111 protein-coding genes, 2 tRNA genes and 1 pseudogene (2 of these 114 running past the window's edge) are annotated in these 113070 nt (G+C 66.4%); 52 read left to right on the top strand and 62 right to left on the bottom strand.

The window, feature by feature from the left end:
- The 3 genes from kasB to ACX12F_RS08910 form a co-directional block, all read left to right on the top strand.
- Positions 1-1044, top strand: the 3' portion of a protein-coding gene (gene kasB / locus ACX12F_RS08920) for a 3-oxoacyl-ACP synthase KasB (protein ID WP_459369237.1). 225 nt of this gene lie to the left of the window's left edge; only the last 1044 of its 1269 coding nucleotides appear in the window; the start codon falls outside the window, past its left edge; the stop codon is at positions 1042-1044.
- A gap of 56 nt (positions 1045-1100) precedes the next feature.
- Positions 1101-2528, top strand: coding sequence for an acyl-CoA carboxylase subunit beta (locus ACX12F_RS08915; RefSeq protein ID WP_459369236.1), 1428 nt, complete (start codon positions 1101-1103; stop codon positions 2526-2528).
- A 115-nt stretch (positions 2529-2643) separates the two neighbouring features.
- On the top strand, positions 2644-3291 hold the full coding sequence (locus tag ACX12F_RS08910; protein WP_459369235.1) for a dihydrofolate reductase family protein: 648 nt from the start codon (positions 2644-2646) through the stop codon (positions 3289-3291).
- A gap of 10 nt (positions 3292-3301) precedes the next feature.
- Here ACX12F_RS08910 and ACX12F_RS08905 read toward each other — a convergent pair whose 3' ends face one another.
- The gene (locus tag ACX12F_RS08905) at positions 3302-4051 is read right to left on the bottom strand and encodes an SDR family oxidoreductase (protein WP_459369234.1); all 750 of its coding nucleotides are present in this window, start codon (positions 4049-4051) and stop codon (positions 3302-3304) included.
- An 89-nt stretch (positions 4052-4140) separates the two neighbouring features.
- Between ACX12F_RS08905 and ACX12F_RS08900 the strand changes: the two genes are divergently transcribed.
- Entirely contained in the window at positions 4141-5022 is an 882-nt protein-coding gene (locus ACX12F_RS08900) for a LysR family transcriptional regulator (RefSeq protein ID WP_459369233.1), read from the top strand.
- Positions 5023-5088: 66 nt separating this feature from the next.
- On the opposite strand, the gene ACX12F_RS08895 is transcribed toward ACX12F_RS08900, so the two are convergent.
- Together ACX12F_RS08895 and ACX12F_RS08890 are read right to left on the bottom strand one after the other, a co-directional pair.
- A complete protein-coding gene (locus tag ACX12F_RS08895; RefSeq protein WP_459369232.1) occupies positions 5089-6657 on the bottom strand; it encodes a glycerol-3-phosphate dehydrogenase/oxidase in 1569 nt (522 codons plus the stop codon).
- Entirely contained in the window at positions 6654-7238 is a 585-nt protein-coding gene (locus ACX12F_RS08890; protein WP_459369231.1) for a TetR/AcrR family transcriptional regulator, read from the bottom strand. Before ACX12F_RS08890 ends, ACX12F_RS08895 begins: the two co-directional genes overlap by 4 nt.
- A gap of 50 nt (positions 7239-7288) precedes the next feature.
- On the opposite strand from ACX12F_RS08890, the gene ACX12F_RS08885 reads away from it, so the two are divergent.
- On the top strand, positions 7289-8869 hold the full coding sequence (locus ACX12F_RS08885) for an FAD-binding oxidoreductase (protein WP_459370280.1): 1581 nt from the start codon (positions 7289-7291) through the stop codon (positions 8867-8869).
- Positions 8866-9768, top strand: coding sequence for a diacylglycerol kinase (locus ACX12F_RS08880; protein WP_459369230.1), 903 nt, complete (start codon positions 8866-8868; stop codon positions 9766-9768). The genes ACX12F_RS08885 and ACX12F_RS08880 overlap by 4 nt, the downstream gene beginning before the upstream one ends.
- Before the next feature lie 46 nt (positions 9769-9814).
- On the opposite strand, the gene ACX12F_RS08875 is transcribed toward ACX12F_RS08880, so the two are convergent.
- A complete protein-coding gene (locus ACX12F_RS08875; RefSeq protein ID WP_459369229.1) occupies positions 9815-10453 on the bottom strand; it encodes a TetR/AcrR family transcriptional regulator in 639 nt (212 codons plus the stop codon).
- A gap of 116 nt (positions 10454-10569) precedes the next feature.
- Between ACX12F_RS08875 and ACX12F_RS08870 the strand changes: the two genes are divergently transcribed.
- The 3 genes from ACX12F_RS08870 to ACX12F_RS08860 are packed head-to-tail and all read left to right on the top strand — an operon-like array spanning position 10570 to position 13822.
- On the top strand, positions 10570-11454 hold the full coding sequence (locus tag ACX12F_RS08870; RefSeq protein ID WP_459369228.1) for an SDR family oxidoreductase: 885 nt from the start codon (positions 10570-10572) through the stop codon (positions 11452-11454).
- Positions 11451-12365 carry a patatin-like phospholipase family protein gene (locus ACX12F_RS08865; protein WP_459369227.1) on the top strand — a complete coding sequence of 305 codons (915 nt, stop codon included), beginning with the start codon at positions 11451-11453 and terminating at the stop codon, positions 12363-12365. The genes ACX12F_RS08870 and ACX12F_RS08865 overlap by 4 nt, the downstream gene beginning before the upstream one ends.
- Positions 12365-13822 carry a flavin-containing monooxygenase gene (locus ACX12F_RS08860; protein ID WP_459369226.1) on the top strand — a complete coding sequence of 486 codons (1458 nt, stop codon included), beginning with the start codon at positions 12365-12367 and terminating at the stop codon, positions 13820-13822. Before ACX12F_RS08865 ends, ACX12F_RS08860 begins: the two co-directional genes overlap by 1 nt.
- Positions 13823-13848: 26 nt before the next feature.
- On the opposite strand, the gene ACX12F_RS08855 is transcribed toward ACX12F_RS08860, so the two are convergent.
- Entirely contained in the window at positions 13849-15048 is a 1200-nt protein-coding gene (locus ACX12F_RS08855; protein ID WP_459369225.1) for an IS110 family RNA-guided transposase, read from the bottom strand.
- A 329-nt stretch (positions 15049-15377) separates the two neighbouring features.
- Here ACX12F_RS08855 and ACX12F_RS08850 point away from each other — a divergent pair, with 329 nt between their 5' ends.
- The gene (locus tag ACX12F_RS08850) at positions 15378-15818 is read left to right on the top strand and encodes a DUF4262 domain-containing protein (protein ID WP_459369224.1); all 441 of its coding nucleotides are present in this window, start codon (positions 15378-15380) and stop codon (positions 15816-15818) included.
- A 262-nt stretch (positions 15819-16080) separates the two neighbouring features.
- Here ACX12F_RS08850 and ACX12F_RS08845 read toward each other — a convergent pair whose 3' ends face one another.
- The gene (locus tag ACX12F_RS08845) at positions 16081-16596 is read right to left on the bottom strand and encodes a DUF3145 domain-containing protein (RefSeq protein ID WP_459369223.1); all 516 of its coding nucleotides are present in this window, start codon (positions 16594-16596) and stop codon (positions 16081-16083) included.
- A 202-nt stretch (positions 16597-16798) separates the two neighbouring features.
- Between ACX12F_RS08845 and ACX12F_RS08840 the strand changes: the two genes are divergently transcribed.
- A complete protein-coding gene (locus ACX12F_RS08840) occupies positions 16799-18217 on the top strand; it encodes an NCS2 family permease (protein ID WP_459369222.1) in 1419 nt (472 codons plus the stop codon).
- Between the two features lie 20 nt (positions 18218-18237).
- Here ACX12F_RS08840 and ACX12F_RS08835 read toward each other — a convergent pair whose 3' ends face one another.
- Positions 18238-19059, bottom strand: a complete 822-nt coding sequence (locus ACX12F_RS08835; protein ID WP_459369221.1) for a serine hydrolase domain-containing protein — start codon at positions 19057-19059, stop codon at positions 18238-18240.
- 113 nt (positions 19060-19172) lie between these two features.
- Between ACX12F_RS08835 and ACX12F_RS08830 the strand changes: the two genes are divergently transcribed.
- The 3 genes from ACX12F_RS08830 (at position 19173) to ACX12F_RS08820 (ending at position 22072) form a co-directional block, all read left to right on the top strand.
- Positions 19173-20261 (top strand): S-(hydroxymethyl)mycothiol dehydrogenase, encoded by a 1089-nt coding sequence (locus ACX12F_RS08830; protein ID WP_459369220.1) that lies wholly within the window; start codon positions 19173-19175, stop codon positions 20259-20261.
- The gene (locus tag ACX12F_RS08825; RefSeq protein WP_459369219.1) at positions 20258-20881 is read left to right on the top strand and encodes an MBL fold metallo-hydrolase; all 624 of its coding nucleotides are present in this window, start codon (positions 20258-20260) and stop codon (positions 20879-20881) included. The genes ACX12F_RS08830 and ACX12F_RS08825 overlap by 4 nt, the downstream gene beginning before the upstream one ends.
- A gap of 129 nt (positions 20882-21010) precedes the next feature.
- A complete protein-coding gene (locus ACX12F_RS08820; protein WP_459369218.1) occupies positions 21011-22072 on the top strand; it encodes a class I SAM-dependent methyltransferase in 1062 nt (353 codons plus the stop codon).
- A gap of 4 nt (positions 22073-22076) precedes the next feature.
- On the opposite strand, the gene ACX12F_RS08815 is transcribed toward ACX12F_RS08820, so the two are convergent.
- Positions 22077-23474, bottom strand: a complete 1398-nt coding sequence (locus ACX12F_RS08815; protein ID WP_459369217.1) for a GntP family permease — start codon at positions 23472-23474, stop codon at positions 22077-22079.
- Positions 23474-24004: a gluconokinase gene (locus tag ACX12F_RS08810; RefSeq protein WP_459369216.1), complete on the bottom strand. Its 531-nt coding sequence runs from the start codon at positions 24002-24004 to the stop codon at positions 23474-23476. The genes ACX12F_RS08815 and ACX12F_RS08810 overlap by 1 nt, the downstream gene beginning before the upstream one ends.
- Before the next feature lie 118 nt (positions 24005-24122).
- Between ACX12F_RS08810 and ACX12F_RS08805 the strand changes: the two genes are divergently transcribed.
- Complete coding sequence (locus ACX12F_RS08805; protein WP_459369215.1) at positions 24123-24845, top strand: FadR/GntR family transcriptional regulator; 723 nt, start codon at positions 24123-24125, stop codon at positions 24843-24845.
- Between the two features lie 7 nt (positions 24846-24852).
- Here the strand turns inward: ACX12F_RS08805 and ACX12F_RS08800 are convergent, their stop codons facing one another.
- Entirely contained in the window at positions 24853-25398 is a 546-nt protein-coding gene (locus tag ACX12F_RS08800; protein WP_459369214.1) for a hypothetical protein, read from the bottom strand.
- A gap of 54 nt (positions 25399-25452) precedes the next feature.
- Here ACX12F_RS08800 and ACX12F_RS08795 point away from each other — a divergent pair, with 54 nt between their 5' ends.
- Together ACX12F_RS08795 and ACX12F_RS08790 are read left to right on the top strand one after the other, a co-directional pair.
- Positions 25453-26205 (top strand): SDR family NAD(P)-dependent oxidoreductase, encoded by a 753-nt coding sequence (locus ACX12F_RS08795; protein WP_459369213.1) that lies wholly within the window; start codon positions 25453-25455, stop codon positions 26203-26205.
- A gap of 66 nt (positions 26206-26271) precedes the next feature.
- Positions 26272-28761 (top strand): glycogen/starch/alpha-glucan phosphorylase, encoded by a 2490-nt coding sequence (locus ACX12F_RS08790; protein ID WP_459369212.1) that lies wholly within the window; start codon positions 26272-26274, stop codon positions 28759-28761.
- A 27-nt stretch (positions 28762-28788) separates the two neighbouring features.
- On the opposite strand, the gene ACX12F_RS08785 is transcribed toward ACX12F_RS08790, so the two are convergent.
- Positions 28789-29133, bottom strand: a complete 345-nt coding sequence (locus ACX12F_RS08785) for a DUF732 domain-containing protein (protein ID WP_459369211.1) — start codon at positions 29131-29133, stop codon at positions 28789-28791.
- A 261-nt stretch (positions 29134-29394) separates the two neighbouring features.
- On the opposite strand from ACX12F_RS08785, the gene ACX12F_RS08780 reads away from it, so the two are divergent.
- Genes ACX12F_RS08780 through ACX12F_RS08770 form a run of 3 tightly spaced genes read left to right on the top strand, consistent with a single transcriptional unit; the run spans position 29395 to position 33239 of the window.
- Positions 29395-29829: an MmpS family transport accessory protein gene (locus ACX12F_RS08780; RefSeq protein ID WP_459369210.1), complete on the top strand. Its 435-nt coding sequence runs from the start codon at positions 29395-29397 to the stop codon at positions 29827-29829.
- Positions 29826-32750 (top strand): MMPL/RND family transporter, encoded by a 2925-nt coding sequence (locus ACX12F_RS08775; protein ID WP_459369209.1) that lies wholly within the window; start codon positions 29826-29828, stop codon positions 32748-32750. Before ACX12F_RS08780 ends, ACX12F_RS08775 begins: the two co-directional genes overlap by 4 nt.
- A 30-nt stretch (positions 32751-32780) precedes the next feature.
- Complete coding sequence (locus tag ACX12F_RS08770; protein ID WP_459369208.1) at positions 32781-33239, top strand: DUF5078 domain-containing protein; 459 nt, start codon at positions 32781-32783, stop codon at positions 33237-33239.
- A 55-nt stretch (positions 33240-33294) separates the two neighbouring features.
- Here ACX12F_RS08770 and ACX12F_RS08765 read toward each other — a convergent pair whose 3' ends face one another.
- From ACX12F_RS08765 to ACX12F_RS08740, 6 genes are all read right to left on the bottom strand, one after another.
- A complete protein-coding gene (locus ACX12F_RS08765) occupies positions 33295-34305 on the bottom strand; it encodes a TIGR03617 family F420-dependent LLM class oxidoreductase (protein ID WP_459369207.1) in 1011 nt (336 codons plus the stop codon).
- A 16-nt stretch (positions 34306-34321) separates the two neighbouring features.
- Positions 34322-35218, bottom strand: coding sequence for an alpha/beta fold hydrolase (locus tag ACX12F_RS08760; protein WP_459369206.1), 897 nt, complete (start codon positions 35216-35218; stop codon positions 34322-34324).
- A 5-nt stretch (positions 35219-35223) separates the two neighbouring features.
- Positions 35224-36249 (bottom strand): zinc-binding dehydrogenase, encoded by a 1026-nt coding sequence (locus ACX12F_RS08755; RefSeq protein ID WP_459369205.1) that lies wholly within the window; start codon positions 36247-36249, stop codon positions 35224-35226.
- A 94-nt stretch (positions 36250-36343) separates the two neighbouring features.
- Entirely contained in the window at positions 36344-38173 is a 1830-nt protein-coding gene (locus ACX12F_RS08750; RefSeq protein WP_459369204.1) for a hypothetical protein, read from the bottom strand.
- Positions 38174-38252: 79 nt separating this feature from the next.
- On the bottom strand, positions 38253-39752 hold the full coding sequence (locus tag ACX12F_RS08745; protein WP_459369203.1) for an alpha/beta hydrolase: 1500 nt from the start codon (positions 39750-39752) through the stop codon (positions 38253-38255).
- 65 nt (positions 39753-39817) lie between these two features.
- On the bottom strand, positions 39818-40078 hold the full coding sequence (locus ACX12F_RS08740) for a hypothetical protein (protein WP_459369202.1): 261 nt from the start codon (positions 40076-40078) through the stop codon (positions 39818-39820).
- Positions 40079-40630: 552 nt separating this feature from the next.
- Between ACX12F_RS08740 and ACX12F_RS08735 the strand changes: the two genes are divergently transcribed.
- The gene (locus ACX12F_RS08735; protein WP_459369201.1) at positions 40631-40999 is read left to right on the top strand and encodes a transglycosylase family protein; all 369 of its coding nucleotides are present in this window, start codon (positions 40631-40633) and stop codon (positions 40997-40999) included.
- Positions 41000-41011: 12 nt separating this feature from the next.
- On the opposite strand, the gene ACX12F_RS08730 is transcribed toward ACX12F_RS08735, so the two are convergent.
- The 6 genes and pseudogenes from ACX12F_RS08730 to ACX12F_RS08705 all read right to left on the bottom strand — a co-directional run bounded on the left by ACX12F_RS08730 (position 41012) and on the right by ACX12F_RS08705 (position 44379).
- Positions 41012-41152 carry a hypothetical protein gene (locus ACX12F_RS08730; RefSeq protein ID WP_459369200.1) on the bottom strand — a complete coding sequence of 47 codons (141 nt, stop codon included), beginning with the start codon at positions 41150-41152 and terminating at the stop codon, positions 41012-41014.
- A 353-nt stretch (positions 41153-41505) separates the two neighbouring features.
- Positions 41506-41844, bottom strand: a pseudogene (locus ACX12F_RS08725) (LLM class flavin-dependent oxidoreductase); the annotation flags it as partial.
- Positions 41841-41969 carry a hypothetical protein gene (locus ACX12F_RS08720; protein WP_459369199.1) on the bottom strand — a complete coding sequence of 43 codons (129 nt, stop codon included), beginning with the start codon at positions 41967-41969 and terminating at the stop codon, positions 41841-41843. The pseudogene ACX12F_RS08725 and the gene ACX12F_RS08720, both read right to left, overlap by 4 nt.
- 117 nt (positions 41970-42086) lie before the next feature.
- Positions 42087-43421, bottom strand: coding sequence for a Dyp-type peroxidase (locus tag ACX12F_RS08715; protein WP_459369198.1), 1335 nt, complete (start codon positions 43419-43421; stop codon positions 42087-42089).
- Positions 43418-43822: a YybH family protein gene (locus tag ACX12F_RS08710; protein WP_459369197.1), complete on the bottom strand. Its 405-nt coding sequence runs from the start codon at positions 43820-43822 to the stop codon at positions 43418-43420. Before ACX12F_RS08710 ends, ACX12F_RS08715 begins: the two co-directional genes overlap by 4 nt.
- The gene (locus ACX12F_RS08705; RefSeq protein ID WP_459369196.1) at positions 43819-44379 is read right to left on the bottom strand and encodes a hypothetical protein; all 561 of its coding nucleotides are present in this window, start codon (positions 44377-44379) and stop codon (positions 43819-43821) included. The genes ACX12F_RS08710 and ACX12F_RS08705 overlap by 4 nt, the downstream gene beginning before the upstream one ends.
- Positions 44380-44620: 241 nt before the next feature.
- On the opposite strand from ACX12F_RS08705, the gene ACX12F_RS08700 reads away from it, so the two are divergent.
- The 10 genes from ACX12F_RS08700 (at position 44621) to ACX12F_RS08655 (ending at position 57356) form a co-directional block, all read left to right on the top strand.
- Positions 44621-44911 (top strand): hypothetical protein, encoded by a 291-nt coding sequence (locus tag ACX12F_RS08700; RefSeq protein ID WP_459369195.1) that lies wholly within the window; start codon positions 44621-44623, stop codon positions 44909-44911.
- 37 nt (positions 44912-44948) lie between these two features.
- Positions 44949-45293, top strand: a complete 345-nt coding sequence (locus tag ACX12F_RS08695) for a heme-binding protein (protein WP_459369194.1) — start codon at positions 44949-44951, stop codon at positions 45291-45293.
- Between the two features lie 29 nt (positions 45294-45322).
- The gene (locus ACX12F_RS08690; protein ID WP_459369193.1) at positions 45323-45958 is read left to right on the top strand and encodes a hypothetical protein; all 636 of its coding nucleotides are present in this window, start codon (positions 45323-45325) and stop codon (positions 45956-45958) included.
- 209 nt (positions 45959-46167) lie between these two features.
- Positions 46168-46491, top strand: coding sequence for a CD225/dispanin family protein (locus ACX12F_RS08685; protein ID WP_459369192.1), 324 nt, complete (start codon positions 46168-46170; stop codon positions 46489-46491).
- A gap of 629 nt (positions 46492-47120) precedes the next feature.
- Positions 47121-49067, top strand: a complete 1947-nt coding sequence (locus ACX12F_RS08680; protein WP_459369191.1) for a hypothetical protein — start codon at positions 47121-47123, stop codon at positions 49065-49067.
- 113 nt (positions 49068-49180) lie between these two features.
- Entirely contained in the window at positions 49181-50611 is a 1431-nt protein-coding gene (locus ACX12F_RS08675) for a hypothetical protein (protein WP_459369190.1), read from the top strand.
- Entirely contained in the window at positions 50608-52095 is a 1488-nt protein-coding gene (locus ACX12F_RS08670; RefSeq protein WP_459369189.1) for a glycosyltransferase, read from the top strand. The genes ACX12F_RS08675 and ACX12F_RS08670 overlap by 4 nt, the downstream gene beginning before the upstream one ends.
- Complete coding sequence (locus ACX12F_RS08665; RefSeq protein ID WP_459369188.1) at positions 52092-53783, top strand: glycosyltransferase family protein; 1692 nt, start codon at positions 52092-52094, stop codon at positions 53781-53783. The genes ACX12F_RS08670 and ACX12F_RS08665 overlap by 4 nt, the downstream gene beginning before the upstream one ends.
- A 190-nt stretch (positions 53784-53973) precedes the next feature.
- Complete coding sequence (locus ACX12F_RS08660) at positions 53974-55107, top strand: BTAD domain-containing putative transcriptional regulator (RefSeq protein ID WP_459369187.1); 1134 nt, start codon at positions 53974-53976, stop codon at positions 55105-55107.
- Between the two features lie 236 nt (positions 55108-55343).
- Positions 55344-57356 carry a hypothetical protein gene (locus tag ACX12F_RS08655; RefSeq protein ID WP_459369186.1) on the top strand — a complete coding sequence of 671 codons (2013 nt, stop codon included), beginning with the start codon at positions 55344-55346 and terminating at the stop codon, positions 57354-57356.
- A gap of 79 nt (positions 57357-57435) precedes the next feature.
- On the opposite strand, the gene ACX12F_RS08650 is transcribed toward ACX12F_RS08655, so the two are convergent.
- Positions 57436-59514 (bottom strand): FUSC family protein, encoded by a 2079-nt coding sequence (locus ACX12F_RS08650; protein WP_459369185.1) that lies wholly within the window; start codon positions 59512-59514, stop codon positions 57436-57438.
- 119 nt (positions 59515-59633) lie between these two features.
- Entirely contained in the window at positions 59634-61061 is a 1428-nt protein-coding gene (locus ACX12F_RS08645) for an alpha/beta hydrolase (RefSeq protein ID WP_459370279.1), read from the bottom strand.
- A 123-nt stretch (positions 61062-61184) separates the two neighbouring features.
- Between ACX12F_RS08645 and ACX12F_RS08640 the strand changes: the two genes are divergently transcribed.
- The 3 genes from ACX12F_RS08640 (at position 61185) to ACX12F_RS08630 (ending at position 63807) form a co-directional block, all read left to right on the top strand.
- Positions 61185-61370, top strand: a complete 186-nt coding sequence (locus tag ACX12F_RS08640) for a hypothetical protein (protein ID WP_459369184.1) — start codon at positions 61185-61187, stop codon at positions 61368-61370.
- Positions 61371-61466: 96 nt separating this feature from the next.
- Positions 61467-62692, top strand: a protein-coding gene (locus ACX12F_RS08635) for an IS3 family transposase (protein WP_280109264.1) whose coding sequence is annotated in 2 segments (ribosomal slippage) — positions 61467-61727 and positions 61730-62692 — 1224 coding nt in all. Because the reading frame shifts where the segments join, the coding sequence is not laid out codon by codon here.
- Positions 62693-62907: 215 nt separating this feature from the next.
- Positions 62908-63807, top strand: coding sequence for a hypothetical protein (locus tag ACX12F_RS08630; RefSeq protein ID WP_459369183.1), 900 nt, complete (start codon positions 62908-62910; stop codon positions 63805-63807).
- A gap of 19 nt (positions 63808-63826) precedes the next feature.
- Here ACX12F_RS08630 and ACX12F_RS08625 read toward each other — a convergent pair whose 3' ends face one another.
- From ACX12F_RS08625 to ACX12F_RS08615, 3 genes are all read right to left on the bottom strand, one after another.
- Positions 63827-63991 carry a hypothetical protein gene (locus ACX12F_RS08625; RefSeq protein WP_459369182.1) on the bottom strand — a complete coding sequence of 55 codons (165 nt, stop codon included), beginning with the start codon at positions 63989-63991 and terminating at the stop codon, positions 63827-63829.
- Between the two features lie 50 nt (positions 63992-64041).
- Positions 64042-65312, bottom strand: a protein-coding gene (locus tag ACX12F_RS08620; RefSeq protein ID WP_459369181.1) for an IS3 family transposase whose coding sequence is annotated in 2 segments (ribosomal slippage) — positions 64042-65039 and positions 65039-65312 — 1272 coding nt in all. Because the reading frame shifts where the segments join, the coding sequence is not laid out codon by codon here.
- Positions 65313-65504: 192 nt separating this feature from the next.
- Positions 65505-65578, bottom strand: a tRNA-Ile gene (locus ACX12F_RS08615).
- A gap of 96 nt (positions 65579-65674) precedes the next feature.
- Here ACX12F_RS08615 and ACX12F_RS08610 point away from each other — a divergent pair.
- Both ACX12F_RS08610 and ACX12F_RS08605 read left to right on the top strand, forming a co-directional pair.
- Positions 65675-66478 (top strand): acyl-CoA thioesterase, encoded by an 804-nt coding sequence (locus tag ACX12F_RS08610; protein ID WP_459369180.1) that lies wholly within the window; start codon positions 65675-65677, stop codon positions 66476-66478.
- Positions 66479-66631: 153 nt separating this feature from the next.
- Positions 66632-67873: an IS256 family transposase gene (locus ACX12F_RS08605; RefSeq protein ID WP_459366463.1), complete on the top strand. Its 1242-nt coding sequence runs from the start codon at positions 66632-66634 to the stop codon at positions 67871-67873.
- 166 nt (positions 67874-68039) lie between these two features.
- On the opposite strand, the gene ACX12F_RS08600 is transcribed toward ACX12F_RS08605, so the two are convergent.
- Positions 68040-69455 carry an HNH endonuclease signature motif containing protein gene (locus ACX12F_RS08600; RefSeq protein WP_459369179.1) on the bottom strand — a complete coding sequence of 472 codons (1416 nt, stop codon included), beginning with the start codon at positions 69453-69455 and terminating at the stop codon, positions 68040-68042.
- Positions 69456-69572: 117 nt separating this feature from the next.
- Entirely contained in the window at positions 69573-70415 is an 843-nt protein-coding gene (locus tag ACX12F_RS08595) for a carboxymuconolactone decarboxylase family protein (protein ID WP_459370278.1), read from the bottom strand.
- 14 nt (positions 70416-70429) lie between these two features.
- Here ACX12F_RS08595 and ACX12F_RS08590 point away from each other — a divergent pair, with 14 nt between their 5' ends.
- Positions 70430-71455: a threonine aldolase family protein gene (locus ACX12F_RS08590; protein ID WP_459369178.1), complete on the top strand. Its 1026-nt coding sequence runs from the start codon at positions 70430-70432 to the stop codon at positions 71453-71455.
- On the opposite strand, the gene ACX12F_RS08585 is transcribed toward ACX12F_RS08590, so the two are convergent.
- Both ACX12F_RS08585 and ACX12F_RS08580 read right to left on the bottom strand, forming a co-directional pair.
- Complete coding sequence (locus tag ACX12F_RS08585; protein ID WP_459369177.1) at positions 71439-72809, bottom strand: metallopeptidase TldD-related protein; 1371 nt, start codon at positions 72807-72809, stop codon at positions 71439-71441. The genes ACX12F_RS08590 and ACX12F_RS08585 overlap by 17 nt on opposite strands.
- A complete protein-coding gene (locus ACX12F_RS08580) occupies positions 72809-74326 on the bottom strand; it encodes a TldD/PmbA family protein (RefSeq protein ID WP_459369176.1) in 1518 nt (505 codons plus the stop codon). Before ACX12F_RS08580 ends, ACX12F_RS08585 begins: the two co-directional genes overlap by 1 nt.
- Positions 74327-74364: 38 nt before the next feature.
- Between ACX12F_RS08580 and ACX12F_RS08575 the strand changes: the two genes are divergently transcribed.
- From ACX12F_RS08575 to ACX12F_RS08565, 3 genes are read left to right on the top strand one after another with little or no spacing between them, the layout of a single operon-like run.
- Complete coding sequence (locus ACX12F_RS08575; protein ID WP_459369175.1) at positions 74365-75237, top strand: carbohydrate ABC transporter permease; 873 nt, start codon at positions 74365-74367, stop codon at positions 75235-75237.
- Positions 75224-76036 carry a carbohydrate ABC transporter permease gene (locus ACX12F_RS08570; protein ID WP_459369174.1) on the top strand — a complete coding sequence of 271 codons (813 nt, stop codon included), beginning with the start codon at positions 75224-75226 and terminating at the stop codon, positions 76034-76036. Before ACX12F_RS08575 ends, ACX12F_RS08570 begins: the two co-directional genes overlap by 14 nt.
- Positions 76033-77355, top strand: coding sequence for an ABC transporter substrate-binding protein (locus tag ACX12F_RS08565; protein WP_459369173.1), 1323 nt, complete (start codon positions 76033-76035; stop codon positions 77353-77355). The genes ACX12F_RS08570 and ACX12F_RS08565 overlap by 4 nt, the downstream gene beginning before the upstream one ends.
- On the opposite strand, the gene ACX12F_RS08560 is transcribed toward ACX12F_RS08565, so the two are convergent.
- Positions 77352-78188 (bottom strand): CbiQ family ECF transporter T component, encoded by an 837-nt coding sequence (locus ACX12F_RS08560; protein WP_459369172.1) that lies wholly within the window; start codon positions 78186-78188, stop codon positions 77352-77354. The two genes, ACX12F_RS08565 and ACX12F_RS08560, sit on opposite strands and share 4 nt — an antisense overlap.
- Positions 78185-80212: an ATP-binding cassette domain-containing protein gene (locus tag ACX12F_RS08555; RefSeq protein WP_459369171.1), complete on the bottom strand. Its 2028-nt coding sequence runs from the start codon at positions 80210-80212 to the stop codon at positions 78185-78187. Before ACX12F_RS08555 ends, ACX12F_RS08560 begins: the two co-directional genes overlap by 4 nt.
- 99 nt (positions 80213-80311) lie before the next feature.
- On the opposite strand from ACX12F_RS08555, the gene ACX12F_RS08550 reads away from it, so the two are divergent.
- Complete coding sequence (locus tag ACX12F_RS08550) at positions 80312-80755, top strand: MarR family winged helix-turn-helix transcriptional regulator (RefSeq protein ID WP_459369170.1); 444 nt, start codon at positions 80312-80314, stop codon at positions 80753-80755.
- Positions 80756-80758: 3 nt separating this feature from the next.
- On the opposite strand, the gene ACX12F_RS08545 is transcribed toward ACX12F_RS08550, so the two are convergent.
- Positions 80759-81259, bottom strand: a complete 501-nt coding sequence (locus ACX12F_RS08545) for an LppP/LprE family lipoprotein (protein WP_459369169.1) — start codon at positions 81257-81259, stop codon at positions 80759-80761.
- Between the two features lie 312 nt (positions 81260-81571).
- Here ACX12F_RS08545 and ACX12F_RS08540 point away from each other — a divergent pair, with 312 nt between their 5' ends.
- Together ACX12F_RS08540 and ACX12F_RS08535 are read left to right on the top strand one after the other, a co-directional pair.
- The gene (locus ACX12F_RS08540; RefSeq protein ID WP_459369168.1) at positions 81572-81994 is read left to right on the top strand and encodes a hypothetical protein; all 423 of its coding nucleotides are present in this window, start codon (positions 81572-81574) and stop codon (positions 81992-81994) included.
- Positions 81991-82488 carry a GNAT family N-acetyltransferase gene (locus tag ACX12F_RS08535; protein ID WP_459369167.1) on the top strand — a complete coding sequence of 166 codons (498 nt, stop codon included), beginning with the start codon at positions 81991-81993 and terminating at the stop codon, positions 82486-82488. The genes ACX12F_RS08540 and ACX12F_RS08535 overlap by 4 nt, the downstream gene beginning before the upstream one ends.
- Here ACX12F_RS08535 and ACX12F_RS08530 read toward each other — a convergent pair.
- The 3 genes from ACX12F_RS08530 to ACX12F_RS08520 form a co-directional block, all read right to left on the bottom strand.
- Positions 82475-82927, bottom strand: coding sequence for a hypothetical protein (locus ACX12F_RS08530; RefSeq protein WP_459369166.1), 453 nt, complete (start codon positions 82925-82927; stop codon positions 82475-82477). The two genes, ACX12F_RS08535 and ACX12F_RS08530, sit on opposite strands and share 14 nt — an antisense overlap.
- 67 nt (positions 82928-82994) lie before the next feature.
- Positions 82995-83222, bottom strand: a complete 228-nt coding sequence (locus ACX12F_RS08525; RefSeq protein WP_459369165.1) for a hypothetical protein — start codon at positions 83220-83222, stop codon at positions 82995-82997.
- Between the two features lie 183 nt (positions 83223-83405).
- Positions 83406-83478: transfer RNA gene (locus ACX12F_RS08520), tRNA-Asn, on the bottom strand.
- Positions 83479-83636: 158 nt separating this feature from the next.
- Here ACX12F_RS08520 and ACX12F_RS08515 point away from each other — a divergent pair.
- Positions 83637-83879: a hypothetical protein gene (locus ACX12F_RS08515; protein WP_459369164.1), complete on the top strand. Its 243-nt coding sequence runs from the start codon at positions 83637-83639 to the stop codon at positions 83877-83879.
- Between the two features lie 48 nt (positions 83880-83927).
- On the opposite strand, the gene ACX12F_RS08510 is transcribed toward ACX12F_RS08515, so the two are convergent.
- From ACX12F_RS08510 to ACX12F_RS08500, 3 genes are all read right to left on the bottom strand, one after another.
- Positions 83928-84209, bottom strand: a complete 282-nt coding sequence (locus tag ACX12F_RS08510) for a DUF7155 family protein (RefSeq protein ID WP_459369163.1) — start codon at positions 84207-84209, stop codon at positions 83928-83930.
- Positions 84210-84288: 79 nt separating this feature from the next.
- On the bottom strand, positions 84289-86178 hold the full coding sequence (dnaG, locus tag ACX12F_RS08505) for a DNA primase (protein ID WP_459369162.1): 1890 nt from the start codon (positions 86176-86178) through the stop codon (positions 84289-84291).
- 52 nt (positions 86179-86230) lie between these two features.
- The gene (locus tag ACX12F_RS08500) at positions 86231-87499 is read right to left on the bottom strand and encodes a deoxyguanosinetriphosphate triphosphohydrolase (protein ID WP_459369161.1); all 1269 of its coding nucleotides are present in this window, start codon (positions 87497-87499) and stop codon (positions 86231-86233) included.
- Positions 87500-87562: 63 nt separating this feature from the next.
- Here ACX12F_RS08500 and ACX12F_RS08495 point away from each other — a divergent pair, with 63 nt between their 5' ends.
- Complete coding sequence (locus tag ACX12F_RS08495; RefSeq protein ID WP_459369160.1) at positions 87563-89527, top strand: TPM domain-containing protein; 1965 nt, start codon at positions 87563-87565, stop codon at positions 89525-89527.
- Here ACX12F_RS08495 and ACX12F_RS08490 read toward each other — a convergent pair.
- From ACX12F_RS08490 to ACX12F_RS08470, 5 genes are all read right to left on the bottom strand, one after another.
- On the bottom strand, positions 89524-90363 hold the full coding sequence (locus ACX12F_RS08490) for an SDR family oxidoreductase (RefSeq protein WP_459369159.1): 840 nt from the start codon (positions 90361-90363) through the stop codon (positions 89524-89526). The two genes, ACX12F_RS08495 and ACX12F_RS08490, sit on opposite strands and share 4 nt — an antisense overlap.
- 69 nt (positions 90364-90432) lie before the next feature.
- Positions 90433-90876: a hypothetical protein gene (locus ACX12F_RS08485; RefSeq protein ID WP_459369158.1), complete on the bottom strand. Its 444-nt coding sequence runs from the start codon at positions 90874-90876 to the stop codon at positions 90433-90435.
- Entirely contained in the window at positions 90873-91526 is a 654-nt protein-coding gene (locus ACX12F_RS08480) for an EspA/EspE family type VII secretion system effector (protein WP_459369157.1), read from the bottom strand. Before ACX12F_RS08480 ends, ACX12F_RS08485 begins: the two co-directional genes overlap by 4 nt.
- 177 nt (positions 91527-91703) lie before the next feature.
- Positions 91704-93089, bottom strand: a complete 1386-nt coding sequence (locus tag ACX12F_RS08475; RefSeq protein WP_459369156.1) for a glycine--tRNA ligase — start codon at positions 93087-93089, stop codon at positions 91704-91706.
- A gap of 56 nt (positions 93090-93145) precedes the next feature.
- Complete coding sequence (locus tag ACX12F_RS08470; protein ID WP_459369155.1) at positions 93146-93805, bottom strand: SIMPL domain-containing protein; 660 nt, start codon at positions 93803-93805, stop codon at positions 93146-93148.
- 99 nt (positions 93806-93904) lie between these two features.
- Here ACX12F_RS08470 and ACX12F_RS08465 point away from each other — a divergent pair, with 99 nt between their 5' ends.
- A complete protein-coding gene (locus ACX12F_RS08465) occupies positions 93905-94261 on the top strand; it encodes an ArsR/SmtB family transcription factor (RefSeq protein WP_459369154.1) in 357 nt (118 codons plus the stop codon).
- Positions 94258-94665, top strand: a complete 408-nt coding sequence (locus ACX12F_RS08460; RefSeq protein WP_459369153.1) for a Fur family transcriptional regulator — start codon at positions 94258-94260, stop codon at positions 94663-94665. Before ACX12F_RS08465 ends, ACX12F_RS08460 begins: the two co-directional genes overlap by 4 nt.
- Here ACX12F_RS08460 and ACX12F_RS08455 read toward each other — a convergent pair.
- From ACX12F_RS08455 to recO, 4 genes are read right to left on the bottom strand one after another with little or no spacing between them, the layout of a single operon-like run.
- Positions 94658-95059 (bottom strand): NUDIX hydrolase, encoded by a 402-nt coding sequence (locus ACX12F_RS08455; RefSeq protein ID WP_459369152.1) that lies wholly within the window; start codon positions 95057-95059, stop codon positions 94658-94660. The genes ACX12F_RS08460 and ACX12F_RS08455 overlap by 8 nt on opposite strands.
- Entirely contained in the window at positions 95056-95469 is a 414-nt protein-coding gene (locus ACX12F_RS08450; protein ID WP_459369151.1) for a hypothetical protein, read from the bottom strand. Before ACX12F_RS08450 ends, ACX12F_RS08455 begins: the two co-directional genes overlap by 4 nt.
- The gene (locus ACX12F_RS08445) at positions 95469-96353 is read right to left on the bottom strand and encodes a decaprenyl diphosphate synthase (RefSeq protein ID WP_459369150.1); all 885 of its coding nucleotides are present in this window, start codon (positions 96351-96353) and stop codon (positions 95469-95471) included. The genes ACX12F_RS08450 and ACX12F_RS08445 overlap by 1 nt, the downstream gene beginning before the upstream one ends.
- Positions 96298-97176 carry a DNA repair protein RecO gene (gene recO / locus ACX12F_RS08440; protein ID WP_459369149.1) on the bottom strand — a complete coding sequence of 293 codons (879 nt, stop codon included), beginning with the start codon at positions 97174-97176 and terminating at the stop codon, positions 96298-96300. Before recO ends, ACX12F_RS08445 begins: the two co-directional genes overlap by 56 nt.
- Positions 97177-97256: 80 nt before the next feature.
- On the opposite strand from recO, the gene ACX12F_RS08435 reads away from it, so the two are divergent.
- Positions 97257-98693, top strand: a complete 1437-nt coding sequence (locus tag ACX12F_RS08435) for an amidase (protein WP_459369148.1) — start codon at positions 97257-97259, stop codon at positions 98691-98693.
- A gap of 170 nt (positions 98694-98863) precedes the next feature.
- Here the strand turns inward: ACX12F_RS08435 and era are convergent, their stop codons facing one another.
- The 5 genes from era to ACX12F_RS08410 all read right to left on the bottom strand — a co-directional run bounded on the left by era (position 98864) and on the right by ACX12F_RS08410 (position 103076).
- Positions 98864-99778, bottom strand: a complete 915-nt coding sequence (era, locus tag ACX12F_RS08430) for a GTPase Era (protein ID WP_459369147.1) — start codon at positions 99776-99778, stop codon at positions 98864-98866.
- Positions 99771-101111 (bottom strand): hemolysin family protein, encoded by a 1341-nt coding sequence (locus ACX12F_RS08425; protein WP_459369146.1) that lies wholly within the window; start codon positions 101109-101111, stop codon positions 99771-99773. The genes era and ACX12F_RS08425 overlap by 8 nt, the downstream gene beginning before the upstream one ends.
- Positions 101108-101644: an rRNA maturation RNase YbeY gene (ybeY, locus tag ACX12F_RS08420; protein ID WP_459369145.1), complete on the bottom strand. Its 537-nt coding sequence runs from the start codon at positions 101642-101644 to the stop codon at positions 101108-101110. Before ybeY ends, ACX12F_RS08425 begins: the two co-directional genes overlap by 4 nt.
- Positions 101645-101648: 4 nt before the next feature.
- A complete protein-coding gene (locus ACX12F_RS08415; RefSeq protein WP_459369144.1) occupies positions 101649-102710 on the bottom strand; it encodes a PhoH family protein in 1062 nt (353 codons plus the stop codon).
- 150 nt (positions 102711-102860) lie between these two features.
- Positions 102861-103076 (bottom strand): hypothetical protein, encoded by a 216-nt coding sequence (locus tag ACX12F_RS08410; protein ID WP_459369143.1) that lies wholly within the window; start codon positions 103074-103076, stop codon positions 102861-102863.
- A 275-nt stretch (positions 103077-103351) separates the two neighbouring features.
- Here ACX12F_RS08410 and ACX12F_RS08405 point away from each other — a divergent pair, with 275 nt between their 5' ends.
- The 3 genes from ACX12F_RS08405 to ACX12F_RS08395 are packed head-to-tail and all read left to right on the top strand — an operon-like array spanning position 103352 to position 105943.
- Positions 103352-105019: an EspA/EspE family type VII secretion system effector gene (locus ACX12F_RS08405; RefSeq protein ID WP_459369142.1), complete on the top strand. Its 1668-nt coding sequence runs from the start codon at positions 103352-103354 to the stop codon at positions 105017-105019.
- Between the two features lie 21 nt (positions 105020-105040).
- Complete coding sequence (locus ACX12F_RS08400; protein WP_459369141.1) at positions 105041-105355, top strand: ESX-1 secretion-associated protein; 315 nt, start codon at positions 105041-105043, stop codon at positions 105353-105355.
- A 3-nt stretch (positions 105356-105358) separates the two neighbouring features.
- On the top strand, positions 105359-105943 hold the full coding sequence (locus ACX12F_RS08395) for a hypothetical protein (RefSeq protein WP_459369140.1): 585 nt from the start codon (positions 105359-105361) through the stop codon (positions 105941-105943).
- A gap of 3 nt (positions 105944-105946) precedes the next feature.
- On the opposite strand, the gene ACX12F_RS08390 is transcribed toward ACX12F_RS08395, so the two are convergent.
- The 3 genes from ACX12F_RS08390 to hrcA are packed head-to-tail and all read right to left on the bottom strand — an operon-like array spanning position 105947 to position 108954.
- Complete coding sequence (locus tag ACX12F_RS08390; RefSeq protein ID WP_459369139.1) at positions 105947-106714, bottom strand: 16S rRNA (uracil(1498)-N(3))-methyltransferase; 768 nt, start codon at positions 106712-106714, stop codon at positions 105947-105949.
- 15 nt (positions 106715-106729) lie between these two features.
- Positions 106730-107881, bottom strand: a complete 1152-nt coding sequence (gene dnaJ, locus ACX12F_RS08385; protein ID WP_459369138.1) for a molecular chaperone DnaJ — start codon at positions 107879-107881, stop codon at positions 106730-106732.
- Positions 107882-107922: 41 nt separating this feature from the next.
- Entirely contained in the window at positions 107923-108954 is a 1032-nt protein-coding gene (gene hrcA / locus ACX12F_RS08380) for a heat-inducible transcriptional repressor HrcA (protein WP_459369137.1), read from the bottom strand.
- Positions 108955-109134: 180 nt separating this feature from the next.
- Here hrcA and ACX12F_RS08375 point away from each other — a divergent pair, with 180 nt between their 5' ends.
- On the top strand, positions 109135-109464 hold the full coding sequence (locus ACX12F_RS08375; RefSeq protein ID WP_459369136.1) for a type II toxin-antitoxin system VapB family antitoxin: 330 nt from the start codon (positions 109135-109137) through the stop codon (positions 109462-109464).
- Between the two features lie 6 nt (positions 109465-109470).
- Here ACX12F_RS08375 and ACX12F_RS08370 read toward each other — a convergent pair whose 3' ends face one another.
- From ACX12F_RS08370 to ACX12F_RS08355, 4 genes are all read right to left on the bottom strand, one after another.
- Positions 109471-109815, bottom strand: coding sequence for a hypothetical protein (locus tag ACX12F_RS08370; protein WP_459369135.1), 345 nt, complete (start codon positions 109813-109815; stop codon positions 109471-109473).
- 407 nt (positions 109816-110222) lie between these two features.
- Positions 110223-110435: an MbtH family protein gene (locus ACX12F_RS08365; protein WP_459369134.1), complete on the bottom strand. Its 213-nt coding sequence runs from the start codon at positions 110433-110435 to the stop codon at positions 110223-110225.
- The gene (mbtG, locus tag ACX12F_RS08360; protein WP_459369133.1) at positions 110413-111705 is read right to left on the bottom strand and encodes an NADPH-dependent L-lysine N(6)-monooxygenase MbtG; all 1293 of its coding nucleotides are present in this window, start codon (positions 111703-111705) and stop codon (positions 110413-110415) included. The genes ACX12F_RS08365 and mbtG overlap by 23 nt, the downstream gene beginning before the upstream one ends.
- 31 nt (positions 111706-111736) lie before the next feature.
- Positions 111737-113070, bottom strand: partial view of a non-ribosomal peptide synthetase gene (locus ACX12F_RS08355; RefSeq protein ID WP_459369132.1) — the final stretch only. 3043 nt of this gene lie beyond the right edge of the window; only the last 1334 of its 4377 coding nucleotides appear in the window; its start codon lies off the right edge, out of view; its stop codon occupies positions 111737-111739.

Below are 113070 nucleotides of genomic sequence, written 5' to 3'. Positions count from 1 at the left end.
CTGACGCGCGTCGAGCTGCGTCGGCTGTCATATCTGCAAAAAATGTCGACGGTCATCGGCCGGCGAGTCTGGGAAAACGCAGGCTCGCCGGACGTTGATCCGCGTCGGCTCATGGTGTCGATCGGCACCGGTATCGGTTCCGCCGAAGAGCTGGTGTTCGCCTACGACGCCATGCGTGAACGGGGCCTACGAGCGGTGTCGCCGCTGGTGGTGCAGATGTTCATGCCCAATGGGGCGGCGGCCGCCGTCGGGTTGGATCGCAAGGCCAAGGCCGGGGTGACCACCCTGATCTCCGCCTGCGCGTCCGGTTCGGAAGCCATCGCCAATGCCTGGCGCCAGCTGGTGCTGGGCGAGGCGGACGTCGCCATCTGTGGTGGCGTCGAAACAAAGATCGAGGCAGTGCCGATCGCCGGGTTCGCCCAGATGCGCATCGTGCTGTCCAATACCAACGACAACCCGGCCGGTGCCTGCCGCCCGTTCGACCGCGACCGCAACGGCTTCGTGTTCGGTGAAGGCGGCGCCATGCTGGTGCTGGAGACCGAGGAACACGCGAAGGCCCGCGGCGCCAACATCCTGGCCCGCCTCATGGGTGCCAGCGTGACTTCGGACGGCTACCACATCGTGGCCCCGGACCCCAACGGTGAACAGGCCGGCTACGCCATGACCCGGGCCATAGAACTGGCAGGGCTCGTTCCTTCTGACATCGACCACGTCAACGCACACGCGACGGGCACCAGCGTCGGTGACGTCGCCGAGGGCGTGGCCATCAACAACGCCATGAAGGGCCACCGGCCCGCGGTGTACGCCCCCAAGTCGGCGCTGGGCCACTCGGTGGGCGCGGTCGGTGCGGTGGAATCCATTCTCACCGTGCTCGCACTGCGCGACGGCGTCATCCCGCCCACACTGAACCTGGAAAACCTGGACCCGGAGATCGATCTGGACGTGGTCTCCAAGGCTCCGCGACAGGGCGAATACAAGTACGCAATCAACAACTCGTTCGGGTTCGGCGGTCACAACGTCGCGCTCGCCTTCGGCCGGTACTGAGCAACCCCGGAAAATCCAGCGCAGTCCTCGGGATGCGAGATCAAGGAGATTAGAAAATGACGACCCTGGCACCTGAGGCGACGGCCGCCGAATCACTTGATCCTCGCGACCCGCTGCTGCGCCTGCAGACCTTCTTCGACCCGGGCAGCGTGAAGCCGCTGCACGAGCGCGACAAGTCGGGCGTCCTGGCCGCCTCCGGCACCGTCAACGGTGTGCACACCATCGCGTTCGCCACGGACGGCACCGTCATGGGTGGCGCCATGGGCGTCGACGGCTGCGCGCACATCGTCCGTGCCTACGACACCGCCATCGACGAGCAGGCCCCCATCGTGGGTATCTGGCACTCCGGTGGCGCCCGGCTGGCAGAGGGCGTGCGCGCGCTGCACGCCGTGGGGCTGGTCTTCGAGGCCATGATCCGGGCCTCGGGCTACATCCCCCAGATCTCGCTGGTCGTCGGCTTCGCCGCCGGTGGTGCCGCCTACGGCCCGGCGCTGACCGATGTCATCGTCATGGCCCCCGAGGGTCGCGTCTTCGTCACCGGCCCCGACGTGGTCCGCAGCGTCACCGGTGAGGACGTCGACATGGTCTCGCTCGGTGGCCCCGAAACCCACCACAAGAAGTCGGGCGTGTGCCATATCGTCGCCGACGACGAGCTGGACGCCTACGAGCGCGGCCGTCGCCTGGTCGGCCTCTTCTGCCAGCAGGGTCATTTCGACCGCACCAAGGCCGAGGCCGGCGACACCGACATCCGTGCCCTCATGCCCGAGTCGGCACGACGTGCCTACGACGTGCACCCGATCGTCGAGGCCCTGCTCGACGAGGGCGTGCCCTTCGAAGAGTTCCAGTCCAAGTGGGCGCCGTCCATCGTGGTCGGCCTGGGGCGCCTCGCCGGTCGCTCCGTCGGCGTCATCGCCAACAACCCGCTGCGCCTGGGCGGCTGCCTGAACTCCGAAAGCGCCGAGAAGGCAGCACGTTTCGTGCGCCTGTGCGACGCCTTCGGCATCCCGCTGGTTGTCCTGGTGGACGTGCCCGGCTACCTGCCCGGTGTGGACCAGGAGTGGGGCGGCGTGGTGCGTCGCGGCGCCAAGCTGCTGCACGCGTTCGGTGAGGCCGAGGTCCCCCGCGTCACCCTGGTGACCCGCAAGATCTACGGCGGCGCCTACATCGCGATGAACTCGCGGTCGCTCGGTGCGTCGAAGGTCTTCGCCTGGCCGGACGCCGAGGTCGCCGTCATGGGCGCCAAGGCTGCCGTCGGCATCCTCCACAAGCGCAAGCTGGCCGCTGTCGAAGATGCCGCGGAACGCGAAGCCCTCCATGAGGAACTCGCCCTCGAACACGAGCGCATCGCCGGTGGCGTCGACTCGGCCATCGAGATCGGCGTGGTCGACGAGAAGATCGACCCGGCCCACACCCGGTCGAAGATCACGCAGGCCCTCGCCGAGGCCCCGGCCCGCCGTGGTCGCCACAAGAACATCGCGCTGTAATTGATAGCGGCCGAATGGCCAGTTATCGCACGCATTCTTCGGGATTTCGTGCGATAACTGGCCATTCGCCGTTTGTGGGCGATGAATTCTGTCGACGATGGAAGTCTGTACAACCATGACGCAACTGGTGAAAGTACAGAACTTCTGTGTGTCGGCCGACGGCTTCGGCGCGGGGACCGGCCAGAGTTTCGAGCGGCCCTTCGGCCATGCCGACCCGGCGACCCTCGTCGGCTCCTGGGCCGGTGCCACCGCCAGTTGGCCCACTCGCACCGACGCTGGTGGTAGCCGCGGTCTCGATGACTACCTGGTGCGGGACTTCTCCAACAACATCGGCGCAGAGATCATGGGCTCCAACAAGTTCAGCCCCTACCGCGGCCCGGCCAGGCTCGACTGGCAGGGCTGGTGGGGCGACGAACCACCATTCCACACCCCGGTCTTCGTGATGACGCACCACCTACGGCCGTCATTCACACTGTCGGACACCACGTTCCATTTCGTCGACGCCGCACCGGCCGAGGTGCTGGAGCAAGCCCGGGAAGCCGCGCAGGGCAAGGATGTTCGCATCGGTGGCGGCGCGCAGACCGTGCGGGAGTTCCTCGACGCCGACCTCATCGACACCCTGCACGTCGCGGTGTCCCCCAGCGTGACGCTCGGCGCGGGCTCACGACTCTGGGAGTCCCCCGACGAGCTGCTCGACCGGTACCACTGCGACGTGGTGCCGAGCCCCAGCGGCGTCATCCACCACCTCTTCTGGCGCCGCTGAGCCGTCGGGCCTACCGCGTGGTGTAGCCACCGTTGGCGAAGATGGTCTGGCCGCTCACCCAATGCCCCTCGTCGGCGAGGAACACCACCAGCGGGGCAATGTCCTCGATGCGGGTCAGTCGGTTCCCCATGGCCTGCGATTTGTGGAACGCCACCCGCTCGGGGGTTTCCTGGCCGTAGAAGAACGGGGTGTCCATGGGTCCGGGTCCGACGTTGTTGACATTGATCCCGCGCGCCGCAAACTCCTTCGCCGCCGCGCGGGTGAAGTGCTCGACGGGGCTCTTCGCGCCGGCGTAGGTGCTGTACCCGTCGGTGAAGGCGGCCAGCAGTGCCGTCACGATGGTGATCACCGAGCCGCCGTCGTTCAGCCGCAGGCCGGCTTGCTGCAGGAAGAAGTACGCCGCCTTGGCGTTGATGTCGAACATCGAATCATATTCGGCCTCAGTGGTTTCCACGATCGGCTTGCGCAGCACCTTGCCAACGGTGTTGATGGCGATGTCCACGCCGCCGAAAGCTCCGACGGCCGCATCGAACAGCTTCTCCACGTTGCCCGGCACGGTGAGGTCGCCCTGGACCTTGATGGCCTTGGCACCGGACGACTCGATCGCGGCGATGGTCCGGTCGGCGTCGGCCTCGGTGGCCGCACTGTTGTAATGCACCGCGACGTTGACGCCCCGCGCGCCGAGTGTGGTGCTGATCAGGCCGCCCAGGTTCTTGGCTCCGGCGGCGACGACTGCTGACTTCCCCTCGAGATTGCTCATGCGGCCCACGCTAGCCACGACCAACCACAAATAGAAACGCAACTTTTCTACCTATTCACAAGCATCATTTGTGGATAAGGTGGACCTCGATGACCAGGCCATACCCCGACCTGCGCCGGCTGCAGCACTTCCTGGCAGCCGCCGACGCCGGCGGATTCACCCGCGCCGCGGATCAGCTGCATCTCAGCCAGCAGGCCCTGAGCAGTTCCATCCGCCAGCTCGAAAAGGAGCTGGGTGCAACGCTTTTCGATCGCGACGGCCGACGCGTCACGCTGACACCAGCCGGCCGACAGCTACACAGCGATGCGCGCACCCTCCTTGCCGCCGCCCGCACCGTCGCCGACCACGTGCAGCGGGCAGCCAGCGCGGCGCGGGAGAACTACGTAGTCGGGCACACCCCCGCACTCAGCGGCATCGAGGCGTACGCACTACTTGAGCCGGTGATCGACGCCTTCGACGACGTCTCCTTCACCTTCCGTCAGATGTTTCCCGATCAGCTGTCCCCCGCGCTGATCGACGGATCGATCCAGCTTGCGCTGCGCCGCGGCGTCGCACCGGATCGGGATCTCGCGACCGCGGTGCTGGGCTATCACCCGGTCCGCGTGGCGGTGCTCAGCACACACCCTCTGGCGCGGCGCGACACCGTCGACCTCACCGACCTGACTCACGAACGGATCGCACTCTGGGCGCCACCGGGCGCGTCGTACTACAGCGATCTCCTACTCGGCACCTGCCGAAGAGCCGGCTTCGAGCCGGACTATGTGGTGAGCCGCGTGCAGGGCGCGGCCACGGTAGCGGCCCCGCTGACGACGGGCGCCGTCGCATTCGTGACGCATCCGGTCGGACCGGTGATGGACGGCCGGGTGACAGTCGTCGACCTACAACCACCGCTGTTGGTACCGGTACAGGCCATGTGGCAGCGCCACACCAGCTCGCCGATCCGGGATCTCTTGCTGACACAGCCGCATTGAACGAGTGCGGCACACGGCAGTCAGCTCGTCACAGCACCAAGTGCCAGCAGGCTCCGCGCGCCGGCGTCAGTCGGCCACGAATTCCGCAGCCACGGCAGCGACGCGCTCGCGGTCGGCGGCGACCAACCCGATCCGGGTGCGACGATCCAGGATGTCGTCGGCGGTGAGCGCACCTTCGCGCGTGACGGCGTATTCGAATTCGGCTCGCGTGACGTCGATTCCGTCGGCCACAGGCTCAGTCGGGCGGGAACACGTGGCGACGGCGAACACGTTCGACGCCTCCGCGCCGTAGCGCGCCACCAACGACTCCGGCAGCGCCGCAACACGATCGACCGATACGGGGTTCTCCGGAGCACCGACCAGCGGCAGGTTCCTGGTGCGGCACTGTCCTGCGCCGAGCCCGCGCAGCGCCACCGCCCGGTCCAGTACATCTTCGGCCATGTACCGGTATTCGGTGAGCTTGCCGCCGACGACGCTGAGCACGCCGTTGCCCGATTCGACGACCGCGTGATCGCGGGAGACGTCGGCGGTACTGCCTTCGCCGGTGTCGATCAGCGGCCGCAGACCGGCATACGAACCCAACACGTCATCCGGCCCCAGGCTGGTGGCCAACGCGGTGTTGACGGTGTCCAGCAGGAATTTGACCTCCGCCGGAGTCGGTTGCGGCACATCAGGAATGGGGCCGGGCGCGTCCTCGTCGGTAAGGCCGAGGTATACCCGGCCGAGCTGTTCGGGCATGGCGAAGATGAACCGGTTGAGCGCGCCGGGGATCGGAACCGTCAGAGCCGCAGTCGGGTTCCCGAATGCCTTGGCGTCGAATACGAGGTGGGTGCCGCGACTGGGCCGCAGCTTGATCGCGCCGTCGAGCTCGCCGGCCCACACACCGGCGGCGTTGATCACCGCACGAGCCGTCAGGTCGAAGGACTCCCCGTTGAGCTGGTCGGTCAGCCGAACCGAGGTGCCGGTGGCGTCGGACGCGGCCACGCGAGTCAGAATGCGGGCGCCGTGCTGGGCGGCGGTCCGCGCCACCGCCGTGACCAGACGGGCATCATCGATGAGCTGACCGTCGTAAGCGAGCAACGCACCGTCGAGTCCGTCACGACGGACGGCGGGCACCAATTCGGCAGCGCGAGCGGCGCTGACACGCCCCGACCGCGGCAGGACCGACGCCGAGGTACCGGCCAGTCGGCGCAGGCCGTCGCCCGCGATGAAACCAGTGCGCACTAAAGCCCTTGAGGCCCGGTTCATCTCGGGTAGCAGCGGCACCAGCTGCGGCATGGCGTGCACGAGGTGCGGGGCATTACGGCTCATCAGGATGCCGCGTTCGATGGCACTGCGCCGGGCGATACCGACGTTGCCGGTGGCCAGGTAGCGCAGCCCGCCGTGCACGAGTTTCGAACTCCACCGGCTCGTCCCGAAAGCCAGGTCGTGCTTCTCCACGAGCACCGTCGACAGTCCGCGGCAGGCAGCGTCCAAGGCGATGCCCACCCCGGTGATACCGCCGCCGATGACGACGACGTCGACCGTGCCTCCATCGGCCAAGGCCGTCAGTTCGGCCGCGCGACGGGCCGCGTTCAGAGCACTGCGGCGGGCCGCATCAGGGATGTTGCGGCGGGCCGCATCAGGGGTGTTCATGCCTTCAGGTATCCGTTCAGCGAGTGAGCGAGTTCGATGTCCAGTGCGGTGACATCGAGGACCGACGCAACCATCTGTGCGGACTGGATGGCCGACTGCACGATCAGCAGGCACATGGCCGCGAGTTGCCTGGGATCACCGGGGCGGACGCTGCCGTCGGCTTGCGCCGTTGCCAGCGCACCGGCGAGCACTTCCAGCAGAATCTGCTGGCTGGTACCCATCCGCTGGGCGATGTAGACCATCGCCAGCGCAGGTGCGCTGCTCAGCACGGACATGATGACCTCGTCGTCGCGCAGCCGCTCGGCCATGCCGACCATCCGCTTGACGATCGCCTCACGGTCGGTGCCGTCGACGGTGACTTCGCCCAGCACGTTGGTGATTCGTGTCGTCAGCAGTGCCGCGAGGATCGCCTGAGTGTCCGGCCAGCGCCGGTACACCGTCGGCCGGCTGACCCCGGCCCGGCGCGCGATCTCGGCCAACGTCACCCGATCGACCCCGAAGGCGATCACGCAGTCGGCCGCAGCGTCGATGATTCGGGCATCCATGGAATCCCGAGCTTCATCGTTACTGATTGACATCATATGTAATACTGTAACGCATGAGCGCGACACGTGACCACCTGGAACCGCCGATGAAGTGGAACGCCTGGGGTGACCCCGCTGCAGCCAAGCCGCTGTCCGAAGGCATCCGCGGACTGCTGACCGCGGCCCTCGGCATCGACGCCACCCCGGCCGACGAACCCGAGGCCGATCAGGTCACGTTGCGCCCCTCCACCCTGACCGACGCCGACCGCGGCGCACTTGCCGGCATCGTCGGCGACGAGTTCTGCCGCACCGGCGATCACGACCGCCTGCTGCGGGCCGGCGGTAAGTCGACACTGGACTTGTTGCGCCGCAAGGACACCGGCGAACAGGACGCACCGGATGCGGTCCTGTTGCCCGGCTCTGAAGACGAAATCGCAGACGTGCTCCGGTACTGCACCGAGCACCGCATCGCCGTCGTGCCCTTCGGCGGCGGCACCAGCGTCGTCGGCGGACTGGACCCTATCCGGGGCGGCTTCAACGCCGTCGTATCGCTCGATCTACGCCGCCTGGACCGGCTGGTCGCCCTCGACAAGGAGTCCGGCGAGGCCGAACTCGAGGCCGGTGTCACCGGCCCGCAGGCTGAAGAACTTCTTGGCGCCGAAGGCTTTTCCCTCGGCCACTTCCCACAGAGCTTCGAGTTCGCCACCATCGGCGGGTTCGCGGCCACGCGGTCGTCAGGTCAGAATTCGGCCGGCTACAGCCGCTTCGACGACATGGTGCGCGGCCTGACCGTCGTCACCCCCGCCGGTGTGCTGGACCTGGGCCGCGCCCCGGCGTCGGCGGCCGGCCCAGACCTGCGTCAGCTGATCGTCGGGTCCGAGGGCACGTTCGGCGTCATCACCCGGGTGCGTGTCCGCGTCCATCCGGTGCCCGAGACCACCCGCTACGAGGCCTGGTCCTTCCCCGACTTCGCCACGGGCGCAGCGGCTTTGCGCGCCGCGGTCCAGACGGGCACCGGCCCGACGGTCATCCGGCTGTCCGATGAGGTGGAGACCGGGATCAACCTCGCGACCACCGAAAGCATCGGCGAACAGACCATCACCGGCGGCTGCCTGGCCATCACCCTGTTCGAAGGTTCTGCCGCGCATACCGAGAGCCGCCATGACGAAACACGTGCGCTGCTGGCCGCCCAGGGTGGCACGTCGCTTGGCGAGGCCCCGGCGCGTGCGTGGCAGCACGGCCGGTTCGGTGCGCCGTACCTGCGTGACGCGCTCCTGACAGCCGGCGCCCTGTGCGAGACCCTGGAGACCGCAACGACGTGGTCCAACCTGCCGGCGCTGAAGCAAGCCGTCACCGAGGCGCTCACGACGTCGCTACAGGAAAGTGGCACAACGGCTTTGGTGATGTGCCACATCTCGCACGTCTACCCGACCGGCGCCTCGCTGTACTTCACCGTCGTGGCGGGCCAGCGTGGCAACCCCATCGAGCAGTGGCGGGCGGCGAAGACCGCCGCGTCCGAGGCGATGGTGCGCTGCGGTGCCACCATCACCCATCACCACGCGGTCGGCGCCGATCACAAGCCGTGGATGACGGCCGAGGTCGGCGACCTGGGAGTCCAGGTTCTGCGCGCCGTGAAGAACGTGCTCGATCCGGGCGGAATCCTCAACCCGGGCAAGCTGATCCCATGACGCGGACGCCCCAGCGTGTCACCCTGCTGACCAACCCGGCGTCGGGCCAAGGGCACGGGTCCGTGGCCGCCCAACGGGCTGTCGTGCGGCTGCAGCGCCGCGGCGTCGACGTCGTGGAGCTCATCGGATCGGATGCCGCCCACGCGCGCCGATTGCTCGACGAAGCGCTGGACCACGGCACCGATGCGGTGGTGGTCGCCGGCGGCGACGGCATGATTTCCCTTGTGCTGCAGGCGCTTGCACAGAGCGATGTGCCACTCGGGATCATCCCGGCCGGTACCGGGAACGACCATGCACGCGAGTTCGGCATTCCGCGGGACGATCCGGAGGCGGCCGCCGACATCGTAGCCACGGGACGCACCGAGACCATCGACCTCGGGCGCATCGAGGCCGCAGACGGCACCGTCAAGTGGTTCGGCACCGTGATGGCCGCCGGCTTCGACTCACTGGTCACTGACCGCGCGAATCGGATGACGTGGCCACGCGGGCGAATGCGCTACAACGTGGCGATGCTCGCCGAGCTGTCACAGTTACGCCTGCTCCCCTTCCACATGAGTTTCGACGGCGGGCCGGTGGACCAAACACCGCTGACGTTCGCCGCGTTCGGCAACACCCGGAGCTACGGCGGCGGCATGCTGATCTGCCCGGGAGCCGATCGGCACGACGGACTGCTGGACGTCACGATGGCCGCCTCGGCATCCCGGACGAAGTTGATCCGGTTGTTCCCCACCGTGTTCAAAGGCACCCACGTCAACCGCGACGAGGTCAAGACAGTGCGCGCGCGGTCCATCACCATCGACTGCCCCGGCATAAATGCCTATGCCGACGGCGAATTCATGTGTCCGCTGCCGGTGACGGTGTCCGCGGTACCGGGGGCATTGCGGGTCCTGGTTCCGTAGCCGGGGCCTGGTCGACCGGGCGTTCGCGGCCGGGCCGCCCCAACGCTCAGTTCTGCGTAGCCGCAAGGAGCGCGAGCAGATTCATCAACCGGGTGATGGCACCGGTGACCGGCCGGGCCGGCAGCGACGGATCGATGGCTCGTTGGATGCCCAGGCCGATGCCGGCGCTGAGAAACAAGTTGCCGATGTCTTCCAAGCTGTCCATCACGCCGAGCGCGACCAACTGTTCTTCGGCAAGCCCCAGATCGTCTGACAGCGAACGCAATACCTCGAGGACCATCTGGGCTGCTTCGTTGCGCAGATCAGTGATCATCTGCCCCAGTTCAGGGTCGTTGCGCGACAGCACCACGAATTCGAGTTCGAGCATCGTCCAGCCCACGTCGCCGGCAGTCCGTTCCAGCCAGGCGTTCACCGCTTCGACCCGACTCGGCACATCGGCATCCGACATCGCCAGCTCGGACATCTCGGAGAACTTCTCGCGGTGGATGGCCTCCAGCACTTCGCGGCACAGGATCGGCTTGCTGCCGAAGTTCGAATACACCGCGCCCTTGCTGTAGCCGGCGTCGTCTGCAATGTCCTCGAGGCTGGTGGACGCATACCCGTGTTCGAGAAACCGAGCCTTCGCCGCGGTGAGTATCTCGGCACGCGTCTGTTCCTGACGCTGCACCCTGGTCAATCGCGGCATGCGTTGATATTAGTGGTTTGCGATACCCGGAGTACTGGCTTTACCGAGAGGATTCGGATACCGTGGGTATTCGAATGAGCACAGCGAGGCTCCTACCAGCAGATTCGAGGCTATCGATGCAGCTAGCACGACGCTCAATCCCACTCGACGGCGCAACCGTTATCGTCACCGGAGGCGCCCGGGGTATCGGCGCCAAGACCGCCGAACTCTTCTCACAGCACGGGGCCGACGTCTGGATCGGCGATGTCGACATCGACGTTGCGGAGCAGACGGCGCGCAGGATCCCCCGCTGTCGCAGCGCGCGACTCGACGTCACCCGGCGCGAGTCGTGGGACCAGTTCGTCGCGCAGGTGCTCGAGGAGTCCGGCCGCGTCGACGTCCTCGTGAACAACGCCGGCGTCATGCCGCTCGGCGCCTTCGAGACCGAAGCCGAGGCCACGACCGATCTGATCCTCGACGTCAACGTCCGTGGCGTCCTCAACGGCATGCGGGCCGTGGTCCCCGTCATGGTCACCCGCGGCAGCGGCCATGTCGTGAATGTCGCGTCGATGGCCGGCATGATTCCGGTTCCGGGCATGGTCACCTACAACGCCAGCAAGTTCGCCGCGGTCGGGGCGTCCCTGGCGGCGCGGACCGAGTACGCCGGGACCGGCGTCACCGTGTGCGCGGTGCTGCCGTCAGCGGTCCGCACCGAGCTCTCCTCGGGTGTCCAACTCGGCGGCGGCATGCCGACGGTGGATCCCGAAGATGTGGCGCAGGCGGTGCTGAAGACGTTGCGCACCAAGGCTGCTCGCGCCTCGGTTCCCGAATGGGTGGCGCCCGGCTGGGCGCTGGTGGACGCGCTGGTTCCGGAATTCGTCCAACGTGCGGCGCGGTCGATCATCGACGATCGGCGGGCTCTGAACGGCATGGATCCCGTCGGCCGGTCGGCCTACCTGGAGCGGATCGAGCGGCAGTCGAAAGAGCATGCGGTGGAGTCGGGTTCGGAGTTGCAGGCGTGAAGCGGGCGCTGGTCATCGGCTGCGGCGGGACCATCGGCGGTGCGTGGATTGTCGCGGCCCTGCACGCGCTGCAGGAGCAGACGGGTTGGGACCCGCGAGAAGCCACTGTGCTGCAAGGCACCTCGGCGGGCGCCGAGATCGTCACCATGCTCGGCGGCGGCGCGTCCGTCGACGACCTGGTGGCGATGCACCGCGGCACCAGCACCGACGATCGCCTGAGCCGGCACATCGACGCGACGCCGCCCAGCCTGCCGCCGCTGCCATCACCCCGGCTGCTGAACCCCGCACTGTTGCGCAGCCAGAGCGGATTGGCCGCGGTCACCGGTATCGCTCCGACCGGCCGAGCAAACGCAGACTGGTTGCAGCGCTTGGCCTCTGGATTCGCCAACCAGTCCGGTTGGGTGGACCACCCCGGGGCCCGCATGGTGGCCTTCGACTACCAGCGCGGCGAGCGGGTGGCCTTCGGCGCGCCCGGCGCACCGAAAGCCACTGCAGGCGAGGCACTCCGGGCATCGTGGGGTGTGCCCGGCTGGATGCCGCCGGTCACCATCGGCGATCGCAAGTTCGTCGACGGCGGCGCCGCGTCCACTGCGTCGGTCGACCTCATCAGCCATGACGATGCCGATCTGATCTACGTCATCACCCCGATGGCCTCCGAAAGCGGCGTTCGCGCACCGGGCCTGGGCGGCGTCCTCGAACACCGGCTCCTGCGCCGCCCGATGTCCACGGTGTTGGACGCCGAGATCGCCACCGCGCGCGCCCGCGGCATCGAGGTCGTCGTGATCCAACCGGACGCCGCCGATCTGGCCGGACTGGGTGCCAACTTCATGCTGCGCAGCCGGCGGCGCGGCGCCTTCGAATCCGCCATGACCACCGCACCGAACACGGTGCGCCGAGCTTGGGAGTCCTGATGAGCAATCGCGATCCGCGCATCGTCATCATCGGCGCCGGCGTGGCCGGCATCGCCTCGGCCTGCACCTTCCAACAAGCCGGGTTCACCAACTTCACCATCCTGGAGAAGGGTTCGGACGTCGGTGGGGTCTGGCACTGGAACCGCTACCCCGGACTGACGTGTGACGTACCGTCGCACATCTACCAGTTCGCCTTCGCACCCAAGCCCGACTGGAGCCATATCTGGGCCGGCGGCAAGGAGATTCAGGAGTATCACCGCGACGTCGTCGAGCAGTTCGGGCTCGACGCCCACCTGCGGCTCAACACCGAAGTCACAGCGTTGCACTACGACCAGGACCAGTACACGTGGACGGTCACGACCGCGGATGAAACGCTGACGGCAGATTTCGTCATCTGCGCCACCGGCGTGCTGCACCACCCCTTCATCCCGGACATCCCCGGCATGGACACCTTCGAGGGCGCCGTGGTGCACACCGCGCGGTGGGACCCCGAACTCGAGACCGAGGGCAAGCGCATCGCCGTGATCGGCACCGGATCCACCGGGGTGCAGGTGGTTTCGGCGCTGCAGCCCAAGGCCGGCAAACTGCTGCACTTCGCCCGGTCGCCACAGTGGATGCTGTGGGCACCGATGAAGCTGCCGCAACTGGGCGCCGTCACCGCGCTGCTGCAGGCCATGCCGAAGCTGTATCAGGCTGTCGCCGAACGTGTTCCGCTCTGGGGATCGAGCGTCCTGGTCGACATCGTGACCAAGCCGACGTGGCGCCGCAAGCTGGTGCAGCAGTACGCCAGGCTTAGTCTGCGGGCCCAGATCCGCGACCCGAAGCTGCGCGCCGAGCTCACCCCGGATTACCAGCCGCTGTGCAAGCGTCAGGTGCTGTCGGGAACGTACTACCAGGCGATCACGGCTCCGAACGCCCAATTGGTCACCGATCGCATCGCCGAGTTCACCCCCACCGGCATCCGCACCACGGAGGGTGACCATCACAGGATCGATATCGCCGTGCTGGCCACCGGCTTTCAGGCGCACAATTACATGCGCCCGATGCAGGTGGTGGGCCGCGACGGCGTCACCCTCGATGACGCCTGGGTCAAAGGCCCGCGCGCCTACCGGATGACCGCGATCCCCGGCTTCCCGAATCTGTTCACCGTGCTCGGCCCGAACTCGCCCACGGGGTCCATCTCACTGCAGTACACCGCTGAACTCACGGCGCGGTACATCGTCAAATGGCTCAAGCGGTTCGAGCGCGGCGAGATCGACGAGGTCGAGGTCACCGAGCAGGCCACCGACGAATTCAATGCCGCGGCAGTCGAAGCCATGGAGCCGACCGTGTGGAACACCGGCTGCAATTCCTGGTACTTCAGCGAGGGCGGCACCATCGACCTGTGGCCATTCGACCGCGGGACGCTGACGAAGATGCTGAGCGAGCCCGAGCCCGAGCACTACCGGGTCCGCTGACCCAAACAGTGATGCTCCTATTTGTGTCAAGCGGCGTGTAGCCAGTTTCTGTACTGCTCTGAGAAGGTGTCGTCGCGTTGTAGTCCGCGTTCGATGCGGGAGATGACGGTGGGCCAGACCCCGAAGTGGTTGGCTGCGGCAGTGACGGTGATGTTTTTGGCCTGCCGTGCCGGGCGCAGGTCGGTGTACTCGGGCACGTCGATCTGGCGGGTCAGCAGCTTGAACATTTCCCGCGCGATCGCGCGTTTGAGCTTGCGCAGGATCTCCTTTTTGCTGTGCCCTTTCGCGGTCTGTCGTTGGACGTAGTCCTTGGTCGGCTGGTGGTGGGACATCCGTACCAGGGCGATGCGATGCAACGCGTGGTTGGCAGCGCGGTCCCCGCCGCGAGACAGGCGGTGCCGGTTGGTTTTACCTGAGGATGCGGGCACTGGTGCGGCGCCGCACAGGGCGGTGAATGCGGCCTCGCTGTGCAGTCGGTGCGGGTTGGCCCCGGCAGTGATGAGCAGTTGGGCCGCGGTGTCCGCACCGACACCGTAGGCCGCCCGCAACCCGGGATTGGCCGCGGTGACGATCGCGTCGATCTGGTTCTGGAGGGCTTCGGCTTGGGTTTCGAGGAACTGCACCCGTTGGGCGAGCATCTTGGCCGCGGTGAGCGTCGACTGCGCCCACGGCTCGGTCAAGGTGTCGGGACGGCAGCGGGCGATCGCCTCGATCATCTTCAATGTTGTTAAGCCACGGTACTTTTCACGCACCTCATCCGGCGCCGATACCAACAGGGCTTTGATCTGGTTGATCACTGCGGTGCGGTGCTTGATGGCCGAGCGGCGTGCGATGTGCAAGGCGCGCAGCCCGGCGGTCGCCTGGTCTTTGGGGCTGGCCAACCCGTCGCCGGCCAGTGCGGTCCGCGCGGCGCTGTAGGCATCGAGCGGATCGGACTTGCCTTTGAGGCGGCGGGTGGATTTGACCGCCCGGGTCACCTCGACGACCTCGATGCCAGCGGCGGTCAGCGCCCGGGTGAATCCGGCGCCGTAGCTTGCGGTGCCTTCCACCCCGATCCGCTCCACCTGGCTCAGCGAGATCAGGAACTTGATGGCTGCGGCGTATCCGGCACGCGTGGTCGGGAACTCCCGATCATCAACAGCGGCACCAGTCATGGTGATCGCGGCGACGTGGATGGTGTCGGCGTGGGTGTCCGCGCCGGCGACGATAAGCACAGATTCTGTCAAGATGATGGTGTCCCTTCTGACCAGCGTTAGGTGGGCACACCGGCCAGGACGGGCAGACAAGACATTGATGAGGAACGGTCCAGGCTCCTGATTAAGTCATGTCCGTCCTGTCCGGCGTGAACAAGACGCGCACCACGCAGGCCGGACAGATCAATTGATGGACAACCCAGCAGGGTGTCAGTCGTACCCGGAGTCACGACCTGCGCGCGGTGACGCTTTTACATCATCAACGCTCTTACATCATCAATGTCGTACCCCAGGTGCATTCTGGGACCACCGACGACGGGAGGCAACCGATGTGCTGGAAATGCGACCACCCGGAAGCCACCATGGCCGACTGGATTGCCTACGTCCGCGGCAAGATCGATCGCCGCGGTTGGGCGATTCAATACGTGGAGGACGGTCTCAGATCGTTCGCCTACACAATCGGGCTACACGGATTCGGGCTGCCCGAGTTGCTCGTCACCGGCGTGGTACCGGCCTCCGCAGACCAACTACTCACCCACATGGCGGAGCGAGCGGTTGTCGACGGAGCGCCCGCGCCTGGATCACAGATGGCGACGGATGGACCGCCCTTCGTCGAGATCGTCGAAGTTGACTGTCCCCCAGCCCACATGGGTATGGCCAGCGCCATCCAGGGGTACGGCTACACCGCACGCCAACTGGTCTGGGCCGACGCCCACGGGGTGCTGCCGTGGGATGCCGACTTCGATCACGGGCGTACACGTCAGCCGGTGTTCGGAGTCAGGGCCTCCCACCGTTGCGCCTGATAGCGGCCAAAGCAGGAGCCTTCGGCGGCATTTCGTGGATTTCGGGCACGAGTGACACAGCCAACCAGGAGGCGACCGCACCGAAAGCAACTGCACGGCGGGAAATTCGACCAGGATTCGCCGTGTGGTTGCTCTCGCGGGCACACGCCGGGCCTGACGAAGCCCGTTGCCGCCCAAAGACGGGCAGACCAGCGCATCCTCGGCGCAGAGGCCCAAGTCGCTGGTGTGACTGACAACAAGGGCCGAGCGGGACCGCCCGACGCTACCCGACGCCCCGGTTCAGCCAGCTGACCTCGCCGACCTCGGCGCCGCCACCGCGGTAGGGCTCCAGAGCCTCGTCCCAGGCGGTGCCGAGCACCGTGTCGAGTTCGGCGGCGAGCATGTCGGCGCCGGAAGCCATGAGGGTGCGCAGGCGCTGCTCACCGACCATGGTGTCGCCGTTGGCGCTCATCGACCCGCTCCACAGGCCCAGAGTCGGGGTGTGGCACCAGCGGTGTCCGTCGACGCCGGTGCTCGGGTCCTCGGTCACCTCGAAGCGCAGCACCGACCACGAGCGCAAGGCGCTGGCAAGCTGAGCTCCGGTACCGACCGGCCCCATCCAGTTGGTGATGGCGCGCAACTGACCGGGCATGGCGGGTTGGGGCGTCCACTTCAGGTTCGCCCGCGCCGACAGAGTCGACGAAAGTGCCCACTCCACGTGCGGGCATACCGCCGCGGGAGAGGCATGGATATACACCACGCCCGTCGTCGCGTCGGCGAGTTGGTTCGACGCACGCATCTTCTGCTCCTTCAGCTACACGAGGGACGTCTTCCCCAACGACCTGGTGTTGCCGAAATGTTGCAGTTGATTAGTGCGTGTCTATTGTGCCGCGTGAGACCCCTGTTGCGCTAGTCTGTCGCGCAATCTCTCAGCGCAGCCTCAGAATCGAGCGCGGCCCAACGGTCGCGCGCAGTGCCGGCCGGCCATCTATCTTCTAACGGTGACTGCCCTGGACCGGTTCTTCGAGATCTCCGCACGCGGCTCGACCGTGGCCGCTGAACTGCGCGGCGGCGTGGTGACCTTCATCGCGATGGCATACATCATCGTGCTGAACCCGATCATCCTGTCGAGCACGGCAGATATCGCCGGGCACAAGCTCGCGTTCAGCCAGGTCTCCGCGGTGACATCACTGGCAGCCGGCGCCATGACCATCCTGTTCGGCGTCGTCGCCCGCTTGCCGTTCGCGTTCGCCGCCGGGCTGGGCATCAACTCGTTCCTGGCCAGCTCGGTCGTGGGCGTCCTGACCTGGCCGGAGGCCATGGGGCTGGTCGTGATCGAAGGCCTCATCATCGTCGCGATGGCGGTCACGGGCCTGCGGCGCATGATCTTCGACGCCGTACCCATGCCGCTCAAACTGGCCATCACCGCCGGCATCGGGCTGTTCATCATGTTCATCGGTCTGGTCGACGCCGGCTTCGTCGCGTCCACGGGCCATCCGTCGCCTCCGCTCGGCCTGGGCGCCGGCGGCACCGGCTCGGTTCGCGCCGTCCCCACCCTGGTCTTCGTGTTCACCTTGCTGACCTCGGGCGTCCTCGTGGCCCGCAAGGTGCGCGGCGGCATCCTGATCGGCCTCATCAGCGGAACTGTGGTCGCCGCTGCAGTTGAAGCCATCTGGCACCTCGGCTCGGCAACGCAAAAACCCGGGGGCTGGAGCCTGTCGGTTCCAACGCTGTCCGGCTCCCCGTTCGCGGTGCCCAACCTGTCGCTGATCGGCCACGTCGACTTCGGCAGCTTCGGGCGAATCGGCACGATCGCCGCGCTCATGCTGGTGTTCACCCTGCTGTTCACCAACTTCTTCGATGCCATGGGCACCATGACCGGCCTATCCCGGCAGGCCGGCCTGTCCGACGAACACGGCAACTTCCCGCGGCTGCAGTCCGCCCTGGTGATCGAAGGCACCGGCGCGGTGGTCGGCGGCGCGGTCTCGGCGTCGTCCAATACGGTGTTCATCGAATCGGGCACCGGCATCGGCGAAGGTGCCCGCACCGGCCTGGCCAGCCTGGTGACCGGTGGATTGTTCTTGGCCGCAATGTTTTTGACGCCGCTGACGGAGATCGTGCCCACCGAGGTCGCGGCGGCCGCGCTGGTGATCGTCGGCACCCTGATGGTCTCGGTCCTGCGCGAGATCGATTTCTCCGACTTCTCGGTGGCCCTGCCCGTCGTGCTGACGGTGGCCGTCATGCCGCTGTCCTACTCGATCGCCAACGGGATCGGTGTCGGCTTCATCGCCTGGGCAGTGCTGCGCGCGGCATCGGGCCGCGGCAAAGAGATCAGCCCGCTGCTGTGGGTGGTGGCCGTCGGATTCCTGCTGTTTTTCGCCCGCGGCTGGATCGACAGCATGATCGGCGTCGTCCGCTAAGTCGGCCACTAAGTCGGCCACTAAGAACGGAACTCGCGCAGAACCGCGGCCGACACGTCCGGCCACACCGCATGCGTCCAGTCCCCGAAGTCGCGGTCGGTCAGCACGACCAGCGCCAGGTCCGCTTCCGGATCGACCCAGAGGAACGTGCCCGATTGGCCGAAGTGGCCGAACGTGCGCCCCGAGTTGGTCGCGGCCGTCCAGTGCGGGCTCTTGCCGTCCCGAATCTCGAAACCCAGACCCCAGTCGTTGGGCCGCTGCGAGCCGAACCCGGGCAGCACCCCGTCCAGCCCCGGGAATTGCACCGAGATCGCGTCGGCGTGCATGGGCGTCGAAACCAGAGTCGGGCGCAGCAGCTCACCGGCGAAGGCGGCGAGGTCGGTCACCGTCGACCACGCGCCGTACCCGGCGGTGTCGGCCCCACCGGGCAGGTCGGAATCGGCCATGCCGAGCGGCTCGAACACCGCTTCGCGCAGGTACAGCCCGAACTCGATGCCGGACTCGTGTTCGAGCACGTGCGCCAGCACCGCGAACCCGGCGCTCGAGTAGATCCGCCGGGTCCCGGGTGTGGCGATGGCGTCGGGGGTCTGCATCGCCAGCCCTGAGGTGTGCGCCAGCAGGTGCCGCACCGTCGATCCCGGCGGGCCGGCCGGGGTGTCCAGTTCGACGACGCCCTCCTCCACCGCGATCTGTGCGGCACGCGCCACCAGCGGCTTGGTCACCGAAGCGAGCCGGAACGCGCGATCGACGGGTCCGTGTGCGGCGACCAGGCCCGCCGGTGACACCACCGCTGCCGCGGCATGCGGTACCGGCCAGGAATCCAACAGCTCGAGTGCGGTCACATGCACGACACTGTCATAGGTCGCGCAGCCGGTGGGCGACGGCGGAGACGCCGTTAACCAGACATTTGTATGGACACCATTCCGACTCTGCTCCGAGGCATTAGGTTGTAGCCATGAGTCAGACAGTGCGTGGCGTGATTTCCCGGGCCAAGAAGCAGCCCATCGAGCTGGTCGACATCGTCATTCCCGATCCCGGCCCCGGCGAGGTCGTGGTCGACATCATCGCCTGCGGCGTGTGCCACACCGACCTGACCTACCGTGAGGGCGGCATCAACGACGAATACCCGTTCCTGCTCGGCCACGAAGCCGCCGGCACCGTCGAGTCGGTGGGCGAAGGCGTCACGCATGTCGCACCGGGCGATTTCGTCATCCTCAACTGGCGGGCCGTCTGCGGCGAGTGCCGCGCCTGCAAGCGCGGCCGCCCGCACCTGTGCTTCGACACGTTCAACGCCACCGGCAAAATGACACTGACCGACGGCACCGCACTCACCCCCGCCCTGGGCATCGGCGCCTTCGCCGACAAAACCCTCGTACACGAGCGCCAGTGCACCAAGGTCGATCCCGAAGCCGACCCCGCCGTCGCCGGCCTGCTGGGCTGCGGCGTGATGGCCGGCATCGGCGCCGCCATCAACACCGGCAACGTGTCCCGCGACGACACCGTCGCGGTCATCGGCTGCGGCGGTGTGGGTGACGCGGCCATCGCCGGCGCGGCACTGGTCGGCGCCAAGCGGATCATCGCCGTCGACACCGACAACAAGAAGCTGCACTGGGCCCGCGAATTCGGCGCCACCCACACCATCAACGCCCTCGACCTCGACCCGGTCCAAACCATCCAGGATCTGACCGACGGCTTCGGCGCCGACGTCGTCATCGACGCGGTCGGCCGCCCCGAAACCTGGAAGCAGGCGTTCTACGCCCGCGACCTCGCCGGAACCGTTGTCCTCGTTGGTGTCCCGACACCCGACATGACACTCGAAATGCCGCTCGTGGACTTCTTCTCCCGCGGCGGGGCGCTGAAGTCGTCGTGGTACGGCGACTGCCTGCCCGAGCGCGACTTCCCCACCCTGATCAGCCTGTACCTGCAGGGCCGGCTGCCACTGGACAAGTTCGTCAGCGAGCGCATCGGGCTTGACCAGATCGAGGACGCCTTCGCCAAGATGCACAGCGGCGAGGTGCTTCGCTCGGTGGTGGTCCTGAAGTGACTGCCATCGCGCGGGTCGTCACCAGCGGCACGTTCAGCCTGGACGGCGGCACCTGGGACGTCGACAACAACATCTGGCTCGTCGGTGACGACAAAGACGTCGTGGTGTTCGACGCCGCCCACACCGCCGAGCCCATCATCGAGGCCGTCGGCGGCCGCAACGTCGTGGCGGTGGTCTGCACCCACGGCCACAACGACCACATCACCGTCGCGCCCGAGCTGTCCGCGGCGCTCGACGCCCCGGTGCTGCTGCACCCGGCCGACGAGATGCTGTGGCGGGATGTCCACCCGAACAACCCTTTTCACACCGTCGGCGACGACCAGGTGCTCACCGTCGGCGGCCTGCAGATCAAGGCGATCCACACACCCGGACACTCCCCCGGCTCGGTGTGCTGGCACATCCCCGCACTCGGCGCGGTGATCTCCGGCGACACCCTGTTCCACGGCGGACCCGGCGCGACCGGCCGTTCCTACTCGGACTTCCCGACCATCCTGGCGTCGATCGCAGAAGGATTGGGGAAACTTCCTTCTGACACGGTCGTCTACACCGGCCACGGCGACACCACCACCATCGGCGGCGAGCTGGTCAACTACGACGACTGGGTGGCCCGCGGCAGCTGAGCTGCCAATCGAGCAGCGGCAGCTGAGCTGCCAATCGAGCCGCCGCAGCTGAGCTGCCAATCGAGCAGCGGCCACCGATTCGGCGCGCGTTCGGAGCGCGCCACACAGCTCGCGGCGCTACCGTGAGACATGCCCGAGTCCAGTGTGGTGGTGCAGCCCGACCCGCTCGGGAGTTCGCGCCTGCAGACCGCCGGACTCCGCACGGCCACAAAGCTTTTCGAGCAAGCCGCGGCAGAGGTCCCGCTGCCGGCGGCACCACACTCAGTGGTGATCGCCGAGTACGGCTGCGGCAACGCCCTGGGGGGCCTGCTCCCGATCGGCGCCGGCATCGCCGCGCTGCGCAAACGCATGCGGCCCGAACACCCCATCATGGTGACGCACACCGACATCCCCGACAACGATTTCAGTGCCCTGTTCCGGACCCTGCGCGACGACCCCTTCAGCTACCTGCGCGCCGACCGGGCCACGTTCGCGTCGGCGGTGGGGCGTTCGTATCTGAGCCAGATTCTGCCGTCGGACGGCGTGCACTTGGGATGGTCGGCGTGGGCCATCCACTGGCTCAGCCGCACGCCGGCCGAGATTCACGATCATGTCCAGGCGTCCTATAGCGGCGACGCGCAGGTGCGCGCCGCGTGCGCCCGGCAGGCGGCGCACGACTGGCACGAATTCATCGCGTTTCGCGGCCGCGAGTTGAGTCCGGGTGGCCGCCTCGTGGTGATGACCATGGGCCAGCACGACGACGGGCGCCTGGGGCTCGAGCCGCTATTCGACGGGCTGATGCACGCGCTCGCCGACCTGCACACCCAACGGCTCGTCACCGCCGACGAACTGCGGCGCATGCACCTGCCCATCGTGGGCCGCAGTATTGCCGACTTCCGGTCGCCGTTCGCCCCGTCGGGGCGCTTCGAGCGGCTGCAGATCACCCATCTGACGGTCGCCGACGAACCGGACCGCTTCTGGCTTCAGTACCAGAATGACCGTGACGCAACGGCTTTCGCAAAGAGCTGGGTGGCCTTCACCAGGGCCGCGGTGTTCGATTCCCTGTTTGAGGGGCTGGACCCCGCCGACCCGGCGCGACGCTGCCGGCTCGCCGACGCCCTGGCAGCCGCACTGATGGACCAGCTGTCCAGCGCGCCACAACCCATGCCGATCCCGGTGGCGCACATCGTCGTGCAGAAACAGTTGCGCTGAAACCCTAGACGAAGACATCCAGGATCAGGACCATCGCCAGACCGACCACCGAGAGCACCGTCTCCATGATCGACCAGGTCTTGATGGTCTGTCCGACGCTGAGCTTGAAGTACTCCTTGACCAACCAGAAGCCCGCGTCGTTCACGTGCGAGAAGAACAGCGAGCCGGCGCCGACGGCCAGCACCACCAGCGACAGCTCGCCGGAGCCCATCCCCTGCACCAGTCCGAGAACCAGCGACGACGCCGTGATGGTGGCGACGGTGGCCGAGCCGGTGGCCAGCCGGATGAGGACCGCGAGCACCCAGGCCAGCACGAGCACAGAGATGTGCACGCCTTCGGCCCATCGCGCCAGCATCGTGCCGATCCCGGTGTCCACCAGCACCTGTTTGAATCCGCCGCCGGCGGCGACGATCAGGAAGATGCCCGCGACCGGGGGCAGGCTCGACTCGATGCACTTGGTGATGGCGGTGCGATCCATTCCCGCACCCCGGCCGAGGGTGACCGTGCCGACGACGACGGCGATGAGCAGGGCGACCAGCGGTGTGCCCACGGCGTCGAAGGTCCGGCGGAACAACTGACTCTTGTCGTCGATGAAGATGTCGACCAGGGCCTTGCCGAGCATCAGCGCGACCGGCAGCAGCACCGAGAACAGCGTGACGCTGAACCGGGGCCGTTTGCCATGTGTCCGAAGGGTTTCCGGATCGGTGGCGAAGGTGTCCGGAGCCGCGACGACGACCCACTTACCGGCCAGCCGGCCGAACAGCGGGCCCGCGACCACGATGGTCGGGACCGCGACGAGCACGCCGAGCCCGAGCGTGACGCCGAGGTCCGCATTGAGCAGTCCGACGGCGGTCAACGGACCGGGATGCGGCGGCACGAAACCGTGCATGGCCGACAGGCCCGCCAGCGCCGGGATGCCGATGGTGATCAGCGACTGCTGCGAACGTCGGGCCACCAGATAGATGACGGGCATCAGCAGGACGAGGCCGATCTCGAAGAACATCGGGAGGCCGATGATCGCGCCGACCAGCGCCATGGCCCAGGGCAGGGCGCGGGGCGACGCGGCACCGACGATGGTGTCGACGATCTCGTCGGCCCCGCCTGAGTCGGCGAGCAGTTTGGCGAACATCGCACCGAGGGCGATCAGGATGCCGACGCCGGCCGCCGTGGCACCGAATCCGTCGGAGAACGATGTGAGGACGGCGGTGAGGTTCTCTCCGGCCGTCAGACCCACCGTCAGGCCGCCGAAGATCAGGGACAGGAACGGGTGCAGTTTGACCAGCGTGATGAGGACGACGATGACGCCGATGCCGGCGACGAACGCCAGGATCAGTTGGGGGGCCGATGCGACGGGTTCGACGAGCTTGGGTGCGTCGGCCAAGAAGGTGACGGCGATGTCCATCAGATGCTCTCCCCGTCGCTGTGCATGCATGGGTGGTCGCCTCCGGTACGGGAAATGTATTCGTCGACAATCGAATCGATGCTCTGCGCGACGTCGATGACGACGCCGGCCTCATCGGCTCGCAGCGGTTCCAGGGTTTTGAACTGTGAGGCCAACAGCGACGCCGGCATGAAGTGGCCGGGCCGGCTCGCCTGCCGGGCACCGATGACCTCGGGAGTGCCGAACAGGTGCAGGAACCTGGTGCCCGGGCAGTGGCTCCGCAGCTGGACGCGGTACTGGTACTTCAGGGCTGAACAGCTCATCACGCCGCCGTCGCCGCAGTGCGTCCCCAGCCACTGGCCGATGGTCTCGAGCCAGGGCCGGCGATCGTCGTCGTTCAGTGGGTGACCGGCCGCCATTTTCGCGATGTTGGCGGCGGGATGGAAATCGTCGGCATCGGCGAACGGCACGCGGAGCCGCTGCGCGAGAGCCGCGCCGACAGTGGACTTGCCGGATCCTGAAACGCCCATGACGACGATGGGTGATGGCATCTTCTACACCCGCCCCTTGCTGTGGTTTGACTCACACAGCGTGGCTCAAAAGTCAGACTATTGCAAGACTCATACGATAAAAATCATTTCTAATCCAGCTCAGCGTAGATATGCCAGGATGTTATCCGTGTCTTCGCCCGCAAATGTCAGCGCTCTGCACGACAGTGTGCTGAGCGCGCTCGGGACCGCGGTGGTGGCCGGAACATACGCCCCCGGCGAAGTGATCACCCTCGAAGGAGTGAGCGCAGAGCACGGCGTCTCCCGCAGTGTGGTGCGAGAAGCCGTCCGGGTCCTGGAATCGATGGGTATGGTCGCCTCGCGCCGCCGGGTCGGCATCACCATTCAGCCCGCCGCCAACTGGAATGTGTTCGACCCCAGACTGATTCGCTGGCGCCTCGATTCCGGCGATCGTGCCGCGCAGCTGACGTCGTTGTCGGAGTTGCGCCGTGGCTTCGAACCCGTGGCGGCCGCACTGGCCGCCGAGCGCGCGAACCCGCACCAGTGCCGCATCATGGCCGCCGCCGTATCGGACATGGCGGTACATGGACGCGACGGCGACCTCACCGCCTATCTACAGGCGGACAAGGTCTTTCATCGGACCCTGCTGGAGGCCAGCGGCAACGAGATGTTCCGCGCGCTCAATGCGGTGGTGGCGGAAGTCCTGGCCGGACGTACCCACCACGGCATGATGCCCGACTCCCCCAATCCGGCGGCCATCGCGCTGCACGACGAGGTGGCCCGCGCCGTGCGGTTACGCGACTCAGCCGGCGCCGAACGCGCGATGCGCGCCATCATCGACGAGGCCGCGGCAGCGGTCGCCGGGGAGTCAGGTCCGGTCTGACCGACCGTCAGCGGCAGCGCTTGAGGCCGTCGTTCGGGTCGCAGTACAGCGGGTACTGCTGCACCGGAATCGGCAGTGGCTTCTGGAATTCCAACCGGAAGGACTTCTTGGTCATCGCCGCCGGTACGCCGCACTGATCGGTGTTCAAGGTGGTCCGGGTACCGGTCCAGTTGGCGTCCTCGAACTCATAGTTCTCGACGATTTTGGACTTGCTGCCGTCCGGGCAGGTGAAGCCGAAGAGATCGGTTTGAGTGAACGCCCAGTGCCCCTCGCCACCGGTCTGGCGGGCGTCACCGCCATAGATGGCGCCGTACTGGTCGGGTGCGATGTGCAGCAGGCATGCCACGGGCAGTTCCATGTTGTTGCGCAGATCGCCGACTGTCGGGGTGCAGACGGGCCAGATGGTCCACACGCCGATCGGCGTGCCGTCCTGGATGAACGTGTAGATGCCCTCGGGCAGCGGGATGTCGGCATGCGCCGGCGCGGCCGCCGAGAAGAGCGAGCCCGCCACGGCGAAACCGAAACTCGACACCATAGCGAGAACACGTTTCATTTTCACCGCCCGAGTATCGCAGGCGCCTTGCCCGCGGCGTGAGAAAGTCACCGTATGAGTTCACTCAGCGGGAAAGTTGCGTTGATCACCGGCGCCTCGGCAGGCCTGGGAGCGGCCACGGTCAAGGTTTTCGCCGAACGCGGCGCATCGGTCTTCGGCATCGCGCGCGACGCCGAACGGATGGCGACGGTGTTCGCCGACGCCTACGACGAGGCGTCGGGCGGCGCGTTCTCGGCGGTGGACATCAGCACGGCTGACGCCTGCCGGCAGGCGGTCGACGACTGCATCGCGAAATTCGGCCGGTTGGACATCCTGGTCAATGTCGCCGGCTTCCACGTGATGCGGCACACGCTGTCGATGACCGACGACGACTGGGACCGCGATCTCGCGGTGAATCTGAACGGCCCGTTCTACCTGACCCGGGCCGCGCTGCCGCAGTTGCTGGAGAACGGCGGCAACATCGTCAACGTCTCCTCGATCGCCGGTGTCGAAGGCGAGATCTATTCGGCCGGCTACTGCGCCGCCAAGCACGGGCTGATCGGCCTGACCCGGGCGCTGGCCGTCGAGTACACCAAGGAAAAGCTGCGGGTCAACGCGGTGTGCCCGGGTGGCATGCTGACGGCGCAGGTCACGGAATTCGCCGCGCCGGAGAACGCGGATTGGGACCTGATCATGCGGATCGCCGCGCCGCGCGGCTTCATGGAACCGCGCGACGTGGCGAGCGTCATCGCATTCCTGGCCAGCGACGACGCCGCCGCCATCCACGGCTCGGTGTACCGCGTCGACAACGGCAAGGGCCCGGCCTGACAAGTCTGCGGCGAACCGTCAGCCGGTGTTCACGTGGCAGACGTGACCGAGCGGTTCAATCCGTGAGTGACCCACTTCGACGCCGCTGACGACCGAGACATCCGCGCCGGACTGCACACTGACGAGCTGCGACAGGCGGTCGAGGACCACCTGCTCTACTCCGTCGGCCGGCCGGCGTCGGCACTGACGCCCGAGCACTACTACCGCGCGCTCTCGCTGGCGGTCCGTGACCGGATGCAAGAACGCTGGATGGCCAGTACGCAGGCGTTCCTCGACCTGTCCAGGAAAGTGACGTGCTACCTGTCGGCCGAGTTCCTGATGGGTCCGCAGCTCGGCAACAACCTGCTGAACCTCGGCATCGAGCGGCAGGCCCGCGAAGCCCTGGCGGCCCTCGGTCACGACCTCGACGAGGTACTGGCCTGTGAGCAGGAACCCGGTCTGGGCAACGGTGGGCTGGGCCGCCTGGCAGCGTGCTACCTGGATTCGCTCGCGACGCTGGAGCGCCCGGCCATCGGTTACGGCATCCGATACGAGTTCGGCATTTTCAAGCAGGAGATCCAGAACGGCTGGCAGGTCGAGAAGACGGACAACTGGCTGGCGAGCGGCAACCCCTGGGAGATCGCCAAGCCTGACGTCAATTACCCCGTGCAGTGGGGCGGCTACACCGAGGCATACCTGGACGACAACGGCGAGTACCGGGTGCGCTGGATTCCCCGCGAAGTGCTCAAGGGCATTTCGTTCGACACCCCGATCCAGGGCTACGGCGTCAACACCTGCAACACCCTGACGCTCTGGAGCGCGCGGGCGATCGAGTCGTTCGCGCTGGACGCGTTCAACAGCGGCGACTACTACCGCGCTGTCGAGGACGAGGTGAGCTCCGAAACCGTCACCAAGGTGCTCTACCCCAATGACGAGCCGGAGGCCGGCAAGCGACTGCGCCTGCTGCAGCAGTACTTCTTCGTGTCGTGCTCGCTGCAGGACATCCTGCACATCTTGGAAGATCTGGCGGGTCTGTCGGTTGCAGCGTTGCCCGAGCAGTTCGCCCTGCAGCTCAACGACACCCACCCGTCGATCGCCGTCGCCGAACTCATGCGGCTCCTGGTCGACACACGAGGCCTGGGCTGGGACGAAGCCTGGCGCATCACCGTCGCGACCCTCGGCTACACCAATCACACTCTGCTGCCCGAGGCGCTCGAAACCTGGCCGCTGGCCATGTTCCAGGAGTCACTGCCCCGCCATCTGGAGATCATCTACGAGATCAACCGCAGGTTCCTCGACGAGGTCGCCGCGCGGTTCCCCGGAGACACCGAGCGACTGCGCCGCATGTCACTGATCGGCGAGGCGGGTGGCAAGAGCGTGCGGATGGCGCATCTGGCGACGGTCGGCAGCCACGCCGTCAACGGTGTCGCCACGCTGCACACCGAGTTGCTCAAGTCCAGCGTGCTCAAGGACTTCTATGAGCTGTGGCCCGAGCGGTTCAGCAACAAGACCAACGGCGTCACGCCGCGCCGGTTCCTGGCCTTGGCCAATCCGGGACTGCGAGACCTGCTCGACGACACCGTCGGGCCGGGCTGGCTGACGGATCTGGGCAAGCTCCGCGAGCTGGAACCGCTGGCCGGCGACCCCGGTTTCGGCGCGCACTGGCGCGCGGTCAAGCGGGCCAACAAGGCCAGGCTGGCGGAGTACATCCACAACACGACGGGCATCGAGCTGTCGCCGGACTGGATGTTCGACATCCAGGTCAAGCGGATCCACGAGTACAAGCGGCAGCACCTCAACGTGCTGCACATCGCCACGCTTTACCACCGGCTCAAGCAGAACCCCGACCTGCAGATCGCCCCGCGCGCGTTCGTGTTCGGCGGTAAGGCCGCGCCCGGCTACTTCATGGCCAAGCGCATCATCAAGCTGATCAACGCGGTGGCCGAAACGGTGAACGCCGACCCGCACGTGAGCACATTCATCAAGGTCGCGTTCGTGCCGAACTTCAACGTGCAGAACGCACACCTGATCTACCCGGCCGCGGACCTGTCCGAGCAGATCTCCACGGCCGGCAAGGAAGCTTCCGGCACCGGGAACATGAAGTTCATGCTCAACGGGGCACTGACCATCGGGACCCTGGACGGCGCGAACGTCGAGATGCGCAACGAGGTGGGCGCGGAGAACTTCTTCCTGTTCGGGCTGACCGAAGCCGAGGTCGAAAGCGTCAAGGCCACCGGCTACCACCCGGACGACTACATCGCGCGGGACATCGACGGGGGTACAGAACTGCGCGCGGCACTTGATCTGATTGCTGACGGCACCTTCTCCGGCGGTGACACGCACGTCTTCCGGCCGTTGGTCGATTCGCTGCGGCTCGACGACCCGTTCCTGGTGCTCGCCGACTACGCGTCGTACGTCGCCTGCCAGGACCGGGTCGACGCCGCGTGGCGCGACACCGCGGGGTGGACGCGGATGTCGATCCTGAACACCGCACGCAGCGGCAAGTTCTCGTCGGACCGTGCGATCACCGAGTACTGCGACGACATCTGGGATGTCTCGGCGCTGACGGTGCACTGACGCACCGTCAGGGCCGAAATCTCCGCCTTAGTGAGCGAGCGCGACCAGCAGGTCGTGCTTCTCCGGGCAGTACGTGTCGAACGCGGCGTTGAGGAACTGGTACACCTGCTGCTCCGAGCTGCTGTTGCGCGGCAGGTTCTTCTTCAGGAACGCCGCCGAGTCGGTGGCCGTGTGGTCGACGTTGTTGTCGAGCCGCTGGCAGGTGATCTTGCCGATCCAGGCGTTGTAGTCCTTGGGGCCGTAGATCCCGTAGGTGTGCAGCTGGTTGGCGAAATCGGTGTCCGGGTCAGCCTGCGCGGGGATGGCCATCCCGACAGCAAGGGCGGCGGCGGCGATTGAACCGGCCACCCCGGCCAGAGTGCGTGCCTTCATGTGATGGAGTCTATTCGTGCTGGTTGCCATCTGCCCCTGCTCCCTGAACAGTCGTCGCCGTCTGTTCAATCTCATTGAACAGCTGCGTATTTGGTTCGATCTGCTGCGGGTGACCGGTTACGGTGATAGGGGCCACCCACAGCGGAGGTTTCCCATGATTAACTTAACTGGTCTAACCTAACACTTAAATGACCTAATCTGTCGCGGTCAGGGTCCGGGAAGCGGGGAACACATAGTGCAGTCGACCATGGTGCCCGCAGCGTGATCGGCAATGCACTCAAGAAGGCGTGGATCCCGCTGCTCATCCTCGCCGTCGCCCTCGTCGCCGGCTTCACCGTCCACCGCGTACGCGGCTACTTCGGCCAGAACCCCGTCATCGTCACCCCACGCAACTTCGCCGACGACGCCAAACCGTTCAAGCCCAAGGTCGTCACCTACGAGATCACCGGCGAACCCGGCGCCTACGCCGACATCAACTACCTCGACCTGGACGCCAAACCGCAGCGCGTCGACCACGCCATGCTCCCCTGGAAACTCGTCCTGTCCACCACCGCACCGGCAGCCTCACCCAACATCGTCGCCCAGGGCGACGGTGACTCCATCACCTGCACCGTCCACGTCGACGATGAACTCAAAGACACCCGCACCTCCACGGGCGTCCACGCCCAGACCTTCTGCCTGGTGAAATCCGCATGAGCCACCCCGTGAACAACACTGCCGATGAACCGACGGCTGTCATCCCCAAAGCCGAGCAGCCGCCCCACCGGTCGGCGATCGCCCGTCTGATCCGCAAGTTCGCGATCCCGGTGATCCTCGCCTGGATCGGCATCATCATCTTCCTCGGCAGCGCCGTCCCGTCGCTGGACGAAGTCGGCAAGATGCGGTCGGTGTCGATGTCGCCCGATCAGGCGGCATCGGTGATCGCGACGAAGCACGTCGGCGAGGTCTTCCAGGAGTTCAAGTCGAACAGCTCGGTGATGGTCGTGCTGGAAGGCGACCAGCCACTTGGCGCAGAGGCACATGCCTACTACGACGAGATGATCAAAAAGCTCCAGGCCGACACCGCGCACGTCGAGCACATCCAGGACTTCTGGAGCGACCCGCTCACCGCTGCCGGCTCGCAGAGCAACGACGGCAAAGCCTCCTACGTACAGGTCTACCTGCGCGGTAACCAGGGCGAGGCGCTGGCCAACGAATCCGTTCAGGCCGCACAGGACATCATCAAGAGCATCAAGACGCCGCCCGGCCTGAGGGTCTACGTGACCGGTCCGGCGGCCCTGGCAGCCGACCAGCACATCGCCGGTGACCGCAGCGTCAAGATGATCGAGGGCGTCACGTTCCTGGTCATCATCGTCACCCTGCTGCTGGTGTACCGCTCGTTCATCACGGTGCTGCTGACCTTGCTGATGGTGGTGCTCGAACTGTCTGCGGCGCAGGGCGTCGTGGCGGCGCTGGGCTACTACGACATCATCGGCCTGTCGACCTTCGCCACCAACCTGCTGGTCACGCTGGCCATCGCGGCAGCAACCGACTACGCGATCTTCCTCATCGGCCGGTACCAGGAGGCGCGTGGCGCAGGCGAGTCTCGCGAAGACGCCTACTACACGATGTTCGAGGGCACCGCCCACGTGGTGCTCGGCTCGGGCCTGACCGTTGCGGGTGCCACGTTCTGCCTGCACTTCACCCGGATGCCGTACTTCGTGTCGCTCGGCGTCCCGCTGGCCATCGGCATGGTCACCGTCGTGTTCGCCGCACTGACGCTCGGCCCAGCGGTGATCTCGGTGGCGAGCCGGTTCCGCAAGACACTGGAACCCAAGCGCGCCATGAGGGTGCGTGGCTGGCGCAAGATCGGTGCCGCCGTGGTCCGTTGGCCCGGGCCCATCCTGGTCGGCACCATCGCGTTGTCCCTGGTCGGCCTGCTCACTCTGCCGGGCTACCAACCTGCCTACAACGACCGGCTCTACCTGCCCGCCGACATCCCCGCCAACGAGGGCTACGCAGCAGCGGACCGGCACTTCTCGCAGGCCCGGATGAACCCCGAGCTCATGCTCATCGAGAGCGACCACGACCTGCGCAACTCCGCCGACTTCCTGGTGATCGACAAGATCGCCAAGGCCATCTTCAAAGTCCCGGGAATTTCCCGGTCGCAGACCATCACGCGCCCTGAAGGCAAGCCGATCGAGCACACCTCGATCCCGTTCCTGATGAGCATGAGCGGCACCTCGCAGAAGATGAACGAGAAGTACGCGCAGGACTCGATGGCCAACATGCTCAAGCAAGCCAACGACATGCAGATCAACATCGACACCATGAAGCGCATGCAGGCCATCACCACGCAGATGGCGGCCACCACGCACAGCATGGTCGGCAAGATGGTCAACATGACGCTGGACGTCGCCGATTTGCGTGACCACATCTCGGACTTCGACGACTTCTTCCGGCCTATCCGGAACTACCTGTACTGGGAACCGCACTGCTACGACATCCCGGTTTGCTGGTCCTTGCGCTCGATCTTCGACACCCTCGACGGCATCGACACCATGACGGACGACATCCAGAACTTGATGCCGGACATGCTGAAGCTGGACAAGCTGATGCCTCAGATGGTCGCCCTCATGCCGGACATGATCTCGACGATGTCGCGCATGAAGCAGTACATGCTGACCATGTACCAGACCCAGAAGGGTCTGCAGGATCAGATGCAGGCGCAGCAGGACAACGCGAGTGCCATGGGCGAAGCGTTCGACAACGCCCGCAACGACGACTCGTTCTACCTGCCACCCGAGGTCTTCGACAACGCGGAATTCAAGCGCGGCATGAAGAACTTCATCTCGCCGGACGGCAAGGCAGTGCGGATCATCATCTCCCACGAGGGTGATCCGATGAGCGCCGAAGGCATCTCGCACATCGACGCCATCAAGAACGCGGCCAAGGAAGCCATCAAGGGCACTCCCCTGGAGGGCTCCAAGATCTACCTCGGCGGCACCGCTGCGACCTTCAAGGACCTGCAGGAAGGTGCGGACTACGACCTCTTGATCGCCGGAATCTCAGCGCTCGCACTGATTTTCGCGATCATGCTGATCATCACCCGCTCGGTGGTGGCCGCCGCCGTCATCGTCGGCACGGTCGTGCTGTCGCTCGGCGCGTCGTTCGGCCTGTCGGTTCTGCTGTGGCAGCACCTGATCGGGCTCAATCTGCACTGGATGGTCATCGCGATGGCGGTCATCATCCTGCTGGCCGTCGGCGCCGACTACAACCTGCTGCTGGTCTCCCGGTTCAAGGAAGAGATCCACGCGGGGCTCAACACCGGCATCATCCGGTCCATGGGCGGCACCGGGTCCGTGGTCACCTCGGCCGGCCTGGTGTTCGCGTTTACCATGATGTCCATGGCGGTCAGCGAGCTGCACGTGGTCGGCCAGGTCGGAACAACCATCGGTCTGGGCCTGTTGTTCGACACATTGGTCATCCGGTCGCTGATGACGCCGTCCATCGCCGCCCTGATGGGCAAGTGGTTCTGGTGGCCGCAGCGCGTGCGTCAGCGTCCGGTGCCCGAGCCGTGGCCGCAGCCCAAGCCGACGGGCGAACTGCAAACAGCCTCCAGCAGCACAGTTATCTAGGAAACAGGAGTAAGGACTATGGTCGAGATCATGCGTGGTCTGAAGCGCGCCGGGATGGCGGTCGCAGCCCTTGGTGCGGTCGCGACGACCCTCGCCGGACCGGCTGCTGCCGACGCCACCGACGACTACCCGATCCCCCACCGGATCATCGTCACCACCTGTGATGCCGAGCAGTACCTGGCCGCCGCCCGCGACACCAGCCCGGTCTACTACTCGCGCTACATGATCGACATGCACAACCGGCCCGCCGACATCCAGCAGATGGCCCAGGACCGCATCCACTGGTTCTTCTCGCTCGATCCCGTGGGCCGTCGCCAGTACTCCGAGGACACCGCCACCAACATCTACTATGAGCAGGTGGCCACCCACTGGGGCAACTGGGCCAAGATCTTCTTCAACAACAAGGGCGTCGTCGCCAAGGCCACCGACGTCTGCATGAACTACCCCAAGGGCGACATGGCCGTCTGGGACTGGGTCCAGGCGCCGTAGGTTTTGTCGCGGATTTCGGCGTGATTCGTAGCGGTTGCTACGGATCACGCCGTTTTCATTGCGCGTGCAGTGCGGTGACCAGGTCCTGCACATCGTCGGATCGCTGCTCGTAACCCGGGAAGTAGCAACAGATTTCGCTGACGTGCCCGCCGAACCGCCGACCGATCTCGGCGGCGCACTCCTCCGGGGTGCCGACGATGCCGATGGTCCGGACCATCTCGTCGCTGATCAGCGCCCGCATGCCGGCGAAGTCACCGATCTTGGACATGGCATTGAGCGCGGGCTGGAGACCGGCCCAGCCCTCGGTTTCCAGCACCGGTAGATAGGCGGGTGTGGAACCGTAGAACGCGATCAGCGTGGCGACGCCATTGATCGCCGCGGTCAAGTCCTCTTCGGTCCGTCCCACTGCCACCATGGCCTGGGCGATGATCTGCAGATCACCCGACGCACGCCCGGCCCGCTGCAGCCCCTCGCCTACTGCCGCCAGGGTCCGGTCCGCGAAATGCCGGGCGCTGTGGAACGGCATCACCAACAGCCCGTCGGCGACCTGCGCGGCCGTGCGGGTCATGATCGGCCCCAACGCGCCCATGAGCACAGCGGGCGGCCCGAACGGGTTCGGGCCCGGGTTGAAGTTCGGCGGCATCAGGGTGTGAGTGAAGTGCTTGCCGCGAAAATTCAACGGCGCCTTGCCTTCCCAGCAGTCGAAAATGGCCTTGATCGCGGTGACGGTCTCGGCCATGCGTTCGGCGGGCTTGGCCCACTGTGCGCCGTAACGCTTTTCGATGTGCACCTTGATCTGCGAGCCCAGACCCAGCCGGAACCTTCCCCCGCTGTACACCTGCAGGTCGTAGGCAGCGTGCGCGAGATGCAGCGGGCTACGCGGGCCGGCGATCGCGACGTTGGTCATCAGGTCCAGGTCGGCGGCACCGGCTGCGGCCACCAGCGGCAGGAACACATCGTGCGGGCCTTCGAAGGTGAACACCCCGTCGGCACCGAGGCCGGCCAGTTCCCGGGCATGGCCGGCCGCCCGCTGGGGTGCCCCGTCGATCTGGAGTTGGACGCGCATGGTGGGTAGCTCCTCGTCAATTCCCGACGTAGTCCAGAATCGCCGCGGCCACCTCGGCCGGGCGGTCGACCTGCAGGAAATGCCCTGCACCATCGATGGTTTGGACCACCGATCCGGCCGGCAAAGCCTGCGACAGCTGTTCGGTGTAGCCCACCTGCATCGCGCCGTCATCGGTACCGTGCAGGTACAGAATCGGGGTGCGCGGCAGCTCCCGCAGGTACCGCTCGAACTCGGCGTACGGTCCGTTGACGTCACCCGGTCGAACCAGCGCCCGGTAGTAGCCGACCGCGGCCGCCCGATGCTCGGGGGCCGGCAGCGCAGCAAGCGTGGCGGCGACGTCGTCGGCCACATCGGCATCCGCCGGCGACCAGTCCCGCCAGAGCCGCGGAATGACGCGGCGCAGGGTGTGCTCCGGCAGCCCGGGAAGCTGAAAGTACATGATGTACCAACTCATCCGGAGTTGGATCAGGCTCATCCGGACCGTGCGGGCCACACCGAACCGGGCCTGGCTGATCGCCGCCAGCGGCGGGACGGACATCGACACCACGGCATTGAACGGCGAATTCGGATACGCGGCAACGGCATTGGCGGCGAAGGCGCCCCAGTCGTGACCCACCAGCACCGCGTCGGGCCCGCCGCCCAATGCGTCGTAGAGATCCAGCACGTCGGACACCAGCGCGCCGACGTGATAGTTGCCGTCGGCCGGCACCCCGCTCGGCGCATAGCCGCGCATGAAGGGTGCCACCACACGGTAACCCGCCTCCGCCAGCAGCGGGGCAACCCGCCGCCAGCTATGCGCGCTGTCCGGAAAACCGTGCAAGCACAACATCAATCGTCCGTCGGGCGGCCCCCACGCCAGCGCCTGCATACGCAGGCGCGGCAAGGCGAGCTCCAGGGTTTCCCGATTGGCCATCATTGCTACGGGGTCAGCGTGACCTTGATGCAGTCCGCGGTCCGCGCCGCGACAGCGGCGTAGGCCTTCGGCGCATCGTCGAGCGACATGGCATGGGTGAAGATGCCGCCGACATCGAGCCGGCCCGCCTGCAGCAGCGGGATCAACGCCGGCCAGGTCTGCTGCACCGGCGCCGTGGTCATGCGCAGCGTGATACTGCGGATGAGCGACAGCGTCGCCGGGAACGGGAACGGATTGAGGTCGTGTACGCCGACCACGGACACCGTGCCGCCCGCGCGCACGGTGGTCAGTGCCGCGTTCATGGTGGTGTCATTGCCGACCGCGTCGATCACCGAGGCCGCTCCCCTGCCGCCCGTCGCCTCGTGGACGACGCCGAGCTGGTCCGGGGCGATCGCGGTGGCGCCACTGCGGTCAGCCATCTCACGGCGTCCCTCGACCGGGTCGACGGCGAACACCTGTCCCGCGCCCTGTGCGATGGCGCAGCGCACCGCACACAGGCCGACCGCACCCAGACCGAAGACGACGATGGTGCCGCCCGGTGGAATGTCGGCGCGCCTCGCCGCGGCCCAGCCCGTGGCGAGGTTGTCGGTGAGTAGCAGCGCAGCCTCGACGCTGAGATCGCTTGGCAACCGGTGCAACTGGAAATCCGCGGACGGCACGGCGAGCAGTTCGGCCTGCGCGCCGCCGAGCACGCCGGAGCCGAAGATCTGTGGGCCGGACACACAGGTGATCGGATCCAAGCTGGCGCAGCCGACACAGTGGCCGCAACCCGCAACCGACGAAATCAACACCGCATCACCGACTTTGACGGTGCGTACCTCCGGGCCGACCTCGACCACCGTGCCGATGGCCTCGTGACCGAGCGCCACCGGCGTCGCGAGCGGGTAGTCACCTTCGTAGAAGTGCAGGTCCGATCCGCAGATGGCCGCGGTGGTGATCTGGACGACGGCGCCATCCGGCCCGGGCAGCACAGGGTCGGGCACGGTGTCGACGTAGACGCTGCCGGGGGCGTCGATCAATACGGTTCTCAACTGCGCACCTCTGCTGATCCGGTATTCCGTAACGGTGTTACAGGGTCACCTTACGGAGTCCGGATCCCGCTGTGTCTAGAACCCTCGACGAACGTCAGACCACCTCGCGGCGGCGGCGCCCGATGTAGACGCTCAGCCCGACGGCACCCAGGCTCAGCAGGCCGCAGGTCACCGCGGCAATGGTCAGCGCCTTGTTCGGGTTCTCCAGCCCCTTCTGATCGTTGACGAGTTGCATGTTGTAATCACCGGGTAGTGGTGCCTCACGCGGCTCGTCGAGACCCGGGAACTGCTGCGTCCGGTGCACCTCGAATTGGCGTTCGCCGCTGGGGCTTTGGGTCCACTGACCCCAGGCCGGAGTGACGCCGTCGAGCAGCACCCGGCGCTCGCCGTACTGGGCGTCATCACCCGCGTCGACGATGCGCTGCACCCGGAACGGCTGGTAGACCGCATCCGAGTAGCGAACCTGGACAGGCACATTCGCGTAGCTCAGCACCGGCGGAGGCGGTGGGGGCAGCGGCACGCCGACGCCCGGGTAATAGCCGCCGCCGAAGAAGCTACCCACCGCCACGTTGACGGCGGTGTTGACGGCGTTCACCACGACCGCGGTGAAGCTGTACGCCGCGAGGTCAGCGACCTCCATGACGATGCGCTGCAGCGGCGGGATGTACACGATGCGCGGCGCGTTCCGGTAGACGTACACGACGCGGACGGGATCGCGGTACGGGTTGAACAGCACCGGACGGTAGTAGTCGTCGTACTGCACCCAGTCGGGCCGCCACTGCCGCACCCGGTTGTCCCAGTCCCGGCCCATGGGCCGGTCGTCGCGACGATCCCAGTCCGGCCGGTTGTCACGACGGTCCCAGTCGGCCCGGGAGTCGTGCTGGAAGTTGGCGACGTTCACGACCTTGGCGAGATCCGCCACGTCGTGCACCGGCGCCGGCTCCGGCAGCTTCACGTCGACCGCCGCGGCCGCCTTTGCCGTGGCGACGTCGTCGACCGGCGCGGTCAGCGTCTCGGGCTTCAGCAGCTCGATCTGCCGCACCTCACGCACTGCCGAGGTCGACGGCGAGGCCGACTTCGACGAGCCGGCCGTCACCGTGGCCGACGCCGTCGCGGACGTATCGACCCGACCGGGTCCGGCCTCGACGGCCGCGTGCTCGCCGAGTTGCCCTTCCAGGCCCGCGAGCGGCTTGCCTTCTGCCACAGCCTGATCGGCGGGAGCGGTCGACTTGTCCGGCTTCTCGGCACCGGCCGGCGACGGACGCTCGGCGAGCGCCGTGGTCGGGCCGGGCGTCACCGATGTGGCCGACGGAGCTGAAGTGGACGAGGGCGCCGGCTCGGCGACAGCGGTCGACGGACGTGCCGGCGTGGTGGGATCCGCAGGGGCCTCCTGCGCCTTGGTGACCTTGGTGGTTGGCGCCGGGGCGTCAGCGGTGTGTGACGGCGTAGCCGCGACGACGGGCGTCTCGACAGGCGGTGCCGTAGTGGGCGCCTGCGCTGTCTTTTCCGAGGCCTTGTTGTCCGGCACCGTCTTCTCCGGGGCGGTCACCGCCGGAGCGCCGGGTGCCGCGGGCGGGTCGGCCGGCGGCTTGGGCTGGACCACCGGAACGTCTGCGGGAGCGGGGCGGCTCGGCGCCTCGGCGTCCGTCTGATCCCGTTGCTTGCGTCCGCGCTGGCCGCCGTCCGGCCCGTAGCCCGTTGAGCCCGAGCCGTCCTGCGCCGAGGAAGAGTCCTGCCTGGGCGGCTTGGTCGCCAGCGTGGTGGTGCTCGGACTGTCCGAATCACTGCTCGGTTTGGCGGACACCGGCGCTGCGCCCACGGTGAGCGCCGTCAATGTCGTCGCCACACCGGCGGCGACCACTCCCACGAACCGTCCCTGACGGCGTCCCTGCTGGTAATCGGATTTATCGGTTTGAGTACCCATTACAGATCGACTCCCTGCTATGTCGCAACGACCTCACAGAGTCCATCTACTTAGACCGGCTCAGCGTTACAGCAGCGCACTACTTCCCTGGGAGCGGCCCGGCTGCGACCGATGTGGCCGCGCCACTGGGTGCCGCGGGGGCGGCCGATCCCGCGGGGAAACCGCTCTTCGGAATCCCCGGCGTACCCAGTTGACCGGCCAGCCACGGCAGGCTCTTCTGGAACGCCGTAACCGCGAACGGCCAGTCGTGTTTACCGGGTTGGGTACCGACAGCACAGTCGATGCCCAACTGCCGGCCCAATGCGCACAGCGTCTTCGCGGCTTCGGTCTGGTCGCCGGGGTTGCCGGCACCATCGCGACCGCCCAGGCCGACGGCGTCGGGACGGGATTTCCCCTTCCACTGAGTCGGGGCATCCGACGAGATGGCGAACCAGCCTGAAACACCTTGATAAGGGCCGTGTTTGGTCATCACCGTGCGGGGGTCGAAGGTAGCCCACCGCGCTTCGCTGCCGCCATAGAGCCGGGCGATGGTCTGCTCCTTGGTACCCGCGTTGGGACCCGTGTCACCGGCGATGTCGATGAAGGTGCCGAACTGCTCGGGGTGCATGACCGTGAGGTCGACCGCACAGGTGCCGCCCATGGACCAGCCGACGACACCCCAGTTGGCCGATTTGGCGCCGACCCCGAACGTCGACTCCATGTAGGGAGGAACGTCTTTGGTGAGGTGGTCGGCGACGTTGCCCCGAGGACCGTTGACGCACTCGGTGTCGTTGTTGAACGAGCCACCCGCGTCGACGAAGACGAACACCGGCGCATATCCACCGTGCGCCGCGGCAAAGTTGTCGAACATGCTCGCCACGTTGCCGATGCGCAGCCAATCCGCCGGGGTGTTGAACTCGCCGGCGATCATCATGACGGTGGGCAGCGCGGGGGCATCGTGCGCGAACCAGGCAGGTGGCAGGTAAACCACTTCACTGCGGTGCTTGAAGCCCGAGGCGGTGTCCGGGATGTCGACGTGGACCACGGCACCATGCGAAGGGACCATGCCGGCCGCCTTCATCGAGGTGACGCTGGACATCTCGGTCTCGTCGGTGAGCGGGCCGGCGGTCAGCTCATTCCACGCGGCTTGCACCGTCATGAAGTAGCCGACCCAGTCGTTGAGTGCCACACCCGCGCTCAGCACGCACAGCGGCACGGCGAGCACCGCGACTGCGCGGCGCCACCACCGCGCGCCACGCCAACCCAGGATGAGTACGCCGACCGCGAGCGCGGACAGCCCGATCCAGACCCACAGCGAATCCGGCGCGGGGTTGCCCGCGAGGCCTTCTGAATTGATGTACCAGTTCGCGCCCAAAGCGGCCGCGACGCCGATCGCGACGCACACCGGCAGCCACACCAACCGCCACCGGCGGACCCGCCATCCGATGGCGAACACCAGCACGACCGCGGCGACCACCTGGATGGTGACCGGCACCCAGCCCTCGAGCAGGGACACGCCGTGGTGATTGGGAGCGACGACAGGCGGTAACGGCGGGAGCGCCGGATTGGGCGGGGCGTCGGCCAGCAGCGTCGTCGTCACAGAATTCGATGATGGCGACGCTAGCTGTGCGCCGGCTGTGTTGACCGCATGAGGCTCGTTAGCTTCTAAAGCCCCCGCCCGATACCGAAGTACAGCTCGGGCACGACGCCCGGATACAAGTCACGCGGGTTGGCGCCGCCGGCCTGCCCCGGAATGCCCACGCAGACGTCCTCCTCGACACCGTCGACGTGGCGGCTCTGGCAGGTGGCCGGCGGATCGGCAGCCGCGGCCGGCGCCATCAGGAAGCCGACTCCGAGGCCGCCGCATATCGCCAGCAGCCCGACGGCCATCCGCCGTTGCGTTGCCCTGATCGCTGCCTTCGCCATCGCATGCCCTGCAATTCGTCGGCCACACCGGATGTCGGCCGGCCTACGAGAAGTCTGCGCGTTGATCGACCGCCACGCCAGAGCCGATGACCCAGGCACAAGCGATCAAAATCACTTGAGTCACACCAGTCACAGCTGCCACATAGAGAACTCTAATGTCGTTTTATAACTTTAATCACTTCAATAACAATTGCATCACTAAGCGCGACTGAATCAGTAATAACAAAAGAATCACAGGCCACTTGAGTGCCTATAACCACACGGTAAACACTAGCCACGTAACAGCGCACTGACCTGCAGCGACACGCTAGGTAACAACAGTCAATGTGGTTTCTTCTGCATCAGAAGTATGCAGAAACACTAAAATTACTCGAAGAATAACAATTACCTCATTAGCACAGCTGATTATCAGGTTTAACGTCTGTATAGACAGCACCATGCGTCAATTGCGAACCATTTGCGGACCGGCATTACGCCCGTTCGCACAACAGGATCGAGGTGGGTATGAGCGGGCACCTATTTGTTCGTGCAGTCGCCATATCCGGCGTACTCGTGATTTCCCAACTGTCGTTGACGATCTCCGAGGCCAACGCCGAACCCAACTGGGACGCCATCGCCCAATGCGAATCGGGCGGCAACTGGTCGGCTAATACCGGTAACGGCTACTACGGCGGGCTCCAGTTCAGTCCGGGCACGTGGGCCGCCAACGGCGGCATCGGCTCACCGTCCGCAGCCAGTCGCGGAGAACAAATCCGCGTAGCGCGAAATGTGATGCGGACGCAGGGCATTGGCGCCTGGCCGGTATGCGGAAGCGCGGTAGGACAGGCTCAGGCACCCAACGTGTGCCGCACCCTGGTGCAGTTCATCCCGCTGTCGAACCTGCCGTTCCTGTGCCGGACGCTGCTCAGCGTCTTCCGCTGACGAGCCCGAGCGCTACTTGCTCAGCAGGGCGAGTTCCTGCTGGGTGACCAAGCGCTCCATCTCAGCGCGATAGGCCTGGTCGTCAGGCCTATGGCGAGTGACGGCGGCGGCAATCTGCGCGACGATGCGTTCCACCTTGTGAGCTGTAGACATTGGACGCTCCCAACCACGAACCGGGTGACCTGACTGCCCTCAAGTCACTCTCATCACACTGGTCTACACGCGTCACATTTCGGACTCGTCTGCATCACATGTCGCACACTATGGCGCGCCGCGCGCGTGTCGTCCGCGGCGTCGTGCGATCGTGCCGCGCCCGGCGGCCCGACGCCGCCTCAGGCGGCGTCGGCGCGTAGCGCTGCCAACAAGGCCGGGGCTGCTTCGTCGAAGAAACTGTCCTGGGCGTCTCCGCCGATCTGCACGAGAGCGATGTCGGTGAACCCGGCCTCGCGCTAGGCACTCACCGCCTCGACGACGGCGTCGATGTCGGGGCCACACGGAATCTGCTGTACATGCTCGTTGAGGTTCTCACCGGTCCCCCACCCGAGCAGGAAGCGCCCATCCGCGAGGATCTGCGGCGTCGCGGCCTGTTGCGCGACCACCGCGGGGTGGTACCGCATGGTCGGACACGTGACCTACGAACACAGCTCGACACGATTGGTGGCGTGCGCAACGGCGCCCAACACCAGCCAGGCGTTCGGCGCGTGCCCCTGCGACACCAGCCACGGCGAGTAGTGGTCACTGCAGACCTCGAAGTCGAGCCCGAGCTCCTCGGCCCGAACAGCATGTCCGACAAGCTCTCTCGGGCCGCACTGCTCAGTCATGAGGGTGTAGCCGAATCGGGTCATGCGCTCATCTCTCCTGCGCGGAACAGGTCATCGCGACCGACCGGCGCGCCGACCAACGTCTTCACCATGCCCTCGACGCCTTCGACGGCACCCTCGGCAGCTTCTTCCGGACCGCTCTTGCCCATGAGGCTCCCTCTTCCGGTCGTAGGTTCCCGGCAACCGTGCATAACGGACGCCACGGTGGGGATTCCCCGCAGCCGGATGCGAAACCTGCAGCCCGCCGAGCGCCGGCTGACGAGCAGTCAGCTCCCCAGCGACGCCAGGTAGCGGATAGCGCCGATGCCCGGCAGGAAGAAGTAGGCGCCGCCCTTCATCGTGGTGAAGGCCGGAAGTCCTTTGTGCACCTTGCGAATCGGCCGTTTCGGGACAGTGAAGTCCAGAGTGCCGTCCTGCGTGCCGCAGATCGGGTCGTGTTCGTTGCCGAGCTCGTGGAAGGCCTTGTCGTTGATCCAGACGTTCTGCGCAAACTCGAACTGGCGTACCAGATCCGCACAGATGATGAACGCCGCGATGCCACGGTCGACGCCATCGTCCGGTGCTCCCTCCGGCAAAGCCGGACCGTACGTCGCGCCGCGCCGGATCATTCGGCGACGGTTCATGTAGTGCGCCGTGTCACGGGGGTTCAGCCGCCGCGCATGCGCCCCGAGCGGACACGCGTATCCGAACGGATCTTCTTCCTTGAAGTTGAAGTCGTTGTTGCGCATCGGATCCGCACCCAACTCGGGATCGTCCTTGTCCGGTGCTAGCACCAGTGGAGCGCCGCTGCGCCACCGGCCCATGAACTTCGCGGCCAGCAACTCTTGCCCTTCGGGCGTATCCGCGTTGTCCTGCAGATAGTCTCGAAACACACCGACGTGCTCCTCGAGTCTGCGGTACGCCAGATAGCTGCCGTTGCGCGAAAGTACCTCGGGCTGAGGCAGATCCACCACCGGACCGTTCTCGTCGTCATACCCCAGGATGAATTCCCCGGGCTCCAACGGGTCACCCGAACCCGGCGTCGGCGCTTCCCCGGATCCTTTCATCACCGGCTGCGAAAGGCGGTCCCGGAAGCCGAAGTGATCGTGGGCGTAGTTGAACGGCGGCGTGGCGTTGAGCTCCAGGAACGAAAGGCTGCGCACACCCTCGGTCCGGGCGAGCAGATCGTCGTGTGCCGCGATGGATTTGGCATTCTGTTCGTCGGTACGGGAGAACAGGATCGCGATGGCGTGCAGGTCATCACCCGCCAGTCCGCCCACCCAATGTTCCGGGGCCGCGGGTCCGACGTCACCCAGAATGCTGGCCCGCGAGGCCATCCCTTCCCGGAACGCGTCGGGGAACGTCGCCAGTGAGTCCTCCGGTACGCCCAGCGCGCGCAGGCCGTTCCAGGTGAAGGCCAGCGTGACCCAACGATCGGACTCGTCCATCGCGGCCTTGGCGTCGCTCGCCGACTGCACCTTGTCCTGCAGCTCCGACAACCACGCCCGGCCGCCTTCTGGCGTATCGAAGGTGAGGAACTCGTAGCGCCCCGTGAGAGCCGGGGTTCGCGTCAGCAGGATGTGCTGAATGTCGTCGAGTTGGAGGTTCGGGGCCTCCGTCATGGCGTGCGCTGCCCCTTTGCCCAGGCCAAGGCCACGATCCGCCACTCGCCCGATAGCCGGCGCAACGCCACCGTGAATACCGCTCCCGTCTGGGTGACGGGCGCACTGCCCAGGTCGAATGTCATTGTCGCCGGGGCGACCACGTATGCGCTGTCACCAGAGGTCTCGTTGTGCGACGGCTCGTCGAGGGTTACCCGGTAGCTCGTCGCACCAAGGTGGGCACTTTCGGCCACCACATCGCGGTACCAGTCGGTCACCGCAGTAGGACCCTGCCACAGGTGCGGCGCCATGCCATCAAGGATCGACCCGTCAGGCGCGAACGCTGCGGCCATCGAATCGGGATCGCCAGCATTGAACGCGTCGAGGTACGCGCAGACCGCACCAAATGGGTTGTCGCTCATTGCATCTGGTCGAGCATGTCCGAGAACGCCGCTTTGAGGCGCAAGGCCTTCTTGATCTCGTCCGCGGTCACGTACGGGTACTCGCCGTATTCCAGGAAGCTCGGCTGCTGGTGGTCGCGCACGAACTTGATGAAGGCCTCGGTGTTGGTCTGCCAATCCTCCGGGAAGCCTTCGAGATTGGTGAACACCGTCGTGACGCCCGTCGCGCTGAACAATGCCACCGCGTCCTCGGTGTACTTGTCGAAGTCGGTGTCGAAGATGCCCATGTACTGAAAGTGCAGGCCCGAGCCGACGTCGAACAAGTTCCAGCGCAGGTAATGCAGGCGCAGCGGAGCCAGCGCCTCCGGGCTGGCTTTGATGGTGTCCTCTATGGTCTTGCCGTAGGCGCGGACCACTTCCTCACGGCCTTCCTTCACCTTCGCGATGATCGAGAAGCCATAGCAGGCGGGCGTCTTCGGGTACACCGGGCCATAGCGACCCCGCACCTCCTCGAAGTACCCCTCCTTCGGGATCGCCATGGCGGCCGGCTTGGTCCAATCCTGGCCGTTCTCGCTCATATTGACCCCTTCGTCACGCATACTCGACAAAGTCGGACGGTACCACCGCCGTCCGATCTCGCGCGGCGGTTGCAGCTCAGTCGCGCAGCGCATCGCACGAAGGATCAACACAGGCTAAACACCGCAATAATCGCGCAACAGCTTCTTGAACGGTAACGCCGAATTATGCTCAGCCGAAACCGGTTCCGCGCCCCGGCAGATTGCCGCTCACCGCGAACCAGCCGTCCGAAGGAAGAAGACCATGCGACTGAAGCAGCGCTCCCTGAGTCTGGGTCTGGCGCTCACGTTCGTGCCCATCGGCGTCAGTGCGGCAGCGCCGGCATCCGCCGACTGCACCGGCGCCGGATACGCCACCGTGTGCGCGCAGGGTGACGTCCGCGGCGGCGGCCCCACGCCCCCTTCCGCGGCCTACCCGTCGTACTGCGCCGATCCCTGGTACTGCGACGACGGCTGGGGCGTCGACGTCATCGTCCCGATCCGCCCGATCCGCCCTCCCGGCGGCGGCGGTGGCGGTATCGGACCGCGTCGCTGATCCCCGTAGTTTCCACAACCTTTAGGAGCAACCAAACATGAGAATCCGCAACATCATCGGTGCCGGTGTGATCGCCGGTGCGACCTTCCTCGGCACGGCCACGACCGCCATCGCCGACCCGCCGGACTGCACTGCCGGCGATCTCGCCAACGTCATGTCCGGGGTGAACGGCGCCACCTCGGCCTACCTGTTCAGCCACCCCGATGTGAACGCGTTCTTCACCGGTCTCAAGGGCAAGACGCGCGACCAGATGCGCACCGAGATCACCGCGTACATGGACGCGAACCCTCAGGTGAAGACCGAAATCGAGGGTATCCGCCAGCCGGCGGCTGACTTCCGCGCGCGCTGCAACGCGCCGGTTCCCGATGGTCCGCTGAACTGACGGCCCAGGCCGGAGAGGAGTTGGTCCCGATGAGCGTTCACATGAGAATGGCCGGCGGCGCGGTTGCGGTCAGCGCGGCGGTGATCTTGTCGATCACCGGCTGCAGCAAGGGTTCCGCGCCACCCGCCGCGTCGAAATCGTCGACATCGGCGACATCCACGAGCACGTCGGCAAGCACGAGCACGTCGGCGACCAGCTCCGCTCCGGCGCCGTCTGTCGACTACTCGGCGCTGCTGATCAAGGGCACCGACCTGGTCGCACCCGAACAGTTCATCGCGACCCCGCCGATACCAGACCCGAACGGGAAACCCGGCATCGCAACATCGTTCAAGAACGCCGACAGCACCCATGTCGTGGGCGACACGATCCTGGTCCTGCCGGATCCCGCCGCCGCCACCGCCACGCTCGAGGCTGCGAAGGCGACGCTCGGTACCAACGTGGTGGGTGGGACACCCGCGCCGTTCCAGGTTGGCGCCGGCGGTGTCTCGGTGACGGGGAGTTCACCCGACAAATCGAAATCGGTGACCGTTGTGCTGTTCACCGAAGGGAAGGCGTTCGTCACCCTGCAGTTCGACGGCCCTCCCGGTGCTGACCCGCCACCTGATTTCATTCTCGACGTCGGCCAGAAACAGGCCACGGCGATCAAGAACGGGTTGCACGGCTGACGGTCGTCCTCCCCTCCCTGTAACGGCAGCCACTTGCTGACCGCCCCCATATTGGGATCGGTAGCCGTCTCGGTGCTGTGTCCTTGCTCGCGGAATCCCAATCGGATTCCAATCGGTGCGCCGTAGCGTCCCGACGCGGTTGCTGCTGCCGGCCGCGTCCATCAGACGGGCCTCCGACCGAGTAGCGACCAGAACAGAGAAAGGCTGCAATGACTGACATACCGCCAGGGAACTACCCTCCGCCGCCGGCAGGCGGCCCACCGCCCGCGGGCGGACCACCCAACAACAATCTGGTCTTGGGCATCCTCGTCACCATTTTCTGCTGTCTGCCGTTCGGAATCGTGTCCATCGTCAAGGCGACCCAAGTCTCGGGCCTGTGGGGCCAGGGCCAGTTCCAAGCCGCACAAGCAGCCGCCGATGAGGCCAAGAAATGGGCATTATGGGGCGCGATCGCCGGCGCTGTGGTGCTTGTGATCTACCTGGTGTTCACCTTCGTGAACGGCGCACAGTCCTACGGGGCTGCCTTTACGTGAGGCAACTCGACGGTGGCCGCCACACCCGCGGTGGTGCTGGCGGTTCACCGCCGAGGAGTTGCGCCGGCACTGACAGCATTGGGCGACAACGGAATCCGGGTAGCGGCAGCTGGGGCGCTCGCCTGCGGGAAGCTGCCGGCCGACAACACACCACGTCAGTCTTGAGACGATGGCCCGGGCGATCCGTGAGGGGCGGTCGAAGCTGTGTGCACACTGTCGGGGCTGGCAGGAATCGAGGTTGTCGGCTCCTGCGCACCACTCGAAGGCGAAGGCGTGGCCGGGGCTTTCGACGCGGACCCACCGCTGCCGCTGTCTACCCCCATCGCGAAGCCGACCAGGAAAAGTACCGCCACAAATCCGAAGACGATCAGACGCATGGTCATTTCGTGGCTCATGATGCTCCTCCTTACTGCGCCGGGTAAAGAGACGCTATGACGGCTGCCGGGTCACGGCTGCAGTCGGCAGTCCCCCGGTGCAGGGCCGAAGGTCACTTGTCAATGCGGCGCGGTACCCGTTGCATGCCTGACTCCTTCGCAGCGGCCGAGAGCCGATTCAGACCGCGCTCCCGGCGTCGCCAAAATTTTCATATCCGGCAATTTTTGCCGGCATGCAGCGCATACTCGTTGGCGATGAGCGCAGCACAACGCCGTGAGTTGCACATCGTCGCAGTGATGGCGCTGTGGCTGGCGATTGTTTGCTCGGTACCGGTGGCGCGGTCGGCGCCTGGCGACGGCGGACAGTTAGCTGACGCACCGACCTTGGGGCTGGCGGCACTTGGGTCCGAACCGACTCTGCAGTTCTACGGCGACCAGGGATCCGTCGATCTGACGATTCCGGTGCCGCAAGGCATGGCCGTTGACGGCTTGAACGCGGTGGTCGAAATGCCGGTGAACGTGTCCGCTGCAACTGTCACCGCAGTCCAGGACGATCGGGGCTTGTCCCGGGTGGATCTACCCCCGCGCGGCGGCCCCATCTCGATTCCATTGACAGGCGCGAAGATAACCGACCATGCGGTGGCGGTGACATTACGCAGCTATCTCACCGCAAACCAGGGTTACTGCCTGGACCCATCGAATCCGATGCGGCTCGTCGCGGCAAATATCCGCTACGCCGGCCGGGAGTTGCCACCACGCGCAGTTGCCGACTTCCTGCCGCCGGTGCTCACACAATTGAATCTGTTCCTGCCACGCAATCCGACCAGAGCGGAGTCGGAGACGGCAATGCGCCTGGCGCAAGCCGTCGTCGCCCATTACGGGAAGCAGTATCCGAAGGTGACTGTGTCGGCGCTGCCGGACGACCGGAATATGCCCCCGGAGCCTTCCGGCCCGTTGCAGCGCCAGATCGTGTTCCGAGAATCTCCGAGCGTGGGTGTCGCACTGCAGGGTGAGGCAGGCGTGCCCTCCCTGTTGGTGTCGGGCCCCGCCGATCGTTTGATCGACCAGGCTCGACTCCTGTCGAGTGAAATGAGTCGGCTCGCCGTGAGCTCCAAAGCCGTAGTCGGCCCGCTTCGGCCGAGCCCGTTGCTGCCGCCGAAGGTGACCACCTTGCGCGACCTCGGTCAAGCCGGCCTACGCGCCACCGCGCTGGCGCCGCAGGTCTCCATCGGATTGGACCAGACGCGGTTTGGCCGAGCGGTGCACAGCGTGCGCATCCATTTGCGCGGATCGCATACCCCGCTGCCAGTGTCAGTCGCCGGCCAGGTGGTGGCATCTGTGGGCGGCCAGACGGTCGATCGATGGCCGGTCGAAACGTCGGGATCGATCGATCGGTGGGTCGATGTTCCCGATGAGCTGCTGATGCGCTACACCAACCTTGTTGTCGCGGTGGACATCTCCGGAAACACCGGACGCTGTGGCGAATTCCAGCCGATCACGTTGACGGTCAACGGCGATAGCCAGATCGAAAGCGGCACAGCGAAACCCCCGCTGCCGGGCAGTTTTCAGGCCGTCCCGCAGACGTTGATGCCACGCGTGGCAATCGGCTTCAACGGTGGATTCGATGACACCCGACGGGCGGTGGCGATCTTGGTGGCACTTCAGCGATTGAGCGCGCTGCCCTTCGACATCACGGCAACGTCGGTGGCAGAAGCAATCTCCTCACCCGCGCCGGCGATCCTGATCAGCGCCGACGGATGGTCGGACGGACGCATAGCGTTGCCTGTTTCCGTCGGCTCGGCTGATCAGATCACTGTCGAACACGTCGACGGCAGCCCGGCCGACGGCACGTTGACACTTGACCCCGCACAGAAATTCGGTGCGCTGCAAACCAAGTACGACGGCAAACGCATGCTGCTCATCGCCACGTCGAACAAGGCGCCCGAACAGCTGGACGAGTTATTGGAATGGATCAACGCCGACGTGATCCGGTGGTCCCGAGTGTCCGGAGGCGTCCTCATCGGGATGCCGGACCGGGACCCCGTCGTGGTTGGCACCGACAATGCCCGAAGCACGGACGCACCGTTGGCCCAGAGTGGATTCCACGGGTGGCGAGTTGTCGGAGCCGGGGCCGCCGCGCTGACCCTCATCGGGGCCGTCCTCGTCATTCGGCGCCGCAAGAGAAGGCGCCGCGAACCATGACCGCTGCTGCCGCGACCGCAGAAGGCTCCGCGTCGCGTCCTATCGCAGCGATCCGAGAGCTGACGTCATGGTGGTACTCCCGGCATCCGACATACCGACTGTTGTCACGCTGGGTGATCATCGCAATCTGTACCGGTATTGCGTTCGACGACAGCCTCGAGGTACTGGTTACCAGCACGCGCAAACATGACCTGGTCGGTTATATCTGGACCCTGCCTCTGGTCGCGATCTTGGTCGCAATCGGTGTGTCTCGTCGGCGGCGCGGCGAACTACCCATTCACGATCGCCAGACAGACATCATCGTCGGAACGATGGGACTGATTCTGGCGGTTCTCGTCGAGAAGGTACTGCTCCCGCGTTTCAATTTGTACTACCACCTGCTGCACCTCGATCTGGTGGCGATGTGGTTGTTCGTCCTCAGCTCGGGCGTGCTCCTGTTCGGCCTTCGGCCGGTGACCCGCTTCGGATGGGTCTGGGCAATGCTGTTCATGGTCTTCCCGCTGCCCTACTTCGTGCTGGTTTTCGTTCTGGGCGGTGGACGTTTCGCGGCCGGTCTGGCGGCGCTGGTCGTTTCGGGTGTCGGGACCGGCATCGCCGTCGGCCGGACGCTCCGACGTGGATTCGTCGGTTCACTGATGTCATGGCTGATCGGTCTCGCTGTCTTGAATGCCCTTGCGGCGCAATGGCCCAGCGCGCCAGTGCTCGCCTACCAGTTGATCCCGACACTGACCGCGATCACGGGCGCGAGCATCTTCATGTTCATCAGCGGACGCCGCGGCATGCCCAAGCCACTTTTCGATCGCGCGGTCGCACCCGTCGCGTCGAATCAAGTATGGGGCGCGTCGATCCTCGTTGTGACAGCGGCGTTGCTGCTGATGCTCATTCCCTTGCCGCCACAAGCCACCTCCACGAGCATATCTCGTGGGGCCGCAACGCCACTCGTGGCCGGTCGCCCTCTCACCACGCCGCCGGGCTGGCACACGACGGACGTCCGTGACTACCCATGGGTACGCCAGCTTTACGGCGACGGCTCTGTACTCGTCCGCCAGCAGATGACCGCGGACGTCGGCGAGACGCGCTTCGACAAACTGGGTCGACCACGGACGCTTGTCGTTTACAGCCTGGTCAGTCGACGTCCATTCGCCTTCGACGTCTATCCGGCCCGTGTGGTGTACGGGTTCTCCCAGGCGCGGATAAGTCAGTCGCGGATGGTTGACCTCGGGCATGGCGTGACTGGCCAGATGCAGACCATCGTTGATGAGAAGCAACTCATCACGTGGACATCGATGCGGTTCGCGTGGGGCGATTCGCATCTCGGGCAACGAGTCTCCATCTTCGCCGTCGATAACCATGATCCTGGCGCACCTTTCCCCGCGCCCTCCACCTCGCCGTGGTCCGCGATGGGGGCCCTCTTCACCATGCTGATCCGGGGCAATGCTGTACTCGACGAACACAATTCGCACTTCAAAGACGCCACACTGCTCACCGAATTCGGCCGTAAGCTGGTTGCCGCCCAGTTTGGAGCAGTGGCACAAACCCCATGAGACCAGGCACGAGTAGGTCAGTTCCAGACGTAAATGACCCGGCGGAGCGGGCCTACGCATTGAGACGCGCGATCGACGGTTTGCGCGAAGATGATCCGATTCGATCGGCGTCGGTCTCCTTGGTACCGTGGCAGCGACTGATGATCTGGTCTGGCCTGACAATCGTTCTCGCCTGCGCACTCTGGCGGCCGCTGACTACGACGGTGGTACTGGTCGCCGTCTGCACAGTCGCCTACCTGCTGACGATGGCGGATCGAGTGCTGATCTTCCGAGAAGGCTTGGCATCTCGCGCGATCGTGATCAGCGACGCAGAGGCGCGGGCATTGCCAGACGAGGAATTGCCGCAGTACACCATCCTCGTTCCCGCCTACCACGAACCGGAGGTGGTCGGCGATCTCATCGGTTCGATAGCTGCATTGGAGTACCCGCCCGACAAACTCCAAGTGCTACTACTCCTGGAAGCCGACGACGAGGTCACCATTGCGGCAGCCAAGGGATGTGCTGATTCCAGTGCCATCACGATTGTCCTGGTCCCACCGGCTGAACCGCGTACCAAACCCAAAGCCTGCAACTACGGTCTGCACTTCTCCAGTGGCGACATCATCACCATCTACGACGCCGAAGACATGCCGGAACCGCTTCAGCTGCGACGCGTGGCGGTCGCCTTTCGACAGCTGCCAGACAACGTCGCCTGCGTGCAGGCCAAACTGGCTTATCACAACGGCCACCAGAACATGCTCACCGCATGGTTCACTGCCGAGTACGCGCTGTGGTTCGGCTACCTCTTACCCGGGATGATGATATCCACCTCGCCAATTCCTTTGGGCGGCACGTCAAATCACCTACGCCGTGCCGTGCTCGACGAGATCGGCGCATGGGATCCGCACAATGTCACCGAGGACGCTGACCTCGGATTGCGCATCGCCGCAAGCGGATACCACACGGCGGTGATCGATTCGAGCACCCTCGAGGAGGCCAACAGCGACGCCATCAACTGGATTCGCCAGCGCTCCCGTTGGTACAAGGGCTATCTGCAGACGTGGCTGGTACAGGTGCGTCGACCTATTCGGCTACTACGAACGATCGGGCCTCGCAGCTTCCTGCGGTTCAACCTCGTGTTGGGCGGCACGCCAATTGTGGCTGTCTTGAACCTCGTCTTCTGGCTCATAACCGTCCTGTGGTTCCTTGGCCAGCCCACCCTGGTCGAGGCCATCTTCCCTTGGTACGTCTACTTTCCCGCGCTGGCCGCGTTGGTCCTCGGTAACGGCGCCACGCTCTACATGAACTTGATCGCGCTACGGGAGGACGACCGCTCCGATCTGCTGTGGGCCGCGCTGACCGTCCCGGTGTTCTGGGCGATGATGAGTATCGCCGCTGCCAAAGGGCTGTATCAACTGATTCGTAGTCCGTCTTACTGGGAGAAGACGTTCCATGGACTCTCTGATACGCCCGTGCATTCACCAGAATCAGCGCAAGCGCCATGACCCGGCTACTGTCCGAGCGCGGCCTCAAGGTGTTGCTCTTCGGCACCACATTCGCCACATACTCGGCAGTCGGATATTGGCTGCAGGTTCGTCACGGCTTCATTCTCGGGGACGCTCTATCACGGGTCTCAGCTGCGCAGGCGGTGCTCTTCAGTCGCGATCCGCACCTGGCCGCAATCGGCTTCATCTTCACTCCGCTTTCGGCCTTGCTACAGATTCCGGCGATTGGGCTCGGCCAGCTCTGGCCCGATATCACCGAGCGGGCGTTCTCCGGTTCCCTGATGTCAGCGGCATTCATGGCCGGTGCGGCGGTCCAAATCCTCAGCATGGGCACCGACCGCGGGCTCGCGCGTCCATATACGTTGACCATCACCCTGCTGTTCGCGTTCAATCCGATGATCCTGTTCTACGGCAGCAACGGCATGAGCGAGGCGCCGTTCATCTTCTTCATTTCCTGGGCCGTCAGGCGACTGATCTTGTGGATGCGCGACGACGACGTCCACCACCTGGTGACGGCCGGCGGCATTGCCATGGGTCTGGCGTACCTCACGCGCTATGACGCACTGGCGTGCATCGCCGCGGCCGGCGCGTTGATCGGGACCACCACCTATCTGCGAGCGCGTCCGCCACCGCGCGTACGACGAGCGGTGTTGGATCTTCTGATGGTCAGCGGCCCTGGCGTTGTCGCGTTCATCGGATGGGCGGCGATCAGCTGGCTGATCACCGGTGAGGCCTTCGCCCAATTCACCTCGCAGTACGGCAATACCGCGATCCTCGCGCAGTCCGGCCAAAGCAAGCCGGCGTTCGGTAATGGCCTCGGGTTCGCAGCGACCTGCACCATGCTGCTGGCACCCGCCCTCGTCCCAGTCGGACTCTGCGCCGTGTCACGGCGGTGGCGGTGCCCCAGCTGGACCGCCATCCTGCCACCAGTCGCCATCTACGGCGCCGCGTTGGGATTCCAATCTCTCAGCTACGCAACGGGTTCGACATTTCCTTTCCTGCGGTTCTACATCGTCGCAATTCCGTTTACCGCCTGCCTGGCGATGCTCGCCGTGCCCGACCAGATCAGTGCGCCCGTGAAGCGCCGAGGCAGGTACGCCCCAGCAGTGCCGCAACCGAGGCCGTCCACGAGCCGGCACCCGTACGCGGTTCCAGTCGGCGTCGTCGCCGCGTTGGCGATATCGATACCGGTCACCCTTTGGGGAATGCGCCAACCTAAGTACGCGCCTCAGGAATACGCACTCGGCTCCGTACTGGCACCGCAGCCGGACAGTGTCAGCGATCGCGAAGCCACTGAGCGCAGCATCGCCGCCAGCTTCTCGACGGAACGCGAAATCGCACATTACCTCGATGATTTGGCCCTGCCCGAGGGGTCGGTAATCCTCGACACCGAGTACGGCTTTGCCGTCGTCGCCGCATCACATCGCCCAAGAACCTTTGTCGTACCGTCAGATTTTGATTTCGTCACGGACCTCGACGAACCCGTAAGAAATGGCATCAAGTATCTCCTGGCCGTGCCGCGGGTTGGACGCGGGACAGTCGACGCACTCAACTTGCGCTACCCCACGCTGTACGACACCGGCGCAAACATCGCCACCCTCGAATTGGAGATTCCGAACAACGGTGCCAATCAGCCGACCTGGCGGCTGTACCGGGTGAACCAGGCTGAGTCAGACCTGGCAAGTTGAGTCGTTGATTCACAGCGAGCCGGCCACGCGCTCGGCCCCCTGGCACGGCCCAATCACCAACTTCCACAGTCATTCCCACAGGAATCACCGAGGTTCCTGTCAGACAATGCCGTACTAGAGTTTGACGACAACGACGGTAACCCCACCGCCTACAGTCCTGCCACGTGCCGCCGGGAGGGAGGCTGCAGGAATGAGCCAGGCCGGTCTCGACGTGAGCGTGCTGGGACCGCTGCAGGTCAGCCTGTCCGGAACACCGGTCCCCCTCGGCGCTTCGAAACAGCGCGCGGTATTCGCGATGCTGGTGATCAACCGGAACCGGGCGATCAGCGCAGATACGTTGATCGACGCGGTGTGGGGTGACGATCCGATACCCGCGGCCCGCGCGAGCGTGCAGGCATACATCTCCAACCTGCGCCGGCTACTCGGCACCGGTCGGGATGACGCGCGCACCGTACTGGCCAGTGCGCCACCGGGATATTGCCTGCGACTGGACGACACCGACTACGACTTGGGGCGCTTCAAACTCGCGACGACCGCAGCCCTGCGGTCCTCGGCCGCCGGCCAATTCGAAAGTGCCACCTGCGACTTGACGGCCGCTCTGTCCGAGTGGCGGGGGCCGGCTCTGGACGACCTGCGCGGCTATTCATTCGTCGACACCTTCACCACGGCCCTGACCGAAGAGAAATTGACAGCCCACGTCGTCCGCGCGGAAGCCGAGATTGCTTGCGGCCGAGCCAATTCTGTGATCGGCGAGCTGGAAGGGCTCGCCGCCGAACATCCCTATCGGGAACCGCTGTGGGTTCAGCTCATCACCGCGTACTACGTCACCGAACGACAATCCGACGCACTACAGTGCTACCAACGCGTCAAGATCAGACTCGCCGAGGACCTGGGCATCGACCCCGGCCCCACCTTGAGCGCGATCTACCGTCGGATACTGCGCCAGGAGCCGCTCGACACAAAGAGTGCCGCCCAAGCGACAGCAACGCGCACGCTGATCAAATCTGCGGCAAATCTCGACACCGGTGGACAACCGAGGACCGCTGGACTCCGTTATGCCAGTGGCCGATTCGTGCAATTACCGCAACCGGTCACACGTATCGGTCGACTCTCCGACAACGACATCGTCCTCGACGACGCAGCCGTCAGCAGGCATCACGCCATCATCGTCGACACCGGGACGGGATTCGTCATCACCGATCAACGTTCGGCCAACGGCGTCGAAGTCAACCGACACCGCATCGCCAATAGTGCCAATCTCGACAACGGGGACCATATCCGGATCGGCGACAACGAGTTCATCTTCGAAACCGGTTCGGCCTGAGAGCTCATAGTGCGCATTGCCACGCCGGTCCGGAGATGACAATCGGCGTTGCGGCCATAGGGGCGAAGCGGCTCTGCACTTTTCCTCGGCGGCGCCTTCGTGGCGTTCTAGAACGAACTGACCACCAGCAGAAACAAGACACAAGAATCACCCAAGAACGACGCAAGAACTTGCCCGCACTCTCTACGTGACCGGCCGACACGCGGCCAATCGCCAGCGAGGAAGAGACGGACACCATGGGCTCTCGGGAACTCACCCACATCACCCCCAGCGGCAGCGGGAAGGGTTGGTACCGGTCGGATGTCCATGGCGGCAGCTCCGATTCAAGCGACCCCGCCAACGGCTGGAAGATCAACGCCGACGGCAGCTGGACCGATCCCCAAGGCACCACCTACACCAAAGACGGTTGGATCGACAGCCAGGGTTACATTCACGAGGCCAACGGTGACATCGTCGAGCCCGGCCCCTTCGGCCAGGACAACCTTGTCGTGCATCCAGACGGCACCTACTTCGATCCGGGCCTGCCCAACGGCGGCGGAACCGTCAACCCCAAAACCGGCTCCTGGGTGGACGCGAACGGAACCATCCATTCCCCGAGCGGGCTCACCCTCGACCCAGACGGCAACACCACGTACCCCGACGGTCAGGTGCAGACCTCTGGCGGCTGGACCATCAACTCCGACGGCACCTGGACCGATCCCGACGGCAACACCTATTACATCGACGGCACCTGGACCGACCGCGACGGCAACTTGCACTACACGGACGGCACCTGGACAGACAAGGACGGCGTCACTCACTACGAGAACGGCGACACATCGCTCCCCGGGCCATTCGGCGGGTCCTACGTGTACCACCAGGACGGCAGCTGGACGGACCCCGACGGCACTCAACACAACAGTGACGGCACGATCCACACCGGGTTCACCGTGACTGCTGGTGACACCACAGGTGATGCCGTCGACGTCGTCACTGGAGCCGGCGACATCGGTGGTGACGACAGCGACATCTACGACACCTCCTCCGCCGAAGGCGATGTCGGCACCAGCGCATCGACCGATGCCAGTGACGTCTACGACGTCTCCCCCACCGATGACGGCAGTTCCTCGGGCGACAGCTCCTCGGACGACAGCTCCTCGAACGACGACCACCACGACGACGACAACACCGACGATCAGACCGCCGCGCCCGCCGACCCGCCCGCTCCCGACGACGGCGGCCCCACCGGCGGCAGCGACTCGGATCCCGAAGGCGACGGAGAAGAACGTCCCGGCCTGGGCCACCACGCCCACCCCGCGCGCGGCAGCACCCCCGCCGGTCATGGCACCGGCACCGCCGGCACTGGAGACACGGACAACGCCGGCGGCGGCTACGGCTGGACCCACTTCGGAGCTCCGCGCTCGGACGACGGCGACAACGGAGACGAGAAGCCCAGCCTCGGACACCACTCGACCCGGCACGACTCCGGCCACGGCCCCCACCTGCCCGGCAGCGGCCTGCAGGGCAGCACCGGCGACTCCGACTACGTCGGCGGCGGCTACGGCTGGAATCTGCACGGCGCACCCCGCGCAGACACCGCCGTACCCGGCATCGGTGACTCTGTCGGATCAGCCACCACAGGCCTTGCCGGTCAGGGTATTTCGACAGGAGGTGGACTGACCGTCGACTCCGCACCGCTGCCGGGCGGCGCTGGACCGCAGCGGCGCCCGGGCCGGCGCTCGCGCCACGGCCGCGCCCGGCTGTTGGTCTCCGCCGGCCTGTTTCTGGCCTTGCCGATCGGAGCGCTCGCCCTCACCTTCGGCGGCGCGCGGCCGTCCGGCGGCCCGACCACATCGCCGGTGACGTCCACCACCGCGGCCGTGCCTACGAGTGCGATTGTGCCGCCCAGCGATTCGGTGCCCGTTCCGGCGCCGCTGCCGCAGGCGACCGAACAGACGACGCCGCCGGCACCGGTCGTCACCACCACCCAGACTGTCCCGGTCACCACCACCACCGCATCCGCGCCAACGCCGGCTGACGAAACCAGCACCGTCCCAACGACATCAGCGAATGCGCCCACAACAACAATTACCGCCACCCCACCCCGCACGCCGATCATCCTGCCGCCCAGCGTCATTGCACCGATCCCGGTGATCCCGAACCACCACAGCGCTACCGGTGGCTCCGCGCCTCGCATCAGCACCGATTCGGCACCCCACAACATCGACGGGGTACCCCGGCAGCGGACCATCACTCACCACGGCTCCTAGCCAGACCGCGACAACGTCGAAATAGCCAGAGCGGGTCAGGAATTCAACATCCTGACCCGCTCTCTTCGGACTGTCAGCGTCACACCCGGGTGGTGACTTCGGCGAGCGCGCGATCCAGCATGTTCAGCGACCGAACGGCCGCGCGCACTGGACCGGGCCGCATCTCCGGCATCCCGATGTCGAAAGCAGCCATTTCACTTCGCTTTTCCACGTAGTTCAGGTCGTCGCCGGCAACCAGTTTCCGCACCCGCGCCAGTGCATCACAGGTCCGTGCCACGGCTTGCTCCAGCGCGTCGGCTGCACCCTCGGGAAGCGCGCCGCCATGTGACGCGGTCACTCCGGCGCGAGCCAGTGCGTGAGCGGAGCGGTTGGCAATCTGCAATCCGCGCATCAGCCGCCGGACGCCATGCCGCAGTTCCGAAAGTGGGCCCATCTGAAGGGGCTTACCGGCAGTAATTGCCGCCTTCAAAGCATTATCCATCCGACGGGTATCCGCCACGAGATCGCTGGCATCGTCGGGCGTCAGCACCTCTGCCACCGCGGTGTTGATGACCTTCTCCATCTGGCCCAGGTAGTCGTCGACCTTGTCGACGAACGTGGCGCGCGTCTTGGTCGAGAAGATGAAGTACGCCGAGGCGATGCCCACCAGACCACCTGCGGCTGTTTCTGCGATCCGCACTTCCAGCACCTGGAGGCTGAAATTGCCCAGCAGTCCGTACAGCATCGCCAACAGCACGGTCACGAAGAATGTCAACCAGAAATAGGCAACAGTCACCAGATAGAACGCGAAGAACACGCACACAAGAAGGACGGTGATCTGTACGGGCGGGTTCCGCCCGATGACGGCGGCCAGTACCACGCCCGCCACGACCCCGACCACCGTGCCGACGATGCGGTGTCCCGCGCGGGTGAGAATCTCACCGCGCGTCGTGACGCCGGTGAACACCAAGAATGCCGTCAGCACCGCCCAGTACCACCGGTCAGGTGAGATGAGCTCGCCCAGAACGGTTGCCGCGCTTGTCGCCACGGCGACCTGAATCGCGGCTTTGGTGCTGGGGTTCAGTCCAGTCGGTGCTTCCTCGCTGTCGTCCCCGTCTTCCTGGTGGACTCCGGCATCGGCGATGTCCTCGTCGCTGAGACCTCGGGCGTTGGTGGTGATGTGGTGAATTGCCAAGTGCGCCTGCATCGCCCGGTAAGCGGTCACAGTCGCGAGGCCGGCGGAGGTCGACAAGTCTGCCTGGTCCGCTGCCGCGGCACCCATGCGTCGGGCCTGCCGGAGTTGTTTGACGGTGGGATTGTTCATCAGACAGATCTGCAGCGCAGCGACCGCGTCCCGTAGACCGTCGGGCCATGGCTGATCCTGGTCGAGCCACCACAGGAACGACGCGGCCTGCTCCAGCATGATCTGCGCCTCGAATACGCGCAGTGCCAGATCCTTGCTGGTGACGCTCAGCGAGTTCGCCGCCTCATGTCGATCCAGCCAGTCATCGATCAGCAACGCCGTCTCACCGAGCTGATCGAGTCGACGGCGCAAGACCTCGACCTCGACCACGCCGCGCTGCGTGACCGCCACGTCCAAGGCGGCCGTCGAAGCAGCGCGCAACGCGGACAGCAGACGCCGGGCCTCGACGCGCGGCCGCTCCGGAAACAGCAGCACGTGCACCAGCAATGAGGACGTGATCCCGACCGCGACGGCGACCGCCAGCATCGGCATCTGATGCAGCGGAGTGCGCAGGAACAGTGCGAAGAAATAGGAGATGAACGCGACCATCCCCAGCGCGTTCCCCCGGGGACCGTACCGCCGCACCCACACCGCGGCGAACAGGACGGCGATGAAGCCGACGTCGGCGATCTTCCCGTGCGGACCCAGGAATGCGGCGAGCGTGATGGCGCCGATCGCCGGGAAGAACAGCAGCACTGTGGTGATGTTGCGGCTGCGCTGATCACGGTCTTTGACAGCGGCGGACGCCTGCATGGCCACCACGGCGCCGAGCATCGCGACGGTGACCGGCTGCCCTGCCACCCGAGTGAATGCCAGCATCACGCCGATCGCCAGCATCAGCGAGAAGGTGGTCGCTGCCGCACTGCGCAGCCGAATCCGGCCCGGGTCGGCTGCGGTCAGAACACTCGCTCTATTCACCGCCGCCGATAACTGCACAGGTCAATTCTGCGGTACCGACCTGTGCCCGCAGACGCGGAGGTTCGACCCGGGCTGCCGGTCGACCTCAGCCGCGCATCTGCTCGACCGCGCACGACCCGTGGAGTCCACCTGGACGGTCAGCGATGATGTGTGCCGGGACTGGCTTCGAGGGTGGGCCCGGGATGCATTGACCGCTGGATCGCCGGCCCCGGCTCGGGCTTGACGCGTTCGGCGGGGTCGCCGGGCACTCCCAGTCGTGCAGCGAGTGACGGCAGCGCTGCGGCAAACGCTCGGCCGGCGAACGGCCAATCATGTCGACCTTCTGCGAGCACAACGTCACAGGCGATACCGTTGGCCGTTGCCACGGTGCACAGTTCGGAGGCGGCAGCCGCCTCACCAGGGTTACCCCCGCGCTTACCGTGCCCGTCGTCGATGGCCCCGGAAACAACGATGGTTCCGGCGATACCGGTGTAACGGCCATGGCGCGCCATTACCGAGACCGGGTCAAATGCGGTCCAAGCCTGGATGCTGCCTCCGAAAAGCCGATCCACGGTCTGCGCCTTGTCACCCGCATTGGGTCCGCGGTCACCGGCGATGTCCAAGAAGGTGGCGAAGCGTTCGGGGTGCATGACAGCAAGGTCGACAGCGCACGTACCGCCCGCGGAAAAACCGGCTACTGCCCACGAATGAGGGTCAGCACTTACATTCATGCGCATGGTCAGATAGGGCACCACATCACGCACCAAATGATCGGCGGCATTGCCGCGCGGACCGTTGACACACTCAGTATCGATGTTGAACGCGCCTCCCGCATCGACAAAGACGAGCGCCGGGGCATTGCCCTGGTGCTGCGCAGCGAATCGGTCGACAGTGGCGACGGCATCGCCGGCACGAATCCAGTCCGGCGGGGAGTTGAATTCGCCGCCGATCATCATGATGACCGGCAGCGGCGGAGGCGTCGGATTGGAGAACCACACCGGAGGCAGATAGACCAATTCGTCGCGGTGCCCGAAGTGCGGATCGGACGGATTGATCGAGACGCTCATCACCGTCCCGTTCGCGGGCACGGTGTGAGTGCCACGCAGCGCAGCGACTTTCGATGAGTCCAGTTGGTCGGGTAGTGGTCCGCCGACCAGCCCGGTCCACGCCGCACCCACTGTCGGCAGGTACCCCAGCCACGCGTTGATCGTCACCACTGCACACACCAGTGACGTGGCGACGGCACTCAGGGCTACGGCGCGCCGGTTCCACCGACTGCGTCTCCAGCCGGCAACCGATAAGACGGCTGCGATCGCAATCGCGGCAACCCAGAACCACAGCTTCAGCGGAGTCACGCCCGAGATGACGCCCGCCGAGTTCAGGTACCAACGTGCGCAGGCCGCGGCTAGCAGCCCGCACACCGTGGCTATCGGCAGCCATAGCCGCAGCCAGCGCCAATCATGTGGCAGCACGGCCACGCCCAGCAGCACCATCCCGAGAGCCTCGGTCACGACCGGGATAGCACCGTGCGTCAACGATGCGTGCTCGAGCAGCAGCGCCGAGAGCTGGGGTGTTGCGGTCACGATGCCACCTAATTCCCTTGACCGCGTTGATCAATTTACGTGTGGGAGCCATGCCACCCGGCACAGCGCGCCGCTACCGTAACTTCGACGTAACACACACGCAAGACTCCGCACAGCAAACACTTGGTGACGAACTCGGACCAGGTGCCCGACGGCACCGCCGCGGTTCATCTGGAACCGCTCGGTGACCGTCTGAGCGCCACGGACAACCTGCCCTCGAGCGGTCAAATCACCTGCTGGGCCGAGCTGACGGTCGTCATCCGGCGACTCTCGATGAACCGACGATGTAAAGCACCGCCCCGCTATCCGTGACACAACGCGAACGACCTCGACATGTTCTGGGGTTGACCCCGTTTGGTAGACATCCTGATCGCTCGGCTGCGGCTGGGCAGGGAAGGATGGCACCTGATGGGTGCGAAGAGGAAGTCGTATACCCCGGCCTACCGGCGGGAGGCGGCGCATCTGGTGATCGATACCGGGCGCACGATCGCTGAGGTGGCGCGGGAGATCGGCGTGGGTGAACAGCTGCTGGGCCGGTGGGTGGCGATCGAGCGGGCGCAGATGGCTGATCCGCCGACGGCGATCGATGCTGATGAGCGGGCCGAGCTGGCGCGGTTGCGCCGTGAGGTGGCCGAGTTGCGGATGGATCGGGAGTTCCTGAAAAAAGCCGCGGCCTTCTTCGCTGCGGAGAACTCGAACCCGCCGAGGCGTTCGAATTGATCCACGCGCAGAAGGCCGTCGCGCAGATGCCCACCATCGCCCGGATGTGCACGCTGCTGGGTGTATCGCGGTCGGGCTACTACAAGTGGGTCACCGGGCTGCTGGCCCGCGCAGCCGGCACGCTGAGCGGGCGGGCGGCGCGCAACGCGGACCTGGTGGTCAAGATCCGGGCGGCTCATGACGCCTCCGATCAGGTGAACGGCGCTCCGCGGATCACCGCCGATCTGCGGGCCGCCGGTGAAGTCGTTTCCCTCAAGACTATTGCCAAACTGATGCGCCAGAACGGGATTCGCGGTATCAGTCCGCGACCGTGGACACCGCCGACGACCATCGGCGGTGGCGGGCCATGCGTCATACCGGATCTGGTGGCACGCCAATTCGATCGCGGCGAGCTGAACAAGGTGTGGACCTCTGACATCACCTACCTGGCCACCGGGCAGGGCTGGTTGTATCTGTGCGCGGTCCGTGACGGCTGCTCGCGCCGAGTCCTGGGGTACGCCTTCGCCGCCAGTCTGCACACCGACATAGTCGAGCAGGCCTTGCGGCGGGCTGTGTTGTTCCGTGACCCGCCACCGGCCGCCGCGCCGGCCGATCGGGTGATCTTTCACGCCGACCGCGGCTGCCAGTACACCTCGGCGCAGTTGACCGGCGTGGCTAAAGAGGTCGGGGTCCGGTTATCGGTCGGTCGGACCGGTGTCTGCTATGACAACGCGCAACAGGAATCGTTCTGGTCGACACTGAAAACCGAGTTTTATCAACGGCATTCGTTCACCACGCATCGCGAGGCGATCCTGGCGGTCAGCAACTGGATCGAGAACACGTACAACCGGTCACGCCGACACAGCAGTCTGGGCATGATCAGTCCGATAACCTTCGAACGACAGCTCGTCACAACGGCCAACCAGGCCGCTTAACCGATGTCTACCAAACGGGGTGAACCCCAGTTCTTGGGGCTTCGGTATCGAGAACAACCTCCTGCAAGCCCGCATAGCGTGGCGGCACTGAGTTGACCCACACGCCACAGAGTTATACCGACTCGCACTCGTCCATGGCGGACAGACATACCGGCCAAACCCACCCACCGCTCGGCCAGATCAGTCGGGGAGCTCCGTTGCTTAGGCTTGCTCAAGTGAGCACCGCCGACTGGCCATCACTGACAGATCAACGCGACGTCGCCACAGGCCTATACGGACACGACCGGGGAAACCGACTGGTCACCGAATGGCTGGACGATCAAGCAGCCAAAGTCGACAACACCGAGTACGCCCGGCAGTTTTCCGATCACATCACTCTGCCCGGCGTGGTCCCCGCCGACTACGCCCACCGCATGATCGGCTGCCGCGCCGGAAACCTGTTGGGCGGCATAAGGTTCTACCGCCGCAACCCCGACCGGCCCTTCGTGGAAGTCATCGCCCATAGTTTTACCGACCTCGAGGCGCTACGCGACTGCGTCCGCACCGAGTGGTCCATGTTCAGCCCCCTGGACCTACGACTGCGCATCCGCCCCGGCGCCCTGACCAGTCCACACGTACGTCTCGACGTCAGCATCCACGCCGCCCCCTACGCCCACATGACACCACCCGACAGCCGCGTCGTCCTGCAGCCCTTCGTGCACGTCGATGACGCAATCACGCTGGTACAGAAACGCTTTGATCACCTGCGCGAAACGCGACCCGACCTGTACACCAACGTCACCCCTGCCGAACCGGACGACATCCGGGCCTGGCACACCGCTGACCAGTTGCGGGCCATCGTCGCTGACAACCACATCGTCGGGTTGCTGGCGATCGTGCCGGGCGCCGTGGACTGGATCCTCGGTGAGGAAGTGCACGAGGAGATCGTCGACGTGGCATTCGGTGGCCGCGGCTATGCCGCGTCCGCGCAGTCGGCATGGGCACACACCGTGGCCCACGACCGGTCGGTGCATCTGGTCGGCACCATCGACCATCTGAATGTCGCGTCCCGAAAATCGGCGCAGCGCGCCGGACGCCCGCGCGTGCTCGATGACGTCTTCGTTTCACTGAATTGACATCCGCACTCGCATCGGGCTACTCGCCGAAAGGCCGGACGGGCCGCAGGAGACGCGATCGTTCGACCCATCCGCCAATATCGAAAACGAGACCGAACTGTTCACGTGACTTCTGCGGGGGATCGATCCAGGTCATGATGGTGGCCACCTGGCTTATCGACAGCCCGCCACTGATCACCGCCAACAGGGCACGATATCGCTACTTGAATCGCCCCGAGTTTGGTGCACACCTGGTTATGGGTGTGCAGCCTCGGATTGGGCTGTCTTCGTAGCGTAGTAGATCTGCTCGTACTCGATCGGTGGGATGCGGCCCAGTCGGTGCATGAGCCGATGGGTGTTGTACCAGTGCACCCAGTCGGCGGTGAGCAGTTCGACGTCGGTCAGGCGGTGCAGGGGGCCACGCCGCAGCGGTGAGTCGTCGCAGACGGCCTCGGTCTTGTACAAGCCGATGGTGGTCTCGGCCAGGGCGTTGTCGAAGGCGTCCCCGACCGTTCCGATCGACGGCACCAATCCCGATAGCGACAAGGTCTCCCCGAACCGCACCGAGGTGTACTGCGACCCCGCATCTGAATGGTGAATTGTATTGCCCGTCAATGGGTTACCCTCACGGCGCCGTAGCTCGGCGGCGTGCTGGATCGCCCGGCGTACGAACCGGTCTTCCTTGCTCGCTGAGCAGGTCCAGCCAACGATCCGTCCGGCGTAGGCGTCGATGGCGAACGCGGTGTAGACGAACACCCCGCCGGCCAGCCGGACATAAGTGAAGTCGGCCACCAGCAGCATGTTAGGGGCCGGCACCCGGAATTGGCGGTCCACCAGATCCGGAGCGCGGTCGGCCGCCGGATCGGCGATGGTGGTGCGGACCTTCTTGCGCCGGCGCACACCCTGCCAGCCGTTGGCCTTCATCAGGCGCTCGACGGTGCAGCGGGCCACCGGGATGCCCTGGCGCTGTAGGTGCGCCCACATCTTCACCGCGCCATACAACGACTCGGGCTTGCGTCGGCCCGCCTCGTCAGGTTCGTAGTAGCCGGCCAACACCTCGGTGATGACGGTGTCCCACAAGGCCCGCGCCGACGGCGGTCGGGCCAGCCAGGCGTAGAAGGTTCTCGGGGCGATCTGGCAGCCATGCTCGGACAGCACGCGGCAGATCGGAGCGACCCCGAACCGAGCGCGATGCTCGGCGATGAACCCGCAAATCAGCGGTGTCGCGGGTCGCTCTCCCGCGCGAAGAAACTTGTTGCCGCCTTGAGGATTTCGATGGTTTCCTCAAGCTCACGGTTCTTACGTTTGAGTTCCCGCAACTCCCGTGCGGTATCGGACGGGACACCATCGCGGACCCCGGTATCGACCTCGGCCTGGTTGACCCACCGGCGCAGCGATTCGTAGGACACCCCCAACCGCTTGACGACCGCGGTGATGCAGGCCGTGCGGGTTTCGTACTCCTCGGCATGGTCAGTGACCAGCCGCACCGCCCGGGCCTTGAACTCCTCGTCGTACTTCTTCGGCATGATGCGGACAACCTTCCCTCGAAAGAAGGTGTGCATCAAACTCGGGGCGATTCAACTCACCATGCTCAACTCCCTCATTTGGGGAGTGTCAAGGGTCAACCGACGCAGCTGTAGGGCATCAGCCCAAACGCTGGCAGGCGGCACCCGAAGTCGAAATGCCAGGTATCACCCGACGTCATACCAAGCCTTGAGTAGGGCGGGCGGGGCTCGAACCCGCGACCAAGGGATTATGAGTCCCCGGCTCTAACCAACTGAGCTACCGCCCCATTGCGAGGATCGCGGCCACTATGGTCGCACGCCGTCCCGTGACGACACGCCACGGGCCGACTCGACGCCTACCAACGCCAGGCATCATGTTGAGCGTGACCGACACCCACCCTTTCGATAGAGCCCTGGACCTGCAGCCTGTCGACCCAGACCGCATGCGGGGCCGCACTCGGCCGGATTGGGCGAACATGGTCGGCCCCTTTGGCGGGATCACCGCCGCAGCACTGTTGCACGCGGTGGACATACACCCGAATCGCATCGGCGAACCACTGGCACTCACCGTCAACTTCGCGGCGCCCATCGCCGACGGCGAGTTCGACATCGCGCTGCGGGCAGCGCGCACCAACCGCACCAACCAGCACTGGATCGCCGAGCTCAGTCAGGACGGCGACATCAAGACCACGGCCACCATGGTTTTCGGCATCCGCCGCGACACGTGGTCGGACGACGAGTCCCGCATGCCGAGCGTCGCGCCACCCGGAGGGCTCACCATCAGCGGCCCTCCCCTGCCGTGGGTGAGCCAATACGACACGCGGTATGTCGAAAACCCCTTCCCGGGAGAGGATTCCAGACCCAGCGAGTCATCGAGGACGACGCTGTGGGTGCGGGACGCGAACCAGCGCGGCCTCGACTTCGCCGCCCTCGCTGCGATGTCCGACATCTTCTATCCCCGGGTGTTCCTGCGGCGCGGCGGATTCTTCCCGGCCGGGACCATCTCGCTGACCACGTACTTCCACGCCAACGGACAAGAGCTCGAAAGCATTGGGGGTGACTACGTGTTGGGCAGCGCCCACGCAAACCGCTTCTCCGACGGGTACTTCGACCAGAGCGCACACGTGTGGTCCCGCGACGGCGCATTGCTCGCCAGCACCCATCAGATCGTGTACTTCAAGGGCTGACGTCCAGCGGACGCTGCGCCGTCGCAGACGTCGAACGCCACGTCTCCACGGGCCGCATGGGACTGTCCGAACAACGGTGGATCTGATCTTGGTCTGACACGCCGAGCGTGAGCTTGGCGGGAAGGACTGACGATGTCAGAAACACTCGAATCTATGGCGATTGACCTGGATCAACGGCAGCTAGCGGAGCAGCTGCTCGCACAAGCGAAGGAACAAGGCGTCGAGCTGGTCGGCCCGAATGGGCTGCTGAACCAGTTGACCAAGAACGTGCTGGAAACGGCACTGGATGCCGAGATGGCCGAGCACCTGGGCTATGACAAGCATGACCCGGCTGGCCGCGGCAGCGGTAATTCCCGCAACGGCACCCGGACCAAAACGGTGTTCACCGAGATCGGCCCGGTCGAGATCGACGTGCCGCGGGACACCAACAGCTCGTTCGAGCCGCAGATCGTGAAGAAACGTCAACGGCGCCTGACGGGGATCGATGAAATCGTATTGTCGCTGACGGCAAAGGGATTGACCACTGGGGAGATTGCCGCCCACTTCGCCGACGTCTACGGAGCCACGGTATCCAAGGACACCATCTCGCGGATCACCGACAAGGTGGTCGGCGAGATGACCGAGTGGTGCAACCGGCCGCTGGAGTCGGTGTATCCGGTGGTGTTCATCGATGCGATCTTCGTCAAGGTCCGCGATGGTCAGGTCACCAACCGGCCCATCTACGTCGCGATCGGGGTCACCTGCACCGGTGAGCGCGACATCCTGGGCCTGTGGGCCGGCGATGGCGGTGAGGGTGCAAAATTCTGGTTGGCGGTACTCACAGAGATCAAGAACCGCGGCACCGCCGATGTGTGCATGGTGGTCTGTGACGGCCTCAAAGGGCTGCCGGAGGCGATCAACACGGTGTGGTCCCGCGCGGTGGTGCAGACGTGCGTGATTCATCTGCTGCGCAACACCTTTCGTTACGCGTCGCGTAAGTACTGGGATCAGATCGCCAAGGACATCCGGCCGGTCTACACCGCGGCAACCGAGGCTGCGGCCAAGGAACGGTTCGTCGAGTTCACCGCCAAGTGGGGTGCGCAGTATCCGGCAATCACGGCGCTGTGGGAGAACGCCTGGAGTGAGTTTGTGCCGTTCCTGGACTACGACGTCGAGATTCGTCGCGTCATCTGCTCGACGAATGCGGTCGAATCCCTCAATGCCCGCTACCGGCGGGCGATTCGGGCCCGCGGGCACTTCCCGACCGAACAGGCCGCGCTCAAGTGCCTCTACCTGGTGACCCGATCCCTAGACCCCACCGGCCGCGGTAAGGCACGATGGGCGATGAGGTGGAAGCCCGCACTGAACGCGTTCGCGATCACCTTTAACGGCCGGATCACTCCGACTGGCAACTAACCAAATGCCAGGATCAGATCCACCGTTTATCTGACAGTCCCGCGGACGCTGCGCCGTCGCAGACGTCGAACGCCACGTCTCCACGGGCCGCATCATCAACGGGTAAGTCGCCGTGGTGCATGCACTACTGCCGTCGCGGCGTGAGGCGCCGTGGCGGAATGCCGGGTTAGCTTGCCGGACTGTCACTTTCACCATCGCCGTCCTCGCCCTCGCCATCCTCGCTCTCGGGCGGGTAGAGGGTGGGGTGGTGGTATTGGTTGGTGCGGGGTTGGCCGATGTCGAGTAGTGGTGGCGGGGTCCAGTGGGCGCGGCCGTTTTTCATGGTGGTGCTCCAGCCGCCAGCGTGGGCGGCTCGGTTGTCGCAGCCGCAGGCCAGGGCGAGGTTGGTGATATCGGTGGGGCCGTCGTCGCCCCAATCGGTGTCAACGTGGTGGGCCTGGCAGCGCGAGGCCGGGGCGGTGCAATTGGGTTTGGTGCAGCCGCGGTCGCGGGCGAACAACATGATCCGCTGCCCGGTGGTGGCGGTGCGCCGGGCCCGACCTAAATAGAGGGGGATGGTGGTGTGTTGATCGAACACCGCCAGGTAGTGGTAGGCACCTTGCCCGGCCATCCGGATCAAATCCCGCACCGGCAGTTTCGATCCCGTGTGGGTGACCGCGACCCCGGCGCCGCGTTCGAGTTCCTGCACCGTCGTGGTCGCCACCACCGACACCGGGAGCCCGCTGTGCTCGCCCAACTGCCCGGAGGCCAGCATCATCCGGCCCACCGCTTTGAACGCGTCGTACTGACGCTGAGCCACGGTGCGGGTGTCGCCCGCGATCTGGGCTTGGGTCGGTGTGCCCGAGATGCACGGCTCGGGATCGTCGGGATTGCACATCCCCGGCGCGGCCAACTTTTCGAACAACGCCTCCCAATAGGCCCGAGCCTCCGGATCGAGGCTGGCCTTGACTTCCGAGCGCCCATCGGCCTGCTGCTTACCCATCACGAACGACCGTTGCGGGTCCGGTTCGTCATCGTCAGGTTCGGGCCCGTCCTGATCGAGCCGGTACAGCAGATCAGCGGCCGCTTTGCGCAGCTCCTCCGGCGTCTTGTACCGCGCTGCGGCCACCAGGTCGCGTTCACACTGCACCAACGTGACCGGGTCCACCCACAACGGCACCTTCGCAAAGAATCCGGTGATCACCGCGATATGCTCGATATTGATGACACCGTCGGCTTGGGCGGCGGCGACCAGTTCCCACACCGGGCCCAGGGGTTCGCCGGTGATCGCCGACCGCGGCCCGAGATGGTCGCAGTCGCGGACCCGGCGGCGGGCCTCCTCCCAGCTGATGCGATGCCGGATATGCAGCACCTCGGGCCAGTCTTTCGCCCCGATGTCTTTGGCCGTGGCCTGGGTCTGGGCGGCGGCCAGGATCTGGTGGTCGACCGCCTCGGCGGCACACTTCAGGGTTTCGCGACGGGACTGCAACTCCAACAAGACTTCGATGGGCAGACCGGCGTAGTCCAGGGCCGCGATCGCGGCCGCGGCGGCTTCGTAAGCGGCGTATGCCTGCTCGACGGAGGCCGGATCAGTCAATCCCATACTTCGAACATTAGTTCGAACTACCGACAAGAAACCGTCGAGCCTGTGACGCCAGTTACCTTACGTGACCAGCGAAAACAAAGTGACCAAAGTTTTTTCAGAGGCGCCGGAGAACCGCTACGAGAACACCGGCTGCCCGTCCGCCCCGAGCAGATAGCGCTCGGTACCCTCGGCGACCCGCGGTGCGTCACCGCCCAGTGCGACGGCGATCTTGTTGATGGCGTTGCGCATGACGTCCAGCGTGATCTCCGTGGCCTCGGCGTCGGAGAAGTGCGCGCGCACACCCGCGGCGACCTCGACAGGAATCCGCGCCGGGGTCCAGACCAGGGCGTCGACGTAACGCAGCGCCGCCTTCTGCCGCTCGTCCAGCAGCGACGACGACTCGTACAGCTCGATCTCGGAGTACATCGACTCGTTGCCGCCCGCATCCAGCGCCATGCCCTCGCGCAGCGACTTGCACAGCCGGCAGTTGTGCGCAGCGGCGCCGCGCAGTCGCACCACCTCGGTCGTCACCGGGTCCAGCTCGCGGCGCGCCCCGACGGAACTGGCGAACTGGTTGAGCAGCAGGTCCACCGGATCGGTCTGATGATCCCAGCCGTCGGGATCCACCACCGGCGGCAGGCCCAGCGCCGCGAACCCGGCCCGCACCCGCGGCACGAAGTCGGCGACGAACATCAGCGTCACGACGCGAAAGCTGTTGGCGCCCAGCACCGATGTGAGCTGCCCGCGCTGGGACGAGGTCACCGCCGACACGTCGGTGGCGAATTGCTCGGCGAACTCAGCCACCAGGGGCTCGGCGTCGGACACGGGCCCGAACACCTCTTCATAGGGCAACGGCGCAAGGCCCAACGTCTCGGCACAGGTCTGCCGCATCGCCGCGTTGAGCCGTCGATCAGTAGGCGGCGACAATGCAATCAGGGACGTCAGTAGCTCCTCCACACTCCGGATTATTGCCGCGATGAGACCATCGACGCATGGGTTCGACCGTCTCGGCCGCATTCGCCTCCGACAACGCTGCTGGTGCTCACCCACGGGTGATAGAGGCCATCGTCGGCGCCAACCAGGGCCCGGTGAGCTCCTACGGCACCGACCCCAGCACCGAACGCGCAGCGCAGGCCCTCAGAGACGCCTTCGAGGCTCCCGACGCCGACGTGCTGTTCGCGCTGACCGGCACGGCGGCCAACATCATCGCGCTGGCCTCCGCCGTGCAGCCGTGGCAGGAGATTCTGTGCAGCGATGTCGCGCATGCGTTGCTCGACGAAGCCGGCGGGCCGGTACGCCTGTCCGGCGCGCAGCTCACGCCCCTGCCCAGCGATGACGGCCTGATCGCGCCACAGGCTCTTGACCGGCACCTCGCCCGCCGCGGCGAGGTCCACCATTCCCAGCCGCGCATCGTGACCATCACCCAATCCACCGAGAATGGCCGCGTCTGGTCACCCGGCGCGCTGACGGATTTCATCGACTACGCCCACCAGCACGATTTGTTGGTGCACGTCGACGGCTCCCGGATCGCCAACGCCGTTGCCGCCCTTGATGTCGATCCGCACGATGCCATCGGCGACGCCGACATCGTCACCGTCGGTGGCACCAAGAACGGCTTGCTGTTCGGGGACGCCGTACTGGTCCGCCGGCCTGCACACTTCCCCGGAATTCGCTTCGTGCAGAAGCAAATCGGCCACCTGGCGAGCAAACACCGCTTCGTCTCGGCGCAGTTCGAAGCAATGCTGTGCGACGGCTTGTGGTTGCAGACCGCAGCCCACGCCAACCGCATGGCCGCGACCCTCAGCGCCGGGATGACGGCAGCGGGCCTGCGACTGGCCGCACCGACCGAGGCGAACGAAGTATTCGTCGTCCTCGACGCCACCACCACCGCGCGGGTCCGCCAATATTTCGCCGTTCACGCTCCCGACCCGCTACGACCGATCGTTCGGTTCGTGTGCTCCTGGGCAACCACGGAGGACGACGTCGCCGCGGTTCTGAAAGTTATTGCGCCTGACTGACCGACGACATGTGGAAGTCCGGAATCCGGAGCGACGGCATTTGTGCCCGCGTGGCCCAATCGCCCCACTCGCGAGGCAGCGTGGTTTCGCTGACGCCGGCTTCGGTCGCCCGGCGCAGCAGGTCCAGCGGACTCTCGTTGAACCGGAAGTTGTTGACCGCCGCCGTCACCTCGCCATCTTCGATGAGGTAGACGCCGTCGCGGGTCAGGCCGGTCAGCAGCAGCACCGTCGGATCGACCTCGCGCATGTACCAGAGCGTGCTCAGCAGCAGGCCGCGTTCGGTTCCGGCGATCATGTCGGCCAGGCTCACAGCGCCACCGGTCATCAGTAGGTTGTCGGCAGGCACGGCCACGGGCGCGCCGAATTCCGCTGCGGCGGCACGCGGATAGGCCAGCGCATTCACCACGCCATCACGAATCCAGTCGACGCGGCCGATGTCGAGGCCGTTGTCGAACACCGACACCCGCTCCGACGAACTCGATGTCGCGACGAACGGCAGGCAATCCAGCCCTGGCGCAAAGGGATCCGAGTACAGCGTCAGCCCCAGATCGGTCAGCTTCTCCCCCACCCGAGTACCACCCGGCGCCGACAGCGCGGTCCGCCCTTCCTGGGCGCCGCGGCCGTCCATGCTCCAGCCGAGGTAGATCATCATGTCGGCGACGGTGGACGGTGGCATCAGCGTCTCATACCGGCCTGCGGGCAATTCCACCGTCCGCGACGCCCAGCCCAATCGCAGGCACAGGTCGTCGAGCATGGAATCGATTGGCACGTCGGCGAAATCAGCGGTGCTGACCCCGGCCCAGGCACTCGCGTCGCCGCGTTTGGCGTTGATCTCCACCGAGCCGGTTGGTTGGGTGAACCGTCGCCGGATGCCGCCGGAGGTGGCCAGATAGGTGGTGTCGAGTTCGTGCCGGGCGAAGCCGTACAGCGCGTCACTGCGGTGGAAACCGTCGACGAGACGTGCGGCGATGTTACCGAACACCCCGGCCCCGGTCAGCGGTGACGGAGTCTCCCAGTCCTCGGGCACTTCCTGACCGGTCAGTGCCGGTGCGCTGTCGCGAGCCTCGGGCGCGGCTTGCGCGGCGTCCTGCGACGCCGCGACCAGGCCGGCGATGGCGTCCGGATCGACCTCACTGGATTTCATCGCGCCGACCCGGGCCTTATCCCCTTGGCGGACAATCGAAATGACGGTGGTTTCGCGACTCACCGACTCACCGTTGGTGGTCATGGTGTTGCGGGCCCAGCGCAGCGATGCGGTGGACCGGTCAGTCACGAGGACGATGGTCTCGTCGGCTCGACCTCGGCCAGCGGCCTCGGCCAGAACCAGGTCGACAACCTGCGGTGCACTGATCATCAACGCCCCGATTCAGTTCGTGTGTTGAGCACATTGATTCCGCGGAACAGCGCGGACGGGCAGCCGTGGCTGACGGCGGCCACTTGGCCGGGCTGGGCCTTGCCGCAGTTGAAGGCCCCGCCGAGGCGCCAGGTCGACTCTCCGCCTACGGCTTCCATCGCCCCCCAGAAGTCGGTGGTAGTTGCCTGATACGCGACATCGCGCAGCTGGCCATCCAGCTTGCCGTCGCGAATTTTGAAGAACCGCTGACCGGTGAACTGGAAGTTGTACCGCTGCATGTCGATTGACCACGATTTGTCGCCGACGATGTAGATGCCGTCTTCGACACGGCTGATCAGGTCATCGGTGCTCAGATCCTCGGCACCCGGCTGCAGCGAGACGTTGGCCATCCGCTGGATCGGGACGTGATGCGGTGAATCCGCGTACGAGCAGCCGTTGGAACGGGCCACCCCCAGCTTCGGCGCGAACACCCGGTCCAATTGGTATCCGACGAAGACGCCGTCGCGCACCAGGTCCCAGCTCTGCGCGCGGACGCCTTCGTCGTCGAATCCGATGGTCGCCAGGCCGTGTTCGACGGTGCGGTCGGCAGTGACATTCATGATGGACGACCCGTACCGCATGGTGCCGAGCTTGTCCGGAGTGGCGAACGATGTTCCGGCATAGGCGGCTTCGTAGCCGATGGCCCGGTCGTATTCGGTGGCGTGGCCGATGGACTCGTGGATGGTCAGCCACAGATTGGTCGGGTCGATCACCAGATCGGTGCGGCCCGCGATCACGCTCGGCGCCTTCACCTTCTCGGCCAACAACGATGGCAGCTCGGCCAATTCGGTTGTCCAGTCCCACACCTCGTCACCCGCCACGGCTTCCCACCCGCGAGCGGTCGGCGGCGCCAGGGTCCGCATGCTCTCGAATGATCCGGCGGCCGTGTCGACGGCGACGGCCTCGAGCATCGGCTGCACCCGCACCCGCTGTTGCGTGATCGACGAACCGAAGGCATCGGCGTAGAACACCTGCTCCTTCACTGCCTGCAGACCCGCCGAGACGTGGTCCACTCCGTCGGCCGCGAGCAATCGGCCCGAGTACTCGCCCAGCAGCGCGATCTTGTCGGCGGCGGTGACGTCGAACGGGTCGACGCGATACGGCGATACCCACGACACCTCGGCATACACGGGCTCCGGGGCCAACTCGATGCGTTCGGCATTCAGCGGCGCCAACGTCACCGCGACTTGCACCGCGCGCCGGGCGGTCTCGGCCGCCACCTCGGGGTTCAGCTCGGCGTGCGATGCGAAACCCCAGGTGCCGTCCACGATGACCCGGACCGCGAGACCGATCTCGCGGGTCACCACCGAGGTCTCCAGCTCGCCGTCACGCAGCTGAATGTGCTCGGTGGTGATCCGGTGCACCCGGAGGTCGGCGTAGCTCGCGCCAGCGGCCAGCGCGGCTGACACCGCGGACTCGGCCAGCAAATGGCGCGGCAAGGCCAGGAAGTCGGCGTCAACCCGTCGCAGCGCAGTCACGGCTACACCGTAGTAGCACCACACGCTTTAATGATCCGGTGGCACGCCGCAGGTTTCGGGATACCCTGACCGGCTATGCGCTGCTCGCTCCCAGCCTGTTCGGCGTCGTCATGTTCCTGCTGCTCCCCATGCTGGTGGTCGGCTGGCTGAGCCTGCAGCGGTGGGACCTCTTGGGCCCCATCCGGTTCATCGGGCTCGACAACTGGCATGGCGTGCTGACCGACCCGACGTTCGGCCGCTCGATGGCGGTGACCTTCGGTTTCATCGCGCTGGTGGTGCCCGTTCAAACCGCCCTGGGGCTGGGGGCGGCCATGCTGTTGGCCCGCGGACTGCCGGGCACCGGGTTCTTCCGCACGCTCTATGTCTTGCCGTGGATCTGCTCGCCGCTGGCGATTGCGGTGTTGTGGCGCTGGATTCTCAGCCCCACCGACGGCGCCGTCAGCACGGTTCTCGGGCACCGCATCGAATGGCTGACCGACCCGGCGTTGGCCCTACCGCTGGTTTCGGCAATCACGGTGTGGACCAACGTCGGCTACGTGACGCTGTTCTTCCTCGCAGGGATCCTGGCCATCCCGAGCGATGTGCACAACGCGGCCCGAATCGACGGCGCGACGGCCTGGCAACGGTTCCGCCGCATCACCCTGCCGATGCTGCGGCCGACGCTGTTCTTCGTCCTGGTGACGGGAATCGTCAGTGCGGCGCAGGTTTTCGACACCGTCTACGCGTTGACCGGCGGCGGCCCGGAGGGCCGCACGGATCTGATCGCGCACCGCATCTACGCCGAGGCGTTCGGTTCGGCAGCGGTCGGTCGCGCCGCGGTGATGGCGCTGATCCTGTTCGTCCTGCTGCTCGGCGTCACGCTGGTCCAGCACCTCTACTTCCGCCGACGGGTCAGCTATGACCTCACGTAACGCGCTCATCTATACGATGCTGGTAGTCGCCGCCATGATCACCCTGGTGCCGTTCGGTCTGGGTCTGCTGACATCGTTCACCTCGGCCCGCCAGTTCAACACCGAATCACCGCTGTCCCTGCCGAACCCGCCGACGCTGTCCAACTACACCGCGCTGGCCGACGCCGGCTTCGGCCGGGCCGCGCTGGTGACCGCCCTGATGACCGCGGTGATCCTGTTGGGCCAGCTGACCTTTTCGGTGACCGCCGCCTACGCCTTCGCCCGGCTGGAATTCCCGGGGCGGGACACCCTGTTCTGGCTGTACCTGGCGACGCTGATGGTGCCGGCGACGGTCACCGTGGTGCCGCTGTACCTGATGATGGCCGAAGCAGGACTTCGTAACACGTTCTGGGCGTTGGTGCTGCCGTTCATGTTCGGCTCGCCCTACGCGATTTTCCTGCTGCGCGAGTACTTCCGGTCCATCCCGGCCGACCTCATTCGCGCCGCCCGCATCGACGGCGCCGGCACCTTGGACGTCATCGTGCACGTGGTGCTGCCGGCCAGCCGATCGATCCTCGTCACGCTGGGCCTGATCACCGTTGTCTCGCAATGGAACAGCTTCATGTGGCCGCTGGTGATCACCAGCGGCTCCTCGTGGCGCGTGCTGACCGTCGCCACCGCCGGGCTACAGTCCCAGTTCGACGCGCAGTGGACCGTGGTGCTGGCGGCAACAACCGTCGCGATCGTGCCGCTGATCCTGCTGTTCAGTCTGCTGGGCCGGCACATCGTCCGCTCGATCGTCGTCACCGGCATGAAATGAAGTTCTCGACCCGCTTCGTGACTGCCCTGGCTGCCGCCATGTCAGTGCTGCTGGTGGCCGCCGTGCTCATGGGCCGGATGCAGGATGCCGGAAAAACCATTGTCACGGTGCGGCTGTGGGACGCCCAGGTTGCTGCCGCATACCGCGCCTCGTTCGCGGAATTCACCCGTCGGCACCCCGACATCGAGGTCCGGGTGGACGTCGTCGCGTATGCGTCGTATTTCGATTCGCTGCGGACCGATGTCGCGGGCGGCGGCGCCGACGACATCTTCTGGCTGTCCAATGCCTACCTGGCCGGCTACGCGGACACCGACCGGCTCCTGGACGTCGGAAAACTGTTGGGCCCTGGCGCCTCCGACGCGTGGGACGGTTCGGTGAACCAGCAGTTCACCCGCAACGGAACCTTGTGGGCGGTGCCGCAACTGACCGACGGTGGCATTGCGGTGTACTACAACGCCGATCTGCTGGCGGCCACCGGAATCGACCCGGCCGAGCTGGACACGCTGCACTGGTCCCCCGGCCCCGATGACACCCTGCGTCCGCTGCTGGCCCGGCTGACGCTGGACCAGCACGGAAACCACGCCGGGACGCCGGGATTCGACGCCGGGCAGGTGCGGCAATGGGGCTACAACGCCGCGAACGATCTACAGGGGATCTACCTCAACTACATCGGCTCGGCCGGCGGCACGTTCAGCGAAGGCGACCGGTTCGCGTTCGACAACCCCGGTGCACGGGAGGCATTCGAGTATGTGGTCGGCCTGATCAATACCGACCAGGTTTCCCCGTCGGCGGCCGACACCAACGGCAATGGCGGCTTCTCCCGCAACCAGTTCCTGCAGGGCCGCATGGCACTGTTCCAGTCGGGCACCTACAACCTCGCCGCCATCGCCGACCAAGCGCGCTTCCGTTGGGGCGTCGCGATGTTGCCCAGCGGCCCGGCCGGCCGCGTCAGCGTCACCAACGGGATTGCCGCCGCCGCGAATTCGGCCACCCGCCATCCCGACGCCGTGCGTGCGGTGCTGGCGTGGATGGGCAGCACCGACGGAAACGCGTTCCTGGGCACCAAAGGAGCAGCGGTGCCCGCAGTACTCGGTGCCCAGCCGGTCTACTTCGACTACTGGAAACGGCGCGGGATCAACGTTCTGCCCTTCTTTCAAGTGCTGGACGGCCCTCGTCTCCCAGCCCCGGGCGGCGCGGGCTTCCCGGCCGGCTTCGTCGCCATCAGGCCGTTTTTCGACGAGATGTTCCTGGGCCGCGCGCCGGTCGCGGCGACCCTGGCCGCCGCGCAGCGGGCGGCCAACGCCGCCGCCGATCGCTAAAGCCGGTGGGTGGCCAGCGGGGTCGCCACCTCGACCCACACCGACAACACACACATCGCGACCACCAGCAGCAGCGCCACCGCGTCTGCCCACCCCGGCCGCGCCGGACTCGCGACGATCTGACCCACCCCACCGCGCGCGGTGATGGCGTCGCCCATCTCGTCGCCGCGGCGCAGCGCCACCGTGATCGCGGCCGCCAGCAGGTCGACGATCTCGGCGCGACGTTGCCGCCGGCGCTCCCGGCGGGTTGCGGGCCGCACCTTGGGACGCAGCCGACGGGCCGCGAACAGCACGCGGTACTCGTCGATCAGCATCGGGAACGCGCGCAAAGCCAAGGCCAGCGTGACGGCCCACTCGTCGACCGGGATCCGCAGCCACTTCAGCGGGCGGCCCAAAGTGGCCACGGCAGGAGCGATCTCGGCGACGTTGGTGGTCCAGGAGACCAGGCCGCCCAAGCCCAGCAGCACGATGGACAGCACGGTGATTCGCAGGAAGTTCAGAAAGCCGCCCAGCCCCAGATGCACCGACGCGATGTCGAGGAACGGCTCACCGCCGGCCAGCGCCGCCGTGCCGCCGCCGAGCAACATCAGCACCCACACCAGGCGCGGCACCGACGGCAGCACGCTGCGTGGGATGTGCGCCAGCCACGCCGTGAGCATCACCAGCAGCGCGACCAGGCCGATAGGCACCCAGCCCGGATACATGGTCAGGACCACGCCGAACAGCCCCACCACGATGAGTTTGGTGCCGGCCCACAGTTCGTGGGCGGGCGAGGTGCCGGGCACGGGACGCAGCAGCACCATGGACCGGCGCTGGGTCGCGGGAGCGGTCATGATCGTCCTCCCGCAGTGATCGGAGCTTCAGCGAGTTCGCCGCGATGCAGCCGCAGGATGCGCGGGCACAGTTCATCTAGCCCGGCGAAGTCGTGCGAGATGACGACGACCGTCAGCCCGGTGGTGCGGCGCAATTCGGCGAGCAGCGTCACCAGACCGCGTTGACTGGCAGCATCGAGCCCGGCCAGCGGTTCGTCCAGGATCAAGGCCCGCGGACGACGAGACAGCAACCCAGCCAACACCACCCGGCGCATCTGACCGCCGCTGAGCTGGTCGATACGCCGGTCTGCCAGCTCGGGGCCCAGCCCGACCATCGCGAGTGCCTCGGTGATCCGAGCCGTGTCGCGCTTCGAGAATCCCGCCGCCGAGGCGATTTCGGCGCCTACGCGTGACCGCATCAACTGCAGCCGCGCCGCCTGGAACGAAATGGCCACGGCACCAACCTGATCGGATACCGGCTTGCCGTCGAGCAGACAGCTGCCGGTGGTCGGCACGGTGAGTCCGGCCAGAATCCAGGCCAGCGTCGACTTGCCGGAGCCGTTGAGCCCGTGGATCAGTACGCCCTCGCCCTCGTGGACGGTGAAGCTGATGTCACGCAATGCCGTTGATTCCCAGGGCGTTCCGCTGCCGTACTGATGGCCGACGCCCCGGACCTCGAGCACCGCCGGGCCGCCGGGTTCGATGCCGGGCGCCACGATCGGCACCGGCGCGGTGGCGACCATCTCGATGTTGTCGCTCGCGCCATCGAGTCGCACCACCCGGTCGGCCGAGTCCGCTTCGTCGTTGTAATGCGTTATGTGCACCAGTGACGTCCGGTGGTGCCGCGTCAGATCGGACAGCACTGAGAGCAGCACGTCGCGGCCCTCCTGGTCGACCATGCTGGTGACTTCGTCGGCGATCAGCAGTGCCGGCTCACGGGCCAGGGCGGCCGCGACCGCCAAGCGCTGCAGCTCGCCGCCGGACAGCCCGCCGGTGTCCCGGTCGGCCATGCCACTCAGACCGACCTCACCCAGCAGCCGTTCGACGTCGGTGGTAGTCCCCGATGGCAGGCCCCAGACCACGTCGTCGGCCACTCGAGTGCCGAGCACCTGACTCTCCGGATGCTGCATCACCACGGCGGTGCCACCGGCCCGGCCGAGCCCCACCGCACCCGGTCGGTCGATGGTGCCGGCGGTCGGTGCGCGGCCCGCGAGCATGAGCATGAGCGTGGTCTTGCCCGATCCATTGGCACCGGTGACGGCGACGTGCTCACCCTCGTTGATGTCCATGCTCACCGGGCCGAGCGCATCACGATTGGTACCCGGGTATCGGAATCGGATGTCGCGCAGCCGGGCCGGGACCGGCGCCACCGGACCGGTGGATTCGACGGTGTCGAGCTTGTGGACGTCGGGAATTCCGAACAGCCGCTTCAAGACTCGCGACAGCGCCCACCAGCCCAGCAGCGTGACGACCACGATGTGCAGGATCATCGAGAGCATCACCGGCACCGGCCAGTAGTGCAGGAAGGTGGCGAACCCGGTGCGCAGATCCTCGGCCGCGCGCTCGCCGCCGGGCACCGCAGCGACGATGTTGGCGATGCCGTGGATGTTCGAGGTCATCGACGCGAAGATCAGTTCCCGCAGCCGCCCCACCAACAGCAGGATGCCGATGACGTAGGCGCCGAACACCGCTCCCGCGACCACCGAGGCCCACAGCACCGTGGCGATGCCACGGCCCGTCCGTTTGACGATGCCCGTCAGGCCACCGATGTAGGCACAGAACACCACTGTCATCAGGCCGCCCATCCCGGCGATCAGGAACGCGATGGTGCTGCCGGCGACGGCCGCGGCCACCAGCACCCGAAGCCGGTAGCGGTAAGCGAGTAGCCCCATCGGGACCGTGCCCAACATGCCGAGGCCCGCGGCGAACGGGACGACGACGGCGATGATGGCGGTGGCCGCGCTCAGCGCCGCCATCACAGCGGCCTGGGCGTACTCGCCCGGATTGAGGGGACCGGCCTTGTCTCGGGTGCCGGCAGCAGTCATTGCACAATTCTGCCAGGCGTTTTGACGAGTAAACTGAACAGTGTTGTGACCGTCACCACTCGCGGCGGTTGTTCGACTACATAGAGAATCTATGAAACCATGTTGAACATGACAGCTGCACCGGCGACCGAAACAACTCTCGCCTCGGATCTCCTCGCCGTCGTTGCACGCATCAACCGCTTGGCCAATCAGCGCGTCCGGCTCTCGTTGCCGTTCGCCCAGGCCCGGCTGCTCGCCACCATCGAAGGCGAAGGCAGCGCCCGCATCTCCGACCTCGCCGCGATCGACCACTGTTCGCAGCCGACCATGACGACCCAGGTCCGTCGGCTTGAGGACGCCGGGCTGGTGTCCCGCACCGTCGACCCCGACGACGCTCGCGCCGTGCTCATCAGCATCACCCCGCAGGGTGTCGCAGCCCTGGCTCAGGTCCGTGCCGACCGCGGCAAGGCCATCGACCCGTTCCTGGCAGAACTCGACAACTCCGACCGAGAAACCCTGGCGGCCGCCGTCGGAATCATGCGCGGCCTACTCGCCGCACACTGACGGTTACGGCCCGGGGATCGGATCCAGCGCCTTGAGCGCACCACCGTCGACGGTGAACCGCACGCTGCCGATACCCGTGGGCATTCCCGGCTGATCCTTGGCCTGCTGCCACTGGTACTGAACCGTCACACTGTCCGGAGCACTCGCAGTCACGGTGATGTACGGCCGCGCGTCGGCGGTCGGCGTGCCGAGCATCGTGTTCTTGTTGAAGAACACCACCTGCTGCGGGCTGTCCGGCGTCGAGTTGTTCTGGCCGACCTGCACCCAGTACAACGCACAATTCGCAGTGTGACCGCTGCCCATCTGCGTCCACTTGCCCGACGGCGGTGCCGGCAACGCGTAGATGGACGCTGTCACGACGTTCTGCGCCGGCCCATCAGCAGGCGTGCACTTGTCTGCTTGCGGGGCGGGATCCGGGCCTTTCGGACTCCAGCCACACCCGGCAGTGAGCAGGGCCGACCCCGCGAGCAGGGCAAACGCTGACGTGTAACTGATGGGCCGCATGGGGCCAGCCTACGTGCCTGCGCACCAAGTCTTTTGAGATCGGCATGGTTTGCCCGCTCGATCCGCGGGGCACTCAAACATTGCCTTTGCCGCCCGGTTGGATTTAGCCGGGCGCGAAATCCATTGCGAATAGGGGCAATTCGATTTGGCGCAGACAGAAGAGAGGTCAATCCAAGAGGCCGGTGGTCAAGACCGCTGCGACGGCGGCAATCTCGACGGCATTGCCAGTCGGGGTTGCAGGTTTACTACTTGCGAGCGTAGGCACCGGTCCCGAACCGGTGCCTTGCGCAATGGCGCGGGTAACCAATGGCCATGTCGATCACGGTCGGCGGCGGACCGCCGGAGTCCGACGGTGATTTGCCCGGAGGCGTCGCTGGGCTGTACGGCGGCGGGATGTGGCCGGCCTCGGGCAGCAAGGCACAACGTCGCGTACTGGCCCTTGCCGTCGGCGTCCTCGTTGGATTGCAGCGGCGACGGTGGCAAGACGCCGCCGTGGAACTGATCGGTGTCGCCCACGACTCGGACATGTCGCCCTACGTACTGGCCGAGGCATTGGTCGAGCTGTCCGGCGGGCATTCCCTGCGACTGGCGGGCAGGTCCCGTCCCGACGCGGTGCGCACCGCCCTCAAGCATTGGGGCGACTTACTCAACCCAGCTCCGGCCGACGGTGACGAACAACGGGCCCGGAACAACCTCTCGCTTGGTGAGGTCACCGATCCTGTCAGTACCCTGTGAACGTGACCACCCCGCATCGCTTCGCGCTCCGCCCCTGCCACGGCCCCACGGAATGGCCTGAGCTGGTGCGCATCTGGCGAAGCGCGGTCGAAGCGACACACGACTTTCTATCGGCCGACGACATCGACTTCTACGAACGCCGCCTCGCCGAGGAGTACTTGAAGCTGGTCGAGGTGACCGTGGCGGACTCCGATGGCGTGCCCGTCGGATTCGCGGGCGTCGCAGGCGGGAGCCTGGAGATGTTGTTCATCGACCAGCAGCATCGTGGCCGCGGCGTGGGATCGGTCTTGCTGGCCGACGCGGTGGCCAAGAGCCCGGGCCTGGTGGTCGACGTGAACGAGCAGAATCCCCAAGCCGTCGGTTTCTACCATCGCCACGGCTTCGTCACCTTGAGCCGCTCGGAAACCGACGGCGACGGACGTCCCTTTCCGATCCTGCACCTGGGGCCTGCCGAGTCCGCCGCAGAGCCCGGCTCACACCTCAAGGTTCTCTGAGCGCTTCATCGCAGTCATCAGAAAGCGACTCCGGCTCAGCGGTGCGCGCGGCGGTGTTCGCTGCCGTGCCGCCGATTCCCGCCGCCGCGGCAGCGGCGTCCAGCAGGCGTTTGCCCGAGGTTGAAGACGGCGACTGGACTGCATCCAGTCCGGTTGTCTGCTCCGCGGACATTCCGTAATGCTCGAGCAACCCGGCTTCCTCTGCCGGCGTGACGTGACCCGCACCGTCGATCGACGGAGCACACTTGACGATGTCTCGCGCGACAGCCAACCGCACCGAACCGTCGTCACCGTCTCGCACGCCGGCCAACGGGACCAGCGGCTCCGAGATGCCTAACAATCCAAGGTGAACTGACACCCATCTCGGTTGTCCGCTCCGGTCGAGGTACACCTGGTGAATCTTGCTGATCTTGGCTCCCGACAGGTCATAAGCAGTCACGCCCACCAGTCGACCGACGTCCGACATCGAATTGGTCCCCTATTCCTCAACCGCGCTCTGCGCGGGATCAGGCGTGCCGACCGTGTGAATGGTGATGCTCGCCAAGCAACATGCCCGACAGCAACCACACGGCGCCGAATGTCGCAGCAGCCAGCGAAACGATCATCGCCACTGCGCCGAACGTCAGATATCCGGCCACCATCGCGACGGCACCGACGACCAGTGCCACGAAACTCGTGCCGATGGTCACCAGGCCCGGCACCATAGCGCCGGCCGAGGGAGGCGATTCATTCATGCATTGCGGGTACCCGTGAGCGCCGCCACCAAAACGCTGCGCGCGTGCCGAGCGCGGGGCTTGCCTAGACGACACGCCGGGCAGCGCCACGGCAGGCCCCACGCTCGGCGCAGCGCCCGCGCCGGTGGCGGCACCCACCGTCAGAATGCAAAATGACCAGCACGTTCGTGCTGGTCACCGTTGCTCCCCCGATTGGACTCGAACCAATAACCGCCCGATTAACAGTCGGGAGCTCTGCCAATTGAGCTACAGGGGATTGTGCTCAGGCCCTGGGCGCGTGTCCCTGAACCGAGGCATGACTCTAGCGCATGACTGCACGGATCTTTGAATCGGCTGGTAGCCGCCGGTCGGGCCAGACGCATCGGCGATCGTGAGGCAGGATGGAGCTACGCACCGTCATCAGGGAGGGGTCCAGTGATCCGAGCCGTCGCCGTCATGGCCGTTGGCTATGTTCTGGGAGCCAAGGCAGGCCGTCGCCGTTACGAGCAGATCGCCGGCACTTACCGCGCCATCACCGAGAGCCCGAAGACCAAGGCGATGCTGGATGCGGGCCGGCGCAGGCTGGCCGACAAGGTGTCACCGGACCCGAACATGGTGCGGTTGACCGCCATCGATTCGCAGACCACGGTGCTGCATCCGGAGTCCATTCACGACTGACCGTCGGGCCTGACGACCGCCCCGGGGCGGTTGCCGGTTCGAGAACCGTCAGCCGAGCGGCTGGTTCCAACTCTGGCCCGGCAGCAGCGGACCGCTACTGACGCCGGCGCTGGGACCCCAGACACCCCACGGCGTGCCCACATTCACGGGCTGCCCATTGGACCGGCCCATGCAGTTGCCGTCTTCTTTGTTGCCGAACCAGGCGAGGCAGCCACCGTCCGCCGTCGACTGCGAGGACGGGGCACTGCTCAGCGCGATGATGACCGGGGCAGCCACTGCGGTGGCCACGAGCGTTGCTGTGGCGAAAAGCCGGGTTGCCCGAATGGTCATGGTGAGCTCTCCCCTACGGTCGGTTCTGCCCCACCATATCGCGCACGGTGGTTCCGCGTGTTACAGCAGACGGAAAGGCTCAGCTGAGGTCGTCGCCGCTGGCCTGCTGCAACAGGCTGCGCCGGTACTGCTCCATGGCGACGAGGTCGCCGAACAGGGCGTGGTACTCGGTGCTCTGCTCCACCGGCGACATGCGCTGCAGTTTCGACTTCAATTCCGCGATCTCGCGGCCTACCCAGACCTCTTGCAGCCGGGCCAGCACGCTCGCGATGTACCGAGGCAGCCTGTCCTCCTCCACCTGGAAAGCCTCGACCGATAGTTCGGTGATCAGGCTCGCCGCGGCCGACCCGGCCTCGCGTACGGCCTCGATCCATTCCGCGCCGCCCATCCCCGAGGCCGTGCCGCCGGCGGTGGTGATCGCCTGCCGGACTGCCGCGTACCCGGGATGGGTGAAGCTGTCGACGGGCAGCCCGTCGAATACCGGGCCGGCCATCGCCGGGTGCTGCAGCGCCGACTTGAGTGCCTCCCGCTGCGGCCACAGGGTCGGATCCTTCGGGTTCGGCCGGCCGACCGCCGGGGCCTGAGCCGCCGGCGCCGCCTGGCGCCGGCTGTCCCGCTTCGACGTCGCGGGGCCGGACTTGGCCGACTCGCGCACCCGTGAAATCACCTGCGCCACATCATCCCAACCGACCCAGCCGGCCAATTGGCGGGCGTATTCGTCACGCAGGGTGGAGTCCTTGATCCGGGCTGCCAACGGCACGCAGCGGCGCAGCGCCGCCACTCGGCCCTCAGCGCTGTCCAGGTCGTGCTCTTCGAGAGCGGTGCGAATCACGAACTCGAACAACGGTGTTCGGCGCGCCACCAGATCCCGCAGCGCCCCGTCTCCGGCCGCCAGGCGCAGATCGCACGGGTCCATGCCGTCGGAAGCCACAGCGACGAACGACTGACCGGTCAGATTCTGTTCGCCCTCAAAGGCTTTCACGGCGGCAGCGCGGCCGGCGGCATCTCCGTCGAAAACGTAGATCAGCTCGCCACGAAAGAAGTTGTCGTCCATCATCAGGCGCCGCAGCATCGACAGGTGCTCGTCGCCGAAGGCGGTGCCGCAGGACGCGACCGCGGTGGTCACGCCGGCCAGGTGCATGGCCATGACGTCGGTGTAGCCCTCGACGACGACGGCCTGATGCCCCTTGGCGATGTCACGCTTGGCCAAATCGAGGCCGAACAGCACGTTGGATTTCTTGTACAGCACCGTTTCCGGTGTATTGACGTACTTGGCTTCCATCTGGTCGTCGTCGAACAGGCGGCGGGCGCCGAACCCGATCACCTCGCCCGTCGCACCCCGGATGGGCCAGAGCAGCCGACGGTGGAACCGGTCCATCGGGCCGCGGCGGCCCTCCCGGGACAACCCGGCGGCCTCCAGCTCCTTGAAGGTGAATCCCTTGCGCAGCAAGTGCTTTGTCAGGGTGTCCCAGCCCGACGGCGCGAACCCACAGCCGAAACGCTTGGCCGCGTCGGCGTCGAAGTTCCGGTCGATCAGATACTGCCGGGCCGCGGCGGCCTCCGCCGACTGCAACGCCTCGGCGTAGAACTCCTGCGCGGCGGTGTTGGCGGCGAGCAACCGGCTGCGGCTGCCCTTGTCCCGCTGCACGTTGGTGGCGGACGCCCCCTCGTAGCTGACGGTGTAGCCCAGCCGGTCGGCGAGGAGTTCGACGGCTTCGACGAAGGTGACGTGCTCGACCTTCTGCACGAAGGCATAGACGTCGCCGCCCTCACCGCAACCGAAGCAGTGGAACTGGCCGTGGTTGGGCCGCACATGAAACGACGGGGACTTCTCGTCGTGGAACGGGCACAGGCCTTTGAGCGAGTCGGCACCCGCGCGCCGCAGCTGCACATGCTCACCGACGATGTCCTCGATGCGGGTGCGTTCACGAATGGCCGCGATATCGCGATCAGGAATCCGGCCGGCCACGCGCCCAGTGTAGGCGGGCGCTACCCGACCACTACGCGGACGCTATATGGGCTCAGTCAAGCGGGCGCGGCGAGCGCGCCTCGTGGACGCGTTCCAGCCGCGTCTCGGTGTACGACGCGATCTGGTCGACAACCACCCGCAGCCGGGCGCCGTCGTCGTCCGCGAGGGCGAACTCGGCGGCGAACTGCGGGTCGAGGCTCGCCGGGGCCTGGCCCCACAGCGCCAGCGCGACCTCGCGGACCATCGTGCGCTGGTCGGCCTGAATCTGCAGATGCTGATGGTCGGACATGATGAACTGCAGCGCCAGCATCTTGAGGACCGCGACCTCGGCGCGGACCAGACTGGGCACCGCGAGATCGGCCTCGAAACGGCGCATGGTCGCGCGCCCCGACTGCTTCTTGGTCTCGGTGACCGCGGCGTTGGCGAATCGCCCGACCAGCTCACTGGTGAGTCGCTTGAGCGCCACCGACGTCGCGACCGAGCCGTCGTACTTACCGACGCCGGTGACCACCGGCAGCTGCGACAATCGCGCGGCGGCCGCCAGCATGTCGTCGTGCGTGACCGTCGGATGGGACCGCGCACCGAGGCGCGCCAGCGTGTCGGCGGCGTCCGCGTCGGCGAGTACGCGTAGATCGATACGGCCGGAGATGATGCCGTCCTCGACGTCGTGCACCGAGTACGCGACGTCGTCGGCCCAGTCCATGACCTGAGCTTCCAGGCACAGCCGCTCGTCCGGGGCCCCCTCGCGCACCCAGGCTGCGGCGACCGCGTCGTCGTCGTAGAAACCGAACTTCACGCGGTCCTCGCGGAACCAGGGGTACTTGATCACGGCGTCGAGCGCCGCCCTGGTGAGGTTGAGCCCGGCTGAGCGCCCTTGACTGTCAAGCGCTTTCGGTTCGAGCCGGGTCAGGATGCGGAAATTCTGGGCGTTGCCCTCGAACCCGCCGAACGGTTTGGCGATCTCGTCGAGCGCGCGCTCGCCGTTGTGGCCGTAAGGCGGGTGGCCGATGTCATGGGCCAGACCGGCGAGGTCCACCAGGTCGGGGTCGCAGCCCAGCCCTACGGCCATGTGGCGTCCGATCTGGGCCACCTCGAGCGAGTGGGTGAGCCGGGTCCGCGGAGTCTCGCCCTGACGGGGCCCGACCACCTGGGTCTTGTCGGCCAGCCGGCGGAGCGCGGCACTGTGGAGAACGCGGGCCCGGTCACGCGCGAAATCGGTGCGGTGGCCGGCATCGGTACCGGGCAGCGTGGCGCTCTTCACGCCCTCCCCGACCAGCCGCTGCCGGTCGAAGTCGCTGTATCCGTCGCTTGTGATGCCCACAGCCGAAGTCTGCCAGCCCGGCCGCACCCGACTACCACATACCCTGTCACTACATTGGGCGGTATGCGCATAGTGCGACTGCTCTGGCTGATGATCTCGGTCCTGATGGTGGGGACACTGGTGGCTCCGGCCGCGTCCGCCGAGCCGCCCATGCGGCTGCCGGACTACGTCACCGACAGGGCCGACGCGCTGAACGCGCAGCAACGGAGCGAGGTTTCCGGCGCCGTGCAACAGCTGTACGACAAGCGGGGCACCCGGCTGTGGGTGGTCTACGTCGACAGCTTCTCCGGAGCTGACCCCCGCGGCTGGGCTGAAAACACCTGGCGCCAAAGCTTTCTCGGCGACCACGACGCCATCCTCGCGGTGGCGATCGAGGATCGGGCCTATGCGCTCCTGGTCCCGAAGGCCGCCACGGGCGACGTGGACGTCGACAAATTGCGCCGCGATGCGGTCGAACCGAAGCTGCACAACCGCGATTGGGCCGGCGCTGCCGTCGCTGCGGCCGACGGGCTTCGAGCGCCGACTCCGCCGTTCAACTGGGTCGGGTTGATCGCCGCGCTGGCGGCGATCGGTGTCGCACTGGCCGGATTGATCTGGTGGGTCCGGCGCCGGCGCGGGCAGCGCCGGAAAGCCGACCTGAACGCCGCCCAGCAGGCCGATGCCACCGATGCCAATGCCCTCGCGACGATGTCGCTGGAGACCTTGGAGGACCTGTCCAAGTCGATCCTCGTCGAGGTCGACAACGCGGTGCGCACCAGTGACAACGAGCTGGCCCTTGCGCTCGGAGAGTTCGGCGAGCGCGACACTGCGCCCTTCACCACAGCGGTCCAGAACGCGAAAACGGCCATGGCACAAGCGTTCAGCGTGCGCCAGACCCTCGACGACGCGATGCCCGAGACGCCGCAGCAGCGGCGGGACCTGCTGACCCAGGTCGTCGTCGCGGCGGCCCGCGCCGACAAGGAACTGGAGAACCAGCGCACGGCCTTCCATCAGCTGCGCGATCTGGTGATCAACGCCCCGACCCGGTTGGACGCCCTGACCCAGCAGATGGTCGTTCTCACGGCGCGCGTCGAGCCCGCGCAGCAGACCTTGACCGGGTTGGACGGTCGGTTCGCGCCGGCCGCCCTGACGTCGGTGGCCGGCAATGTGGACGACGCCCGGGATCGATTGCGCTTCGCCGACCAGAACATCACCACCGCCCGCGGTCTGGTCAGCAAGCCCGGTGACAGTCAGGCCGCCCTGGTTAATGCGATCCACGCCGCCGAGTCGGCGCTGGGACAGGCGCAGCGGATGCTGGATGCCGTCGACAGCGCAGCGGACGACATCGCGCACGCGACCAGCGCGCTACCCGCCGCGATCACCGATATCCAGCAGGGAATCGCGGCCGCGGACGCGATCCCGCCGGGAGCGCACTCCGCCGAACTGACGGCAGCGCGCACCGCCGCGGTGCAAGCTGTTTCGAACGCGCAGGCGACCGGCGCAACCGACCCGCTGAGCGCCTTCACGCAACTGACCGCCGCCGACTCGCAGCTGGACAAGCTGCTCGCCACCATCGCCGAGGAGACCGCGGCCCTGAACCGGCTGCGACAGTCATTCGGTCAGGCCCTGCTGGCGGCGCAATCCCGCATACGCGGCGTCTCGGATTTCATCGACACCCGCCGTGGCAGCGTGGGTTCTGAAGCCCGCACGCGGCTGGCCGAGGCCCAGCGCCGTCTGGATGCCGCGCAGTCGCTTCAGGCCACCGATGTGGCGGCCGCCATCGAGCAGGCCAATGCCGCGGATGCCCTTGCCGCGCAGGCCCAATCGCAGGCCGACGCCGACGTCCGCGCCGCGCGCCAGGCCTACGCGCAGACCGGTACGAGTACCGGCGCGGACCTCAGCGGCATCGTCATCGGCGGTCTGCTGTCGGGCATGCTCCGGGGCGGCGGTCACAGCCACGGCGGCGGTTGGAGCTCGACGACTTTCGGCGGCTCCGGTGGCAGCTCCGGCGGCGGTGGCGGTTTCTCCGGCGGTGGCGGCCGGTTCTAAGCCTGGGCGGCCGCGACGCGGGCGCGTTCGCGCATCGAGGCGACGACACCACCGTCGTTGAGGATGTCGGTGCCCGTGAGATATCCGGCCTTGTCACTGGCACAGAACGCGAACAGCGCCGCCATCTCTTCGGCCTTGCCCCAGCGCGGGACCGCGGCGTTCATGACCATCGCGCCGGCGCCGGCGTCCGCCTCCAGCAGCCCCATCTCGGTGTCGACCGAACCTGGGGAGACCGAGACGATGCGCAGTCCTTTGGCGTTGAAGCGCTCGGCCTGCGCACTGCTGTACCACTTGACGAAGTTCTTGCTCACGCCATAGGCCATCCCCGAGCGCAATTCCTCGGGCGCGAACGCGCAGGCGGCCGCGATCTCGGCCAGGAATGCGTCGACGTCGGTGAGCGCCAGCGGGAATTTCGCCGTCGGGACGATCTGGTCGGGCAACAGGTGTGCCGCCATGGACGCGACGTTGACGATCGCCGCGCCGTCGCGGGCGACGTCGTAGAACGCCTCGTTGACGTTCACGGTGCCAACCGCGTTGGTGCGCGTCACGTAGTCCGCCGCGCCCATGCTCGGGCTCACGCCGGCGGTGTGGATCACCGAGACGAGGTTGCCGAGACCTGTTGCAGTCGAGAACAATTGGTCCACTGCGGCGCGGTCGGTGACATCGGCATTGACGGGGGTTGCGGCGATGCCGCGGCCGGCCAGTTCGGCCACCGCCGCATCGAGGCGGTCCTGCCGTACGTCGGCCAGCACCACCGAGTGGTCCTGCCCGACGATCTTGGCCGTCGCCACACCCATGCCGCCGGCGCCGCCGGTGATCACCGAAACTCGCGTCATACCCGCACGCTATACCGAAAGCCCAACGGGATCGACGGCGGGCGCTGACAGACCGCTCAGCAATCCGGCTCAGGTGGTGTACAGCGACACGTGGACGTAGACCTCTCCGGGCCCGCGTTGGTCGACGACGACCTCGCGGTTGACCAGCCGGTGGGCCTTGGTGGCGATCTTGTCCTGCAGGAACAGGGGCTCGGGCGCGTCGACCAGAGACGGTCCGGCGAGCACCGTAATGGTTTTCGGAATCTCCGACCGCCGCGGCGCTGCCGGGAACTGGGCCAGAAAGTCGCGCAGCTGGCTGTCGGTCATCCGCATTGCCAGGCGATAGCGGGTGTCCCGGCCCGAATCAGTATCGGTGGCAAGGACTTCGACACCCTTCGGCAACGTCACATCGCCGAATTCCGCGGCCGTTTCAGCAGACACTTTCTGGCTTCCGCTTTTCACTTCTGTCGAACACGCGGACAACACCCACAGCATCAGGAAGGCGGCGGCCAGCGCGCTCAGGTACCGCATCATCGCGGGACGCCGTCGTACGTCGCGACAGACGACGCCCAATCCCCCGCCCCGCCATCATGTTTCGTCCACGGCGGGGCCGGCGGGATGGTGTCGCCGGGCGGGGTGCCGGGCGGCGGGTCTTCCGGTTTGCCGTCCGGATCATCGGTATCGCGCCCGTCGCGCCCGGTGAGGTTGTCGTAGCCGCTGCCGATAGTCCGGATCCGCGCCGCGATGGCGTCCATATCCGCATTGGACCGATTGATGATCTCGGCGATCTCGGCCGTTCCCTTGGCCACCACGGGCAGCAGCGCACGGTCACCCGCCGCGGTCGGCGGCACGCTGGCGGCGGCATCGACGACCCACTGTTTGACGGCGTCGAGATCGCGACGCCCCGCCGTCACCACAGCCGCAGATCGATCGACCTCGGTCCCGAGGCGCCGGTCGAGTTCGGCGAGCCTGCCGATGATCCCGGCATGGTCGCGATTACGGCCGTCGTACGCCTCGGCCGCGGTGCCCGTCCACTCCCCTCGCGGCACCGCCGACAGGACCGTGCTGCGCAGTTCGTGGAACTGGGCACTCATATCGAACTCGGAACCGCCAACCGGTGTGCCCGACCCGAACGCCGCCCGCGCGTCGTCCCACGTCGAAAGAAATGCGCCGAGAATCGTCACTGCCGCCCCCTCAAGCGTCCCTTGGCCCTATGGCTCACAAGCCTATTCGAGCCCACGGCAGGTCCCCGGCGGCAATTTTTCACTCCCGAACCAAAGGCGCCTCCCGTATGAGCGGGAACGTGAAAACCCCCAAACCTAAGGCGATTTGGAGGTTTTCACGACGCTTGACGAAAGAACTCAGCAGCCCTTGAGGCGCACCGCGAGGTAGTCGCCGACGGCGTCGATGGCGACGCGCTCCTGGGTCATGGCGTCACGCTCGCGGATGGTCACGGCGTGATCCTCGAGCGAGTCGAAGTCGACGGTGATGCAGTACGGAGTGCCGATCTCGTCCTGGCGACGGTAGCGGCGGCCAATGGCGCCGGCGTCGTCGAACTCGACGTTCCAGTTCTTGCGCAGCTCAGCGGCCAGGTCGCGGGCCTTCGGCGACAGGTCGGCGTTGCGCGACAGCGGCAGCACCGCGGCCTTGACCGGCGCCAGGCGCGGATCGAGTCCCAGCACCGTGCGCTTGTCGACCCCACCCTTGGCGTTGGGGGCCTCGTCCTCGCGGTACGAGTCGACCAGGAACGCCATCAGCGAGCGGGTCAGGCCGGCTGCGGGCTCGATGACGTAGGGCACGAACCGGGTGTCGGTGCCCTGGTCGTAGAACGACAGGTCGACGCCCGAGTGCTCACCGTGCGTGCTCAAGTCGAAGTTGGTGCGGTTTGCGATGCCCTCGAGCTCACCCCACGGGTTGCCGGCGAAGCCGAACTTGTACTCGATGTCGGTGGTGCCGGCGCTGTAGTGCGACAGCTTCTCCAGCGGGTGCTCGTACAGCCGCAGGTTCTCCGGGTTGATACCGAGGTCGACGTACCACTGGAAGCGGTTCTCGATCCAATACTTGTGCCACTCCGGCGCCGTCGACGGCTCGACGAAGAACTCCATCTCCATCTGCTCGAACTCCCGGGTGCGGAAGATGAAGTTGCCCGGCGTGATCTCGTTGCGGAAGCTCTTGCCGATCTGGCCGATGCCGAACGGCGGCTTCTTGCGCGCGGTGGTCACCACGTTCGCGAAGTTCACGAAAATGCCCTGCGCGGTCTCCGGACGCAGGTAGTGCATGCCTTCCTCGGACTCGATGGGACCGAGGTAGGTCTTGAGCATCATGTTGAAGTCACGCGGCTCGGTCCAGTGGCCCTTGGTGCCACAGTCCGGGCAGACGATCTCGTCCATCGGCACGGCGTCGGGGTCATCCAGCCCCTTCTTGAGGGCGTAGGCCTCCTGCATGTGGTCCTGACGGTGCCGCTTGTGGCAGTTCAGGCACTCGACCAGCGGGTCGTTGAACACCGCGACGTGGCCCGAGGCCACCCACACCTGGCGCGGCAGGATGATCGCGCTGTCCAGGCCGACGACGTCGTCGCGGGAGGTGACGACGGACTTCCACCACTGGCGCTTGATGTTCTCCTTGAGCTCGACGCCAAGTGGCCCGTAGTCCCATGCCGACTTGGTGCCGCCGTAGATTTCTCCCGACTGGAAGACGAGGCCCCGGCGTTTGGCCAGGTTGGCAACGGTGTCGATGATGGACGCCACGATGTTCGAGCACTCCTCGAGTCAGGTCGGATGCAACCCGTCCAGACTAGTGGGGGCTATTCGGCCACGAATTTCGCATCCACCGCGGCACCGATCGTGATGTCGTCGGGGCTCAGGTCCAGGGTGGGCCCGCCGCCCGGCATCCCGGCCGGAGCGGCCATGGCCATGGCGCGCGGGGCGCCGTAGTCGGCTTGCGCCTGCAGCATGCCCGGGTCGGCCAGTTGCACCGCCGTCACCTCACCATGCCCCGCAGCGTCGGCGAGGACTCGGGCTTTGATTGCGGCATTGCGCACGGCTTCCCGCCACAGTTCGGCTTCGTACGCCTCCCGGTTCTGTTCGGTGACGTCCCAGTCGATCGTGCCGATCTGCACCCCGTCCTCGACCGCCCACCGATCCAGGAACATCGAAAGCTGTTCGAAATCCCCGAATTCCGCTTCCACCCTGATGTCGACCCGGAACCTCAGCTGGGCCCTGCCGTTCTTCGCGTACGGCCGATAGCTGAACACCCGGACCTGGTCGCTGGTCCATTTGTTCACCGCGCCCCCGTCGTGCAGTTTCCGTAGATCGGTGATCAGCCGATCCTGCAGCGCGACGGCGCGCCGGTAGACGTCGGTCCGCTCCGCGTCGTCCAGGCTGGCCGCCACGGCGACGGTCGCCCTTTCAGCGGCGTACTTGCGGCGGGCATGCCCGCGGACCACGACTTCCAGTGCTGTCATGCCACGACCGTATCCGCGGGCGCCGACGAATCCTTTGACATGCGCATACCTGGATGGAAAGCTAAATGAAAACTATTTCCAATAGCTGGGAGTACCGGGTTGCCACCCACCACCACGCATGACGAGCTCGACCACCAGCACAGCGGTGCGCCGTTCCTGTCGCCCCCACCACGGGAGACGCTCGACGCCGCCGGCGACCTGCTGCGCGCCCTGGCCGCCCCCATCCGCATTGCGATCGTGCTGCAACTGCAGGAGTCGAAGCGCTGCGTGCACGAACTCGTCGACGCCCTGAACGTGCCCCAACCGCTGGTCAGCCAGCACCTGCGCATCCTCAAGTCCGCCGGGGTCGTCGCCGGCGAACGCGTCGGCCGCGAGGTGATGTACCGCCTGGTCGACCATCACCTCGCGCACATCGTCGTCGACGCCATTGCCCACGCCGAGGAGGAACGGTCGTGAGCGCCCCCACCCGCTCGACCAAACAGCGCACCGCGATCGCCGCGCTGCTGACCAATGTCGAAGAGTTCCGGTCGGCGCAGGAGCTGCACGACGAACTGCGCCGCCGCGGCGAAGGCATCGGCCTGACGACCGTGTACCGCACCCTGCAGTCGATGGCCGCGGCCGGCCAGGTCGACAGCCTGCGCAACGACAACGGCGAGGCGCTCTACCGGCGCTGCTCGCAAGCCCACCATCACCATCACCTGGTGTGCCGGCAATGCGGTGCGACGGTCGAGGTGGCAGGCACCGAGGTCGAGTCCTGGGCCACCGAAACCGCTGCGGCCCACGGCTTTTCGGACGTCAGCCACACCATCGAGATTTTCGGGGTGTGCGCGGCCTGCACCGTATCCGCGCCGGTCAGCTGATCCGGGCGAACTCAAGTACCGTGTCGCGGGTCAGCGGCGCCAACGGGATGTCGCCGGGCGCGTGCGGGTCGATCCAGGCCATCTCCTCGATCTCGGCGGCAATCTCCGGCACGCCGTCGAGCCTCACGAAGAACAATTCGGCCTCAACCGTGTGCCCGGGCTCGTTGGCCGCAATCGCGGTGTGGTGCCCCAGCTCCCGCACGTCGGTGATCCCGACCCCGAGTTCCTCCCGGACCTCGCGAGCCAGCGCGTCGGCCGGCGACTCCCCTGCTTCGAGCTTGCCGCCGGGCTGCATGAAGGCCGTCGTCCCGCGCTTGCGGACCACCAGCAGCCGCCCGTGCTCGTCGACCACCACCGCGGCGACGATCCGGATGACGGTCACTTCGGGCTTCACCGGGTCAGGTCGGCCCGCACGTCGACGCCGGTGGACAGCACCAGCATGACCAGTGTGGACAGTGCGTCGTCGCTGAGGCCGGCGGCCGGGAAGTTGTAGCGCAGCATCACGTCGCCGACCTTCTTGGCGCCATTGCTCCGGGGATCGCCGGCCCGCTCCACCAGCACCACCGAGCCGAGCATGGTGCGCCCCGCATGATCAGCCACCCGGTCGCGAAGGTTGTTGTCCAGCTTGATGTCCCATGCCAGCGGTTGGGTCAGCGAGATCAGTTCCAACCCCTCGCCGATGTTCACCACCCGCAGCGACGCCACAGTCCCGTCGTGCGCGACGGTCAGGGCGCCGTCGCTTTCCTCCACGATGGTCACCGAATCGGCGAGCACAGATGCCAACCGCTGCAGCAGGTTCGACATCAAGCCCTCCCGAACCTTCGGTTCCGGTTGACGTATTCCTCGCACGCGGCCCAGAGGTCGCGACGGTCGTAGTCCGGCCACAGCTTGTCCTGGAAGACGTACTCCGCGTACGCCGCCTGCCACAGCATGAAGTTGCTGGCGCGCTGCTCACCCGAGGTGCGGATGAACAGGTCGACGTCAGGGATGTCGGGGCGGTGCAGGTGCTTGGCGAACGACGCCTCGGAGATGCGGCTCGGGTTGATCTTGCCCGCGGCGGCCTCCTCGGCGAGTTCGCGTGCCGCTTCGACGATCTCGGTGCGCCCACCGTAGTTCACGCAGTAGTTGACGGTGATGACGTCGTTGCCGACCGTCATCTGCTCGGCGATGTCGAACTCCTTGATGACGCTGCTCCACATGCGCGGCCGGGACCCGACCCAGCGCATGTTGACGCCCATCGCGTTGAGGTTCTCCCGGCGCCGGCGCACCACCTCGCGGTTGAAGCCCATGAGGAACCGCACCTCTTCGGTGCTGCGCTTCCAGTTCTCGGTGGAGAACGCATACACCGAGAGGTGTTTGATGCCCAGTTCGATGGCTCCGCAGGTGACGTCGATCAGCACCGCCTCGCCCATCTTGTGGCCCTCGGTCCGCCCGAGCCCGCGCTGCGTGGCCCACCGGCCGTTGCCGTCCATGACGATGGCGACGTGGCCCGGCACCTGGGCGGCGGGGATCCGCGGGGCCACGGCCTTGGACGGGTGCTGCGGCGGGCGGGCGAAGCGGCCGTTGGACTTCGGCGGGAGCTCCGGAAAGACCACCGGCCAGGTCGAAACGTCCGGGAAAACCGGATAGTCGTCAGGCGCCTGCGGCAGCTGCGGATAGCTGGTCTTGCGCGCCCGGTTGAGTGCCATGGGCCATATCCTGCCTGAACGTGGTGATGCGCTGTTCAATGAGTGCGGTATCGGGCCTGACAGGGGCTGTCTGCTCTTCGCGCAAGCGCTCATCGCGGCGCTCCACGAGAGGCAATGTGCGCAGCTTGCGCTCCAGATGCCATTGCAGGTGCGCGGCCACCAGACCGCTGGCCTGGCTGCGATGCCCCGTCGGCGAGCCCTGCGCAAACTCCCAGTCGCCGTCGTGCAGCGCGGCCATCAGATCCAGCACACCCTGTGGCGGAGTGACCGATCCGGACGGCCGGCAGTGCACACACACGCTGCCGCCGGCCGCGATGTGGAACGCACGGTGCGGACCGGGCGCGGCGCAGCGGGCGCATTCGGTGATGGCCGGCGCCCACCCGGCGATCCCCATGGCCCGCAGCAGATAGGCGTCGAGCACAAGCTCACGGGGCCGGCTGTCGTCCGCGACGGCCCGTAGCGCGCCGACGGTGAGCCGCTGCAGCGCCGGCATCGGGTTGCGTTCCTCACCGGCCAGCCGTTCGGCGGTCTCCAGAATGGCGCAGCCACAGGTGTAGCGGCCGTAGTCGTTGACGATGTCGGTGGCGAACGCGTCGAGCGACACCACTTGGGTGACGATGTCGAGGTTGCGGCCGGGGTGCAGCTGCACGTCGATGTGGGCGAACGGCTCGAGCCGCGAGCCGAACTTGCTGCGGGTCCGTCGCACGCCCTTGGCCACCGCGCGGACCAGCCCGTTGTCGCGGGTGAGCAGCGTCACGATCCGGTCGGCCTCGCCGAGCTTGCGCTGGCGCAGCACGACCGCTCGATCCCGGTACAACCGCATCGGGCGATTGTCCCATCACAGACCGACAACTTCCGTTAGGCAGCGCCGGGACGAACGGTCAATCTATTCTCGGAGTCGACATGGCCAGCCTTCCAAAACCATCCGCTCCGCCCCGATTCCCCACTCTGACCCAGCAGTTGTACCGGCTCGCGAGCGGCACGGTGACGTCCCAGCAGATCGTGCAGCAGTCGCTGGACGCCATCTCGGCCAGTCAACTCGAGCTCAACGCGTTCCGGGTGGTCTTCACCGCGCAGGCACTCGCAGACGCCGCTGAAGCCGACCGCAAACGCGCTGCCGGACAACATCTTCCGCTGCTCGGCGTGCCCATCGCGATCAAGGATGACGTCGACGTCGCGGGCGTGCCCACCCGGTTCGGCACCGACGGCGACGTGCGCCCGGCCACCGCGGACGCCGAGGTGGTGCGACGACTGAAGGCGGCCGGCGCGGTGATCGTCGGCAAGACCAACACCTGCGAGCTCGGCCAATGGCCGTTCACCAGCGGCCCCGGTTTCGGGCACACCCGCAACCCCTGGTCACGTGAGCACACCCCCGGCGGGTCGTCGGGCGGCAGCGCCGCGGCTGTCGCGGCCGGACTGGTCACGGCCGCAATCGGATCCGACGGCGCCGGCAGCGTCCGAATCCCCGCCGCGTGGACCCACCTGGTGGGCATCAAACCGCAGCGTGGACGGATCTCCACCTGGCCGCTGCCGGAGGCATTCAACGGCATCACCGTCAACGGGGTGCTGGCCCGCACGGTGGCCGACGCCGCGCTGCTGCTCGACGCGGCGTCCGGCAACACCGACGGTGATCTGCACAAGCCGCCGCCCATCGCGGCGGCCGAGGCCGTCGGGCGGGCGCCGGGGGCCCTGCGTGTCGCGTTGTCGACCAAGTTTCCGTTCACACTGTTCCCGGCCCGGTTGCATCCCGAGATCCGGGCGGCACTGAACACCGTTGCGGGACAACTGGAAGAGCTCGGGCACACCGTCCGGCCGGACGATCCCGAGTACGGGCTGCAACTGTCCGTGGACTTTCTGGCGCGCTCGACATCCGGGCTCGCCGAATGGCGCGACCGCGTCGGTCCCGAGGTGACATTGGACCGTCGTACCCGCAGCAACATCCGGACCGGATGGCTGCTGTCGGAGCATGCCCTCCGGCAGGCACGGCAGCGGGAAAAGACCCTTGCGCGCCGGATCGGCTGGATTTTCAACCTGTACGACGTGGTGCTGGCGCCGACCACCGCACAGCCGCCACCGCTGATCGATGCCTTCGACCGGCTCGGCAGCACCGCCACCGACCGCGCCATCATCGCGGCCTGCCCGGTGTGCTGGCCGTGGAATGCGCTCGGCTGGCCGTCGATCAACATCCCGGCCGGCTTCACGTCCGACGGGCTGCCCATCGGCGTGCAGCTGATGGGCCCGGAGGGCAGCGAGCCACTCCTGATCTCGCTCGCCGCCAGCCTCGAAGCGATCAGCGGCTGGGCCACCGAGCAGCCCGACAACTGGTGGTCCCCGCGCTAACCGCCTCCCGCGAACGTGCGTGTCTGCGCGGGACACACCGCCACAGGCGGACCCAACGCGCACGTTCGCCGGCCGCGAGCGTCACGAAAATGCCAACGCGAGGCGGCGTGTCGGGTGTAGACACGCACGCTCGCGAGAGGTACCCCCAGCACGGCTCGCGGGGGAGATATTTAAAAGCCGAGCTTGCCAAGCTGTTTCGGGTCGCGTTGCCAGTTCTTGGCGATCTTCACGCGCAGGTTCAGATAGACCTTGGTGCCGAGCAGCTTCTCGATCTGGGTGCGCGACGCGGTGCCGACCTCGCGCAACCGCGAGCCGCCCTTGCCGATCACGATGCCCTTCTGGCTGTCGCGCTCGACGTAGATGATGGCGTGCACGTCGACCATCTCGCCCTGCTCCGGGGTGCGGCCTTCGCGCTCGGTGAATTCCTCGATGACCACCGCCAGCGAGTGCGGCAGCTCGTCGCGGACGCCTTCGAGTGCGGCTTCCCGGATGAGCTCGGCGACGAGCACTTCTTCGGGTTCGTCGGTGAGTTCACCGTCCGGGTAGAACGCCGGCCCCGGCGGCAGCTGCGCGGCCAACACGTCGATCAGCACGTCGACCTGCTCACCGGCGACCGCGGACACCGGCACGATCTCGGCGCTGCCCTCGGTCAATTCACTGACCGCGAGCAGCTGTGCCGCCACGCGATCACGCGGCACCTTGTCGGTCTTGGTGACGACCACCAGCAGCTTGGTTCGCGGTGCGACGGTGCGGATTTGCTGATAGATCCACCGGTCGCCCGGGCCGATGGCCTCGTCCGCCGGGATGCACAGGCAGATGATGTCGACCTCGGAATAGGTGTCCTTGACCAGCTCGTTGAGCCGCTGCCCGAGCAACGTGCGCGGCCGGTGCAGACCCGGCGTGTCCACCAGGATGATCTGGAAGTTCTCGCGGTGCACGATGCCGCGGATGGTGTGCCGGGTGGTCTGCGGCCGGTTGGAGGTGATCGCAACCTTGGTGCCGACGAGCGCATTGGTCAGCGTCGACTTGCCGGTGTTCGGCCGGCCGACCAAACAGACGAAACCTGAACGGAATTCGTCACTCATCGGGTTCTCCTTCTTCAACATCCTCAGTGCGTTCCGTCTCGACGGGTGTCACCAGCACGGTGCCGATCCGGACCCGGCCGCGATGGTCCCGGCCGCCCTCGGCCCGCAATTGCAGGGTTGCCGGGTGCTGCGATCGATGCGACGGGAACGACACACGCACCTCGGCTCCTGGCAGTGGCACGCGTCCCAGCTCGTGCGCCAGAAGCCCACCGACGGTGTCCACGTCCAGATCGTCGCCGACCTCGAAGCCGCACAGTTCGGCCAGGTCCTGCAGCGGCAACCGGGACGACACGCGAAAGCGATTGTCGCCCAGTTCCTCTACGGGCAACACCTCATCGGTGTCGTACTCGTCGGCGATCTCGCCGACGATCTCCTCCAACACGTCCTCGATGGTCACCAGGCCCGCTATCGCACCGTACTCGTCGACCAGCAACGCCATGTGGTTATGGGTGCGCTGCATCTCGGCGAGCAGATCGTCGAGCGGCTTGGAGTCCGGCACGAAGACCGCGGGCCGCATCACCTCGACCGCCTTGGTCCCGCGGCCGCCATTGGTCGAGTTATACGTCCGCTCCACCAGGTCTTTGAGGTAGACGACGCCGACGACGTCGTCCACGTTCTCCCCGATCACCGGGAGGCGGGAGTGCCCACTGCGGACCGCCAGTGACGTCGCCTGGCCGGCCGACTTGTCGCTCTCGATCCACACCATCTCGGTTCGGGGCACCATGACCTCGCGCGCGGGGGTGTCACCAAGTTCGAAGACGGACTTGATCATTCGGCGTTCCTCGGCGGCCACGACGCCACGCTGCTGCGCGAGATCGACGACCTCGAGCAACTCGATTTCCGAGGCGAACGGTCCGTTGCGGAAGCCACGGCCGGGCGTCAGGGCGTTACCGATGAGCACCAGCAGCCGGCTGATCGGCGTCAGCAACACCGAGATCACCTGCAGCGGAAGCGCCGACAGCAGCGAGATCGAATAAGCGTTCTGCCGTCCGATGGTGCGCGGGCCGACACCGATGGCCACGAAGCTGATGACCACCATGATGGCCGCGGCGGATACCAGTGCCCAACCTCGCGTCATCAACTCGTCGAGATAGTCGACCAGCAGGACGGTCGCAGATGCCTCACAGATAACACGAAGCAGCACAACGAGGTTGACGTACTGCGGCCGGTTCCGGATGATCTTCGCGAGCCGCACCGCGCCGGGCCGCTCATCACGGATCAGCTCATCGACGCGGGCGATGGAGACGGTGTTGATGGCGGCATCGATGGCCGCGAACAGCCCGCCGACTACGACGAGCACTATGGCGCCGAGCAACGGCGTCACCCCGGTCACGGCTCGTCGAAGTACCGCGACTTGTCGAGCAGCCGGCGGTCTTTCTCGGTCTGCCGATCCTTGTGGTAGGCCTGCACCTGGTCGGCGACCCATTCTTCGAGCAGCTGACGCTGCAGGTCGAACATCTCTTTTTCTTCGTCAGGCTCGGCGTGGTCATAGCCCAGCAGGTGCAGCACGCCGTGCACCGTGAGCAGCGCCAGCTCGTGGCCCAGCGAATGTCCCGCGGCCTCAGCCTGATTCGCGGCGAACTCGGGACACAACACGATGTCGCCGAGCATCGAGGGCCCGGGCTCGGGTGCGTCCGGACGACCCCCGGGCTCGAGCTCATCCATCGGGAAGCTCATCACGTCGGTGGGGCCGGGCAGGTCCATCCAGCGCATATGCAGATCGGCCATCGCCGACTGGTCCACCAGGACCATCGAGAGTTCCGCGGCGGGGTTCACGTCCATCTTGGAGATCACGAACCGCGCGACGCTGATCAGCTCGTCTTCGGAAACGTCGATCCCCGACTCGTTGGAAACCTCGACCGTCACTCCGTCACCGCCTCGTCCGGCCGGTGGCTCGGCGGTGTGAACGGTTGGCCAGACCGTGCTCGCTCACTTTGGCTTCCGCTGCTTCATACGCGTCGACGATCTCCGACACCAGCTTGTGGCGCACCACATCTGCACTCGTGAGTTCGGCGATGTGGATGTCCTCGATGCCGTCGAGCACCTCGACGGCCGACCGCAGACCCGACTTCGATCCGCCCGGCAGATCGACCTGGGTGACGTCGCCGGTGACGACGATCTTCGAACCGAAACCCAAGCGGGTCAGGAACATCTTCATCTGCTCGGCGGTGGTGTTCTGCGCCTCGTCGAGGATGATGAAGGCGTCGTTCAACGTCCTTCCCCTCATGTATGCCAACGGCGCGACCTCGATAACCCCAGCGGCCATCAGCTTCGGGATCATCTCCGCATCCATCATGTCGTGCAGCGCGTCGTACAACGGGCGCAGATACGGGTCGATCTTCTCGTTCAGGGTGCCGGGCAGGAAGCCGAGGCGCTCCCCCGCTTCGACGGCGGGACGGGTCAGGATGATCCGGCTGACCTGCTTGGTCTGTAATGCGCTGACGGCCTTTGCCATTGCCAGGTAGGTCTTGCCGGTGCCGGCGGGACCGATGCCGAAGACAATGGTGTGGGCGTCGATCGCGTCGACATAACGCTTCTGATTGAGCGTCTTGGGCCGGATCGTCTTGCCGCGCCGCGACAGGATGTCCAGCGTCAGCACCTGCGCCGGCGACTCGCTCTCGGCGCCGTCGAGCATGCCGACGCTGCGGCGGACGACATCCGGGGTCAGCGACTGGCCACCGGCGGCGATCGCGATGAGCTCACTGACGACGCGCTCGGCCAGCGCCACATCGGCGGGCCGGCCGGCTATCGACAGCGAATTGCCGCGAACGTGAATGTCGGCCGCCAGCAGATTCTCCAAGGCCCGCAGATTCTCGTCAGCGGAGCCGAGCAGGCCCATCACAAGGTCAGGCGGAACAGTGATGCTGCTTCGAACCGAAGGGTCGAGCTCCGAGGAGCGCGACGCGGCGGCGTTCGTATCGCGGGGCGTCACGTGGTTTTCGATGCCTGCTTTCTTGGGTCGAGCTGAAAGCACATTCTACCGCCGAGCCGATGCCACGCCCAACGAGTTGGCTGGTCACGCAGGCCGCGGGCGGTACCGATGTCCGGTACCGCCCGCGGGTTACGTGGTAGTTGTCGCCGATTACCGACTCTGGTGGACGTTGGTGTCGACCTTGGGCGACTTGGCACCCTGGTGGACGTCGTCCAGCCAGTTCAGGTGATCTACCCCCGTCGGCGCCATCGTTGCCTGCACTCCTGTCGGTGCCTGGCCGATGGCGGCAACGGCGGGAACGGCGAACCCCATGGCGCCGGCGGCCAACCCACCGGCGATAACTGCTGCAATTCCGAAATTCTTCATGGTGAGTTCCCCTTCACGTCTTCTGTCCGTCTTTGTCCCATTGCGGCCCGAGCCGCTGTGACATTGATGTAAACAGGCAGGTCAAGAGATTAATTCCACTGGCAGGAAATTGATGTTTACTGGCAGGAATTGCTGTGTCCCGGGCCACACGGATCGCTCGAACGGCCCCGTCGTGGGCTTCCGAATTAGCGCAATGGAGGGAGGCTGCGCGCTGTTAGGCTCGAATTCGCCGGCGAGGGTCCGTCGGGACGGTGAGGAATCGGGGAGGGTTCTGCATGTCTGGTCATCCGCGACTTCCAGGGCGCCCGCATACACCGCATACGCCGAACCCGCCACATGCGCCGAACCCTTCGCACCCCCGCAACAGTCACCCCAACCCTGGGCACCACGGTGACGACGAGCCCACACAGCGCATTCCCCGCCCGCACCGCGGCGACGAACCCGGGAACAGCCCCCATCACGGCGGCGACCATCACGGCGGCGGCCCGTTGGGCAAGCTCGGGGAGGTGCTCGACAAAGCCAACGACGTCCTCGACAAGGTCGACAACGCCCTCGACACGGCGCAGGACATCGCGGACAACATCAAGAAGATGATGGCGGGCGACCCGATCGGCGGCCTCGTCGGACTGGCCAACGACGCGGGCCAACTCGCCCAGATGTTGATGCCGGAGGCCGCAGCGACCCCCATCATCGAGGGCGGGATGTACGGGCTGTCGCTCGTGTCGCTCGGCTTCGGTATGGGTGATCCCGATACCGGGGAATCGTTCTCGCAGGGCGCCGAGCTTTTTCAGGCCGCCGGCGACGGACTCAGCAACGCCTATCCGAACGAATGGCACGGCAGCGCCGCTTCGTCGTACTCCGGCAGGAACGCCGAGCAGATCGGCAGCGCCGAACAATTGCTGCAGGCTGACAATCTGGTCGTGCAGATCCTGGGCGCCGAAGCGCAGCAGGTTGCCGACGGACGCGATCAGATGGACAACATCGCCACCGGCCTCGGTGCGATGATCCCCGTCTGCCTGGCATTGGAAGCATCGGTGATCGGCTCTCCGGAATCGCTTGCACTCCAGGCCGCATCGGTCGCCGTTGCCGCCGCGGCCGCCGGCGTGACGATGAGCAACATGATGGCGCAGTCATCAAGCAACGCAGCCCAATTGAGCCAGGCGACGAGCATGTACCAGAGCGCTTCGCACGCGGCGCCGCTGAGCACCATGCCGCCGCCACCCGCTTCGAGCGGCACTGGGACCGACAGCACCGGCAACCCGTCGGGACCGGGCAGTCCCACGGGCAACCCGCCGGGCGCCGGCAACCCCAACGGCAACCCGCCGGGACCGGGCAACCCGGTCGGAACCGGTGGCGGTTCGGGCGGCGGCTCCGGTGGCGGTTCGGGCGGCGGCTCGGGCGGCGGCTCGGGCGCTGGCGCCGGCGGCGGCACTCCGGGCATGCCGTCGATGCCGCAGGTGCCTGCCGCCTCGAGCATGCCCACCGGCGCCGGCACAGGCGCAGGCGCCGGCGGCGGCATGCCGTCGCTGCCGCAGATGGGCGGTGGCTCCGGCAGCGGGGGTGGCGGCGGACTCCTCGGCAGCCTCGCCGGCATCGCGGGTCAGGCGGCGCAAGCCGCGACGCAGGCGGCCCAGGCTGCACAGCAGGGCAAGCAGGACCCCAATGCTCAGGATCCGAACGCACCCGGCACGGACAAGGACGGCGACGGCAAGCCCGACGACGCAACCGCCGATCCCAATGCCCAACCGCCGGACCAGAATCCGCCGGGCGCCGCCCCCGGCGCGGAGTCACCCGCGGGGCGTGCACCCATCCAGGTGTCGTTCGACGACGGGGCCCATCACGTCGAGGTGGCAGTCGATCCCGACAGCGCCAAAGGCCCTGTCCACGTGAGCCTCGATCCGTCGAATCCCACTGCGCCACCGCGCATCACAACCGAAACCTAGGCTTTCTGAAAGGAGCGACACATGGCCGGCAAACTGCAAGTAACGACCTCAGAGTTGCGCCAGCTGTCCACCAAACAAGACGATGCTGCCGCGGTGTTCAGCGCTGCCGGCGACACCACGTCGTATGTCGAAGTCAAAGTGCTGGCCACCCACGGGCCGCTGTGCATGTCGACGCAATCGGCGCTGAGCGCCGCGAACAACGCACGCAAGGCCGCCTGCGAGCAGATGCAGAACAAGTCCCGCAACCTGGCCTCGAATCTGACCACAGCCGCCTCTCAATACGATCAGACGGACGCGCAGGAAGGCTCCCACCTCAGCAAGCAGATGCAGATCTGATCGATGTCCGACCATTCCTGGGACGACCCAGAGGACGAGCACAAGGACACCGAGAGTGCGCTCGACTATCTCAGCGAGACCGGCGGCGACGAGGTAAACCCAGACGATTCAAGTCTGGATCTGCTGGTGACGCCGGATGACGAGGCACGCGCCGAAGAACCTGCCGGGGCCGACTCCTATGCCGCGGCGATGGAGCCACCGGCTACCGCCGCACCGCAGGACGACGAACCACCACAGCAGGACGAAGGGCCACGGGTGGTGGTGTTCGCGGTATCCGACCCCGCAGGCAACGTCACCGCCGAGGCCTCGATCAGCGGTTCGATCCAGCGGATCAAACTCGCGCCGGGAGCCGCCGCGGCAACCGAGACCGAACTCGCCCGCAGCATCCTGTCAACCGCGAAGCTCGCGAACATGAAGGGCCGTGCGGTGCAACGTGCCCTCATCGAAAGCGTCCTGCGGGCAGAGGGGCTCGACGATGAACGCGTCGAGGCGATCATCGAGGCCAACGCCTCCGACCTGCCGACTCCGCGACAAGCCGACGACGCGGTCGCCGAGGCCGAGGCGGCATACCTGCGCGGCGAGCACTGACCGTCAGGGCTCCCAGCGCGGCGTCAGCACGCCCAAAGCACCCAACGCGACTGCCGCAGCGGTCGACGTCCGCAGCACCGACGGTCCCAGCCGAACAGCGACCGCGCCGACGGCCACCAGCGCCGCCACCTCGCCGTCGGTGATACCGCCTTCCGGCCCGACGATCAGCGTCACAGCCCCGGTGGACGGCGAAATCACATCGCGCAGTGCCACTTCCGCTGACTCGTGCAGGACCAGGGTGGCATGACCCATCCCGTCGCTTCGCTCACCCCTGGCTGCCCCGACCGACGCGACCAGCTCAGCGGTCGACATCGGGCCACTGACCGACGGCACGTACGGCCGTCGGGACTGCCGTGCCGCCGACCGGGCGACCGCACTCCAGCGTCGTAAGCCCTTCTCCACCTTGGCCGCACCGTCCCACCGGGCAACGCAGCGCTCGGACTGCCAGGCCACGAAGGCGTCGGCGCCGGCCTCGGTGGCCAATTCGATTGCCAGCTCCGAGCGTTCGGATTTGGGCAGGGCCTGGACCACCGTCACCGTCGGAACCGCAGCCGGGACGTCGGTGACCGACAGCACGCGCGCCGTCAACCGGCCCTTCACCGCATCCTCGATCACGCAGTGCGCCAACGTCCCTGCCCCGTCGGACAGATCCAGTTCCTCTCCCGGACGGATGCGGCGAACCGTCGCCGCGTGGAATCCCTCGTCGCCGTCGACGACGGCGACACCGCCGACGGGCGGCACCGCGTCGACGTAGAACAGCGCCCGGCTCACCAACAGCCCCGAAGGCTAACGGCCGCTGAAGGTTTCGCGCAGACGGCTGAACAGGCCACCACTGCCGCCGGCGACGCTCTGCGTGGACCGCACCTCGGTGACGTCGCGGGTGCGCTGCTCCTTGAACTTGCGGAGCAGGTCCAGGTCGCGGTTGTCGAGCCGGGACGGCACCACCACATCGATATGCGCGTGCAGGTTGCCACGGACCCCGGACCGCAGGTGCGGCATACCGTGGCCACGCAGCGTGGTGACCGAACCGGGTTGGGTACCCGGCGCGATGGTGATCTCGGTGGGCCCGTCGAGGACGGCGTCGACGGTCACGGTCGTGCCCAGCGCGGCGTCGACCATCGGCACCGAGACGGTGCAGTGCAGGTCGTCGCCGTCCCGCAGGAACAGGTCGTGGGGCTGCTCGTGCACCTCGACGTACAGGTCGCCGGCGGGACCACCGCCGGGGCCGACCTCGCCCTGCGCGGCCAACCGCACGCGCATGCCCTCTCCGACGCCGGCCGGGATCTTCACGCTGACCTCACGGCGCGCCCGCACGCGTCCGTCGCCGCCGCACCGGTGGCATGGGTCGGGGATCACCTCACCGACACCGCCACACACGGGACAGGGCCGCGACGTCATCACGTTGCCGAGCAGCGAACGCTGGACCGTCTGCACCTCACCCTGACCGTGGCAGGTGTCGCAGCGCGCCGGCTGGGAGTCGCCATGCGTGCCCTTGCCTTGGCACACGTCGCACAGCACCGCGGTATCGACGGTGACCTGCTTGGTGACACCCGTCGCGCATTCCTCGAGGCTCAGCCGCAGGCGCAGCAGCGAGTCCGAACCGGGGCGCACCCGGCCGATCGGACCGCGCGAGGACGCACCGCCGCCGAAGAACGCCTCGAACACGTCCCCGAGGCCCCCGAAACCGGAGAAGCCGGCACCACCACCGCCGCCTCCACCGCTCTCCATGGGGTCACCACCGAGGTCGACGATGCGCCGCTTCTCCGGGTCGCTGAGGACCTCATAGGCGGTGCTGATCTCCGCGAACCGCTGCTGTGCGCCCTCGTCGGGATTGACATCGGGGTGCAGCTCGCGGGCCAGCCTGCGGTAGGCCTTCTTGATCTCCGAGTCGCTGGCGCCCTTGCTCACGCCGAGCAGGCCGTAGTAATCGCGTGCCACGCCTAAGAACCTTGCCTAATCTCTCGAACCGCTGGGCACCCTCACCGGGTGCCCAGAACCTCGCCTATGTACCGGGCGACGGCCGCGACGTTGGCGATGGTCCCCGGATAATCCATCCGAGTGGGGCCCACCACGCCCATCCCGCCGTAAACCTTGCCCAAACTTCCGTAGGCGGTGCTCACGACTGACGTCCCTGCCATCTGCTCGGCCTCGGTTTCGTGGCCGATGCGTACCGTGACTTTACCTGCCTCCTGCTGGGCAGCCAGCAACCGCAGGACCACGACCTGCTCTTCCAGCGCCTCCAGCACCGACCGCAGGGACCCGCCGAAATCAGCCGTGTTGCGCGTCAGGTTGGCGGTGCCGCCGAGCAACAGCCGCTCCTCCTGATGCTCGACCAGGGTCTCGACCAGCACCGTCGCCGCACGGCCCACCGCATCGCCGAGGCCGCCGTGACCGTCCATCTGCGACGCCAGGTCGGCCACCGCGATGGACGCGGCCGACAGCAGCTTTCCTTCCAGCGCCACCCCGAGCCGCTCACGCAGCTGGGACAACTCATGCTCGCCGATGGAGTCGCCGAGTTCGACGACCCGCTGGTCGACCCGGCCGGTGTCGGTGATGACCACCAGCAACAGCCTGGCCGGGGTCAAGGCCACCACCTCGAGGTGGCGCACCGTGGACCGCGACAGCGTCGGGTACTGCACGATGGCGACTTGCCGGGTCAGCTGCGCGAGCAGCCGGACCGCCCGGCGCAGCACGTCGTCGAGGTCGACCCCGGACTCCAGGAAAGTCAAGATTGCGCGGCGCTCGCTGGACGACAGCGGCTTGACGTCGTCAATTCGGTCGACGAACTCGCGATAGCCCTTCTCCGTAGGCACCCGGCCCGAGCTCGTATGCGGCTGTGTGATGTAGCCCTCGGCCTCCAGCACGGCCATGTCGTTGCGCACCGTGGCGCTCGAAACGCCGAGGTTATGGCGCTCGACGAGCGTCTTGGAGCCGATGGGCTCCTTGGTAGAGACGAAGTCGGCAACGATGGCGCGGAGCACCTCGAAGCGACGGTCGTCGGCACTACCCATTCGTCACCTCCCGATTCCCTGCCATTTTACGGTGACGCTGGATCTGGACGCCCCGCAGAGCCCATCTGGTGGTTGGATGCCTCGGCAAACACCGAGTCGAACCGCTAGGGTCGGGTGTATGCCGACGCTGTTACCGCGGACCCGCTCGGCTCTTTGGGAAGTTCGCGGCGGGATCTCCTCGTGATCTTTAAAGGGGTACGCGACGGGAAGCCCTACCCCGAACATGGGCTGAGCTACCGCGAATGGGCCCAGATTCCGCCGCGGCAGCTGCGTCTCGACGAGATCGTCACCACCACGACGGTGCTCGCCCTCGACCGGCTGCTGTCCGAGGATTCGACGTTCTACGGCGATCTGTTCCCGCATGCCGTGCGCTGGCAGGGCACCATCTATCTGGAGGACGGCCTGCACCGTGCGGTGCGGTCGGCCTTGCGGAACAGGGTGGTGCTGCACGCCCGGGTGTACGACATGGATGTGCCCCTGTCGCAGCAGATTTCGCCCACCGGCGAGTGACGCTCGCTAGCGCAGGTACATGCCGGCCAGCACGACGATCACCAACGCGACGAGCCCGATACCCAAACACATCAGCGCGGTGATGACGCGGTTACGGGCACTGCCGCCCAGACCGTAGGTGCCGCGGAACAACGTGGCGATCGCCATACTCGCGGCGTGCCAGCCCGCGGAATTCCCGTCGCTCCGCGGCTCGGGCTGCGGCCGCGGGTAGCCATAGGGCGGCGGGTAGCCCGGCTGCGGGTAGGGATATGGCGGCTGCTGGTTCGGGTAGCCGCCGGGCGGATACGGACCTGTCGGATAGGGCCCTGATGGCGGTTGTTGCTGCGGGTACCGAGGATCCGGATATGTCATTGCTGCTCCCCTGGTCAGCTTTGGCTCTCGCGACTCTACTCGGGCCACCGAACGACGGGGATCACGCGGAAGATCAGGCCCGCGGGACGTATCCGAGAGTGGCAGGTGGGCGCCCCCGACCATTGCCGGCCGGAACCCTGCTCACGTGAAGCCGGGCCAGAGAAGTACATGACGTCAATCAGGAGGCAGGCGCGGCCGCTGTGATTGACGGTAGGTACTTCTCCAGGCCGTCAGAAGTCCCTGAGTGCAAAAACCGCCGTCGGATCACCATGCCGATTGAACGCAGGTACTTCACCGCCGATGTCAGCGTTGATGGTGCGTCCAGACGCTTCGCTACGCGGACTCTGTGAACGTCTGTGAACGGTCAACGCCCACAGATGCGCAACCCGACTGCCTCGATCCGCGGCTCAGCCGGCCAGGGAATCGCGCAACGTCTTCGGCCGGATGTCGGTCCAGGTCTCTTCGACGTAGGCCAGGCAGTCGGCGCGCGTGCTCTCGCCGAACACAACCCGCCACCCGGCGGGCACGTCGGCGAAGGTCGGCCACAGGCTGTGCTGCTCTTCGTCGTTGATCAGGACGTAGAACGAACCCTTCTCGTCATCGAACGGATTGCTGCTCATCGCTTCTCCTCACGGATTGTGTGGACAGTTCGGCACCCAGCACCCGGTCGCTCAGCAGACCGAGGCAACTGAGGTTGGGGAAACCGGGCCCCTGCGTGAGCCAGGACAGGCTGGGCAGGAACAACTTCGGCGCGACGCCCGTCACCGCGAGGTCGTAGCCGATGGACTGCTGCAGCGAGTCGGACGACAGCGGCGCCCCGATACCGAGTTCCAGCACGTCCAACGCATCCTGGCTCAGCAGCGGCGCGAACCACATGGCGTCGGCGCCGGAGCCGTCGATCACCAGGTCGAAGCCGTGCACCGCCTCCAGGCAACCGGATTCGCGTTCGGTCTGCAGGGTCAACCGGATTCGGTCCTGTTGAGGCACGGCATGGGCGACGCGGCCGCGCAGGTGCCGGATGCGGTCGTCGGCCAGGAGTGAGTCCTGGACCCGCGCGGAGAACACGCCACGGTCGGTGCGGGCCATGGCATCTCGGCGCTCGGAAACGCTCAGGCCGGCCCAGCCGGTGGGGTCGGAGAACAGGGTGTTCTCGAAGTAGCCCTCGCCCCGGGTGAATAGCGTGACGCCCGGTGAGATCACCGTGATGGTCGAAACCCGGTGCGAGAACAGCTCATCGAGCATGGTCGCAGCGGTCTCGCCACCACCGATGACGGCGACCCGCTCGGCGTTGATGCGCTCGTCCTGCGCGACCCGATGCCAGAACTGGGCGATCGACAGCACCCGCGGGTGCCCGGGCAGGATGGAGCGCTCGGCCTGTCCGGGCCCGGTGATCATCACACCGTCAGCACGGACCTGCTGATCGCGGCAGTGCAGCACCCACTGGTCGCCGTCCACCGACAGCTGCGTGACCTCGCCCGTGATCACCTGCATGGCCACGCTTTCGGCCACCCATGCCAGGTACCGGCTCCAGCGCCGGTGGGTCGGCGCGGGCCGGCCGCGGTCGATCCATTCGGCGAACTGCCCTGTCGAGATCAGGTAGGACTGCCAGCTGTGCCGCATCATCCGTTCGTCGAGTTCGATGTTGCGCCGCGGCACGAGCGCGGAGCGGTACGGGAAACCGACGTCCTTTTCCGGACCGGTACCCAACCGGTGCCGGCCATCGGTCCAGCCGCCGGCGGCCTGCCAGTTGGCGCCGACGCCAAGGCGTTCCACCGCGACGACCGCGGGCGCATCCACGCCCATGGCGCGAAGTTCAGCGGCCTTGGCAGCCACGGCGACCGCCTTGGCACCGGCACCGATGACGGCCAATGTGTTTCGGGGCTCAGTCATGCGCGATCCGCCTCCGGCTCCTCGCTGGTCGTCATTTCACCACTTCCCTGAGCTGCGCTTCCCACAGCTGCTGCAATTCGGCAATATCGTCTGCGCTGAGAATGTCCGGCACCGTGCGCCATTGGACGCCGAGAGCCGCGATGCCATCACGGTCGATGACTCCCGCCAGCAACGTCAGCTCGTGGTACACCGCGTAGTTCGGTTCGGGCACCGGTGACGCGCCGGCCAGCAGCGCCCCGTCGAGCCGCAGGGCATCACCGCTCGCCCCGAGATGCACACGGCCGAGGTAGTTCAGCAACACCTGGGGTTCCGGGTACGCGGCCAGCCGCTCGGCGGTGTCCGCGCGCAGATAGCGCAGCAGGCCGAAGTCGATGCCGTGGCCCGGAACCGCGGCGATCTCGGCGCTGACCTGTTGGGGTGCTTCGGAACTGAGACGTAGCGGGTAGATGGCACTGAACAGGCCGACGGAATCCCCGGTATCGACCTGGTCGCCCGACACCACGGTGTCGGCGCGGCCATGGGTCTCCAAAGCCAACAGCGGTGGCGGAGTGTCCTGCCCGCGGCGCTGCCGCCAACGGGTGACGGTGCGGGCGGTCGCGGCGGCCAGCAGATCAGTGACCGGCTGGCCGGCCGCGAGCACGCGCGCGGTCAGTTCGGGATCGATGAGCCCCATGGAAACCACCACTTCTGCGGCACAGTCGGTCTCGGGATTCGCCCGGCGATTGCCGAGCTGTGGGTCGGGCCCGGCGACCTGTGCCTCCCAGAAGTCGGCTGTGTCGAGATGCTGCGCACGTGCGGCGACCAGCCGGGACCACGTCCGATAGCTCGTGTGCTCCCGGATCGCGGCTGGTTCGGCGCCGGCTGTCAGTGCGTGCCAACCGTTTTCCAACTCACCCAGCAGGATTCGCCACGACGCCGGGTCGACGGCGAGCACATGGGCACTGAGCACCAGCACCTTGGCACCGGACTCCCCGGCACTGTCTTGCGGGTGCAGCAGCACCGCCTGCAGCAGGCGTCCCTGCTCCGGGTCAAGCCGCTCGACCGCCAGATTGGTCTGCTCCGCCACCGCGGCGACAACGTCACCTGCCACGGTGACCTCCGTGAGGACGTTCCCCACCGGATGGTCGACCAGGGTCATGGTGGCCCGGTCCAGTCGGCAGCGCAGAGCCGGGTGCGCGGCGATGACGTTGTGCAACAACGTGGTCAGCTGCGCGGCGGTCATGGCTTCCGGCACGCGTAGCGCCTGGGTCTGGGCCAGTCGCCGGGCATCGCCGAATTGGTACAGCCAATGCACATTGGGCAACACCGGCACCGGGCCGGATTCCTCGGCCGCCGCCGCGGCCGATTCGTTCTCGGCATCCAGCT

It is taken from the genome of Mycolicibacterium sp. HS_4_1 (genome assembly GCF_054515875.1).
The sequence above is the reverse complement of the archived record's forward strand: the minus strand, read 5'-3'. Positions and strand labels throughout refer to the sequence as shown.

Coding starts and splice junctions, on each gene's coding strand:
- ACX12F_RS08495 (WP_459369160.1), top strand. CDS start 87,563: ATGCGCATAGTGCGACTGCTCTGGCTGATGATCTCGGTCCTGATGGTG.
- ACX12F_RS08550 (WP_459369170.1), top strand. CDS start 80,312: ATGTTGAACATGACAGCTGCACCGGCGACCGAAACAACTCTCGCCTCG.
- ACX12F_RS08830 (WP_459369220.1), top strand. CDS start 19,173: ATGAGTCAGACAGTGCGTGGCGTGATTTCCCGGGCCAAGAAGCAGCCC.
- ACX12F_RS08740 (WP_459369202.1), bottom strand. CDS start 40,078: ATGGCGAAGGCAGCGATCAGGGCAACGCAACGGCGGATGGCCGTCGGG.
- ACX12F_RS08370 (WP_459369135.1), bottom strand. CDS start 109,815: ATGACATATCCGGATCCTCGGTACCCGCAGCAACAACCGCCATCAGGG.
- ACX12F_RS08880 (WP_459369230.1), top strand. CDS start 8,866: ATGACGCGGACGCCCCAGCGTGTCACCCTGCTGACCAACCCGGCGTCG.
- ACX12F_RS08720 (WP_459369199.1), bottom strand. CDS start 41,969: ATGGGCAAGAGCGGTCCGGAAGAAGCTGCCGAGGGTGCCGTCGAAGGC.
- ACX12F_RS08750 (WP_459369204.1), bottom strand. CDS start 38,173: ATGGGTACTCAAACCGATAAATCCGATTACCAGCAGGGACGCCGTCAG.
- ACX12F_RS08730 (WP_459369200.1), bottom strand. CDS start 41,152: ATGTCTACAGCTCACAAGGTGGAACGCATCGTCGCGCAGATTGCCGCC.
- hrcA (WP_459369137.1), bottom strand. CDS start 108,954: ATGGGTAGTGCCGACGACCGTCGCTTCGAGGTGCTCCGCGCCATCGTT.
- ACX12F_RS08685 (WP_459369192.1), top strand. CDS start 46,168: ATGACTGACATACCGCCAGGGAACTACCCTCCGCCGCCGGCAGGCGGC.
- ACX12F_RS08600 (WP_459369179.1), bottom strand. CDS start 69,455: ATGGGATTGACTGATCCGGCCTCCGTCGAGCAGGCATACGCCGCTTAC.
- ACX12F_RS08800 (WP_459369214.1), bottom strand. CDS start 25,398: ATGAAACGTGTTCTCGCTATGGTGTCGAGTTTCGGTTTCGCCGTGGCG.
- ACX12F_RS08695 (WP_459369194.1), top strand. CDS start 44,949: ATGAGAATCCGCAACATCATCGGTGCCGGTGTGATCGCCGGTGCGACC.
- ACX12F_RS08470 (WP_459369155.1), bottom strand. CDS start 93,805: ATGACAGCACTGGAAGTCGTGGTCCGCGGGCATGCCCGCCGCAAGTAC.
- ACX12F_RS08410 (WP_459369143.1), bottom strand. CDS start 103,076: ATGAAGAATTTCGGAATTGCAGCAGTTATCGCCGGTGGGTTGGCCGCC.
- mbtG (WP_459369133.1), bottom strand. CDS start 111,705: ATGACTGAGCCCCGAAACACATTGGCCGTCATCGGTGCCGGTGCCAAG.
- ACX12F_RS08590 (WP_459369178.1), top strand. CDS start 70,430: ATGGGTTCGACCGTCTCGGCCGCATTCGCCTCCGACAACGCTGCTGGT.
- ACX12F_RS08785 (WP_459369211.1), bottom strand. CDS start 29,133: ATGAAGGCACGCACTCTGGCCGGGGTGGCCGGTTCAATCGCCGCCGCC.
- ACX12F_RS08860 (WP_459369226.1), top strand. CDS start 12,365: ATGAGCAATCGCGATCCGCGCATCGTCATCATCGGCGCCGGCGTGGCC.
- ACX12F_RS08770 (WP_459369208.1), top strand. CDS start 32,781: ATGCGTGGTCTGAAGCGCGCCGGGATGGCGGTCGCAGCCCTTGGTGCG.
- ACX12F_RS08570 (WP_459369174.1), top strand. CDS start 75,224: ATGACCTCACGTAACGCGCTCATCTATACGATGCTGGTAGTCGCCGCC.
- ACX12F_RS08490 (WP_459369159.1), bottom strand. CDS start 90,363: ATGACGCGAGTTTCGGTGATCACCGGCGGCGCCGGCGGCATGGGTGTG.
- ACX12F_RS08910 (WP_459369235.1), top strand. CDS start 2,644: ATGACGCAACTGGTGAAAGTACAGAACTTCTGTGTGTCGGCCGACGGC.
- ACX12F_RS08665 (WP_459369188.1), top strand. CDS start 52,092: ATGACCCGGCTACTGTCCGAGCGCGGCCTCAAGGTGTTGCTCTTCGGC.
- ACX12F_RS08690 (WP_459369193.1), top strand. CDS start 45,323: ATGAGCGTTCACATGAGAATGGCCGGCGGCGCGGTTGCGGTCAGCGCG.
- ACX12F_RS08435 (WP_459369148.1), top strand. CDS start 97,257: ATGGCCAGCCTTCCAAAACCATCCGCTCCGCCCCGATTCCCCACTCTG.
- ACX12F_RS08820 (WP_459369218.1), top strand. CDS start 21,011: ATGCCCGAGTCCAGTGTGGTGGTGCAGCCCGACCCGCTCGGGAGTTCG.
- ACX12F_RS08395 (WP_459369140.1), top strand. CDS start 105,359: ATGTCCGACCATTCCTGGGACGACCCAGAGGACGAGCACAAGGACACC.
- ACX12F_RS08585 (WP_459369177.1), bottom strand. CDS start 72,809: ATGATCAGTGCACCGCAGGTTGTCGACCTGGTTCTGGCCGAGGCCGCT.
- ACX12F_RS08845 (WP_459369223.1), bottom strand. CDS start 16,596: ATGCGTGCGTCGAACCAACTCGCCGACGCGACGACGGGCGTGGTGTAT.
- recO (WP_459369149.1), bottom strand. CDS start 97,176: ATGCGGTTGTACCGGGATCGAGCGGTCGTGCTGCGCCAGCGCAAGCTC.
- ACX12F_RS08525 (WP_459369165.1), bottom strand. CDS start 83,222: ATGAATGAATCGCCTCCCTCGGCCGGCGCTATGGTGCCGGGCCTGGTG.
- ACX12F_RS08915 (WP_459369236.1), top strand. CDS start 1,101: ATGACGACCCTGGCACCTGAGGCGACGGCCGCCGAATCACTTGATCCT.
- ACX12F_RS08875 (WP_459369229.1), bottom strand. CDS start 10,453: ATGCCGCGATTGACCAGGGTGCAGCGTCAGGAACAGACGCGTGCCGAG.
- ACX12F_RS08850 (WP_459369224.1), top strand. CDS start 15,378: ATGGCCGACTGGATTGCCTACGTCCGCGGCAAGATCGATCGCCGCGGT.
- ACX12F_RS08670 (WP_459369189.1), top strand. CDS start 50,608: ATGAGACCAGGCACGAGTAGGTCAGTTCCAGACGTAAATGACCCGGCG.
- ACX12F_RS08365 (WP_459369134.1), bottom strand. CDS start 110,435: ATGAGCAGCAATCCGTTCGATGACGAGAAGGGTTCGTTCTACGTCCTG.
- ACX12F_RS08450 (WP_459369151.1), bottom strand. CDS start 95,469: ATGTCGAACCTGCTGCAGCGGTTGGCATCTGTGCTCGCCGATTCGGTG.
- ACX12F_RS08710 (WP_459369197.1), bottom strand. CDS start 43,822: ATGAGCGACAACCCATTTGGTGCGGTCTGCGCGTACCTCGACGCGTTC.
- ACX12F_RS08400 (WP_459369141.1), top strand. CDS start 105,041: ATGGCCGGCAAACTGCAAGTAACGACCTCAGAGTTGCGCCAGCTGTCC.
- ACX12F_RS08560 (WP_459369172.1), bottom strand. CDS start 78,188: ATGACCGCTCCCGCGACCCAGCGCCGGTCCATGGTGCTGCTGCGTCCC.
- ACX12F_RS08765 (WP_459369207.1), bottom strand. CDS start 34,305: ATGCGCGTCCAACTCCAGATCGACGGGGCACCCCAGCGGGCGGCCGGC.
- ACX12F_RS08705 (WP_459369196.1), bottom strand. CDS start 44,379: ATGAGCGAGAACGGCCAGGATTGGACCAAGCCGGCCGCCATGGCGATC.
- ACX12F_RS08510 (WP_459369163.1), bottom strand. CDS start 84,209: ATGACCATTCGGGCAACCCGGCTTTTCGCCACAGCAACGCTCGTGGCC.
- ACX12F_RS08795 (WP_459369213.1), top strand. CDS start 25,453: ATGAGTTCACTCAGCGGGAAAGTTGCGTTGATCACCGGCGCCTCGGCA.
- ACX12F_RS08445 (WP_459369150.1), bottom strand. CDS start 96,353: ATGGCACTCAACCGGGCGCGCAAGACCAGCTATCCGCAGCTGCCGCAG.
- ACX12F_RS08565 (WP_459369173.1), top strand. CDS start 76,033: ATGAAGTTCTCGACCCGCTTCGTGACTGCCCTGGCTGCCGCCATGTCA.
- era (WP_459369147.1), bottom strand. CDS start 99,778: ATGAGTGACGAATTCCGTTCAGGTTTCGTCTGTTTGGTCGGCCGGCCG.
- ACX12F_RS08805 (WP_459369215.1), top strand. CDS start 24,123: ATGTTATCCGTGTCTTCGCCCGCAAATGTCAGCGCTCTGCACGACAGT.
- ACX12F_RS08680 (WP_459369191.1), top strand. CDS start 47,121: ATGAGCGCAGCACAACGCCGTGAGTTGCACATCGTCGCAGTGATGGCG.
- ACX12F_RS08775 (WP_459369209.1), top strand. CDS start 29,826: ATGAGCCACCCCGTGAACAACACTGCCGATGAACCGACGGCTGTCATC.
- ACX12F_RS08540 (WP_459369168.1), top strand. CDS start 81,572: ATGTCGATCACGGTCGGCGGCGGACCGCCGGAGTCCGACGGTGATTTG.
- ACX12F_RS08905 (WP_459369234.1), bottom strand. CDS start 4,051: ATGAGCAATCTCGAGGGGAAGTCAGCAGTCGTCGCCGCCGGAGCCAAG.
- ACX12F_RS08900 (WP_459369233.1), top strand. CDS start 4,141: ATGACCAGGCCATACCCCGACCTGCGCCGGCTGCAGCACTTCCTGGCA.
- ACX12F_RS08810 (WP_459369216.1), bottom strand. CDS start 24,004: ATGCCATCACCCATCGTCGTCATGGGCGTTTCAGGATCCGGCAAGTCC.
- ACX12F_RS08660 (WP_459369187.1), top strand. CDS start 53,974: ATGAGCCAGGCCGGTCTCGACGTGAGCGTGCTGGGACCGCTGCAGGTC.
- ACX12F_RS08700 (WP_459369195.1), top strand. CDS start 44,621: ATGCGACTGAAGCAGCGCTCCCTGAGTCTGGGTCTGGCGCTCACGTTC.
- ACX12F_RS08715 (WP_459369198.1), bottom strand. CDS start 43,421: ATGACGGAGGCCCCGAACCTCCAACTCGACGACATTCAGCACATCCTG.
- ACX12F_RS08555 (WP_459369171.1), bottom strand. CDS start 80,212: ATGACTGCTGCCGGCACCCGAGACAAGGCCGGTCCCCTCAATCCGGGC.
- ACX12F_RS08405 (WP_459369142.1), top strand. CDS start 103,352: ATGTCTGGTCATCCGCGACTTCCAGGGCGCCCGCATACACCGCATACG.
- ACX12F_RS08890 (WP_459369231.1), bottom strand. CDS start 7,238: ATGATGTCAATCAGTAACGATGAAGCTCGGGATTCCATGGATGCCCGA.
- ACX12F_RS08760 (WP_459369206.1), bottom strand. CDS start 35,218: ATGGCCAATCGGGAAACCCTGGAGCTCGCCTTGCCGCGCCTGCGTATG.
- ACX12F_RS08885 (WP_459370280.1), top strand. CDS start 7,289: ATGAAGTGGAACGCCTGGGGTGACCCCGCTGCAGCCAAGCCGCTGTCC.
- ACX12F_RS08895 (WP_459369232.1), bottom strand. CDS start 6,657: ATGAACACCCCTGATGCGGCCCGCCGCAACATCCCTGATGCGGCCCGC.
- ACX12F_RS08545 (WP_459369169.1), bottom strand. CDS start 81,259: ATGCGGCCCATCAGTTACACGTCAGCGTTTGCCCTGCTCGCGGGGTCG.
- ACX12F_RS08870 (WP_459369228.1), top strand. CDS start 10,570: ATGCAGCTAGCACGACGCTCAATCCCACTCGACGGCGCAACCGTTATC.
- ACX12F_RS08485 (WP_459369158.1), bottom strand. CDS start 90,876: ATGATGCGGTACCTGAGCGCGCTGGCCGCCGCCTTCCTGATGCTGTGG.
- ACX12F_RS08605 (WP_459366463.1), top strand. CDS start 66,632: ATGGCGATTGACCTGGATCAACGGCAGCTAGCGGAGCAGCTGCTCGCA.
- ACX12F_RS08815 (WP_459369217.1), bottom strand. CDS start 23,474: ATGGACATCGCCGTCACCTTCTTGGCCGACGCACCCAAGCTCGTCGAA.
- ACX12F_RS08655 (WP_459369186.1), top strand. CDS start 55,344: ATGGGCTCTCGGGAACTCACCCACATCACCCCCAGCGGCAGCGGGAAG.